The 96,204-nt window shown below is 45.7% G+C and carries 103 protein-coding genes and 1 riboswitch; of the genes, 83 read left to right on the forward strand and 20 right to left on the reverse strand.

Annotated features, from left to right (window positions below; all coding sequences use genetic code 11):
• Positions 1 to 75: 75 nt before the first annotated feature.
• The 6 genes from QMA09_RS09060 (at position 76) to QMA09_RS09085 (ending at position 8,755) form a co-directional block, all read left to right on the forward strand.
• Positions 76 to 786, forward strand: coding sequence for a hypothetical protein (locus QMA09_RS09060; RefSeq protein ID WP_290212849.1), 711 nt, complete (start codon positions 76 to 78; stop codon positions 784 to 786).
• An 826-nt stretch (positions 787 to 1,612) separates the two neighbouring features.
• Positions 1,613 to 2,929, forward strand: coding sequence for a PQQ-dependent sugar dehydrogenase (locus tag QMA09_RS09065; RefSeq protein WP_290212850.1), 1,317 nt, complete (start codon positions 1,613 to 1,615; stop codon positions 2,927 to 2,929).
• Positions 2,930 to 3,227: 298 nt separating this feature from the next.
• On the forward strand, positions 3,228 to 3,653 hold the full coding sequence (locus QMA09_RS09070; RefSeq protein WP_135502251.1) for a MarR family winged helix-turn-helix transcriptional regulator: 426 nt from the start codon (positions 3,228 to 3,230) through the stop codon (positions 3,651 to 3,653).
• A gap of 353 nt (positions 3,654 to 4,006) precedes the next feature.
• Positions 4,007 to 5,344, forward strand: a complete 1,338-nt coding sequence (locus QMA09_RS09075; RefSeq protein ID WP_290212851.1) for an NtaA/DmoA family FMN-dependent monooxygenase — start codon at positions 4,007 to 4,009, stop codon at positions 5,342 to 5,344.
• 164 nt (positions 5,345 to 5,508) lie between these two features.
• Positions 5,509 to 6,945 (forward strand): DHA2 family efflux MFS transporter permease subunit, encoded by a 1,437-nt coding sequence (locus QMA09_RS09080; RefSeq protein ID WP_290212852.1) that lies wholly within the window; start codon positions 5,509 to 5,511, stop codon positions 6,943 to 6,945.
• 607 nt (positions 6,946 to 7,552) lie between these two features.
• The gene (locus tag QMA09_RS09085) at positions 7,553 to 8,755 is read left to right on the forward strand and encodes an aminotransferase-like domain-containing protein (protein ID WP_290212853.1); all 1,203 of its coding nucleotides are present in this window, start codon (positions 7,553 to 7,555) and stop codon (positions 8,753 to 8,755) included.
• A gap of 421 nt (positions 8,756 to 9,176) precedes the next feature.
• Here QMA09_RS09085 and cyoE read toward each other — a convergent pair whose 3' ends face one another.
• Positions 9,177 to 10,037 (reverse strand): heme o synthase, encoded by an 861-nt coding sequence (gene cyoE, locus QMA09_RS09090; RefSeq protein ID WP_421958243.1) that lies wholly within the window; start codon positions 10,035 to 10,037, stop codon positions 9,177 to 9,179.
• 222 nt (positions 10,038 to 10,259) lie between these two features.
• On the opposite strand from cyoE, the gene QMA09_RS09095 reads away from it, so the two are divergent.
• Positions 10,260 to 10,571: a type 2 periplasmic-binding domain-containing protein gene (locus tag QMA09_RS09095; protein ID WP_290212854.1), complete on the forward strand. Its 312-nt coding sequence runs from the start codon at positions 10,260 to 10,262 to the stop codon at positions 10,569 to 10,571.
• Between the two features lie 140 nt (positions 10,572 to 10,711).
• Here QMA09_RS09095 and QMA09_RS09100 read toward each other — a convergent pair whose 3' ends face one another.
• The 3 genes from QMA09_RS09100 to QMA09_RS09110 form a co-directional block, all read right to left on the reverse strand.
• Entirely contained in the window at positions 10,712 to 11,053 is a 342-nt protein-coding gene (locus tag QMA09_RS09100) for a hypothetical protein (protein ID WP_290212855.1), read from the reverse strand.
• A 265-nt stretch (positions 11,054 to 11,318) separates the two neighbouring features.
• Positions 11,319 to 15,863: an FtsX-like permease family protein gene (locus QMA09_RS09105; RefSeq protein ID WP_290212856.1), complete on the reverse strand. Its 4,545-nt coding sequence runs from the start codon at positions 15,861 to 15,863 to the stop codon at positions 11,319 to 11,321.
• Positions 15,856 to 16,551, reverse strand: a complete 696-nt coding sequence (locus tag QMA09_RS09110) for an ABC transporter ATP-binding protein (RefSeq protein WP_241666137.1) — start codon at positions 16,549 to 16,551, stop codon at positions 15,856 to 15,858. The genes QMA09_RS09105 and QMA09_RS09110 overlap by 8 nt, the downstream gene beginning before the upstream one ends.
• A gap of 420 nt (positions 16,552 to 16,971) precedes the next feature.
• Between QMA09_RS09110 and QMA09_RS09115 the strand changes: the two genes are divergently transcribed.
• The 9 genes from QMA09_RS09115 (at position 16,972) to QMA09_RS09155 (ending at position 24,641) form a co-directional block, all read left to right on the forward strand.
• Positions 16,972 to 17,370, forward strand: a complete 399-nt coding sequence (locus QMA09_RS09115; protein WP_290212857.1) for a RidA family protein — start codon at positions 16,972 to 16,974, stop codon at positions 17,368 to 17,370.
• 207 nt (positions 17,371 to 17,577) lie between these two features.
• On the forward strand, positions 17,578 to 18,027 hold the full coding sequence (locus tag QMA09_RS09120; RefSeq protein ID WP_290212858.1) for a hypothetical protein: 450 nt from the start codon (positions 17,578 to 17,580) through the stop codon (positions 18,025 to 18,027).
• Positions 18,028 to 18,367: 340 nt separating this feature from the next.
• Positions 18,368 to 18,655: a hypothetical protein gene (locus QMA09_RS09125; protein ID WP_290212859.1), complete on the forward strand. Its 288-nt coding sequence runs from the start codon at positions 18,368 to 18,370 to the stop codon at positions 18,653 to 18,655.
• Between the two features lie 348 nt (positions 18,656 to 19,003).
• Positions 19,004 to 19,867, forward strand: coding sequence for an efflux RND transporter periplasmic adaptor subunit (locus QMA09_RS09130; protein ID WP_290212860.1), 864 nt, complete (start codon positions 19,004 to 19,006; stop codon positions 19,865 to 19,867).
• Between the two features lie 5 nt (positions 19,868 to 19,872).
• Positions 19,873 to 20,562 carry an ABC transporter ATP-binding protein gene (locus QMA09_RS09135; RefSeq protein WP_290212861.1) on the forward strand — a complete coding sequence of 230 codons (690 nt, stop codon included), beginning with the start codon at positions 19,873 to 19,875 and terminating at the stop codon, positions 20,560 to 20,562.
• Positions 20,556 to 21,728 (forward strand): ABC transporter permease, encoded by a 1,173-nt coding sequence (locus QMA09_RS09140; RefSeq protein ID WP_290212862.1) that lies wholly within the window; start codon positions 20,556 to 20,558, stop codon positions 21,726 to 21,728. The genes QMA09_RS09135 and QMA09_RS09140 overlap by 7 nt, the downstream gene beginning before the upstream one ends.
• Before the next feature lie 234 nt (positions 21,729 to 21,962).
• Positions 21,963 to 23,078: an MBL fold metallo-hydrolase gene (locus tag QMA09_RS09145; RefSeq protein WP_290212927.1), complete on the forward strand. Its 1,116-nt coding sequence runs from the start codon at positions 21,963 to 21,965 to the stop codon at positions 23,076 to 23,078.
• A 58-nt stretch (positions 23,079 to 23,136) separates the two neighbouring features.
• On the forward strand, positions 23,137 to 24,189 hold the full coding sequence (locus QMA09_RS09150) for a threonine aldolase family protein (protein ID WP_290212863.1): 1,053 nt from the start codon (positions 23,137 to 23,139) through the stop codon (positions 24,187 to 24,189).
• 104 nt (positions 24,190 to 24,293) lie between these two features.
• Complete coding sequence (locus QMA09_RS09155; RefSeq protein WP_290212864.1) at positions 24,294 to 24,641, forward strand: cupin domain-containing protein; 348 nt, start codon at positions 24,294 to 24,296, stop codon at positions 24,639 to 24,641.
• A gap of 85 nt (positions 24,642 to 24,726) precedes the next feature.
• On the opposite strand, the gene QMA09_RS09160 is transcribed toward QMA09_RS09155, so the two are convergent.
• Positions 24,727 to 25,551: a GNAT family N-acetyltransferase gene (locus QMA09_RS09160; RefSeq protein WP_290212865.1), complete on the reverse strand. Its 825-nt coding sequence runs from the start codon at positions 25,549 to 25,551 to the stop codon at positions 24,727 to 24,729.
• A 256-nt stretch (positions 25,552 to 25,807) separates the two neighbouring features.
• Between QMA09_RS09160 and QMA09_RS09165 the strand changes: the two genes are divergently transcribed.
• Positions 25,808 to 26,107 (forward strand): TIGR04104 family putative zinc finger protein, encoded by a 300-nt coding sequence (locus tag QMA09_RS09165; protein WP_290212866.1) that lies wholly within the window; start codon positions 25,808 to 25,810, stop codon positions 26,105 to 26,107.
• 76 nt (positions 26,108 to 26,183) lie between these two features.
• On the opposite strand, the gene QMA09_RS09170 is transcribed toward QMA09_RS09165, so the two are convergent.
• The 3 genes from QMA09_RS09170 to QMA09_RS09180 form a co-directional block, all read right to left on the reverse strand.
• Positions 26,184 to 26,684, reverse strand: coding sequence for a plastocyanin/azurin family copper-binding protein (locus QMA09_RS09170; protein WP_290212867.1), 501 nt, complete (start codon positions 26,682 to 26,684; stop codon positions 26,184 to 26,186).
• A gap of 164 nt (positions 26,685 to 26,848) precedes the next feature.
• The gene (locus tag QMA09_RS09175) at positions 26,849 to 28,099 is read right to left on the reverse strand and encodes a YeeE/YedE family protein (RefSeq protein ID WP_290212928.1); all 1,251 of its coding nucleotides are present in this window, start codon (positions 28,097 to 28,099) and stop codon (positions 26,849 to 26,851) included.
• A gap of 255 nt (positions 28,100 to 28,354) precedes the next feature.
• The gene (locus QMA09_RS09180; RefSeq protein ID WP_290212868.1) at positions 28,355 to 28,897 is read right to left on the reverse strand and encodes a GNAT family N-acetyltransferase; all 543 of its coding nucleotides are present in this window, start codon (positions 28,895 to 28,897) and stop codon (positions 28,355 to 28,357) included.
• Positions 28,898 to 29,189: 292 nt separating this feature from the next.
• Here QMA09_RS09180 and QMA09_RS09185 point away from each other — a divergent pair, with 292 nt between their 5' ends.
• From QMA09_RS09185 to QMA09_RS09235, 11 genes are all read left to right on the forward strand, one after another.
• Positions 29,190 to 30,266, forward strand: coding sequence for an NAD(P)H-dependent flavin oxidoreductase (locus tag QMA09_RS09185; RefSeq protein WP_290212869.1), 1,077 nt, complete (start codon positions 29,190 to 29,192; stop codon positions 30,264 to 30,266).
• Positions 30,267 to 30,350: 84 nt separating this feature from the next.
• Positions 30,351 to 31,085: a metallophosphoesterase family protein gene (locus QMA09_RS09190; protein ID WP_290212870.1), complete on the forward strand. Its 735-nt coding sequence runs from the start codon at positions 30,351 to 30,353 to the stop codon at positions 31,083 to 31,085.
• A gap of 217 nt (positions 31,086 to 31,302) precedes the next feature.
• On the forward strand, positions 31,303 to 31,605 hold the full coding sequence (locus QMA09_RS09195; RefSeq protein ID WP_290212871.1) for a hypothetical protein: 303 nt from the start codon (positions 31,303 to 31,305) through the stop codon (positions 31,603 to 31,605).
• 130 nt (positions 31,606 to 31,735) lie between these two features.
• A complete protein-coding gene (locus tag QMA09_RS09200; protein WP_290212872.1) occupies positions 31,736 to 31,951 on the forward strand; it encodes a hypothetical protein in 216 nt (71 codons plus the stop codon).
• Positions 31,952 to 32,019: 68 nt separating this feature from the next.
• Positions 32,020 to 32,637 (forward strand): hypothetical protein, encoded by a 618-nt coding sequence (locus QMA09_RS09205; RefSeq protein WP_290212873.1) that lies wholly within the window; start codon positions 32,020 to 32,022, stop codon positions 32,635 to 32,637.
• A 94-nt stretch (positions 32,638 to 32,731) separates the two neighbouring features.
• Entirely contained in the window at positions 32,732 to 33,019 is a 288-nt protein-coding gene (locus QMA09_RS09210; RefSeq protein ID WP_290212874.1) for a hypothetical protein, read from the forward strand.
• 51 nt (positions 33,020 to 33,070) lie between these two features.
• Positions 33,071 to 33,532: a hypothetical protein gene (locus QMA09_RS09215; RefSeq protein ID WP_290212875.1), complete on the forward strand. Its 462-nt coding sequence runs from the start codon at positions 33,071 to 33,073 to the stop codon at positions 33,530 to 33,532.
• A 63-nt stretch (positions 33,533 to 33,595) separates the two neighbouring features.
• Positions 33,596 to 34,222 carry an HAD family hydrolase gene (locus QMA09_RS09220; RefSeq protein ID WP_290212876.1) on the forward strand — a complete coding sequence of 209 codons (627 nt, stop codon included), beginning with the start codon at positions 33,596 to 33,598 and terminating at the stop codon, positions 34,220 to 34,222.
• A gap of 114 nt (positions 34,223 to 34,336) precedes the next feature.
• The gene (locus QMA09_RS09225) at positions 34,337 to 34,807 is read left to right on the forward strand and encodes a GNAT family N-acetyltransferase (protein WP_290212877.1); all 471 of its coding nucleotides are present in this window, start codon (positions 34,337 to 34,339) and stop codon (positions 34,805 to 34,807) included.
• A gap of 145 nt (positions 34,808 to 34,952) precedes the next feature.
• A complete protein-coding gene (locus QMA09_RS09230) occupies positions 34,953 to 35,465 on the forward strand; it encodes a DinB family protein (RefSeq protein ID WP_290212878.1) in 513 nt (170 codons plus the stop codon).
• 110 nt (positions 35,466 to 35,575) lie between these two features.
• Entirely contained in the window at positions 35,576 to 35,950 is a 375-nt protein-coding gene (locus QMA09_RS09235) for a YciI family protein (protein WP_290212879.1), read from the forward strand.
• A gap of 24 nt (positions 35,951 to 35,974) precedes the next feature.
• On the opposite strand, the gene QMA09_RS09240 is transcribed toward QMA09_RS09235, so the two are convergent.
• Complete coding sequence (locus tag QMA09_RS09240) at positions 35,975 to 36,304, reverse strand: DUF3784 domain-containing protein (RefSeq protein ID WP_290212880.1); 330 nt, start codon at positions 36,302 to 36,304, stop codon at positions 35,975 to 35,977.
• 142 nt (positions 36,305 to 36,446) lie between these two features.
• Between QMA09_RS09240 and QMA09_RS09245 the strand changes: the two genes are divergently transcribed.
• From QMA09_RS09245 to QMA09_RS09255, 3 genes are read left to right on the forward strand one after another with little or no spacing between them, the layout of a single operon-like run.
• The gene (locus QMA09_RS09245; protein WP_290212881.1) at positions 36,447 to 36,992 is read left to right on the forward strand and encodes a dihydrofolate reductase family protein; all 546 of its coding nucleotides are present in this window, start codon (positions 36,447 to 36,449) and stop codon (positions 36,990 to 36,992) included.
• A gap of 53 nt (positions 36,993 to 37,045) precedes the next feature.
• Positions 37,046 to 37,399, forward strand: a complete 354-nt coding sequence (locus tag QMA09_RS09250; RefSeq protein ID WP_290212882.1) for a hypothetical protein — start codon at positions 37,046 to 37,048, stop codon at positions 37,397 to 37,399.
• Between the two features lie 56 nt (positions 37,400 to 37,455).
• Complete coding sequence (locus QMA09_RS09255) at positions 37,456 to 38,250, forward strand: phosphotransferase (RefSeq protein ID WP_290212883.1); 795 nt, start codon at positions 37,456 to 37,458, stop codon at positions 38,248 to 38,250.
• Positions 38,251 to 38,638: 388 nt separating this feature from the next.
• Here the strand turns inward: QMA09_RS09255 and QMA09_RS09260 are convergent, their stop codons facing one another.
• Both QMA09_RS09260 and QMA09_RS09265 read right to left on the reverse strand, forming a co-directional pair.
• On the reverse strand, positions 38,639 to 39,730 hold the full coding sequence (locus QMA09_RS09260; protein WP_290212884.1) for an FAD-dependent oxidoreductase: 1,092 nt from the start codon (positions 39,728 to 39,730) through the stop codon (positions 38,639 to 38,641).
• 16 nt (positions 39,731 to 39,746) lie between these two features.
• Complete coding sequence (locus QMA09_RS09265) at positions 39,747 to 40,328, reverse strand: CDP-alcohol phosphatidyltransferase family protein (protein ID WP_290212885.1); 582 nt, start codon at positions 40,326 to 40,328, stop codon at positions 39,747 to 39,749.
• A gap of 194 nt (positions 40,329 to 40,522) precedes the next feature.
• On the opposite strand from QMA09_RS09265, the gene QMA09_RS09270 reads away from it, so the two are divergent.
• Genes QMA09_RS09270 through QMA09_RS09295 form a run of 6 tightly spaced genes read left to right on the forward strand, consistent with a single transcriptional unit; the run spans position 40,523 to position 47,123 of the window.
• Positions 40,523 to 42,406, forward strand: coding sequence for an FAD-dependent oxidoreductase (locus QMA09_RS09270; protein WP_290212886.1), 1,884 nt, complete (start codon positions 40,523 to 40,525; stop codon positions 42,404 to 42,406).
• On the forward strand, positions 42,403 to 43,062 hold the full coding sequence (locus QMA09_RS09275; RefSeq protein ID WP_290212887.1) for a TVP38/TMEM64 family protein: 660 nt from the start codon (positions 42,403 to 42,405) through the stop codon (positions 43,060 to 43,062). The genes QMA09_RS09270 and QMA09_RS09275 overlap by 4 nt, the downstream gene beginning before the upstream one ends.
• A 36-nt stretch (positions 43,063 to 43,098) precedes the next feature.
• Positions 43,099 to 44,346 carry an ABC transporter substrate-binding protein gene (locus QMA09_RS09280; RefSeq protein ID WP_290212888.1) on the forward strand — a complete coding sequence of 416 codons (1,248 nt, stop codon included), beginning with the start codon at positions 43,099 to 43,101 and terminating at the stop codon, positions 44,344 to 44,346.
• Positions 44,330 to 45,214, forward strand: a complete 885-nt coding sequence (locus tag QMA09_RS09285; protein WP_290212889.1) for an ABC transporter permease — start codon at positions 44,330 to 44,332, stop codon at positions 45,212 to 45,214. Before QMA09_RS09280 ends, QMA09_RS09285 begins: the two co-directional genes overlap by 17 nt.
• The gene (locus QMA09_RS09290) at positions 45,214 to 46,050 is read left to right on the forward strand and encodes an ABC transporter permease (protein WP_290212890.1); all 837 of its coding nucleotides are present in this window, start codon (positions 45,214 to 45,216) and stop codon (positions 46,048 to 46,050) included. The genes QMA09_RS09285 and QMA09_RS09290 overlap by 1 nt, the downstream gene beginning before the upstream one ends.
• Positions 46,047 to 47,123, forward strand: coding sequence for an ABC transporter ATP-binding protein (locus QMA09_RS09295; protein ID WP_290212891.1), 1,077 nt, complete (start codon positions 46,047 to 46,049; stop codon positions 47,121 to 47,123). Before QMA09_RS09290 ends, QMA09_RS09295 begins: the two co-directional genes overlap by 4 nt.
• A 91-nt stretch (positions 47,124 to 47,214) precedes the next feature.
• On the opposite strand, the gene QMA09_RS09300 is transcribed toward QMA09_RS09295, so the two are convergent.
• Positions 47,215 to 47,355, reverse strand: a complete 141-nt coding sequence (locus QMA09_RS09300) for a hypothetical protein (RefSeq protein WP_290212892.1) — start codon at positions 47,353 to 47,355, stop codon at positions 47,215 to 47,217.
• Positions 47,356 to 47,578: 223 nt separating this feature from the next.
• On the opposite strand from QMA09_RS09300, the gene QMA09_RS09305 reads away from it, so the two are divergent.
• Together QMA09_RS09305 and QMA09_RS09310 are read left to right on the forward strand one after the other, a co-directional pair.
• Positions 47,579 to 48,064, forward strand: a complete 486-nt coding sequence (locus tag QMA09_RS09305) for a GNAT family N-acetyltransferase (RefSeq protein WP_290212929.1) — start codon at positions 47,579 to 47,581, stop codon at positions 48,062 to 48,064.
• A gap of 304 nt (positions 48,065 to 48,368) precedes the next feature.
• Positions 48,369 to 49,127, forward strand: coding sequence for a TerC family protein (locus QMA09_RS09310; RefSeq protein WP_290212893.1), 759 nt, complete (start codon positions 48,369 to 48,371; stop codon positions 49,125 to 49,127).
• Between the two features lie 99 nt (positions 49,128 to 49,226).
• Here QMA09_RS09310 and QMA09_RS09315 read toward each other — a convergent pair whose 3' ends face one another.
• The 3 genes from QMA09_RS09315 to QMA09_RS09325 are packed head-to-tail and all read right to left on the reverse strand — an operon-like array spanning position 49,227 to position 50,851.
• A complete protein-coding gene (locus QMA09_RS09315) occupies positions 49,227 to 49,841 on the reverse strand; it encodes an FMN-binding negative transcriptional regulator (RefSeq protein ID WP_290212894.1) in 615 nt (204 codons plus the stop codon).
• Between the two features lie 23 nt (positions 49,842 to 49,864).
• On the reverse strand, positions 49,865 to 50,374 hold the full coding sequence (gene paiA / locus QMA09_RS09320; protein WP_290212930.1) for a spermidine/spermine N(1)-acetyltransferase: 510 nt from the start codon (positions 50,372 to 50,374) through the stop codon (positions 49,865 to 49,867).
• 24 nt (positions 50,375 to 50,398) lie between these two features.
• Positions 50,399 to 50,851 carry a MarR family winged helix-turn-helix transcriptional regulator gene (locus QMA09_RS09325; RefSeq protein WP_290212895.1) on the reverse strand — a complete coding sequence of 151 codons (453 nt, stop codon included), beginning with the start codon at positions 50,849 to 50,851 and terminating at the stop codon, positions 50,399 to 50,401.
• A 162-nt stretch (positions 50,852 to 51,013) separates the two neighbouring features.
• Between QMA09_RS09325 and QMA09_RS09330 the strand changes: the two genes are divergently transcribed.
• Both QMA09_RS09330 and QMA09_RS09335 read left to right on the forward strand, forming a co-directional pair.
• A complete protein-coding gene (locus QMA09_RS09330; protein WP_290212896.1) occupies positions 51,014 to 51,721 on the forward strand; it encodes a DNA alkylation repair protein in 708 nt (235 codons plus the stop codon).
• 41 nt (positions 51,722 to 51,762) lie between these two features.
• Positions 51,763 to 52,707 carry a cation diffusion facilitator family transporter gene (locus QMA09_RS09335; protein WP_290212897.1) on the forward strand — a complete coding sequence of 315 codons (945 nt, stop codon included), beginning with the start codon at positions 51,763 to 51,765 and terminating at the stop codon, positions 52,705 to 52,707.
• 232 nt (positions 52,708 to 52,939) lie between these two features.
• Here the strand turns inward: QMA09_RS09335 and QMA09_RS09340 are convergent, their stop codons facing one another.
• Positions 52,940 to 53,290: a thioredoxin family protein gene (locus tag QMA09_RS09340; protein WP_290212898.1), complete on the reverse strand. Its 351-nt coding sequence runs from the start codon at positions 53,288 to 53,290 to the stop codon at positions 52,940 to 52,942.
• Between the two features lie 172 nt (positions 53,291 to 53,462).
• Here QMA09_RS09340 and QMA09_RS09345 point away from each other — a divergent pair, with 172 nt between their 5' ends.
• Positions 53,463 to 53,906, forward strand: coding sequence for a hypothetical protein (locus tag QMA09_RS09345; RefSeq protein WP_290212899.1), 444 nt, complete (start codon positions 53,463 to 53,465; stop codon positions 53,904 to 53,906).
• A 68-nt stretch (positions 53,907 to 53,974) separates the two neighbouring features.
• On the opposite strand, the gene QMA09_RS09350 is transcribed toward QMA09_RS09345, so the two are convergent.
• Together QMA09_RS09350 and QMA09_RS09355 are read right to left on the reverse strand one after the other, a co-directional pair.
• Complete coding sequence (locus QMA09_RS09350; protein ID WP_290212900.1) at positions 53,975 to 54,508, reverse strand: VTT domain-containing protein; 534 nt, start codon at positions 54,506 to 54,508, stop codon at positions 53,975 to 53,977.
• Between the two features lie 7 nt (positions 54,509 to 54,515).
• Positions 54,516 to 55,418: an aldo/keto reductase gene (locus QMA09_RS09355; RefSeq protein ID WP_290212901.1), complete on the reverse strand. Its 903-nt coding sequence runs from the start codon at positions 55,416 to 55,418 to the stop codon at positions 54,516 to 54,518.
• 79 nt (positions 55,419 to 55,497) lie between these two features.
• On the opposite strand from QMA09_RS09355, the gene QMA09_RS09360 reads away from it, so the two are divergent.
• The 7 genes from QMA09_RS09360 (at position 55,498) to QMA09_RS09390 (ending at position 62,770) form a co-directional block, all read left to right on the forward strand.
• On the forward strand, positions 55,498 to 56,067 hold the full coding sequence (locus QMA09_RS09360; RefSeq protein WP_135500484.1) for an NUDIX domain-containing protein: 570 nt from the start codon (positions 55,498 to 55,500) through the stop codon (positions 56,065 to 56,067).
• Between the two features lie 84 nt (positions 56,068 to 56,151).
• Positions 56,152 to 56,613, forward strand: coding sequence for a ferric iron uptake transcriptional regulator (gene fur / locus QMA09_RS09365; RefSeq protein WP_135500485.1), 462 nt, complete (start codon positions 56,152 to 56,154; stop codon positions 56,611 to 56,613).
• 441 nt (positions 56,614 to 57,054) lie between these two features.
• A complete protein-coding gene (xerD, locus tag QMA09_RS09370) occupies positions 57,055 to 57,957 on the forward strand; it encodes a site-specific tyrosine recombinase XerD (RefSeq protein WP_135500486.1) in 903 nt (300 codons plus the stop codon).
• A gap of 74 nt (positions 57,958 to 58,031) precedes the next feature.
• Positions 58,032 to 59,216 carry a phosphopentomutase gene (deoB, locus tag QMA09_RS09375; RefSeq protein WP_290212902.1) on the forward strand — a complete coding sequence of 395 codons (1,185 nt, stop codon included), beginning with the start codon at positions 58,032 to 58,034 and terminating at the stop codon, positions 59,214 to 59,216.
• A gap of 312 nt (positions 59,217 to 59,528) precedes the next feature.
• Positions 59,529 to 60,833, forward strand: coding sequence for a pyrimidine-nucleoside phosphorylase (locus QMA09_RS09380; protein WP_183736393.1), 1,305 nt, complete (start codon positions 59,529 to 59,531; stop codon positions 60,831 to 60,833).
• Positions 60,834 to 60,907: 74 nt separating this feature from the next.
• The gene (gene lysA, locus QMA09_RS09385; protein ID WP_290212903.1) at positions 60,908 to 62,230 is read left to right on the forward strand and encodes a diaminopimelate decarboxylase; all 1,323 of its coding nucleotides are present in this window, start codon (positions 60,908 to 60,910) and stop codon (positions 62,228 to 62,230) included.
• 180 nt (positions 62,231 to 62,410) lie between these two features.
• Positions 62,411 to 62,770, forward strand: a complete 360-nt coding sequence (locus tag QMA09_RS09390; protein ID WP_290212904.1) for a GNAT family N-acetyltransferase — start codon at positions 62,411 to 62,413, stop codon at positions 62,768 to 62,770.
• Between the two features lie 167 nt (positions 62,771 to 62,937).
• On the opposite strand, the gene QMA09_RS09395 is transcribed toward QMA09_RS09390, so the two are convergent.
• Positions 62,938 to 63,444 (reverse strand): DUF309 domain-containing protein, encoded by a 507-nt coding sequence (locus QMA09_RS09395; RefSeq protein ID WP_135500769.1) that lies wholly within the window; start codon positions 63,442 to 63,444, stop codon positions 62,938 to 62,940.
• 492 nt (positions 63,445 to 63,936) lie between these two features.
• Between QMA09_RS09395 and QMA09_RS09400 the strand changes: the two genes are divergently transcribed.
• The 11 genes from QMA09_RS09400 (at position 63,937) to QMA09_RS09450 (ending at position 75,180) form a co-directional block, all read left to right on the forward strand.
• Positions 63,937 to 64,710 carry a segregation/condensation protein A gene (locus QMA09_RS09400; RefSeq protein WP_135500770.1) on the forward strand — a complete coding sequence of 258 codons (774 nt, stop codon included), beginning with the start codon at positions 63,937 to 63,939 and terminating at the stop codon, positions 64,708 to 64,710.
• Positions 64,688 to 65,278 carry an SMC-Scp complex subunit ScpB gene (gene scpB / locus QMA09_RS09405; RefSeq protein WP_135500771.1) on the forward strand — a complete coding sequence of 197 codons (591 nt, stop codon included), beginning with the start codon at positions 64,688 to 64,690 and terminating at the stop codon, positions 65,276 to 65,278. Before QMA09_RS09400 ends, scpB begins: the two co-directional genes overlap by 23 nt.
• A gap of 216 nt (positions 65,279 to 65,494) precedes the next feature.
• Positions 65,495 to 66,226 (forward strand): pseudouridine synthase, encoded by a 732-nt coding sequence (locus tag QMA09_RS09410; protein WP_290212905.1) that lies wholly within the window; start codon positions 65,495 to 65,497, stop codon positions 66,224 to 66,226.
• Between the two features lie 90 nt (positions 66,227 to 66,316).
• Complete coding sequence (resA, locus tag QMA09_RS09415; RefSeq protein ID WP_290212906.1) at positions 66,317 to 66,865, forward strand: thiol-disulfide oxidoreductase ResA; 549 nt, start codon at positions 66,317 to 66,319, stop codon at positions 66,863 to 66,865.
• A 13-nt stretch (positions 66,866 to 66,878) separates the two neighbouring features.
• Positions 66,879 to 68,534, forward strand: a complete 1,656-nt coding sequence (resB, locus tag QMA09_RS09420; RefSeq protein WP_290212907.1) for a cytochrome c biogenesis protein ResB — start codon at positions 66,879 to 66,881, stop codon at positions 68,532 to 68,534.
• A complete protein-coding gene (ccsB, locus tag QMA09_RS09425) occupies positions 68,531 to 69,715 on the forward strand; it encodes a c-type cytochrome biogenesis protein CcsB (RefSeq protein WP_290212908.1) in 1,185 nt (394 codons plus the stop codon). Before resB ends, ccsB begins: the two co-directional genes overlap by 4 nt.
• A 126-nt stretch (positions 69,716 to 69,841) precedes the next feature.
• Positions 69,842 to 70,558 carry a response regulator transcription factor gene (locus tag QMA09_RS09430; protein ID WP_290212909.1) on the forward strand — a complete coding sequence of 239 codons (717 nt, stop codon included), beginning with the start codon at positions 69,842 to 69,844 and terminating at the stop codon, positions 70,556 to 70,558.
• Complete coding sequence (locus QMA09_RS09435; protein ID WP_290212910.1) at positions 70,551 to 72,332, forward strand: ATP-binding protein; 1,782 nt, start codon at positions 70,551 to 70,553, stop codon at positions 72,330 to 72,332. Before QMA09_RS09430 ends, QMA09_RS09435 begins: the two co-directional genes overlap by 8 nt.
• 44 nt (positions 72,333 to 72,376) lie before the next feature.
• Positions 72,377 to 72,910 carry an RNA polymerase sigma factor SigX gene (sigX, locus tag QMA09_RS09440; protein WP_135500777.1) on the forward strand — a complete coding sequence of 178 codons (534 nt, stop codon included), beginning with the start codon at positions 72,377 to 72,379 and terminating at the stop codon, positions 72,908 to 72,910.
• Positions 72,900 to 74,135: a GerMN domain-containing protein gene (locus tag QMA09_RS09445; RefSeq protein WP_290212911.1), complete on the forward strand. Its 1,236-nt coding sequence runs from the start codon at positions 72,900 to 72,902 to the stop codon at positions 74,133 to 74,135. The genes sigX and QMA09_RS09445 overlap by 11 nt, the downstream gene beginning before the upstream one ends.
• Before the next feature lie 182 nt (positions 74,136 to 74,317).
• Positions 74,318 to 74,450: riboswitch (FMN riboswitch) on the forward strand.
• Positions 74,451 to 74,595: 145 nt separating this feature from the next.
• Positions 74,596 to 75,180: an ECF transporter S component gene (locus QMA09_RS09450; protein WP_135500778.1), complete on the forward strand. Its 585-nt coding sequence runs from the start codon at positions 74,596 to 74,598 to the stop codon at positions 75,178 to 75,180.
• A 537-nt stretch (positions 75,181 to 75,717) separates the two neighbouring features.
• Here the strand turns inward: QMA09_RS09450 and QMA09_RS09455 are convergent.
• The gene (locus QMA09_RS09455; RefSeq protein WP_135500779.1) at positions 75,718 to 75,969 is read right to left on the reverse strand and encodes a ferredoxin; all 252 of its coding nucleotides are present in this window, start codon (positions 75,967 to 75,969) and stop codon (positions 75,718 to 75,720) included.
• A 107-nt stretch (positions 75,970 to 76,076) separates the two neighbouring features.
• Between QMA09_RS09455 and QMA09_RS09460 the strand changes: the two genes are divergently transcribed.
• The 23 genes from QMA09_RS09460 to ndk all read left to right on the forward strand — a co-directional run bounded on the left by QMA09_RS09460 (position 76,077) and on the right by ndk (position 95,749).
• Positions 76,077 to 77,102, forward strand: coding sequence for a YpbB family protein (locus QMA09_RS09460; protein WP_290212912.1), 1,026 nt, complete (start codon positions 76,077 to 76,079; stop codon positions 77,100 to 77,102).
• A complete protein-coding gene (locus QMA09_RS09465) occupies positions 77,099 to 78,529 on the forward strand; it encodes a RecQ family ATP-dependent DNA helicase (RefSeq protein ID WP_290212913.1) in 1,431 nt (476 codons plus the stop codon). The genes QMA09_RS09460 and QMA09_RS09465 overlap by 4 nt, the downstream gene beginning before the upstream one ends.
• 77 nt (positions 78,530 to 78,606) lie before the next feature.
• Entirely contained in the window at positions 78,607 to 79,350 is a 744-nt protein-coding gene (locus tag QMA09_RS09470; RefSeq protein WP_290212914.1) for a LysM peptidoglycan-binding domain-containing protein, read from the forward strand.
• A gap of 71 nt (positions 79,351 to 79,421) precedes the next feature.
• Positions 79,422 to 80,051 carry a CBS domain-containing protein gene (locus QMA09_RS09475; RefSeq protein WP_290212915.1) on the forward strand — a complete coding sequence of 210 codons (630 nt, stop codon included), beginning with the start codon at positions 79,422 to 79,424 and terminating at the stop codon, positions 80,049 to 80,051.
• A 76-nt stretch (positions 80,052 to 80,127) separates the two neighbouring features.
• Entirely contained in the window at positions 80,128 to 80,886 is a 759-nt protein-coding gene (locus tag QMA09_RS09480; RefSeq protein WP_290212916.1) for a metallophosphoesterase, read from the forward strand.
• A gap of 71 nt (positions 80,887 to 80,957) precedes the next feature.
• A complete protein-coding gene (locus QMA09_RS09485; RefSeq protein WP_290212917.1) occupies positions 80,958 to 81,926 on the forward strand; it encodes a YpdA family putative bacillithiol disulfide reductase in 969 nt (322 codons plus the stop codon).
• An 86-nt stretch (positions 81,927 to 82,012) separates the two neighbouring features.
• On the forward strand, positions 82,013 to 82,981 hold the full coding sequence (locus tag QMA09_RS09490; protein ID WP_290212918.1) for an asparaginase: 969 nt from the start codon (positions 82,013 to 82,015) through the stop codon (positions 82,979 to 82,981).
• An 80-nt stretch (positions 82,982 to 83,061) separates the two neighbouring features.
• Complete coding sequence (gene prsW / locus QMA09_RS09495) at positions 83,062 to 83,742, forward strand: glutamic-type intramembrane protease PrsW (RefSeq protein ID WP_135500787.1); 681 nt, start codon at positions 83,062 to 83,064, stop codon at positions 83,740 to 83,742.
• Positions 83,743 to 84,144: 402 nt separating this feature from the next.
• Positions 84,145 to 84,819: a (d)CMP kinase gene (cmk, locus tag QMA09_RS09500; protein ID WP_175580263.1), complete on the forward strand. Its 675-nt coding sequence runs from the start codon at positions 84,145 to 84,147 to the stop codon at positions 84,817 to 84,819.
• A 1-nt stretch (position 84,820) separates the two neighbouring features.
• Positions 84,821 to 85,405 carry a lysophospholipid acyltransferase family protein gene (locus tag QMA09_RS09505; protein ID WP_290212919.1) on the forward strand — a complete coding sequence of 195 codons (585 nt, stop codon included), beginning with the start codon at positions 84,821 to 84,823 and terminating at the stop codon, positions 85,403 to 85,405.
• A 75-nt stretch (positions 85,406 to 85,480) separates the two neighbouring features.
• A complete protein-coding gene (gene rpsA / locus QMA09_RS09510; RefSeq protein ID WP_135500790.1) occupies positions 85,481 to 86,626 on the forward strand; it encodes a 30S ribosomal protein S1 in 1,146 nt (381 codons plus the stop codon).
• Position 86,627: 1 nt separating this feature from the next.
• Positions 86,628 to 87,683, forward strand: coding sequence for a type 2 isopentenyl-diphosphate Delta-isomerase (gene fni, locus QMA09_RS09515; RefSeq protein ID WP_290212920.1), 1,056 nt, complete (start codon positions 86,628 to 86,630; stop codon positions 87,681 to 87,683).
• Positions 87,684 to 87,776: 93 nt separating this feature from the next.
• Positions 87,777 to 89,087 carry a ribosome biogenesis GTPase Der gene (gene der, locus QMA09_RS09520; protein WP_135500792.1) on the forward strand — a complete coding sequence of 437 codons (1,311 nt, stop codon included), beginning with the start codon at positions 87,777 to 87,779 and terminating at the stop codon, positions 89,085 to 89,087.
• Between the two features lie 21 nt (positions 89,088 to 89,108).
• Positions 89,109 to 90,128 carry an NAD(P)H-dependent glycerol-3-phosphate dehydrogenase gene (locus tag QMA09_RS09525; RefSeq protein WP_290212921.1) on the forward strand — a complete coding sequence of 340 codons (1,020 nt, stop codon included), beginning with the start codon at positions 89,109 to 89,111 and terminating at the stop codon, positions 90,126 to 90,128.
• 87 nt (positions 90,129 to 90,215) lie between these two features.
• Entirely contained in the window at positions 90,216 to 90,419 is a 204-nt protein-coding gene (locus tag QMA09_RS09530; RefSeq protein WP_135500794.1) for a DUF2768 domain-containing protein, read from the forward strand.
• Between the two features lie 10 nt (positions 90,420 to 90,429).
• The gene (locus QMA09_RS09535) at positions 90,430 to 91,140 is read left to right on the forward strand and encodes a hypothetical protein (RefSeq protein ID WP_290212922.1); all 711 of its coding nucleotides are present in this window, start codon (positions 90,430 to 90,432) and stop codon (positions 91,138 to 91,140) included.
• A 184-nt stretch (positions 91,141 to 91,324) separates the two neighbouring features.
• Positions 91,325 to 91,597 (forward strand): HU family DNA-binding protein, encoded by a 273-nt coding sequence (locus QMA09_RS09540; protein WP_135500796.1) that lies wholly within the window; start codon positions 91,325 to 91,327, stop codon positions 91,595 to 91,597.
• A 222-nt stretch (positions 91,598 to 91,819) separates the two neighbouring features.
• Positions 91,820 to 92,404, forward strand: a complete 585-nt coding sequence (folE, locus tag QMA09_RS09545; protein ID WP_290212923.1) for a GTP cyclohydrolase I FolE — start codon at positions 91,820 to 91,822, stop codon at positions 92,402 to 92,404.
• A gap of 36 nt (positions 92,405 to 92,440) precedes the next feature.
• Positions 92,441 to 92,662 carry a trp RNA-binding attenuation protein MtrB gene (gene mtrB, locus QMA09_RS09550; protein WP_290212924.1) on the forward strand — a complete coding sequence of 74 codons (222 nt, stop codon included), beginning with the start codon at positions 92,441 to 92,443 and terminating at the stop codon, positions 92,660 to 92,662.
• Positions 92,663 to 92,743: 81 nt separating this feature from the next.
• Positions 92,744 to 93,520, forward strand: coding sequence for a heptaprenyl diphosphate synthase component 1 (locus tag QMA09_RS09555; protein ID WP_290212925.1), 777 nt, complete (start codon positions 92,744 to 92,746; stop codon positions 93,518 to 93,520).
• 5 nt (positions 93,521 to 93,525) lie between these two features.
• A complete protein-coding gene (locus QMA09_RS09560; protein ID WP_135500800.1) occupies positions 93,526 to 94,221 on the forward strand; it encodes a demethylmenaquinone methyltransferase in 696 nt (231 codons plus the stop codon).
• Positions 94,222 to 94,242: 21 nt separating this feature from the next.
• The gene (hepT, locus tag QMA09_RS09565; RefSeq protein ID WP_290212926.1) at positions 94,243 to 95,217 is read left to right on the forward strand and encodes a heptaprenyl diphosphate synthase component II; all 975 of its coding nucleotides are present in this window, start codon (positions 94,243 to 94,245) and stop codon (positions 95,215 to 95,217) included.
• Between the two features lie 85 nt (positions 95,218 to 95,302).
• Positions 95,303 to 95,749, forward strand: coding sequence for a nucleoside-diphosphate kinase (gene ndk / locus QMA09_RS09570; protein ID WP_135500802.1), 447 nt, complete (start codon positions 95,303 to 95,305; stop codon positions 95,747 to 95,749).
• Positions 95,750 to 96,204 lie beyond the last annotated feature (455 nt).

Here is a 96,204-nt window from a genome sequence, read left to right on the forward strand (position 1 = left end):
AACTGCAAATGTATAATATATGTATACATATTCCTTGAAGAAAAAAGGGATACCATTCTGACTGGAGGTATAATAATGTCATTTATTCCGTTTGTCGTCGGTATCGTTTATATCATCATTCATTTTTTTGCTAATGTACTCCTCCCGTCAAAAAGATTAAAGCGGATCAGATGGTTTTCTTTTTCCGGGGGACTTGCTGTTTCTTACATTTTCGTATACCTACTCCCAACGCTTCATAAAGAGCAGGCTAATATTGAAGAGCCTTACCGTCATTTGACCATGGAATCGGAGATTTATTTTGTTGGACTTATCGGCGTCGTTGTTTTCCACGGACTTCAGATTGTTATCACACAGAATTATGTATCCCATACCTCCTCGTTTTGGTCCGCGATTTCTTTTTACGCATTATATAATGCCCTCGTTTCCTTTACAGTTCTTTCTTTTGAAGTTTCTGTTATTCAGGCAATCTTTTACTGTATAGCGATCGGCCTGCATTTCATTGCAGTAGCGCATGATATGTGGAGAGAATTCCCTGTAGAATATAATAAATACGGAAAATACGTACTTGCATTGGGAATCGTCGCCGGCTGGATTTTTGCCCTTACTGTAAACCTAAACCCTATCCTAAATTCAATTGTTTTCGCTTTTATCGCTGGAGCAATGATGTTTCACGTATTTACACATGAGTTGCCAAGCGAAAAAGAAACTCACTTTCCTACTTTCGCAGTTGCTGTCGTCATATACTCTGCCCTTACGATGTCTTTGAAATTTTTCTTCGAGTGGTAGAAAAAGTGCGATCGGTTTTCGTGTTGTTTTATGTACCTAAGAAAAAGGCTGTTCACATCCCGCAAAAAGCCCTACTATAATTAAGCAGACATCCTTAGAGAATGATAATCATTAAGGCAACCTGCTTATTTATTTAATGCTTGTAAGAAATTATCTTAATATCACTCAGAATTTTTAAATATTAGGTTTACATATGAGGGATTATCGGAAGCTATAAAAATAGAAGGGAGAGAAGAAGCCGATAAGGCATATCTTCTCTCCCTTTGTAATTGCTTCCTAAAAACTACATTTACTGCCTCGTAGTGTGGAAACGCATTCGTGTAATCCATAGTGTTGTTACTGAAATAGGCTCCACATTGTGGCAAACACATTTTGACTCATTTTAAAAATACACAACTATAAACCCGTAATGGATAGATCCATCCTTGAGTAAAGTTAGGCGGATCCTTGAACGGTCATCTTAGTGAAGAGACAGCTCTGTGTATTCCTTTATTCCGGGAGTTTCCGATCGGGTCGGAGTTTTGTTCACAGGGGAGAGGTTCTGAGTTATTCAGCTCTCCTAAGAAGGTATACAATACGGCCATATCTGGAAGCGGCTCATAATTCTAAATGTCGTTATCCCAATCAATACTAATATAATTCCCATTTATCACGAAAATAGTCAAATTATTGTTTATTTTAATACAATTGTGATAGCATTATTTCAAAGAGGTTTCATATTTTTAGTTAGGATGTGAAATTTTTAACAGTTTTCGGTACTGGATTTCAGGGGACTGAAATTTAATATATATCCAGTTAAATATTTTAGAAATGGGGAGGAAAAGCAATGGCGAAGGTTTCGTGGTCAAGATTAATGTTCCTTACAATGCTGATTTTTGTATTGGCTCTGGCAGCATGTGGCAATGAGGATACTTCAAACGAAGAATCAACTGCTGATTCGGATGCTGCAACAGAAGAAGGTGTTAAAGAGGGCACTGAAGAAGGCGCTGAAGAAGTCGCTGATGGAAGTGCAGAATCTGCCCCAAAAGTTACTGAGTTTGAACCAGCATTTCCAGAACAAACAAGAGCACCTGCAGTAGTGACTGAAACAGAACTTGATGTGGAAACTGTTGTTGAGGGTCTTGGCGTGTCTTGGGGGATGGAAGAGTTTGAACCAAACCGCTTACTTGTTACGCAAAGAGATTCAGCAGAACTTCTAATTGTAAACCTTGAAGATGGCTCTGTTTCAGATCCAATCGAAGGTACACCAGAAGTGAATAGCGAAGGTCAGGGTGGGTTGCTTGATGTAACCATTGCACCTGATTTTGACGAATCAAGATTGGTATTTCTGACGTTTTCACAAAATGCCGAAGATGGTACTGTAACGGCTGTCGGTAAAGGTGTTTTATCAGAAGATGAAACCTCACTAGCAGATTTTGAAGTGATCTTCCAAGCATTGCCAGCATATGATGGTGATTTGCATTATGGTGGACGTATTATCTTTGATGAGGAGGGCAACCTATTCTTGACAACTGGTGAGCGTTCAGATGATCCAATTCGCGAACGTGCACAAGACTTGGATGCTTACTTGGGTAAAGTAATTCACATTACACAAGATGGAGAAGCAGTAGGAACAAATCCATTTGTCGAAGATGAAGACGCACTGGATGGCATTTACAGCTACGGCCACCGTAACATTCAAGGTGTGGACTTCAACCCTGAAACAGGAGACTTATGGATTGTTGAATTCGGTCCACAAGCTGGGGATGAATTGAATATTATTGAACCAGCTAATAACTATGGATGGCCGATTGTTTCTTACGGTATCGAGTACACTGGTGAATTAATCAATGATGGTATTTCAGAACACGAAGCGCAAGGCTTTGTTGAACCAAGATATTATTGGGATCCGACAAGTGCGCCAAGTGGTATGGCATTCTATGACAACGACGCAATTCCTGAATGGGAAAACAACTTGTTCATCGGTGGTTTAGTGTCGAGCTATATTGCACGTGTCGTTATTGAAGATGACATCATCGTTGGGGAAGAACGTTTATTGTCTGAAGAAGGCGAACGTTTCCGTGATATTCTTGTAACTGAGGATGGCGCGCTTATTTCAATTACTGATGGCGGTAAGATTTACAAGATTACTGCAGCAAGTTAAGGTGACTTTGAAATAGAAGAAGACGCTAAATAATTTAGTAGTCTCTAAAAGCTCCCAACCATATGTCAATGTCTGAACTGAAACCCGAATTGGGGGCACTTTTAAAGTGTCTACCATTCGGGGTTCAGTTCTTTATTCTTTTTAAGATTTTTTGAAGATAAGAAAATTAATGATGGACAGGAATACTTTAAGTGAACTACTACAAATTTTAATTAGTGTGCTAAATAAATGTTGACGGCTGGAAATTCCGATGGTATATTTAGTGGGCTAAATAGATAAACCTGCTGGAGGGAAAGCAATGAAAGTCTCCGTAGATTGTGATATCCGTGAATCTTTGGATAAAGTATCATCCAAAATGCGCCGGGATTATAGTGAAAGCTTACGAGAAATTAACCTTTATGTTGGGCAGGACAATTTGCTCGCCCGTTTATGGGAAGGTGATGGCATCACCCAAATGCAATTGGCTGATCATTTGAAGTGTGAACCGCCTACTGTCACCAATATGGTTAAGTCGCTGGAACAAAACGGATTTATAATCCGTAAGCGCGATGGGAAAGATGGTCGGGTCATGCGGATCTATCTGACTGACAAAGGGAAAGAGCTGGAAAAGCCGGTTGATTTCAAATGGAAGCAGCAGCAAGAAAAATTGCTGAATGGCATTTCACCGGAAGAGCGTTTGGTCTTAAGGGATTTAATGAAGCGGATGGAGAGTAATTTATTTTAATTTCTCTTCGAATACTTATTTAGCAGGCTAAATAATGTGTGGTAATGCCCAATCGCTATAGGCGTTAATTCCTAGATGATCAAGACTTATTTTGTTAGTAAGCTAAATAAATGCAAAGAAATAAGAAGTGCAGGAAAATCTGCAAGGCTTGAAGATAGTACATTTACATGCTTAGAGGAACGTCACGGAATAAGTGTAAAAAAGATCGGCCTTTGTTTAGACTCAAAAACGATCCATTTAACATCAAGTGGCAAGTAGAGTAGCAATCAATTAGAAAGACTGTATTTAGCAATTTATAAGTTGCGGAAAAAAATATCTATGCGGGTTTATTGAAAATAAAGGAGAATATTAACATGACAAAACAAAAACAGATGCAAATGGCATTACAAATGGTTTCCGGCTACGGAGGCGAATTCAGCGCTTGGAGAATGCCGGGCACCGATCCGGCAGCCTATACGAATATGGACAATTATGTGGAACGGGCGAAAATAGCGGAAAAAGGGAAATTCCAGATGATCTTCATTGCGGATACACCGGCATTAACCGTTGATTTGGGACCCCAGACACCAAGTTTTCCGATGGATCCGATGCTTGCCCTTATGGCGGTGGCCAGGGAAACAGAACATATCGGACTGGTGGCAACCCATTCCACAACGTTTAATTATCCCTATAATATTGCCCGCCAGTTCAAAGCGCTGGATGTCATCAGCCACGGCCGTGTAGGCTGGAATGCGGTGACTTCATCCACGCCAGCAGCGGCAGCGAATTTCGGTATGCAGGTGGCCAGCCGACAAGAACGATATGCAAAGGCGCATGAATCGATCCAGATTGTCCAGGCATTATGGGGCAGTTGGGGGGAAGACGCTTATACGCTGGATGCAGCAGGCGGGGAATTTGCCGATATGGAAAAAATTCAGCCGGTCAATCTTCAAGGACAGTATTACGCTTCCCGCGGCCCATTGCCAATCCCTCCTTCAGAGCAAGGCCAGCCGGTACTATTCCAAGCCGGCGGCGGAGCTGAAGGGTTGGAATTAGCGGGGAAATACGCATCCGGTGTCTATGCGAACCCATACGACATTGCATCTGCACGTGAACACCGGCAAGCGCTCCGGCAAAGTGCAGCCCGTTTTGGCAGAAATCCGGATGACATCAAGATGTATGCCGGCTTTATGTTCTCGATTGGCGCGACGGAAGAAGAAGGCCTAGAGCGGCGGAGACAGTTAATGAGTTTCAATCCGGAAGAGATTCCTAGCCGGGTCAGCTATTTGGGTTCTATGGTGGGGTTACGGCTATCGGTAAACACAATAGATATCGATCAGCCTTTGCCGGCTGACCTGCTAGCACGCGCGTTTGCCAATCCGCAGGATCCCCGTTCTCCCCGCGCTTTGCAGTTGGTGAAACAAGGGCTCTCCATACGGGATGTGCTGGCGCATGGCGTCATCAATTACCACCCGGTCGTTGCCGGTACCGCGGTTCAAGTGGCAGACTTCCTGGAAGAATGGTTTTTGGCAGGCGCGACGGATGGTTTTTCGGTTGTTCCGGATATGGCCTACGACGGCGTAGCCGATTTTGTGGAGCAGGTGGTTCCGATTCTGCAGGAGCGCGGTTTGTTCCACAAGGAGTATGAAGGGAAAACACTGCGTGAAAATATGGGCGTTCCTTATCAATACGGAAGTATTGAGGATAAATAATTTATAAACGAGAAGGTTTTAATAAATCATTTTCTACAATTGCTTAAAGTAATAAAGAAAATCTGGAAATAAACAAATAGCCGTTCAGGCTTTTGTATTTTAAATAAGACATTGAAAAAAATAAACCATTATTAAGTTAATCAGGTTACTGGGAGAGAGAAAAAATGAAGAAACAATACAATACAAAAGCGATTTTGGCATCGCTGCTCATCGTCGGGTTTGTGGGCATGTTCAGCGAGACCGCCTTAAACATCGCGATGGTGAATTTAATGGATGTGTTCCAAATTTCGGCGGCAACCGCACAATGGCTAACGACCGGATTTTTGCTGACGCTTGGTATTTTGATGCCGATCAGTGGCTTGCTGCTGCAAATGTTTACCACAAGACAAATGTTCGTTGGGGCGCTTATTAGCTTGATTTCCGGGACTTTAATTGCGGCTCTAGCGGTCAATTTTGAGATGCTGATGGTGGCCCGGGTGCTGCAGGCTGCCGGTATGGGCTTGTTGCTGCCCCTTATGTTCAACACCATTCTGGTCATTTATCCTCCGGAAAAGAGGGGAGCGGCCATGGGGTTTGTCGGACTGGTCATCATGTTTGCACCAGCAACCGGACCGACAATCGGTGGTCTGTTAATCGAATACTTGACTTGGCATTATATTTTCTGGTTCTCGCTGCCATTCCTCGTGATGGGGCTGTTGATCGGGCTGAAGTATTTGGAGAACGTCACCGAAGTGACAAAACCGCGGATCGATTTGTTTTCAGTCCTGCTGTCAACTATCGGTTTCGGAGGAGTGGTCTTTGGCTTCAGCAAGGCGGGTGAAGGAGAAGCGGGATGGGGCAGTATGGTCGTGATCACGTCTATCATCATTGGGCTGACTGCGTTGTTCTTCTTCGTCCTGCGCCAGAACTCGATGAAAGACCCGATGTTGAACCTGCGTGTGTTCAAATTTCCGATGTACGTGGTCGGACTGCTTCTGGTCATGATGAGCATGTTGATTATTATGTCGAGCATGATCATCCTGCCGATGTTCCTGCAAACAGGGGCCGGACTGTCTGTTTTCATTGCCGGACTGATGCTATTGCCTGGCAGTGCTTTGAACGGGTTGCTTTCGCCATTAATCGGCCGCTTGTTTGATAAATATGGACCGAAATGGCTCGTCATTCCAGGACTTCTTCTCGTGACGACGATGTTATGGTTCTTTACCACATTAACTACTGCTTCATCCGTGGCGTTTATCGTAGCGCTGCATGTCGGGTTGATGGTGGGGATTGCAATGATTTGGATGCCATCCCAAACGAACGGATTGAATCAGCTGCCGCCCGAATTATATCCACACGGTACGGCGGTCATGAACACGCTGCAGCAAGTAATCGGTGCAGTCGGTACGGCGGTTGCCATCAGTATTTTGACTGGGGGTATGGATACTTATCTACACAATTCTTCCGCACCGGCTCAGCCGGCAGAAATGGCGAATGCGATGGCTTCGGGATTGCAAAACGTCTTCTTGTTCACAGTGGCGATTGCTATGGTCGGCCTGATCCTCGGGTTCTTCATTCGACGGGTCGTAGTCCGGAGTGAAATGATCAATTCGCCACATTGAGATTTTAGAAACACTAAAATTCTTAAAAAAATACAGATTTAACTTAAAAGAAGCGTAAACTATAGTAAATTAATTTTAATAGCTAATTAGTTTACATATGACCATATTATTAGAAGGAGCATGAATACAGAGGGAGAAAAGAGGCTAAGCAAATAGCATATCTTTTCTCCCATTTTGTCTTTAAGAGGTATCTTTCCAAATGATTTTCGGCAATTAATTAATGCAAGTTTTAATGATAAATCTAAAGAGTATTTTACTTCATCGATGAGTATTAAGTTATCTTCCGATTGGTGCAAAGTGTATTTTTTCAATAAGAAGAACAACTGCTTCCTTTTGGAAGAAGAACTTTTTGGCTCTAAAAAATGTTTAAATGAACCCAAATCAAAATCAAGACTAAACACCAACACCTATTGAATGTGAAATTAGTGTAGTATGTTTTCTTAAGGAAACAGGATTGAATTCTATTATCTAACACAGCAGTCCCTGGATCCAGTTCTTAGCTGCCGGCAGATTGCACTCGCTGGAATCGTTCATTAATTATAAACGGGCGGACGAGATGATGCTAAAGTTGCTTTTTTTATTTCACAGAATATAGGAGGATCACATAATGATTCATAAATTCACCAAGAGAGCCAACGCGATGAAACCTTCGGATATGCGGATCATCTTAACCGCTTCAGAACAACCCAATTTGATTTCTTTTGCCGGCGGACTTCCAGCAGCAGAACTGTTTCCCATGCAGGCCCTGAAAACGGCAAGTGAAGCTGTTCTGACAGAAGACGGACCGGTTTCGCTTCAATACAGTCCGACCGAGGGCTTTGAACCGCTCCGCCGAAAAACGCTTGAACGAATGAAAGCAATCGGCATACAAGCGAATTTGAACCAAGTTATGATTACGTCGGGTTCCCAGCAGGCGATTGACCTAACGGGACGCCTTTTTCTGGATGAGGGGGATACGGTCATCTGCGAAAGCCCAACCTATCTGGCGGCGCTTAACGTTTTCAACATCTGCAATGCCAATATTGTAGACGTAGAGATGGATGAGAACGGCATGCTTATGGAACTATTGGAAAAAAGGCTTCAAGAAAATCCCCATGCAAAATTCATCTATACGATACCAGATTTCCAAAATCCCACCGGCCGTACGCTGAGCCTGGATAGAAGAAAGCGGATGCTGGAGCTGGCTCAACAATACGACGTATTGATTCTGGAAGATAATCCTTACGGTGCCATCCGCTTTTCGGGAACACCAATTCCGCCGATCAAGCATTTCGATAGAGAAGGCCGCGTCATTTACATGAGTTCTTTCTCTAAAATATTCGCACCAGGGCTTCGGCTTGGCTGGATTTGTGCCGATGAAGTCGTCATCGAAAAATACATGGGATTCAAGGAGTCCGCGGATATGCATTCCGATGGCTTTGCGCAGCGGCTCACTTCGAAATACATGGAACAGAATGATATCGATGTGCATATTGAAAAGATCAATTCCGCTTATCACGACAGATGCAACACGATGCATGCCTGTGTCAATCAATACTTTCCCGACGCGGTTTCCTGTGTGAAACCGGAAGGGGGATTGTTTATTTGGGTGGAACTTCCCGTCAATGTGGACGCGAGAAAGATCTCGATTGCCTGTCTTGAAAACGGCGTTGCTGTGCTGCCGGGAGAAGCCTTTTTCGCAACTGGCTCACAAAAAAATGCGCTTCGGTTAAACTTTTCAAACTCTTCAGAAGAACGAATTGTTGAGGGCATGAAGCGTATCGGAGAAGTACTGCATCAAGAATTAAGCAGAGAAGCTACGGTGAAATAACCCGTCTTTTGCTTTTTTTCGAAGGTTAGTCAGTGTGAACGATAATGGTGATGAAAAAGTTCGTTTTGAACTTGATTTCCTCAGAAGACAGGTTACATTCTCTAAGGGCATTACACATGCGAGAAAAAAGTATTCATAAGATTAGTTGGCACATCAGCAGTTTATCGGAAGCTGCTTAAGTAGAAAGGAAAAGCAAAGACTGTACAGTGCATCTTCATGGTCTTTTGTCTGCAAAAATACTTTTTTATGGAAAACTCAATATAGTACTTTGGTAAGTAGAATATAAAGTTTTTATTTAAGACCTCGGGTAAATTGCCAAAAATAAAAAAGAAGATGAATTACAACATTTCATCTTCTTCTTTATTCGAAAAGCCTATTGAATAACAAATCGTGATGCCGAGCAAAATGACACTTAAGCTGTTCAAGAAATTGCAGTTAGAATCAGCCCGATTGAAGCGTAAATAATTACAGTAAAGTAAATGCCGACCATGTGCACTAAGGAAAATAAGAACATTTTATTCGCCCAGACTTCGATTCCCGCCTTGTGTGAGCCAAATAAACTCAAGCCTAGCCAAATTAACCCTAAAATCAGTGAAACCAAAGTCAGGCCCAGGCTTAACGGCAAGAATAACAAGCTGGAAAACACCAACAAAATTAGATACGTGTTGGTTTGGAGGTAAGTGCGTTTTCTGCTTTTTACGACTGGCAGCATGGGAATATTGGCAGCAGCATAATCTTCATGCTTGCGAATGGCAATCGCATAAAAGTGAGGCATTTGCCAAATGACGAGTATTAAAAATAAAGCCCAGCATGCAGGATGCCAAATATCCGGCCCTACTGCAGCCCATCCAATCAAAGGCGGCATCGCGCCTGAGATGCTCCCCACTTCTGTATTCCAAATGGTATAGCGTTTTGTCCATATGGTATAAGGGATCACGTAGAAGAATATGCCCAAAAATCCAAGAAAAGCGGCTAATGGAGCTGCCAGGTACAATAAAACGAGCCCACTGCCTAACAACAGAACTGCAACGATTCCCACTTTCTTAAGTGGTATGGTGCCGGTAACGGTTGGACGATTTTTTGTTCGTGCCATTATCGAATCAATGTCGCGGTCATAAATATTATTGAATGAACCAGCTGCTGCAATAACGGCAGCAGTACCGAAAAGCGCAAACATAATATTTGCGATATTGTCTACAAAACTGTATTGATACGTATATAATGCAAGCATAAGTCCGGCGAGCATTGGAATCAAATTTGACTTGATGATTCCGGTTTTCACGACTTGTGCCCATAAATTTTTTTGGGATTGTTCTATCACTTTTCGTTCCAGCTCCTTTATGTCTACAAAGGTTAATATACCTTACTTGATAAACCAATTTCTAAAGAATAATTTTTTTTATGTATACATATGAACATTCTAAGGCTAACTCGACAAAGTAAGTGGAATTTTAAAGCGTTTGACGGTTATGAACTTTTTGGAAGTAAGGGAAACTTTATCGGAATGGAGAAGTTGATTTTCAGTTGCTTCTCTTTGTGCTTCGGCCGGAATATTGACGACCTCCATATTGTGGGAACTTATAACCTGATTTTCAACGTGGCATTGATGGTGCAAGAGAGCATCGGCTATGCGCTGTGCCTGGATAAGCTGGTGAATACAAGCGGAGACAGTGTGCTCTGTTTTAGGCCATTGCTGCCGAAATTGGAAGTGAACTTAAACGTCATCTGGAAAAAGCATCAAATGTTTTCCCAAGCCGCAGATTTGTTTATCGAAAACCTTCAGGCTGCCATACAGAAATCCAACTCAAGTGGGTGATCAGAAGGGGAGAAGCTAAACGAGGGGTTTCTTCTTTTTTTGCATGAAAAGGGAGACTGGCTCATTGTCTCTTAAAGAACCGCTGGGATAAATGAAGAAAGCAAAAAAGCCCCTCCATTTATTGTTCGGTTGGGCTAGTTTCAGCGATGAGCCAGTATTTGTTGCACCATTTGAAGTTTTGCCGCTCGAAGTTTCCGTTCATAGGGATCAGTCTCGGACGCTGGCTTGGCAAGATAATCCTCATAGTACTTGATCTCATAATAGAGTATTTCCTTTACTTCCCTCACCATGTGGCGTTTGGACTTCTCCACCTCGACTTCGATCTTTGCATCCTCAAACTCCACGGGGTTCCGCTGGGCAATTTCCGAAAGGATGACATCAATCGACCGGGTGTCCGGTTTTTGGAATTCTTGCAGCCGCGTTAATCTTTTATACAATTTCTTATTGCTAAACATTTTAACCCGAATTTTGCAGTATCTCATGGTACAAATGCTCCTTTCAGTTGCGTGTAACTTATTTTAACATTTAGTAATGCGAACAAATTTATTTCTTTTATAGGATCTAAACCTTTTAATTTTTGAAGGTATGCAAAGTAAATGGCTGTGAGACAAAAGAAGGAAAGGGAGTTAAGATCTTTGGTCGATAAAGAAACGCAGAATAAAGTGAATTGAAAAAGAGAAAGGGGGGAGTGCCGATTTCAGCCGCCTCTTTCTCTTTAAATTTTACCGATGAATCTCTGTATAATGCTCATTCTCGCTCTTGAAGCTGAAGCCAGCTTTCCAAAAACTCCTGCTGGTCCCCTTCTATTTCTTCTTCAAAAAAAGCGGCAAATACGCGGCTGTCAACATATTGAAAGCGGAATTGCTTCACGTATGCCGACAAAAAGCTGAAAGCTTGTTCTTGTCCGCCAATCCTTTCAAAAAACTCCTGCAGCAAAAGCGGCGTTTTCCCATAAACCGTAGAGTAGTATTGTCCGTCCGGAAATTCGCTCAAAGCCAAATTGACAACGGCATCGGTGGAATTCGTCTCGGCCAGTGATCTGGAAAAACCGAACGGGTCCATGTCTGCGTTTTGTTCCAGATACATGGACGCCGCCCATTCTGAAATGCTCTCATCCAGCCATGCGTCTGTATAAGGATCGTTGGCTACTAGGTAATAGAACCATTGATGGGCAATTTCATGGACGAGGGTGTGTTCAAATTCTTTGGGGCTGCTGCTCACTTCAATGATATTCGGATATTCCATCGCCCCATCATTGCCGATGACATCCAGCTCTGCGGCAGGATGCTCCGCAATTTTTTCTTCAAAAAAGCCGAAAGCGTCTTCCGCCACAGCCAGCATATTAGCTGTGAAATCCGGTCCATCGGCAGGTGCGAAAATACGGATAGCGGTGTTATTGATGCTCGATGTCTCCGTATGCCAAGCGTTGGGATCCAGGAATGCCAGGTAGAAATCTTTTATGTTGCTGCCTGTTAAGGTGCCTGTTGACATCGGTGCTGCTTCACCGTCTTGCGCTGAGCTGGCGACCAGGTATTCACCGGGCAATTGATACGCGATTTCATAGTTGCCATAAGACGTGTGATACGATTCGCCTTTGCTGTCAAAGTCGTGGATTTTCCAGCCATTGTCGTAATGGCCTAGCATCGGGTACCACTGCGCCAAATAGAAATTATTTTCGACTTGCGCCAAGCGGAGGCCGTTTTCAGGAAGCTTGAGCGTGTAGTCGATTTTCACGGTCTTCATCTCTTCGGGCTTTAATTCTTGCTCTAATTGTAAGAGAAGGCGGTTGCCGTCAAGTGCATACGGAATTTCCTGGCCATCCATATGGACTTTTGATATCGCCGTTTCGGCACCGTCTGCCATCACTTCCGGCTTATTGGCAGCCGTCAACGCATTCGGAATGAAATAAAAACCGATATCGTTCCAGGAATCCTGCGACTCATTTTTGACGTCGATTTCTGCGTGTATTTGGAAAACATCTTCTCCGTTCAAGTCCATTTCAATCCTGTATGCGGCGCTGGCGCCAGGCTTCAGCGGACTGGCCGCTGCAGTTTCGGTAAGCGGGATTTCCACAACGACAGGGCTCGGGTAAAATTCGCCCTTCGCCACAAAGACAGCGCGATCGAGATCTTTTGGGACTTCATATGTCAACACGGCCGTCATTTTATTGGGCAGCAAAAATTTATACTGGTTGAGCCATCTTTCTTTTCCTTTGGTCACATCCATATGGACAACCGAATACTTCGTCCCTTTGTCGTCGATGAGTTTAAAGGCCCTCGGTTTGTAGGTAGTGGAGGAGCCATCGTTTTCTCCAGGAAGGTCGAGGATCACCGGGAAAGAAATCAATCGATTTTTTTCATTCGACACTTTTACATCGGAAGGCGCTGCTACAAGCGCACCTACTCTAAAGTCTGCTGCTGCATCGGTCCCGTCTCCCAATACATACGAGCGGTAAGCCGTTTCCTGAAGTTTTTCGATTTCGCCGGCAGCCGGTTGCTGGCTGTCTTCTGAAGCTTGGCTTTGCTTCGGTTCATCTTTTTTGGATACATCCGCCATTACTTGTCCTTCAGTACCTGTTGTAGCTTGTTCAGAAATGCTTGCACTTGATCCATTATCAAATTCAGGCATTGTATACAGAAACAGCGAGGAGAGACCGACAAGCAAGGCCGCTCCTGCAATGCCCAAAGCCGATTTAAATTGTCTTTCCACTTTTTTCGAATTATGCAGCGTGCCATTGATCGCCTGATAAGGCAAAGTGCGCGCCGCTTTCTGTGCGGGGAGCAGGGCACCGAGCACACCGGTCACAACCGGAATCATTAAGGTCAGTGACAGGAACCCGAGTTCTTCGATCGGCAGTTGGCCATATAGGGAGTAAATCAGAACCAGCGAAATCGCTATTCCGATTACCCCACCTGCCAATCCGGTGAGAATGCCTTCCCATAAAACAAGCATACGCACGCTATTATTTTGCCAGCCGGTTGCTTTTAACACCGCAATCTGGGATTGCCGTTCGGAAACGTTCTGCCACATGATCTCGGTCGTCGTCAATATCGCGATCAATAAAGCGACGCCCATTGCGACATAATGCATCGTTCCGACTTCCAGCGCGACGAATTCTCCGAGCCATGTCGCGTAGAGAACGCCTTTCAAACGGAATGTCACGAACAGGAAGAAGATAAAGAGGCTGGTCGGAACCGCGATGGCGAGAACGGACAGCACGCTGCGCTGCCATTGCGAAAACAAATTGTTGAAACTCATGCCGATAACAGATTCCGAACGGACAAACCGTTTCGCCCGGTGCGAAACTTCGCCGGAACGCATGGACTCAAACGGTTGGATCCGCCGTATCAATGCAATCGGGATAAGGGAGCCAAGCCAGTAAATGGCGAGTCCGCTCAAGCCGATTAAAAAGACGCGGGACGCCGAAGTGTCGACACTGCCGGATACAAAAAATAAGCCGAGAATAAACCAGCTGATCAATGCCACAAGCATGCCGAGGATGGTGGCTTCCCAAAACAGCAGTTTTGATAATTGAGAAGGGCGCCAACCCAGCGCCAATAAGACGGCGAATTCTTTTTTTCGGGCGACAAGCATAATAATGCTGGAAGCGAAAACGTAAACGACGGCAACCAGAATGACACTGGCAATCACACCACTCAAGCCAATTTTGGCTTCTTTAAAAATGGAAATCGACGAACCGATTTTAATCCATGGCTGTTGAACCCAGCCAAGGCCCTCTTCTTCTCCAAGGGAGGGGAGGTGGGTTAATGCCAGCTGCGGGGAAGAGCCCAGCGTGATGTCAGTTATAAGACCGGTTTTTTGCTCGATTTCGGCAGCAACATCCTGTAAGGCTTTTTCACTTTCCGCATCCATCAATTCGACGCCTTTTACGTTGACGCGGATCGCAGAAATCGGGGTTTCCCCTAAAATTTGAGCAGCTGCTTCAAGTGTTGTCAAAACCAGTGGCGGCTTTGTCAAAAAGCCATAATCATCGTTGGTCGGTTTCATGTCAGCGGGAGGATTGACCGGAACTTCTTCCGCATCCATCACCCATTGCGCTTTGGCTGGGAAATAAGTTTCCATCGGCAGTTCCGTCAGCGGATCTTTGGAAATTCGGAGATTCTGCGGATCGAATACGCCGACAAAATCCAAGCGCAATTTTGGCCAAGCTGAACTGTCAACGCTGTAAGGATTAAATTGGCGGTACATGTTTTTGATGGCCCATGGTGAATCTTCCGGAAGTTCAAATGGCTGGACTTCATAGGCATAAGGCCATCGTTCCGAAAAGGGGCTGGTGACAGGTGAATAGTTCACAGTAGAAGGTTTTAATGCAATCCACGCTTGATCCGGGACGGTCATTATCCCATCATCAGAAGGATTGAGAACCTTTTTGATCAGTTTTTCGTGTACATCGGTTGTCTGGTAAGTAAATTCTTTAACGGGTGTCCCTTTAAGCGTGTCGAGGTATTTCTCTTTGCCTTTTGCTAAAATGTCTTCAGCAATGGCTTGCTGATCTTTGTCAAAAGGGATATCGAGTTTTTCAAATCGATAAGTGATTTTGGCATTTACAAAATCCTGGTTGCTGATCAAAACCGGAATTCTGTATTCGGGAACGCCCATCACTTCTCCTGTGGCGGAGAACGTATCCTCTTCATCAAAATAACGGCTTGACTCACTCGGGATGATCGCTTGATCCAGCCCGGCCATTGCGGCTTCGGCTTCGGGATCTATGCCCGCAATCATGATGGAAGTACCGTAAGACAAATTCGGGATGCCCGGTGAAATGCCATAATCGATTGCCACTTCACCACCGGGCTGCCAAGCGCCGGCTGTCACATAAACAGAAGTTTCGTCCACTTCGATTTGGGCTCCAGTATTCGTTTCTTCGGTCATCTTCATGCGGTAAATGCCAGGTTCAGTAATAGCGGGATTTTCAAGGTCTACATAATTCGTGTTCGAACCGATCATCGCGATCGGAGCGGCAATTTCAACCTTGGCCATCGCCTTGATCTGCTCATATTGCTGAAGTGAAATGCCCCCTTCCAGCCCGCTCAAATAATTCGGTTCCAGCAGGTTCAATTCTTCCGTAACGCTGCGGCTGCCTTGCGGACGGACGACAATGTGATAAGAAGATTTCCATCTCTTTTGCAGTTCTTCTACGACGGTACCGTTGTTGGCCTGTGTAACACCGATCAAATAACTTAAGCCCGTACTCAAGATCAACACGCCGACCATGAGCAGGATAAAGCGCTCTTTGTTTCGCCACCAGGAATTCCAGATAAACTTAAGCATGATGAATTACCTGCGAGTCGGCAACGATTTCGCCATCGCACATCTCAATTTTGCGGTCGGCTCGGTCGGCCAGTTGCGGATCGTGCGTCACAAACAGAACGCCGCATCCTTTTTCCCGATTCAATGCATGCAGCAATTGATAGATGATTTCGCCGGTTTCGGAATCCAAGTTGCCGGTCGGCTCATCCGCCAACAGCCATTTCGGTTGATGGACAAGTGCGCGGGCGATGGCAACTCGCTGCTGCTGGCCGCCAGAAAGCTGGGAAGGCAGTGCATTCGCTTTTTCGGGCAGTCCGACCATTTCCAATAATTCCAGTGCGCGTTGTTTTTTGTTGTAACTGACTTTTCGGCCAAACAGCGGAGCCATGATGTTCTCAAGCGCAGTCAAGGTGGGAATCAAGTGAAATTGCTGGAAGATGAAGCCGATGTTCTGAAAGCGGAAATCAGCGAGCTGGCGGCTATTTAGCCGGTTGACCGGTTCACCGCCGTGCAGCAGCTCGCCTGAAGTCGGATCATCGAGTGTGCCTAAAAGGCTGAGCAGGGTGGACTTCCCAGAACCGGAGGGACCGATAAATGAGATGAACTCGCCGTCTTCGAGTACGAGATTAATATTTTTTAATACATTTGTTTTAACGCCGTCACCTTGAAAAGCTTTTGCTAATTTCCGGCATTCGATTGTCTGGTTCAATGTATACGCCTCCATCAAAAAAGTTGATAAATTTTACCTATTCCAAATATACCAAATTTTAGCGCATGTAAAAGATTTTTTATCATCATCAACCAATTAACTAAAATCAGCTGGTTCATATAATGGGTTCTCGTTAAGAAGAAGCAGGATCGCATTCTTCTATGTTAATGTTGTAAATATTAGTTCCGAAAAGAATTTTAATGGCTCATGCAGATTCTTGTATAAGCTATTTTATTAATGAAATCGTTGCTGGAATTAGTGAAAAAACTGGAGTTCGTCAATGGTGAATTTTTAAGAAGTTTTTAAATTCAATAACATAAATAGCTTAAATAATTGTCTTGCCGTATAAAAAATCCAAATAGTTTTAAAAATATTTATTTGGTAAAGTAAAAGAAAAATCATAGAAAGTGGGGCAGTTTAATGGGGAACAAGAAAATAACAAGAAGAAATCCAAAGGGCATGCCAGAACCGGTCGGCAATTATACGCATATCACCAAAATTCCACGAAATGCTGAGTGGTATGTAGCCTCGGGCCAAGTCGGGATGGATGAGGACGGCAGCTTTCCGGAGAGCATGAACCGACAAATCAGCAACACTTTCAAAAATATCAAAGTCATCTTAGCTGCAGAAGAATTGGAAGCCTACCATATTGTCAAAGTGAACATCTGGGCAATCGAACAAATCGATTGGCAATGGCTGAATCAGCAATGGATCGATTTATTTACCGATGAATTTCCGGCGATGACGATCGGCTATCTAGTTGCATTGGGGTTACCAGAGATAAAAGTGGAAATTGAAATCTGGGCTGCTAAACCATAAAGGGGAAGTGCGGCAATGTGCAGCGTACAAGCTAGAGTCTGTATGTTCCTTAGTTCAGAAGTATGCTATCAATTTCTACCTAGAAGTTTTCTTTGCATAAAGAGCCAGTATGCAGAAGAGTTTAGAAAGAATTGGAAAAATTAAATAGCTTTCTTCACAAGTCCTTAGTATATTTGATAAAGAAGCTTATAGAGGATATTCAAAGGAGTGCAGGAAGTTGTCGTATTATGTTGTCTTGGGATTGACGTTTATCATTACGTTGTCTTGGTGTTATTATTTTTGGAGGATGCTGCGGCGAAACGAAAAACGGAGGTTTGCCTTCCATATCATTTTTTTCGGTACGTGATACCGGCGTTTCTGCTTTTTGCATTTGGCGTGACGTTTGTTTCGTATGCGATGGATTTGCCTGCGGTCATTGCGAAAGAACCGTCCCGCTATGAAGGCGCATGCGAAATCGTTATGGAAGAGCTTGAAGAGGATGTTTTCACGGTCGAAGCAATGTTCGATGATACGTGGGCTGAATACGAGCATGACCAGGTTCCGCTGATCAAAGAAGGCGATTATTACTGCGAAGTGGATTACTATCCAGGCTCGAGCATAGGCACCAGCTTAAAACTTTATCTGGAATCGGGCGGCAAAGCGGTGCAGCTTAAATAAGTCTTCCGCGTTTCCATTCAATTGGATGCAAGCAGTTGAACAAGAATAAAACACTCATCATTTAGTTTGTTTATAAAAAATTCTCTTTTAAAGACGCCTTTTTAAAGACGTCTTTTTTTATGCGATGAATTTCATAGCTTTCATGTTCATGCCCGGAAGTTGGTTTCAAAAAAACGGATTCTTAGCAAAAAGTAAGCGAACACTGCTTGCCTAAGAGGTAGCTGCATCAAAAGTATGTGTTATTTTGCATGAAAAGGGTATTATACACCAAGTGGAAAAATCCCTTATTCAAATAAGTATATGAAGAATAGTCTTTAAAATTTTGAAAGCAGGTGTAAGAATGAAATTTTATAAATACATTGAACTGGATGACAACATTGTCCATGGTACTTTAGAAAATGGACATTCGTTCTGGGAAAAAGAAATCCGTGGATGGAACGATAATGAAACTTTCATAGATATGACTTCCATAGTCAAAATCCGAGCCATCGATTCTCAAGATGAACCGGAAAAGAAAATAAAGGTCGATTACTCCCGCTCTGATATGGAAGAGGACTTGATGATTGGCAAGCTCGTAGATCGGGCAAAAAACGATTTGCTGGCGGCAGGACCAGCCGTTCAGCGATAATTCCATCCAGCTATTTACCAAAGGCAGCCTCCAGGGCTGCCTTTTCCTATTCTCTCTTTTCCAGCGGGGATCAAAGATATTACATGATGCCAAGCTCTGGCAAATAATCTGTGAGCCATATTTCCGATTTATGATTGGTGAAATAAATCATAAAAAACTGATTAATGAAAATATTTATGTTAGTATTAATTTATTATTTTTAATAAAAATTTATTAAAAGTCTATTAATATTAATCTCTTTCATTTGAGACATGAAATAGCATATCTCGTCAGCTGAACCTTTACATATTCAGATAAAACTTAGCATATGCGCAAGCGATAGTGCACCGAGGGATGGAGGTGAGATATATGGCTGCTAAAACCAAGCATAAAAAGAGGAAATGGTTGCTATGGAGTCTTGTTGCCCTTGTCATTGCAGCAATTGCTGGAGCGACTGTTTTTATGCCAAAAGGAACCGGAGCTTTCCAATCTGAAATTGCCGAAACGGGAGATATCACGACTTACCATCTTTTTCCGGGGACCATTGACTCCAAAAATAGAGAAATTGTGATAAGTGATAAACCGATGGAAATCTGCGAAGTGAAAGTGAAGCAAGGCGATGTAGTTAAAAAGGGCGAGGTCCTGTTCGTGTCGACTCTAGGCGAAGAAATCAAATCATCAATAGACGGTGAAGTTACACAAATTCGAATCAAGAAAAATGCCCAAGTGCCAGCAGGCATCGAAATGATCAGCATAGTGGACTATGTTAATTTCAAAGCCAACGTGAAAGTTGACGAATTCAGCCACAAGTATTTGAAAATTGATCAGAAAATCAGGGTTGCCATCAACGCACTGGGCAAAGAACTAGCTGGTACTATCACCGCTATTTCAAGAGAAGCACGGAATGAAAATGGTGTCTCTTATTTTATTGCGGCGATTGACCTCGAACAGGATGATGGACTGCGGATCGGCATGAGTACAGAAGCGAAGCTTGTTAAAGCAGAAGCAAAAGAAGTGACTACGCTGCCGATGGAAGTGATTCTTTTTGATAAGGAGAACCAGCCATATGTGCTGCTGCCATCAGAGGAAGGGGAGCCCAGAGAAGAACCTATTACGACCGGAATCAATGACGGCATGAGAGTCGAAGTGAAAAGCGGCGTATCGGTCGGCGATGAAGTCATGCGCGCACTTGACGAAGAAGGGTTATTGCAGCAGCTCTTCTGGAGGAGATGAGAATCATGGCTGAGCAAATTTTGAAGATGACCGGCATCAGCAAGTCCTATTTCTTGGGTGGAGAAGAGCAAATGGTTCTCAAAAATATCGATCTGTCCATCAATAAAGGGGACTTTGCGGCGATCCTCGGGCCATCCGGTTCCGGGAAATCCACATTGATGAACATGATCGGCTGCCTGGATACTCCGACAGAAGGCGAGTACACCTTGTCACAGCAAAAAGTTCAGGAACTGGATGAAAAAGAGCTGGCAGCGATCCGCAATAAGGAAATCGGCTTTGTTTTTCAGCAATTTCATCTGCTGCCTCTCTTAAGTGCAAGGCATAATGTAGAACTGCCGCTGATTTATGCAGGCGTCCGTGAAAAAGAACGGGAACAGCGGGCAACCGAAATGTTATCAAGAGTCGGTCTTGAAGGGAAAATGGAGCACCGGCCCAACCAGCTTTCCGGTGGCCAGCAGCAGCGTGTGGCCATTGCCAGGGCGATGGTCACCGAACCGACAATCCTGCTTGCCGATGAACCGACCGGTGCGCTTGACCAAAAGACTGGTCAGCAAATCATGGAGCTCTTCCACCAATTAAACAGGGAAGGGAAATCGATTATCATGATTACTCATGATGCGGAAATCGCAAAAAATGCGAAACGGATCTTTCGCATCCTGGATGGACTGCTCACGGAGGAGGAAGCCGGATGCTAAGGGAAAACTTGAAAATGAGCTGGATGAACGTAGTCCACAACAAAATGCGCTCAGCCTTGACCACCCTGGGCATCGTTATTGGGGTAAGTTCCATAATTGCGCTGATTACCATCGTCAGAGGTGTTACAAACGACATGACCAATGATTTTGCTACGTTCCAGGCAGATCGAATCATTGTAACAACTGTGGGTACTCCTTTGAAACAGGGATTGCTGCCGCAAGATATCGAGCGCCTTGAAGAAATTGACAATGTGTCCGGAGTGTCGCCGACCGTTACAGGCTTCACTAAGGTTGCAGCTGCAGGAGGCGTCAAAGAAGATGTGAGCGTGAACGGGAAAAACGATGTCTATTTTTCGAAAAACAAAGATTTGATCCAAACAGGTAGAGGGATCAATCCATTAGACATTCAAAGTGAAAACAAAGTAAGTTTGATCGGCTCTACGATTGCCCGTGAATTATTTTTTGGCAAAGACCCTATCGGTGAAACCTTGTTGATCGGCGGCATGAACTTCACCATTATTGGCACACTCCAACAATCGCATGCTTTCTCATCGAGTTCCATTAATGAGGCAGTCATCGTCCCTTACACGACATCGATGCGGCTGCTTGGAACCAATTCCATCATGGCGGCAGATGTCTATATGGATGACTCCAAGGAGTCTGAAAAGACCTCGCGCGCGATCGAAGCCGAACTGAATGAGTCGTTTATAAATCAAGGTGAAGGATTTCTGATCCGCAATACGCAGGAAATGCTGGCAACAATCAACCGGATGATCACGACGCTGTCTTTGCTGATTGTGGGCATTGCATCCATTTCGCTGGTGGTTGGCGGTATTGGCATTATGAATATGATGCTCGTATCTGTTACAGAAAGGACCGCGGAAATTGGACTCAGGAAGGCATTGGGAGCGGAACCGAAGCGAATCCAGCAGCAATTTTTGATGGAAGCCATCTTTTTATCGCTTATGGGCGGAATCATCGGCGTCGTAACCGGTGTCATGGGAGCCTATGCAATCTGTGCATTAATGGACACCAGTTTCTTGCTGTCACCCTTAACCATCATTTTGGCTCTGGGCTTTTCCACAACGATCGGCATCGTTTTCGGATTCGCTCCAGCTAGAAAAGCATCTAAATTGAATCCGATAGAAGCTTTGAGGCGTGTATAGGAGTGACAGGCTGTTGGGCAATGATTTCTTTATAATGAAGAAGCAAAGCAGTTTATTGCTGCCTTTGCTTCTTTTTCGGTATGATGAAGAAAAGCAGAAGGGTGAAAGAGGTATTTTCACTGTGCAGCAAGTGCCTTTTGTTAATAAAGCCATAAGGCGAGTGATGAAATGTCAAATCTCGAAGAACATCCTGCAACGCACAAAAAGAAAAGAAAAGCTCCATCAAAAGGCAAGATGCGGATCATCAAGAAAATCGGGATTTATTTAACACTAATAATCGCCTTGTTAGGAGTGGTCCTTTTGTTGTTTTTAAATCTCCATCCTTCTTTTGGCGCTAACCCAAGCAAGGAACAAGAAGTGCTGTATAATACGTTTGATAATTATAAGGACGGCAAATTTGTCAATCAAGAGTCAACGATAGAAGGCGGCAGCGCGGGTAGCCCCTCGGCACCGCAGAACTCTAATTCATCACCCAGCGCAACAAGTCCATCATCCGGTGAACTTCCTGTTTCTGAGATTAATTGGGACAAGATTAAAGGCGAAGAAGACAGCCTGACATGGCTGGGCCATTCTGCATTTATATTGAGTCTTGATAATAAGAAAATCCTTATCGATCCTATGCTGGGCAACAGAGCTTCACCGGTTTCCTTTATAGGGCCGAAACGCTATAGCGAGGACCTATTGGATATTGTAGAAGAGCTGCCGCCGATTGATGCAGTCTTTTTCACGCATGATCATTACGACCACTTGGATTATGCCTCAATAAAAAAACTGAAAAGCAAGGTCGCTCATTTTTATGTTCCATATGGCGTCAGTAATCATTTGATCCAATGGGGAGTTGCAAAAGAAAAGATTACGGAACTTAATTGGTGGGATGAACATGAATTCCAAGGATTGACCATCGCCTTGACGCCGGCCAAACATTTCTCAGGCAGAGGGATTTTCAACCGGAATTCGACGCTTTGGGGCGGCTGGATCATTCTTGGAGAACAAACCCGTTTCTATACCAGCGGAGATGGCGGTTATGAAGGGCATTTCAAGGAAATCGGCGATAAATACGGACCTTTTGATATCGCATTAATTGAAGGTGGGCAATACGATACACGCTGGCCAGAATCCCATATGCTTCCTGAAGAGTCCGTACAGGCCAATATCGATGTACAAGGCAAGAACATGCTGTTAACACATTGGGGTGCTTTTACGCTTGCGCGCCATGGCTGGACAGAGCCGATCGAACGGGCCGTACAAGCTGCTGCAGAAAATGATGTTGATCTTCTGGCGCCTCAAATCGGGGAAACTATTGGGATGGATGGAAGATTGGCTGTTCCTGCTTCAGCATGGTGGAAATGAGAAAACCGATTAATGCCAACCCTGTATTCGAAAAAAATAGAGTTAGGAGAAAACCGACATGATCCGATTCGAAAACGACTATGCAGAAGGCGCACATCCACGTATATTGGAGCGCTTGATGGAAACCAACGAAGTGCAGACGCCGGGCTATGGCACAGATGATTATTGCGAGTCTGCCAGAAACCTGATCAAGGAAGCCTGCGGCGATCCAACTGCGGATGTCCATTTCCTGGTTGGCGGAACACAAACCAACACCACAATCATCTCGTCGATCCTGCGCCCGCACCAAGGCGTTGTTTCTGCGCATTCCGGCCATATTGCGACGCATGAGACGGGTGCGATCGAAGCGACTGGCCATAAAATACTGCCATTGCCGAGCAGTGATGGAAAAATCGATGCCGAGCAGGTTAGGGGAGTTTACGAAGAACATTGGAACGATGCCACCCATGAACACGTTGTCCAACCCGCGTTGGTTTATATCTCCAATCCGACGGAATTCGGGACGCTATACAGCAAATCCGAGCTGGAAGCGCTGCGGAGCGTGTGCCTTGAATGTGGGTTCACGTTAATGATCGACGGTGCGAGATTGGGGTATGGTTTAGCCGCGGAGGGCAATGATTTATTGTTGGAAGATATCGCGAAGCTATGTGATGTTTTTTACATCGGCGGAACGAAAATTGGGGCATTGTTCGGGGAAGCGGTTGTCATTACAAACCCAGCGTTGAAGAAGGACTTTCGTTACTTGATCAAACAAAGAGGAGGACTCTTGGCAAAAGGGCGTATTTTGGGCATCCAATTTGAAACACTGTTCACAGATGGGTTGTACCTGGAGCTATCCAAGCATGCAATTGATGCGGCAATGACGATCCGAAATGCTTTTGAAAGCAACGGATTCGAATTCAAGTATCAATCAAAAACCAATCAGCAATTCCCGATTCTACAAAACGAACAGATTGAACTTTTGAGAAAAAAGTATTCATTCCATAAATGGGAAACAGTCAATGAAAGCGAAAGCGTCGTCAGATTTTGCACGAGCTGGTCGACCAAAAGGGAGCATGTAGAGGCGTTAGTGAAAGATATTGAGTTGTTGGCAATGCAAAAATCAAAATGAATTTAGAGAAGTTCTTGAAAGAAATCGTCAGGAAAGATAACTGGCATAAAGGTGAAATCGATCGTGTAGATTTAAAATGAAGAAACTCGAAGTGGAGGGCTCACGTGAAAATAGTTCAATTTAACAAAGAGGCAGGAAAGCGAGTAACAAAATTTGATTCTGATTTTGTTATGTCACGTATTACACAGACTCAGAAATCAGCGCACGTAGCTTGTATGTACTTAGAAGCAGGCGGAGTAATTGGTTTTCATGAAGCTGTTCTGCCTCAACTTCTATTAGTTGTCGCTGGAGAAGGCTGGGTTAGGGGAGACAGTAATGAATACATAAAGATCCACAAAGGCCAAGCAGCCTTCTGGAATAAGGGAGAATGGCATGAAACCAAAACATCAAATGGATTAACTGCAATTGTAATTGAAAGTGAGGAGCTTAACGCTTCATCGATGAAATTATAGTGAAATCGTTATTAAAATAAAACAAAAAGGGAACTCCACCGATTTTGTGGGTTCCCTTTTTGTTTACTATTATCCAGTTTGAAAACTACTTGTCAAACTCATAATAATCCTGCGCATGGACTATTTCAAAACCGACGGACTCATACAAACGCAAGGCGTTGGCATTCTTCGTTTCCACTTCCAGGTGAACCGAATGGCCGCGTTCACTTTGCTGTTTGACGATGCGGCGCAGTACCTTTCGGCCAAACCCTTTGCCTTGGTGTTCGGGCAAGATTGAAAAGCCATAAATCCATGCTTGTCCATTTTCCCGTTTCACACGGATTTTGCCGATGGTGTTATCACTGACATCGATCATCAGCATCTCTGTGTGTTCGTCTCTATTAATCCGGCTTTCGGTCGCTACCGCATTTTCCAAGGAGACATTGAAGACCTCCACATCAAGGCGTACACGCAATTCCAAATCTTCTCGAGCTGCTTCCCGCAAGATGAAATCATCTGTTGTGTTCTCAAGCGGTTGTGGCTGCCATTGCATTTGATGCTCCGAAAATGCATAACGGGCTCCTTGACGCAGTAAAAATTCTTTGGCTGCTGATGAACTAGCCGGGGCGTTCAATAAAATCTTCTTAAAGCCTGCGCGTCTGACTGCACCCATCGCCTCTTCGAACAACCGCGTAAAATGGCCTTTCCGGCGTTCGCTGGGCTTTACCATGCCTGTCACTTCAATCGTTGAACCGAAAGGATACATGCCCAAAAACGCTATCAATTCCTCTTTTTCGTAATGCAGCATATCAAGCCCTTCGGTAGACCGGTTCCGCAGCATGTCCCAGTTCAATTTCATTTCGAGTCCGTCATGCGCTTCCACTTCTTTTTGCAATTGTTCAATATCGGTAAATTGTTCCGTCGTTAACATATCGATCTCCTCAACACTAAATTTTCGGGTTTTTGTTCATGCTGTCTAAAAGAATTCAGCATGAATTCTCTCTTCATCATAAGCTTCAGAACATCTTCGCACAATATTTTTAATTTAAGAACAATAAGTAAAACAATTAAACCGTAATTAGTTTGAAAGTTTCGACTTTAAGGCTGAATGATTCTTTTTAGTGTGTTATGGTAATTATATGGAATTAAGTGACAGGAAAACGAAACAAAGAAGTGGAGGAGAACCGATGCCGACGTGCCAGAACTGCAAAAACCGATGGGGATGGACCCAAACAATCAGAAAAATGCCTTTTCTCGACACAGGAATGATCTGCCCTTATTGCAGCACAAAGCAATATCCGACAAATCCATCCAAGAAAAAATGGGGCTTAGCAGGTCTTCTGACTCCTTCTGTTATGCTCGTTGCATGGTTGTTTGAGCTGCCGCCGGTTTATTCTTTAGGGATTCTGGTGCTGACTTTTTTCTCGCTATTGGCTATTTATCCGGTTCTCATGGAATTTTCAAACGAAGAAGAACACTTGTGGTAATTAAACGGTTAACAGCACAGGCAACGGTTCTAATGCCTGTGCTGCTTTTTTCATAGCCACATTCTACATGGGGCGTTTATTTAATCGCGACATTATGCTGGACCTGATCCTGGTTCGTCCATACAATGGTCGTGCCAGGTGCAATTGTGATGGTTTCTTCTACAAATTCATAATCTGCAATGTCAATTTCAACTTCATCCATTTGCTCCGCATCTTCATCTACCACAACCGTCATTTTCATCACAGGATGAGGCTCGCAAAAGATTGCAAACTCTCCAGCTTCATTGAACACGAAGCTGGTTGTTTCGCCATTCGCTAATAGCGCTGATGCAGCGCCGCTCATAGCTTCAGGTGCTTCAGCCGAGGCTTCATCCGTTTCATCTTCTGCAGGTTCCTCTTCATCCGCATCTTCTTCAGGCATCTCTTCTTCGGCTTCTGGAGCCGCTTCCTCAGCTGGTGCGCTTTCTTGTTCTTCAACTTCTGTCGCTTCATTGGCTGCAGGCTGTTCTTCTTCTCCACAAGCCGCCAAGGCAAGAATGCCTGCTGCTAGGATTAACCCGAATTTTTTGTTGATCATCTTCTTCTCCTCCTTGTAAATTGCTCTTTTTTATAGAACGCAAGAAAAGGGGAATTAGATTACAATTCCAAAAAGAAACACCAAACAGGAGTGGTCGCTGCTGACGCAAAAAAGGATTGAGTGCCAGTAAACAGCGCTCAATCCTTTTTTTGTTTTTTTGTTCATTAACACACGGAATCATTTGATTTTGGAACCGACAGCCCGAACAATGGCCGCAGGTATAACGCAACGAACGTACCGGCAAGTGCAAGGATGCCCCAGATGTAGCCGTGAAGGCTGAATGAAGCGATGCCGCCGAAGTAAGCGCCGATGTTGCAGCCGAATGCGAGGCGAGCGCCATAGCCCATCATTAATCCGCCAACGACAGAAGCAGCGAAATTGCCTGCAGTGACTTTGGTGAATTTGAATAATCCACCAGCTGCGGAAGCGATAAATGCACCTATGATAACGCCAAGGTTCAAGACAGTGGTGGAATCGGTGAAGATAGAAGCTTGCAGCGATGCGGCATTGGCTCCTTGCCAATAGCCCCAGCTTGCAACGTCGACACCGAAAGCAGCTGCGATTTTAGAACCCCATAAAGCGAATGCAGACGTAATGCCCCAAGGCGTTCCGCGCGTCATGAGCGTCAAGGCGTTAAGTACTGCCAGAACAATCGCGGCTGCAAATAACGGCCACGATCCTCGGAAAATCCGTTTCCATCCTTTTTCTGAAGGCAGAGGCGCCATTTTAGGCGCTTTTTTCTTCTTCTCAATGACCAGCGTGAGCCAAGCGATCAATCCGAAAAATGCGATGGAGACAAGCCATGCGCCGCCGTAGCCGAGTCCAGTGGACGTGGCCAGTGAAACAGGAGCGAATGCAGGCATTTCTTCCGTCCAGAACGGCAAATGGTAAGCGCCGATTGTCGCACCGACAATGAAGAAAATCAGCGTCACGAACATGACTGTGCGTCCGCCGCCCAATGCGTAAAGTGTGCCGGAAGCGCAGCCGCCGCCGAGCTGCATGCCGATGCCGAATATAAATGCGCCGACGACCAAGCTGACACCAACCGGTGAAACGTATCCGGCTACCGGTCCGCCGAAGAAAGTTGTGCCATACGCAAGAATCGGTGCAAACAGCGTTACCGCTATCGCCAGCATCAGCATATGTGCGCGCATCGATTGCCCGTTGCCAACAGAAGCCATGCGCCGGAATGCCGACGTAAAGCCGAAGCGGGCATGGAATAAAGTATAGCCAAGCAACAAGCCGATGCCCAACAGCATCGGCTGAGAGACGTGCTGCGTTGCCAGCAAGTATACAAACAACAGGATTGCGGCAATCACGCCACCGGCAATCAGGATTTTTTGAGGTGGATTCAATGCAAGACCGTCTCTTGTAATGGGATCTTTTGTTTCATTAACGGGTTGAACTGTAGTTATGGCCAATGTTATAACACCCTTTTCCTATTAATTTAGTCGGATTAAAGTTTAATGTTAATGTTTTGAAGTTTTGAAGTCAACTTGTTTAGCTTGCCAACAAGCTGGTATAGCAAAAACTATTTATTAAAGAATAAAAAACTAATTACAGTTCGTTGTATTTAGATTATTGGAACAATGGTAAAATTTATGGAACGCATAAAAAAAGACACCTAGCTAAAAGTGTCTTCTTCACATGCTTACTAAAATTGGTAATGATCAATTATTCTCAGAAATCATAGAGAAGATATAGTGGTCTTCCCACGAACCATTTATCTTAACGCCTTTTTGTTCCAAGCCCTCTTTATGGAAGCCTGCCTTTTCCAAAACCCGGATGGAACCCGTATTGCTGGGCATTACCCCTGCTTCAACGCGGTGCAGCTTCAGTTCAATAAATGCGAATTCCACTGCCAGGGTAACAGCTTCTGTCGTATAGCCTTTGCCGTTAAATTGGCTGTCCAACGAATAGCCGATCATACATTTCTGAAGCGGTCCCCGGACGACTCGAGATAAGGAGATTTCACCCACTAATTTGTGGTTTTCCTTAGTGAAGATCCCAAAAGCATAGTTTTTGTCTGCTTCTCTTTGCTTAGCAGAATCGTTGATGAAATTCCTTATGCCATCAAATGTGTAGGATTCCTCCTGAAAAATCGGAGAATACTTCTGGAAAAATTCACGGTTTCTTACATGCAAATCGAGCAAAGCCTGTGCATCTTGATCTTCGAAAAAACGGATATATATTTTGTTTCCCATAAGTTCCATAATGTTTCAACTCCCTTATAATGACTATTGCATCAATTGGAGATAGCGTGTGATTTTCAGAACAACCTTAACAATTAACACGAACCAATTATAAAGAAGTATATGCTTCTGGCGTTGCATAAAACAACAGGTAAGTTATGGAACTTCATTTCGATTGCCAACAATGTTGAGCTGTTTAAAGTATATAATTTTGATGTTTCCTTATGAAACGAAAAAAATGATTTTAAAGCTTATTCCTCAACTAATTATGTCCTTTGGCCAGAGAATACTAAAACGAAGGAGGCAGTAAACAATGGCAATAAAGATTGAAAAGCTTTTGACTATAAAGTTTCCGATAATTCAAGCTCCCATGGCGGGTGGCGTGACAACTACACAATTGGTGGCTGAAGTTTCCAATGCAGGGGCACTGGGCATGATCGGAGCCGGCTACTTAACGCCCAGCCAAGCGCGCGAACAGATCAGAGAAATCAAGCAACAGACACAAGAACCGTTTGGCATCAATTTATTCGTACCAGAAAAATTCAATGTGGTGAAAGAGGAAATTGAATTTGCAATCGATGTTCTCAGCCCGATGCGGCAACAATTGAAGCTTCCACCGCAAAAGCATATGGAGTTTCCATCGGAACAAGATTTGCACGAAACATTCGAACAGCATCTCCAAGTGGTTATTGAAGAACAAGTGCCTGTTTGTTCTTTTACTTTTGGGATTCCGTCGAAGGAAAAGATCGCTGAATTAAAAAAACATAAGATTTTCTTGATCGGGACCGCAACAACAGTTGAAGAGGCAATTGAAAATGAGAAAGCCGGAATGGATGCGGTTGTGGTGCAGGGAAGTGAAGCAGGCGGGCACCGCGGCAGTTTCCTTGATGGGAATCAGGAAAAGCTCATCGGCTTGATGTCCTTGGTTCCACAAGTGGTTGACCAGCTAAGCATCCCGGTTATTGCAGCGGGTGGAATAATGGACGCACGGGGAGTAATGGCGTCAATGTCTTTAGGAGCAGCAGGCGTTCAAATGGGGACAGCCTTTTTGACTTGCAAAGAAAGTGGAGCGAACGGCATACACAAAGCAGCAATCCTCAGCGCCTCAGCGGACGATACCATCATGACTCGCTCTTTTTCAGGGAAATGGGCCCGCGGGATTGAAAACCAGTTCACCAGGCAAATGAAAAAACACGAACTGCTCTTGCCGGATTTTCCGCTCCAAAATACGTTGACCCAAGAAATACGGAAGGTATCAGCAAGTCAACTAACGAGCGATTACATGTCGCTATGGTCAGGGCAAAGCCCGGAATTGGCGAAAGATCAGTCGGCTAGAGAATTGATTGAATCGATTATGGGGGATGTTGAGAAAAAAGACTTGGATTTTTAGCTGAAGAAGTTTTGAGCGATGGAAATGCACTGTTTAGATGAATAGGCTATCGCTTGATAAGCAGTTTCCGAAGAGGTGAAATTTGTGAGCATAAAAATCGCAATTCTTGCAGACGTGCATGGCAATAGTGCTGCTTTATTAGCAGTGTTGGATGAACTGAATAAAATACCAGACCTCGCACACATTTACTGTTTAGGAGATATGGTAGGAATTGGTTACGAGACCAACGAAGTTTTAGACATTCTTTTTTCGAGAGACGATGTATCTTTTGTGTCTGGGAATCATGAAGAAGAAATTATCGCAGTAATTGATGGGAAAGAAATTGCGAGTCAAGGTGGAGAAAGAGTTCATCATGAATGGCTCGCAAATCGCTTAGATAGAAGATATATTTCTTATATTCGTGAGATGCCTAAAGAACTAGTTGTTGAATATGAGGGCAAAAAACTTTTGTTTGCACATTATCATCTGAATGCTGAGCGTCAATTCATCCCGATTGATACTGACCCTACTGTTGAGAAACTAGATGAACTTTATAAAGATTCCACATTTGATTTGGTTTGCTTTGGCCACCATCATCCGCTGCATTATTTTACATCAGACAAAAGAACGTATTTAAATCCAGGTTCGTTAGGCTGCTTTGATCGTCCGGTCGCAAGATATGCGACAGTATTGATTACGTCTGAAGAGATTACTGTTCAACTAAAAAAAGCGACATACAAAAACCAAGATTTTCTATCGGGATATGAACTGCTGGAAGTTCCGGAAAAAGATTTTATTTTAAAAGTCTTTCACGGAAATCAATATTTGATCAAAGAATGATATTCTAGATATCCTAATTTCCGCCATAGACAATTACCAAGATGAACAGGTGATTTGAGGGGATAAAAAGCTCTTAATTGGAATTTGAAGCTATATTTCGATTTCTGGCAGTGGAAATGTACAATTATTTGTTCGGGATGAAAGATGAATTTCAGTAAAAAAGCAATCTGAAAATCAATCAATTGGCAAAGTTATAGCTGCAGTTGAAGAAAGGAGAATGGACAGCATGAAAAATTCGAGTTTCGCACATTCCAAGCCTATAAAATGGGGAATCTTTTTGTTTTGTTTCGTGCTCGCTATAATGCTGATGGCGGCAGGATTTGAGCTTTTGGGTGGGATGGGGAATATAGATGGGACTGGCATTGGTGTACACTTCCTCTTTTTTGAGGTGAATGATCAGGTGCCCTTAAAGGCTATTTTAAGTTATGCTATCGGATTTATGAGCTTAAGCGTTTTAATAGCTGTATTTCCTTTTGTTTTATTTCATAAAAAAGTTTTATCATATATTGCTTCGGTTTAGTCATCCAGTTAACTGATATAGCTAGCCAAATAAGTTTAAATACTAACTTTTAATGCTAGCAATAATACAGAAAGGGAAAACGAGTTCGATTTTTTACTCATTTTCTTGAAACCTAAAAGGGGAGGCTATTATGAAAAACAACAGCTTGAGAGCCATCTGGATTATTCCCAATATCTTATTCTATCTCTTGTCCTTAACGCTTTTAGGATTTATTATGGCGAATGCCCAAGACTTGCGAGAAATACATCGGTTAGAAATATGGATATTAGCCTTGCTTATTCTTTTATTAGTTAGCTTCTTTGGAACTTTTCAAATTATGGGTTGGATAAAGAAAGGCAAAATGTAGATACTGAGTAAATGCTTTGGCGGATTTTGCAGTCTGGCGATGCTGGAGCGGGAAGTGGAGGTTAGTCAGTGGCAAAAATATTCATAGTAAGTGAAGATTTCGAGTCGGCAGAAGAGTTGAACATGTTCAGCAACTTTCAAAATGCTGCTAAATGGTATATCGGGCCAGACGGAGACTCTGATGAAACTCGCAAATTCTTGACTGATTTTATAAGTGCTCAAGATTCGTTTCCTGTTTTTCTTGTAATGGAACCCTTTGGTGATGTTTCATCAGAACTTGTGCGATTGCTTGAAGACAATCGGATTGCCTACACCGTCCGAACGGAGGGCATGAAAAATAAAAGCATCCCGGTTTTGAAGATTGTGCTCAAAGATGCACATTCATTAAAGATAATAGTAGACCAAACATTTTGGATCGCTAATTCCAATAATTTTTACGCGCTGTCCTTCTCGGATAATTGCACATATAAATCAGCAACCAGAAAAACTTTATGGGGCCGTAAGAAACCTTATATGCACCCTTTCTTTGAAATGAAGGAAGCTTCTACGGTTATTAGCATTTGGTACGATGGGGATGGATTCAATCTTTATACGAATGATCACCGTTATAAAACATTGGAAAGCCTGAAGAGCCATTTGCCTGAAGGAACATTAGTGGAAGAAGCTGGAAGCCCATATCCACAATAAAAACGATGCTGCTTAAACCTTAACTTCATCGAGTCTCTGTTTACACAATAAATTTAATACAGGAATGCACTTTATGAAAAGGAAGTGAGCTATTTTGAAGAAAATGCTTCCCGTACTAGGTATTCTCATACTTTTTTTGTCAGGCTGTGGAACTATCGATGGAACGGTAAACGAAAAGAAGGAAGCCAGTTTTATCGTGGAGACGTCTTCAAATGGCTCAGAATCGGAAACCGAGGAAGTTTTCTTGATCGATATCACAACATTCAGTGGGGCTGTGAGTTCTTATGAAGAATTGGAAGTGGGACATCAAGTCCAAGTAGTTCCCGCAGAACTTTCGGAAGATTTCCCTTATATTCTTGCAACTGATGTAATTGTTAAGTAAAGAATGATTGATTTGAACAGAGTGATAAGGGCAAAGGAGGAAACCATAGCATTGGTTTATACAAAGCATGATTTAGAAAAGTTGGAAGATCGCTTTGAAAATTTCTTTTCACTTCCATACGAAACCATTGAGATTCCGGATAGTTTGAGCGAAATAAATGATGTGCCCTATCCACTACTTCGAAATAAATTGCTCAAGGAAAATTTCAGTTTATTGATATGCATTCCACATCTTCCTGTGTTTAAAGAGTTGAAATCAGCAGAACTTTTAAAGGAAAACCCTTCTTTCAGATTGTTGAAGAATTCTTCTGAAAACTACAATCTGGCTATCGAGGAATTTTTAAAAAAATCGGAATACACGTCTAGCTTTATTTGGATTCAAGATTTTAAAAACGTGGTGGTCGAGATGCCGAAAACCAGCCAACAAAGGATGAAACTGTCGAATTTGGGCGGAAATCAAATTTATAGTTTTTGGTTGGAGATTGAAGAATGCGCAATGGCTGTGTGGAATTAAAGTTCTGTAATCGCCTGGAATGTGACGCATTCGTTATGTGGAAATGAAAGGAGGACTCATCTTTTGGACAGCATTATTTTTGATTTGGATGGAACGATTTGGGACCCGATCGACACAGTTCTGGGTGCTTGGAACAGCATTTTAACAAGAGAAGAAATGAATGAATTAACGAGGGAAGAATTAGCGGCCACGATGGGGATGCAGATGGATGAGGTCGGGATGAAATTGTTTCCTGCATTAAGCGAGGAACGCCGTGAGCAGTTAATCCATGAGTGTTGGTCATTGGAAACGGCCTTTTTAGCAAAACGTGGTGGAGCACTTTACGAAAATGTAGAAAATGTGCTGGCAGAGCTTTCGCAAAAATACAAACTTTACATAGTAAGCAATTGCCAAGATGGCTATATTGAAGTGTTCTACGAATATCATAAATTGGAAAAGTATTTCCTGGATTTTGAAAACCCAGGAAGAACTTCGCTGTCAAAAGGTGAGAACATCAACTTGGTCATCGAACGCAATAGCTTGTCCAAGCCGGTTTATGTTGGCGATACGCAAGGCGATTTAAATGCAGCAAAATTTGCGGGCATTCCCTTTATCTACGCGAAATATGGTTTTGGCCAAGCGAGTGAGTACGACGAAGCTGTTGAAAGTTTTGATGAACTTTTAAGGGTTTTCAGAAATGGGAATGATTGAGATTTAATGGGATTGGTATATGCGAAAATGCATTTCTTGAAATATAAATGATCAGCATCAGCGAATGCAGAAATTATTAGCCGAGACATATTAACCGAAAACGGAGGAATATAAATGGTGAAAGTAAAGCTGCAAAAAATGGATGAAGAAGAATTCGATCGTTATCTAGCGTTTTTAATTCCCGATTACGCCAATGATTTAGCTGTTAACTTTTTGATCCCGACGGAGAAAGCTGCCGCCGAATCTGAAAAACTCATGCATGATTTGTTTCCTGACAAACAGCATTCAGAAGGGCAGTTTGTCTTCAATATTTATTCAATTGAAGAAGATAAGAATGTTGGTGTGATTTGGTACAACATTCAAACTGACAGCAACAAAGCTTATATCTATCATATTTTGGTAAATGAAGAGTTTCGGAATCAAGGATTTGCAAGCGCAGTTTTGAAGGAATTTGAAGAAAGCATGAAAAGTTCTGGAATCACCTCTTTAGGGCTGAATGTTTTCAGCACCAACCCGAACGCTCAAAAACTTTATGAAAAGCTGGGTTATCAGGCCCAATCAACAGCGATGGGGAAAAGAATTTAGAATGGGGCTTTCCGATGAAAGGTCTGTATGAATCCAAATGATCTAGTTAAAAACAGTCCATCCTTTATTAAAATATAAGATGATTTAATGATCACAGATTTCAACGGGACGTTCAGAATTTTATCTCTTCCAAAGGAGTGATTAGATGAGTGGCATAGAACTGCTGATCCATTTTAAAAATGGACTGAACAATTATTCACCTGAGCAGCTGCGGCAGATACCGGCAAAAGGCGTTTGGTCGATAGGGCAGATGTACGACCATATTATGTTGGTTGCCCATGAATACCTCGATAATATGGAAGCGTGCGCTGCGTTGACCGAGGAAAAGCCTATGGGCAAAACCAGCTTTGGTGACCAATTATTTAAAGACGGGGGGTTCCCGCCAGTTAAAATCAAGCTTCCGGATGAAATGAATGCCCCGCCCAACAACTCAGACAGCAAGGAAAAACTGGTGGCAAGGATGGAAGAGCTTATTCAGAGGCTGAGCGAGTGGGAATCAAAAGTGGAAACGGTCAACCCGAATTACAAAGTGAAGCATGGCGGTTTCGGCTGGCTGAATGCAAAAGAATGGTACGAATTGGTCGAAATGCATTCGCGCCATCATCTGCGGCAAAAAGAAGAATTGGACCGTTATATTTTAAAGGAATCTGAGCAATAAAAAATACAGGAAGGATTTATTGGAGTTTAAAAGAATTAGTTATATAAATTCATGAAGATGCCAGTGGCTTTGTATAAGTGATAATCCAATCCAAGAAGGAGGTTTTTAAAATGAAATACCAATGTCTGGGCTTTTTTGATAAAGAGAAAATGGACGCTCTGCCAAAAGAGGAAATCGATGCAATTATGCTGGAATGTCAGCCCCACCTCGACGAATTATACAAAAGCGGCCATGTGTTAATGGATCTCGGGGTTGCACAGGAAGTGAAAAGCTTGAAGCGGATTGATGGGAAAGTGCAAATAGATGCGCGTCCGAAAGCCGAGCCCGAGAGAGTTTTGGGCAGTGTCTTTGTGATTGAGGCCGGGGACATGGAAGAAGCGATCCAAGTGGCTTCTCTGCATCCAACCATACAGGTCAGCGGCGGGGAGCAGTTGGGCTGGGAAATGGAGATCCGCCCTGTCCACTCGTTCGAAATGAGATTGTAAAGAGCTTGCTTGTTTTTTCTTTCCCTACTGTTCGTTTTTCTTGAAGCGGTTACCTGTATTCATGTAGATCAATCCGATAACTATGCTCGCAATCATCAAAACCGTACCGGCAATGAACAACCAGTTTTTATGGAGCAACTCTGCTGCAAAAATCAATGAAATCGAAACGGTCACACCCAGCATCAGTTTTCCAGTGGCTTTGCATAACGCGACAGTGTCATATTGTGCCTTATCTTCTTTTGACATCGTGTTATAGCCCGATATGAGCATTGCGCCTTTTCCTTGCAGCAAGTAAATGCTGAGACTCAGGAAAAGGAAGATCACACCTAGTGGGACAATCATTTCCATCGGCATGTAAAAAAACACCTCATTTCCATTACTATGGATTTTGTTCGATCTTGCTTTGCCTTGATTAATATACTCATTTGCTTCGATAAAAGTTTCATTTTGAGTTTAAATGATTTCATTTTCTAAGCATGATATGGAGGGGAATAGCATGGCGAAAGTGTGTGTGGGAATGGTTGTTTCGCTAGATGGTTTTATCAGCGACCGTAATAGAGAATTGGGCAAACTTTATGCAAGTTTTAAACCGAACGAAGAAATCAATGCGATGATGGCGCAAACGGGAGCAGTTGTTATGGGCAGTAATACCTTTGCGATGAGCAAGGATCCAGATGCTTACGCAGACAATTACGAGTTTCAAGTTCCATTGTTTGTGCTGACGCATCACCCTCCGGCGAAGCATCCGAAGGAAAATGACAATTTGACGATCACATTCGTAACCGATGGCGTTGAAAGCGCTGTTCGTCAAGCAAAAGCCGCTGCGAAAGACAAGAATGTCGTGGTGCTTGGAGCGGACGTCAGCCAGCAGCTGTTGAAAGCGGGCTTGGTGGATGAATTGCAGATTGCGATTGCGCCACTATTGCTTGGTTCGGGAATTCGCTTGTTCGCGCATTTGGAAGACCTTGAAGTTCAATTGGAAAAACTGCGCGTCATCGAGACCGCTGAGCAGGTAGAGGTTTGGTATAAAGTTTTGAAATAGGAGCCGATTAGCAAAAGAAATGAATAAAGTCAAAGAGGCAGGAGAAGTTTTTAATGTTTGCAACAATCGAGTGGCGCTTTTTTATCGATACTGTTTCGAAAGAAAAGGCACAAAAAATTATAGACGATTTATCAAATAAAATAGGCGCAATAACCATCATATCCTTAGAGCATTACTGGAAGGACAAATCGAAATATGACCTCACTTGCTCAACTCCGTTACAAATCGAGCAGCCAGAAGACGCGGTGTTTCAAGTACTTTTGCTTGCAGGTCAATTGGGCAATGAAATCACAGTGATGGGTCCGAGGATAGTTGAAGCTAAGCAAGTGGAATTTGAAGGGATCTGTTCAACGCCGAAAATGAAGGGGATTTATTGGTTTCATTTCGAAATCAACAATTTCAGTTAAAATGACTCGAACTATTCAATAATGTGCACCAAGCCCGATCAAGGGAGGATTATTTTATGGCGGAATCTGAAAAAGAAATAAAACTCGAGGGCGGCAATGTGTCCGGCGTTTATCGTTTGGGCAATACGGTGCGGCGGGAATTAAAACCTGAAAGCGTGAAAATCCACAAATTACTGAAGCATTTGAAACACAGGAATTTCAGCTATTCACCTCAGTTTTTGGGAATTGATGAAAAAGACCGAGAGATTCTGTCGTTTATCGAAGGAGAAGTCGGCAATTATCCGGTGCAACCGTATATGTGGTCGGATAACTCTTTAAAGGAAATTGCGCAGATGCTGCGTCACTATCATGATGCTGTGAGTGATTTTCCTCTTGATGACAGCTGGCAGCCGTTGGATCTTACACCACCCATTTATGAGGTGCTCTGCCACAATGATTTTGCGATTTATAATCTTGTTTTTAAGGATGAAAAACCAGTGGGCATAATCGATTTTGATGTTGCTGGGCCGGGGCCAAGACTTTGGGATATCGCTTATGCGCTGTACACATGCGTCCCATTAAGCAGGTATAATCTTTCTCAGAGAGATGGGACGCATGAATATTACAAGGCAGCCCAAGATGCAGACCGGATAAAACGAAGAGTGAATCTGTTTCTTGCGGCATACGGCCAGGAATTTAATGGAGATTACTTAGCAATGGTGTTGCTGCGGCTGGAAGGATTGTGCATGACAATCAAGCGAAGAGCCGATGAAGGTGACGTTGCTTTTCAAAAGATGCAAGCTGATGGACATGTTGAACATTATGAAAAAGAGATTGAATTTATTCGTTTGCATGGCGAGGATTGGAATTAGGAACCATCAATTAGCTTTGAGGCTTCAGGGGTTTTTTGACGAAATGAGCTATCGCTGTTATATAGGCCAACTCGACAATAAAACGAGCATCTCCTTTGGAGGCGCTCGTTTTATTTTTGCGGCAATAACTTTCTTCTCAAAAGTCCAGCTGTCCTTTTGTTCGACTCCTTCAGCAATGGCACCATTCATCTCCAAATCATCTTAATCAAGAGAAAAGTGGGAACTCGGTGAGGAAAAGGTGAAACTCGAGGGGAGTATGTGGGAAATCAGAAGCAGAAAGGTGAAATTCATCAACAGAAGCAAAAAAATCCACCAAAAAAGCAGCTTGCGAAGTAGGCAAGCTGCAAGAATTCATTGGTGTAGATTAGCAGTTGCAGCATGTCTTTGGTCATTCATAAAGATCCTTAAACTGCTTCATGAACTTGCGGTCGATGCGCTGCTTGATTTTCCAGGGGATCTTGCCATGGATGGAGCGCTTTCCGTATGTCAGGAAAGCTTCGCCATCGCCAGTCGAGAGAATGGACATAAAATGTTTCTGGGGTTTGAACGGTATCAGTTTATCTGCGGATAAGCTGCTTTTTAGATTTTTCCAAAGGATGGGGCCTTGCCGCACTGCGTAGACGCCGTTTTTCGCAAGCTTCGGATAGCGGTCAATCGAGATGCAATCCCCGGCACCGAAAATAGTGGGGTGTCCGACACTCTGCAACGCTCGGTTGACGAGCAGAAATCCGTCCCCATCCGTCGGCAAGGCGGAATTCTTGAACACATCATCGCTTTTTGGACCCGTCAACCATAACACATCCGTTTGCGGATACGATTCCCCGTTGGTGGCTATAACTTGTTGTTCTTCAAGCGCTTCAACCGAAGCATCTGTGAAAAAAGGTAGCTTTTTTTGCAGGGCAATGGCTTCGATTTTCTTTGATGATGCGGCGCCTTCGTTAGCAAGCAGGGAAGTTGAGCTTAACAGAATCGTGTTGGCCCGCAAGGCATGCTGCTTTCTCCAGGCTTGGATGGAAAAGGCCAGCTCCACTCCTGCCGCGCCGCCGCCGACAATGACCGGATAGGTGCTATTCCGCAGCCGCAGCAATTGTTCCGGAAACCTGTAATTGGGTTTGATCGATGAGACATGTTCTTTCAACGCATCGGGAATAGCGGTGCGCGAACCGATATCAAACGATGCCAGGTCATAGCGATAAACGGCTCCTTCTTCACCCTTTAATGTTCTCGCCTGTGCATCGACAGCGACAATGGTATCTTTGATGAATGTGCAACCGATTTTTTCACAAAGTTTTGCGAGGTCGATTCGGATATCGTCTAAATTGTATAGGCCTTCCGTGTATCCGGAAAACATGCCCGAATAGTATTGGTGGCGTGAAGGGGAAATCAGCACGACACGCAAATTATCCAGTGCTTCGTTTTTCACTTGCTCCAGGCAATGCAGATGGGCATGTCCGCCTCCCACAAAAACTAAGGTCTTCATTTCATTTTGCTCCCGTCTATTTCAGAATGCGCCTGGCTTCAGCCATGCGCTGGGCAATGGTGATCAATTGCACCGCTACAAATATTAACGTGATGGCAGTTAAATACGTTGAAAATACAATCATCAGGGTAAAGAGTATAAAGCCTTCTGTCCGTTCAGCCAAGCCTGCCTGGTAATAGAACGATTTCGTCCCTTGTTTTTCGGATAAGGCGCCGACAGTCAAGAACACCGTCATGCCGACAATGATGGAAACGCTGAGCAGCAATAATGCCCACATCGAGTCGGGGAAACGGAATGCCAGCCCCAGAATGACGCTGATCTCGACGACGCGGTCAAAGCTGATATCGAGCAGCGTGCCCCAGGAAGAAGGCTTGGTTTTCCGGGCCATGGTGCCGTCGACGACGTCCAAATAGCCGGATAGCCACAGGACCAGGATGGCGATGATTGGCTGGTCCAGGTAGATGAAGAGGCCGGACGTTACGCCTATGGCAAAGGCGATCTTGGTGACCCCATCGGCAGAGAAACCCATTTTCAGCAGCATGTCCGCCGTTTTTTCCACGGTAGGTTGAACATGTTTTCGTGCATGTGTATCGAGCATGGAAATCACCTTTTCGTTATCAAGATAATTTCAGTATATAATATGTTTCCATTCTAAACCCGTAATCCCCCTCTGTATAAGGAACTAGGGCTAACAGCCGATATTCCCTTGAGCCCAATGGCTTAGAGGCGCAAGTGAATTCTTTTTTTTGTTAAGATGAACATAATTCACGAAATAGAAAGGATTTGGTCGAGATGGTGAAAAAATATGATATCGCAATAATTGGAGCGGGTGCAGCCGGGTTGACGGCTGCTTTTACAGGAGCCGGATTTTCAAAAAGCGTTGTTCTGATCGATAAGAACTTACCGGGCGGAGAATGCACATGGTCAGGCTGTATTCCGAGCAAATCGCTGATCAATACCGCAAAAGAAATCCATCACGCCAAAAAATACAGCCCGAATCTGGAGATCGATACAGCTGTCGTGTTGAAAGATATTCAGGACGTCATCCAAAAAGTCTATGCCGGCGAGTCCCCTGATGTGCTGAAAGAGTCAGGAATCGATTTTATCAACGGCTACGCAAAATTTATCGGACCGCATTTATTGGAAGTGGACGGCGAGCGCATCGAAGCGAAAAAAGTGATCTTGTCTACTGGGTCGTCGCCAATGGTGCCGCCGATCGAAGGCTTGGACAAGGTATCCTATTTGACGAATGAAACCCTCTTCACCTTGCAATCTTTCCCGAAAACAATGACGATTCTTGGAGGCGGAGCAATCGGTGTGGAGTTGAGCCAAGCCTTGAACCGCATCGGCGTCAAAGTGACGCTTGTGGAGAAATTCGAGCGCATTTTGCCAAAAGACGAAGAAGAACTGGTATTGATGATTCAGCAGCGTTTGACCGATGAAGGAGTTACGATCCATACCGGAGCGACTGCTGTCAAAGCGCAACAAAAAGGCAGCCAAATCGATTTGACAATCAAAAAAGACGGCAGCCAAAAGACGGTTACGAGTGAAGGGCTGTTGGTCGCGCTGGGGCGTGAAGCGAATGTCAAAGGCTACGGCCTGGAACAAGCAGGCGTGGAATTCACGAAGAAAAGCATTACGGTCGATGATCATTTGGAAACCACGGCGAAAGGCGTCTACGCAATCGGAGATGTCGTAGGACCTTACCAATTGTCGCACATGGCGAATGCACAAGGCATCACCGCTGCGCAAAATGCGATTTTGCCGATTAACAAGAAGATGGATTACGAGCATGTCACGTGGTGTACATACACGGATCCTGAACTTGGCCGCTCGGGAATGTCTGAAGAAGAAGCACGTGAGAAATACGGCGATTCCATCCGCATCTACGAACACGATTACGCGGATTTGGACCGTGCCAATACGAAAAAAGACAGCATCGGCAAAGTGAAGATCATTCTGGATAAAAAAGGCTTTATTTTAGGTGCGAGCATCTTGGGCGACCGCGCCGGTGAAATCATCAGCCAAATCCAGACCATCAAATCGCTGCACATCAATATGGGCAAATTATCGGGTGTCATCCATCCTTATCCGACGTACAGTGAAGTGTTGGTGAAAATCGGCAAGAAGGTATACGTTGATAATTTATTGAACCAACCGGTTGTGAAAGCGTTCAATCAAGCGAAAGACGGCGAACTTCCAGCAGGGAAAATTGCGGCTTATGGCGCTGTCGCTGCAGCGGGAATCGGCATTGCTGATATGGCAGTCAAAAACAACATCAAGCCGAAACTGGGTGTGGAAAATGGCCGTTTGAAACCGATGCCGTCGACGCCAAATGCGGTGTCATCGCAATCCCATGACAAAGACAAATATGTGCCGGCATGGCCATATAACGGCAGCAAAAGTGAAGCGAAAAAGAACGTCATCGGCATGCTGAAAGGCTACGAAGGCGTCACGATTCTGCAGGTGGACGATAATTACGTCTATGCGGTTGCAAAATCGAAAACGATGCATTTCAAGGACGACATCGAATTTTACTTTAACGATGCAGCACAGCACATCGAATTCCGTTCAGCGTCACGGGTCGGCTATTCAGACGCAGGCGTCAACCGCAAACGCTATGAAAAAATGAGAAACCGCTATTTCGGCATTTCGACTCATAGCCGCAACTCATGAGCAAAAAGACTCTTTTGCAGATAGGGAAATGGCTGCTGATTGGTCTTGCCATCGGCATAGCCATTTGGCTCAGCCGCTCTGTTTTTCAAATTGATGCGAATAGCATTCGCAATTGGATTCTGTCGTTCGGCATTTGGGCACCCATTATCTACATCATCATTTACACGGTGAGGCCGCTGATCTTTTTTCCGGCCTCGGTATTATCCATTGCCGGGGGCTTGGCGTTTGGGGCATGGCTCGGCACCCTTTATACCATCATCGGTGCAACATTGGGTGCCATGCTGTCGTTTACTGTTGCAAAAACTTTGGGTACCCGCTTGGTGAGTGGAAAATGGACCGGCAATGCTGGCAAAATCCAATCCCAGATGGAACACAACGGTTTTTTCTACGTGCTGCTGTTCCGGTTGATTCCGGTCATTAATTTTGATTTGATCAGCTATATGGCGGCACTGGCGAAAGTCCGTTTCGGTTCGTTTGCACTGGCGACCTTAATCGGCATCATTCCAGGCACGTTTGCGTATAATTTCCTGGGAAGCAGTTTTGTCAGCGGAAACCCGCAAATCATCCTTTTGGCTGTTGTGGTCTTCATCGTCTTAACGGTTGTGCCAATTGTCATCCGCAATCGCTGGAGCAAAAAACAGTCACCGGATGCATAACAAGAAGTTTATCAATGGATTTAGGAAGTGGAGAAAATGAAGAAATTTACACTCTTAACCTCTGGAATACTGGCACTGGGGTTGGCTGCTTGCTCTCAGAACGCTGAAAAAGGGTCTCAGGATAACTCTGGAAACTTGCTGGCGAGCGATTGGCAGGAAGTGTCGGACGCTGCGGCTGGGCAGGAAGTCAATATGTATATGTGGGGCGGCAACGACAACATCAACCGCTACCTGGACGAATGGGTTGCGCCGCGCATGAAAGAAGAACATGGCATCGAGCTGACTCGGGTGCCGATGAACGATGCCCAGGACATCATCAATCAATTGCTCGATGAGAAATCAGTCGGCAAAACCGATGGCAGCATGGACATCGTTTGGATCAACGGCGAAAACTTCAAAGCAGCGAAAGACAACGACTTGCTGTGGGGCGATTTCAGCGGGAAATTGCCAAATTTCATGGATTATATCGATGCGGATGCTCCTGAAATCGCAGAAGATTTCGGGGAGCCGGTACACGGCTTGGAAGCACCATGGGGCCAAGCGCAATTCGTTTTGGTGCACGATGAAAACAAATCGCCGAATCCGCCGAAATCAATGGTGGAACTGGCCGCTTGGGTAAAAGAAAATCCGGGGCAATTCACGTATCCCGCGCCGCCTGACTTTACAGGCAGTGCGTTCATTCGCCACGTCTTGTATGAAACGACAGGCGGCCACGAGCAATACCAGCAGCCGGCTGCGGAAATCGACGATTTAGAAGCGCGCTTCGAACCGATGTGGCAATACTTGAACGAAATTGAACCTTTTTTATGGCGTGAAGGGCAAACGTACCCTGAAAGCCTGGCCAAACAAGACCAATTGTTTGCGAGCGGCGAAATCGGCATGACGATGAGTTACGATCCGGCTCTGGCAGCCAGTGAAGTGCTGAAAGGCCGATTCCCGGAATCGACCCGCACATTCTTGTTCGACGCGGGAACGCTTGCCAATACCCATTTCCTATCGATTCCATTCAACTCGTCCGATAAGGAGGGAGCGATGGTCACAATCAACGAATTGCTGTCGCCGGCAGCGCAGACCGCGAAACTGTCTCCTGAAAATTGGGGTGATTTATCGGCGCTCGATTTGGAAAAGTTATCTCCCGAACAGCGCCAGGCCATGACCGATGTGGATTTGGGCAACGCGACACTGCCTTTGGAAGAGCTGGAAGCGAATCGCTTGCCGGAATTATCAGCGGACTACATTGAAATCATCGAAAAAGGGTGGATGGAACATGTTGCAAAAGAGTAAACCGTATCTTTTGCTGCTGCCCGCCACCGCCACGATTGTCCTCCTGTTTTTTGGGGGACTTTTTGATGGGCTGCTGAAAAGCCTGGGGTACTTTCCGGCAATCGGAAAAATGGAGCTGGACCTTACCGCTTATACTGGATTGCTGGGTTCAACCGATTTCTGGGAGTCGCTCGCCCTGACCACTAGAGTGGCAGCCTTGTCTTCCTTGATTGCATCAATACTTGGCGGCATCATTGCGATTTCCTTGTTTATGCTCAGCGAGTCCGCGAAATCGGGGCCTCCGCGATTTTCGCAGCGTTTGTTTCAGCTGCCGCTGACCATTCCGCATCTCGTCGGCGGCTATATCATCGTCCTGTTGTTCATGCAAAGCGGTTTTTTATCGAAGATTCTGGCCACAGCGGGAGTGATTGATGATATCTCGGATTTCCCGGTGTTGGTCAATGATCCGTTCGGCTGGGGCATCATCATGGCATATGCCTGGAAAGAGGCTCCTTTTGTGTCGTTGATGATTTATCCAGTCTTGACGCGCATCCACAGCTCCTGGCGCGACGTGTCCAGGGTTTTTGGCGCAAAAGGCTGGCAATTCATCCGGGAAATCGTCCTGCCGATTATTTTTCCTGCATGGACCATAGCAGCTTTTATCGTCTTTGTCTTTACATTTTCTGCGTTCGAAGTGCCTTATTTGCTTGGCGTCACTTATCCAAGCATGCTGCCGGTTTATTCGTATCAGCTTTACACGAGCGGTACATTGGCTGATCGGCCGGAAGCGTTAGCCGTCAACATTATCCTGGCAGCTTTGACCATTCTTCTCGGTCTGGCCGTTTATTTTTTCAGCAAGCGCTGGAATGTCTTAAAGGGGTGGAATTGATGGAGCGACGCCCGAATCTGATCAGATTGTTTTTCTTCTCTATCGTCTTCCTTGTCATCGTATTTCCATTCCTCCCATTGCTTTTGTCGAGCGTATCGTTTGGCTGGCAATGGCCGAATGTCTTGCCTGAATCCTATAGTTTCCGAGCTTGGGAATATGTGCTGGCCGGCAGCTCGGGCACCTGGCCGGCAGTGGTAGCCAGTCTGCTGATTGCTGGCATTGTCACTGCGGTGAACATCTTGCTGGCCGTGCCGGCTGCCAATGCTTTGTCGCGCAATAAATTCACCGGCAAATGGCTGGCAGAAGCCATCATTTTTGCTCCGATTGTCATTCCGCCATTTGTTGCCGTCATGGGCATCCATTTGACGTTTTTGCGCCTCGGATTGACTGAGACGATATTCGGCGTAGTTTTGGCCCACCTTTCGCCAACATTGCCTTATATGGTGCGTGCCGTCATGATCAGCTATAATACCTTATCCGTCGATTGGGAAGACCAGGCACGTATGCTGGGCGCCGGCCCGGGTTCCCGTTTTTTCCACGTCGTGCTGCCGCATTTAATGCCGGGCATCGCAGCAGGTGCGAGTTTGAGCATCCTGATTTCCTTGAGCCAATATTTAATCACATTCCTGATTGGTTCGGGCCAAGTCGTGACATTGCCGATCCTGCTGTTTCCGTTCATTAGCGGCGGAGATCCTGCCATTGCGTCCGCCTATTCGCTGTTGTTTGCGGGAATGGCCATCTTGACATTGCTGGTGATGGACGTATCATTAAAGAACTATTATAAAAACAAAAAAGCCTCAACGGTTAAAGGCCAGCAGAGAGGGGTGGAATTGTGAACGATTTGCGCATCATAAATATAAAAAAGCAGTTTAAACAAACTGAGCGAAGAGGCGATCCGGCGTTTTCTCTTCAACCAATCCAGTTGACAATCCGCGAAGGTGAATTTTTCTCGCTGCTTGGCCCATCCGGCTGTGGCAAGACGACGCTGCTGAAATTAGTTGCCGGGTTGCTGCAGGCTGACAGCGGCGAAATCTGGGTAGGGGACACCAATCTCACGAAGGTCCCGTCTGAATCCAGAAAGTTCGCGATGGTTTTTCAGCAATCGCTGCTTTTTCCACATATGTCAGTAGAAGACAATGTGGCATTCGGTCTGAAGATGCAGAAAGTCGGCAAAAAACAGCGGCTCGATAAAGCTAGAGAGATGCTCGAAAGAGTCGGCTTGGCTGGCTACGGCAGCCGTCTGCCGGACGAATTGAGCGGCGGCCAGCAGCAGCGCGTGGCGCTAGCAAGAGCGCTCGTTGCCAATCCCCGTGTCTTGCTGATGGATGAACCGTTCAGCGCATTGGACCCGAGCCTGCGGGAAGAAATGAGGGAGCTGCTGGGCCGGATTCAAAAAGAGTTCCGCGTCACCGTGCTGTTCGTCACGCACGACCGGGAAGAAGCGTTCTATTTATCGGACCGGATCGGCATCATGAACGAAGGGGAATTGCTGCAGGTGGGCAATGCCCGGGACTTGTATGAACGCCCGGCCAGCACAACAGCCGCTTCATTCCTGGGATTGAAAAACATCATTGAAGGAACAGTCAGCGACGGCCGCTTTTCTTCCAAAGGCGGCAACTTTGAATTTGCTGTAGATGACCGCTTTCAAGCCGGCCAGGGCTTTTTGGTTCTGCGTCCGGAAGCGGTTGAACTTATGCCTAATGCTTCTCTGCCGCCAAAGGGCTCGCTGCATGTCAGTGGAGTCATCCAGCAGCTGCGGTTCAAGCACGGATTTTATCTGTGCAAAGTACAAGTGGGCGACGAGCAGCTGGAATGTGTATTTTCCAGCCGGCAACGGGAAAACGCCACCGCCGGTCAAAAGGTTGATTTAATGGTTGACTTGAAAGATGTTTGGATAGTGGAAAAATAAGCGGTTTATTGAAGAAACAAGTTCGGTAAATTGATGAATGCAAGATCCGCAAATGGAAGCGCTGGAAAAGCGTCTGCCATTCGCGGATTTTTTAGTTTCCGGGTATGAAGTTTGCAATCCCCACAATCGCATACATGGCTCCGCTCACAATCACTCCGCCGGCAAGGAAATGACAAAACAACTTCAGAATATCAAAAATCGCTCCAGCTAAATCATCGATGAAACTTTTCATGGGCGGGACCTCTTTTCTTTATGATGAGTATCGTATATCTGCTTTTCCTTTCATTCAATATACCTTTACTAATAAAAATCGTTTTGCTAATTATACATTTTTGGGGTAAATTGGAATAGAAGAATAAGATTCTGGAGTGAAAGTTATAGTTGGTAAAGCAGGATTGACAGCTTTCGCAACTGAATTTATGTTTGCTGCAGGCAAAAAGAGGGGGATGTTAATGATGGTTTTCCACATCCGGGATATGAATAAGAAAGATATAGGCGCAGTTCAAAGTGTAGCTAGGGAAAGTTGGAAAGCCACTTATACCGGAATCATCCCGATGGAAATTCAAGAAACTTTTTTAGGAAGCGCTTATAGCGATGGCATGATGCACAAACGTTTGGAAGCTTCTTCTCTTTACGTTGCCGAAGTGAGCGGGGAAGTCGTAGGATTTGCGAACTTCTCAACGGTGAAACAAGGAAACATTGCTGAATTGGGTGCGATATATCTCTTGCCTGAATATCATGGAGAGGGTATTGGAACGGCACTTCTTCAGAAGGGCATCAAGAATTTAAATGGGGCCCAATCACTTATTGCAGATGTGGAAAAAGAAAATAAATCTGGAGTAACGTTCTATCAAGCCAAGGGGTTTCAGGCACACTCTGAGTTTGACGACAATCTAGATGGGCTGGTTACAAAGATGCTTCGTATGGTCTTGAGCCTTTAACCTCACAAGTCCCTTAAAAAAACAGGATGTATCTTCTTTGCCTTTCGGCTTTTTGAAATAACTGTCCTAATATAGACAAATTTTCGATAGATAAATTCTCAACTAGACGTTATACTATTCTTACAACTAAACAGACTTTGACTTTATGTCGAAGGGGAGTAGCTATAGGGAAACCTATTTCACAATCGTCATTACATGGTTCGTAGCCATCGGTTGTGATAGCAAAAATTTTGCTTAGCGAGACCTTTGCCTTTAATTAGACAAGGGTCTTTTTTGTTGTAATAAAGTAAAAGGGGAATAAAAATTGGAAGCGATTTTATTGGAGTATTTATGGGTGTTGTTGGTGCTGGTTGCACTGGAAGGGTTATTGGCTGCAGATAATGCGGTCGTCATGGCGGTCATGGTCAAGCATTTGCCGCAAGAACAACAGAAGAAAGCTTTGTTTTATGGATTGATGGGGGCATTCGTTTTCCGTTTTGCAGCGTTGTTCATGATTACGATCTTAGTGGATGTCTGGCAGATCCAGGCTTTGGGAGCGGCTTACCTATTGTTCATCGCCTTTAAGCACATTTACGATCAGCGGAAAGGAAAAGAACATTCCCTGGAGCCGGAAGCGACGAAAGGGTCGGGCTTTTGGATGACGGTTTTGAAAGTGGAATTGGCGGATATTGCTTTTGCGATCGATTCCATGTTGGCGGCCGTTGCGTTGGCGATGACATTGCCTCACTTGGGAAGTGCGGAAATCGGAGGCATCAATGGCGGTCAGTTTGGCGTCATGCTTGCCGGAGGATTGGTCGGCCTTGTCATTATGCGATTTGCAGCACATAAATTCGTTAAGTTATTGGCAGACTACCCGCAGCTCGAAACAACTGCGTTTGTCATCGTCGGCTGGGTCGGCGTCAAGCTATTGGTGCTCACCTTAGCGCATAAAGACCTTGGCATCCTGCCGTATGATTTTGCCCATTCAACAGAGTGGAAGCTGATTTTCTGGGGAATTTTGCTTGGAATCGTGATTGTTGGTGCATTGATCAGTGTGAAGAAAAAGAAAGCGCAAGAAATTTAAAAGCGCCTTTCCTTATATGCCATATAAACACAAAAAAGAAGAAACTCATTGACGAGTTTCTTCTTTTTAATTGCTGGAAAAGCAGGGTGCCTTTTTCATTCATTTTCTTTTTCTGTCCATCGCCTCAGCGACTTGTGAAGAATTTGCATGTTCTTCTTTCTTCAAGTGATCGATGATGTTCCCGTAATCCGTTTCATTGCGTTTTTGGCTCATCTTGGAGGCAGCTTGGACTTCCGTCACTTGGACCTTGAAGCCGACAATTCCTTTCAGCTCTTTTTCGAGCGTTTCAGAAGACAGCGTCTCCCATAAAACAGGATGTTCACGGTGTTGTTCGTATTTCTGCATCAACTTCGTCAAGTCGGCTATTAATTCGGCTTCGTCTAAAAGTCTCGCTGCACCATATAAATGAACAGCTTGGTAATTCCATGTTGGAACATTTTCCTTTTCATACCACGAAGAAGAAATATAGGCATGCGGGCCTTGAAACGTAATAAGCACATCACCGCATGTATCAAATGTCCGCCATTGGGGATTTCCATAAGCCATATGCCCGGTGATGAAATAATCATCTTCTTCTTTTACCAATTGAAGCGGCAAATGTGTTGCAATGGGTTTGCCATTCTTTGTGGTGATCAATGTACCGAATGAATTTGTGTGGATGAATTTCTGGATTTCTTCCAGGTCTGCAACTTTGAAATGTTTAGGAATATACAAAAAAATCCGCCTCTCAAGAATTATTAGAGTGTTTTGGTCATAATCAAGTCCACTTGCTCGTCATCGCCCATAAAGAACGAGTGCGAACCCGTTTGGGCAAATCCTTTTTTCTGATAAAATGCAATGGCGTTGGTGTTGTCTTCCCACACGCCCAGCCAGATCGCCTGCTTCTTCTCGTCTAGCGCAATCTCAAATGCTTTATTCAACAGCGCTTTGCCGAGGCCATGCTTTTGGTAATGCTGTTTTACGTAAATCCGTTCGACTTCCAGCGAGCCGCTGCCCATTGCTTCGGTCTGCGCTTTATCCATATTAACTTTCAAGTACCCGGCGATTTCCTGGTCCCAATAAACGAAAAAGAAATGCGAAGACGGATTGGCAAGCTCCTGTTTCAATGCCTTCAAGTTATAAGCCTTTTCCAAATAGGCATTCAGGTGCTCTGGGGAATTATGCTCTTTGAATGTTTCCGTGAATGTTTCAACACTGATTCTTTGGAGTTCGCTGGCATTCTCCAAATTGCATTTTTTAATCGTCATCAATGGAGTCGCTCCTTTAAGAAATTAATAGTTTCGCTTATGGCCTTTCTTTACAAATTCCCAATCTTTTTCGACGTTTTTTCGGATGCGCTGCAAAAGCTGGAATGCCGCATCCGTTTCTTCTTGTGAAAAACCTTCCAAAGCCATTTGGTCCGAATATTCATTTTCACTTTTTATAAACGGATAAACACTTTTCCCTTTTTCAGTGGGGAAGAGGCGTTTGATTTTTTTATTGGTCAGATCGCTTTTCTTCTCGATAAATCCACTCGCTTCAAGTTTTTGAAGGGCACGCGTGGCAGTGGAGCGATCCACTTTGATCAAATCAATCAATTGTTCTTGGATGATACCCGGATTTTCAAAAATCCGCACGACATATAAATACTGCCCTTTCGTCAAGTCGAATTCTTTGAACTCGATGTTGCTGATGGAATCCAAGGCTCTGGCGATCATACCGATTTCCCGTAGAATTTCTTTCATCTCATGCTCCTTTTTTAGTGTAAATGCAACAGGTACTGAATTAAGTATAAAAAATAATTATTGCATTTGCAACAAAAATTTTCGTATGAAGAATTTGGGTTTTATAGTGTAAACTTAAAGGAAAGAATCATATTCGATTTTTAATTGAAAGGCGGGGGAACGATGGAATGTGAAACGGTCATGCAAGAGCTGGAGTTGCTCGGCAAAGAGCGGACGAAAAAAATCTATCTGTCCAATGGTGCGCAGGAACCGCTTTTCGGTGTCGCGACCGGGGCGATGAAGCCTTTATCGAAAAAGATAAAAATCGACCAGGCTTTGGCGGATGAATTGTACGCCACTGGAAATTATGATGCCATGTACTTTGCCGGCATCATCGCTGATCCGAAAGCCATGGCCGAAGCTGATTATGAGCGCTGGATGGAAAGGGCTTATTTCTATATGATTTCCGATTATATTGTGGCAGTCACGTTAGCGGAATCGGATCTTGCACAAAGCATTTCGGACAAATGGATCGCAAGCGGCGAAGAATTGAAGATGTCAGCCGGCTGGAGTTGTTATTGCTGGATGCTGGGCAACCGCAAAGACGAAGAATTTTCGGAAAGCAAAATTGCCGATATGCTCGATTTCGTCAAAAGCACCATCCACGATTCGCCGGAACGCACGAAATCAGCGATGAACAATTTCCTTTATACGGTAGGAACTTCTTATTTGCCGCTGCACGAAAAAGCGCTGAATACAGCTGCTGAAGTGGGGCTGGTCGAAATGAAGAAAGACGGTAAAAAAAGCAGTTTCCTGAATGCGTTGGAAAGCATTGAAAAAGTGAAAACAAGGAACAGAATTGGATTTAAACGGAAGTATGTCAGGTGTTAACGTAATTGCTGCACCAGCTTACTGGACAGGAGAGGATGGAAATGGGCAGCGGACATAACCATTCCCATGGCAAAAACAAACGGACGCTGAAAATCGCGTTTGCGATTACAGCTGCCTATATGATCATTGAATTTATCGGCGGTTATTTGACGAATAGCCTGGCATTGATTGCAGATGCTGGCCATATGCTGAGCGATTCCGTGTCACTCGGCGTCGGGGTCCTGGCCTTCACGCTTGGTGAAAAAGCGGCAAATCGTTTCAAGACATATGGCTATAAGCGTTTTGAAATACTCGCGGCGGTTTTCAACGGAGTGACGCTAGTGCTTGTCGCAGTTTACATTTTTTACGAAGCGTACCACCGTTTCGCCGATCCGGTGGAAGTGAAATCGCTGGGGATGCTGACGATTGCTGTAATCGGGCTGCTCGTCAATCTCCTGGTAGCGTGGATTATGATGCGTGGGGGCGACACCAAAGAGAACCTGAATGTGCGCGCAGCCTTTTTGCACGTGCTGAGCGATTTGCTGGGGTCTGTCGGTGCGATCATGGCGGCTTTGCTGATTTTCTTCTTTGGCTGGAATTTTGCCGATCCGTTGATGAGTGTCGTCGTTGCGGTGCTTGTGCTGACAAGCGGCTGGCGGGTGACTAAAGAGGCGGTCCATGTCCTGATGGAAGGGACGCCGCGCAACGTTGACCTTGATGAAGTGATTGGTGCCATCAGAAATATTGGCGGCGTGGTCGACATCCATGACCTTCACGTCTGGAGCATCACCAGCGGGCAAAACTCTTTGTCAGGACATGTGGTCATTGAAGAAGGCACGACATTTGAAGAATGCCAGCAGCTTTTGCGCCGGATTGAAGCAATTTTGGCAGATCTGAAAATTGGCCACGTTACGATCCAGATGGAAAACAAAGAACATCCACACGACAACAACCTCATCAGCCCGATGCACGAAGAAGGCGGCGGACATGAACATCATAAACATTAGAAAAACTGCCCGGCATGCCTTTTTATTGGGGTGCCGGGCAGTTTTTTTGATGGTTCGTGTTGTTGCAAGTAAAAGATGATTTGCCGCAAGTAAACAGCCGTTTAGTGCAAGCAATTCACGAATTTCCGCAAGTAAATCCGAAATGCCGCAAGTAAACGGCGGTAAATCGCTTTTCGCCTGCGAAAAGCTTCCGGTAGACACTTAAATCTGCCAACCTTAAAGGAAAAACACCTTACGAATAAAATCCCTTATAAATTTTGGCGATTTTTTGATCAAACTCATCGACATGAACAAAGCGTGCTTCCCGAAGAATTTCCTTGCCGTCAGAAAACAGAATCAGTACGGGTGCTGTAAAAATCGATAAATGGCCAGCAAGTTCGGGAATATCAGCCGCATTGACTTGCCGTGTTTGGATGTTCGGATATTCCACGAACACTTCTTCGATTTGCGGAAGAAGCGCATGGCATACGCCGCAACCTGTTGTCAGCACGTAAAGGAAATTGAGGTCAGGTGATGCTTCAAATGATTTCACTTCGTCCATTGTTGCCAATTGCTGCACAAAAACCACTCCTTTTGATTTCATCTATTGTTCTTCAATACCCTGTCTGTCAGTGCCTAATGCAGAGTTTTCATGCTTGTCATGAGATTGCAGTCAGATTTCACGCATATTAAATAATAGCGTTAACTGAATATGCAAGAGTAGATAAGGTATATTGACGGTGTACGGAATAAGTAATTGAAGGGGGAAGGAATTAATGAAAACTTCACTTTTGAAAATTACCGCACCTGCATTAACCATCAGTTTGGTGTTTGCAGCGCCTGTTGCATTCGCGGGAAACGAAGATGGCAGCCATGAAAGTTCAGTAACCATTAAAGAACAAACGCAAATTGAAAAAGCTTTGGAACCGATTGAAAACAATGTTTTTGGAGTTAACGATGAAACAACGGCGATCACCGGGCACTTGAAATCTAAAAATACGATCACATTGGAAGAATACCTTTATTATGACCAGAGACTGTCTTCATTAGTAAATCGTTTAGGGGAAGCCAGACAGGATATCACGATCATTTCCAGTCAGTACGGTGATGGCTCCCTGCATGTGGATGGGGTAGGTGTAGCGATAGCAGCGTCCCTGGCCGTTGCATTAGACACGAGGGAACAGCTCGAAGCGGTCAACATTCAAGCAGAAACGCCGTAATGCCAAAGAACGAGTAGAAAAGCTGCCTGCAGAGAGTCTGAAAATGACTTTGCAGGCAGCTTTTTATTTTATTTAGCGGAGCGGTGTTTTGTGATTACCCACCCCAAAAGCGTAGCCGCGAGCAACAACGCCAGTATGAGGTATTGATAAAAAGCCGGAACCAGTTGCGTAAAGCCGTAAACTGCCCCTACTTCGAAAGCGACAGCCGGAATCTTGCCAATTGTGCTCGCCAACAAAAAGTGGGAAGAGCGGACCGGAGTGGCAGAAGCGGCAGCTGTCACAAGGCCTGAGGGTACAAATGGCAGGAGCCGAAGAGCGATGATGCCGAAAAAGATTTGGCTGGCATTCCGGCTGTGCAAATAACGCCACAGCCGATGCCGCCGCCACTCGTCTTTCATCTTCGAAAAGCCGAATCGGTATAAATGGAAGCCGATCCAAACGCCGAACACTTCGCCGATCAGCGAAAGCAGCAGTCCAGCGCCGAGGCCGTACAAGGAAATATTGAGGGCGGTCATAAAAAAGCTGGGAATAAAGCCAATCGCCCCAACCAGCAGATTGCCGGCGACCATTGCGAGTAATTGTACAATGAACAATAAATCCATTTACACGTTACTCCCGATGTTCCTGGTAACGGTCTTGCTTCGTCAGTTTCTTGGCGCGTTGAATCTGCTCAGCTGAAACAGAAGTGTCGTACGCAGCGAGCGTTTCACGGAGCTGATCCGCAGAGCTTGCACCCGCAATGACCGAAGCGACAGTCGGATTGGCCAACACGCTGTGCACAGCCAATGCATTCAAATTGCCGTGGATTTCCATCAAACCTTTGAGTGCCGCTTTCAGCTCAGCATCGTCATAAGTCAGGTAACCTTTGCCATCAGCGGCGCGTTTCAAGCCGCTGTTCGTCAACAAGCCTCTTGCCAATGAGCCGCGCGTCACGACGGAACGGCCGGCTGCACCGATTTCTTCCAGGAATTCTTCCGGGCGGCGATCCAGCAAACTGTACTGCATCATAATAGAAGCAATGTCGCTGTCCGCCAAAAAGCGTTTGATGACATTCGGGCGAATGGAAGAAATGCCGTATGCCCGGATCAATCCTTCTTTTTTCAAGCTTTCGAACGCATCGATCGTTTCTTCGCTATTGTCGGTCATCATGCCTCCGTGCAGCTGGTAGACGTCAATGTAATCCGTTTGCAGGCGCTTCAAGCTATTGTGGACTTGTTTCAAGATATAAGGCTTCGTCGCATTCCACTTTACTTCATCCGAATGGGCATCCCATTCATTGCCGACTTTCGTCGCGAGGACGATATCCTTCCGGCTGCCTTTCAGCAATTCACCGACAAGCTCTTCGTTTTTTCCTTTATTGTATAAATCCGCCGTATCGAAATAATTGATGCCGTGTTCCAGTGCTTCGCGCACAATCGCTTTCGCTTCCGGAAGGTCGAAAGGCAAAGACATGCAGCCCAAGCCGATCTCGCTGATTTCAATCCCACTATTTCCTAAATTATTCTTTTTCATGCAGCCACCTCGTTTAGTATGTCGTTTCTCTTATGGTATACTTTGCGATAGAGAAATAACAAACGAAAAGAGGTTTCCCATGAAAAAGTTTGAAGAAAAAACCATCACTTCGGAACGCATCTACGAAGGGAAAGTCATTAACCTGAAAGTCGATGAAGTTTCATTGCCGAATGGCCATACATCCAAGCGTGAATTGGTGGAACATCCGGGAGCTGTCGCGCTGATCGCATTGACGCCTGAAGGCAAACTGATCCTGGTCGAACAATACCGCAAAGCGCTGGAACGTTCGATTATTGAGATACCTGCTGGCAAAATCGAAAAAGGCGAAGAGCCTTCCTATACAGCCATGCGTGAATTGGAAGAAGAAACAGGCTACACGGCAGAGCGGCTTGAGTTGATCCAATCGTTCTCCACGTCTCCAGGGTTCGCAGACGAAATCATCCATGTCTATGGTGCAATCGGCTTGAAAAAATCCGAATCCGGCGCAATATTGGACGAAGACGAATTTGTCGATTTGCTCGAAGTCACGATCGAAGAAGCAGAACAAATGATGAAAGACAACCGGATTTTTGATGCGAAAACTGCTTTTGCCGTCCTGTGGGCAAAACAACATCTAGTAAATGAGAATAGCCAAGCCCTTAGATTATAATCATTATAAATAAAGAATGATTATATTCCTTGTAAATGAGAACCGTCTTTTGATATAATAAAGGCAGTTTAGGGAGGGCGTCGCATGGAAACTAGAATTGACCGTATTAAAAAGCAATTGCATGCTGCCAGTTACAAACTGACGCCACAGCGTGAAGCGACCGTCCGAATCCTGTTAGACCACGAAGAAGACCATCTCAGTGCGGAAGACGTCTACCTGTTGGTAAAAGACATCGCACCGGAAATCGGATTGGCGACTGTGTATCGGACATTGGAATTATTGACTGAATTGAAAATTGTCGACAAAATCAACTTTGGTGATGGCGTATCACGCTATGATCTGCGCCAAGAAGGCGCAGCCCATTTCCATCACCATTTGGTATGCATAGAGTGTGGAGCAGTAGACGAAATACAGGAAGACCTGCTAGAAGATGTGGAAGCCGTCGTAGAAAAACGGTTCAACTTTCAAATTAAAGACCACCGTCTTACTTTTCATGGCATCTGCTGGCGCTGCCATGACCGCAGCTCACAAGATGCATCCGAATGACTGGTGAGAAAAGGAAGGACGGCCCTGATAGGCCGCCCTTCCTTTTTCTATTCTTAAAAGGTTAATAACAGATACTCCGCAAAATAGCACCGCTTTCCTGCGGGCTTGCGCCGAACTAACTCGTGCTAACGCCCGAGTGGATTTCGGCACTGCGCTATCCCGCGGGAGTCGGAGCTATTTTGCTCCATATCTGAAGAACCGAAAAAAACTTCAGAAAGTAAATCTTTCTTGTTCTTTGGTAAAAATAATGATTTTTAATTTAGAATTATCCTTTGAATGAAGCGCAAGGCGGCGACTCCAGCGGGCAAAGCCTGAGCTGAAGGCCCCGCAGGAGCGTTAGCGACGAGGAGACTGAAGCCAGGCCCGCGGAACGCGTCCGCCTGAAGCGAAATGAAAAGATATTTTAAACATCCATACACTAAACCAACTGGAGGGATTCATGTGAAATACGCCAAAGATGCTTTAGACGACTACCTGCATTTCCTGCGGGTGGAACGGCAGCTTGCCGATAACACCTTAACGTCCTATGAAAGGGACTTGAAAAGCTATCTCCAGTATTTGAAAGAAGTCGAGCAACTGGAATCTCTCAGAAAAGTGGAACGCGTACATATCCTGAATCACTTGCGCCATCTCAAAGAAACGACCAAAACTTCCCGGACTGTGGCGCGCCACATTTCCTCAATCCGCTCGTTCCACCAATTCCTGATCCGTGAGCGGGTTGTCGACAATGACCCGACCGTCCATTTGGAAATGCCGCAAATGGAGAAGAAGCTCCCGAATATCCTTTCTATAGAAGAAGTCGATGCATTGATCCAAGCGCCCGATGCCAGTAAACCTAATGGGGTGCGCGACCGGGCCATGCTTGAGCTCTTGTATGCAAGCGGTATGCGCGTCAGTGAATGCATCAATCTCGATGTTGAAGATATCAATTTGACGATGGGCTTTGTCCGCTGTTTCGGCAAAGGCGGCAAAGAACGCATCATTCCGCTCGGAAAATCCGCACTTTCAGCTTGTGAGGAATACTTATCGAGCGCTCGCGGGGCATTGTTGAAAGAAGGCGAAAAAACCGATTCGCTGTTCATCAATCAACGCGGAAAACGCCTGACACGCCAAGGCTGCTGGAAATTGCTGAAGCAGCATGCCCAAAAAGCAGGCATCCAGAAAGAATTGACGCCGCATACGCTGCGCCATTCGTTCGCGACGCATTTGATCGAGAACGGGGCAGACCTGCGGGCGGTCCAGGAAATGCTCGGGCACGCCGATATTTCCACCACGCAGATCTACACGCATGTCAGCAAAACACGCTTAAAGGATGTATATTCACAATTTCATCCTCGTGCTTAAAAATAAAAGAGGTCTGACTTCTGACGTGACCTCTTTTTATGGTAATATAGAATCGTAAATAAGGAGGAAGACAAATGACGAATAAACCTTTTGAACGAATTCACCTTGTAGTACTGGACTCAGTGGGAATCGGTGAAGCACCGGACGCTGAAGCATACGGAGACAAAGGATCAAATACATTAGGCCATATTGCAGAAGCAGTTGGCGGGCTTTCTATGCCTAACATGGAGAAGCTTGGGCTCGCAAACATCGTTCCTGTGAAAGGGCTTACGCCAGCCCAAAATCCTGCGGCTCATTTCGGTAAATTGCAGGAAGCGTCTGTCGGAAAAGATACGATGACCGGACATTGGGAAATCATGGGACTCAATATTGATACACCATTCAAAGTGTATCCAGATGGCTTCCCAGCGGAATTGATTCAGCAGCTGGAAGAAAAAACTGGCCGCAAAGTCATTGGCAATAAGCCGGCAAGCGGAACTGAAATCTTGGACGAACTCGGAGAAGAACATATGGAGACAGGTGCAATCATCGTTTATACTTCTGCCGACCCGGTTCTCCAAATTGCAGCGCACGAAGAAATCATTCCACTTGAAGAGCTTTACCGCATCTGTGAAATCGCACGTGAATTGACGCTGTCTCCTGAATTCCTGGTAGGCCGCATTATTGCGCGCCCGTTCCTAGGCAAAAAAGGAGCTTTCAAACGGACAACAAATCGCCATGACTATGCCTTGAAACCATTTGGTCGCACTGTCATGAATGAATTGAAAGACATCGGCAAAGACGTGATCGCGATCGGTAAAATCGATGATATTTTCAATGGCGAAGGCGTGACGAAAGCGGTCCGCACAAAAGACAATATGGATGGCATGGACAAATTGGTGGAAGTTGCCGGTGAATCGTTTACAGGCATGAGCTTTTTGAACCTGGTTGATTTTGATGCGCTATTCGGCCACAGACGCGACCCGAAAGGCTATGCAGAAGCGCTGGAAGCGTTCGACCGCAGGCTGCCGGAAGTGCTTGAACAGATGAATGAAGATGATTTACTGATCATCACTGCTGACCACGGCAACGATCCAACATTCCCAGGTACTGACCATACTCGTGAATTTGTGCCGTTGCTTGCATTTTCACCACGTTTTGAAGGTGGCAAAGAATTGGCGCTTGGTAAGACCTTTGCTGATATTGGCGCGACAATCGCTGATAATTTCTCAGCACCTATGCCGGAATTCGGCACAAGCATCCTTAATAAGTTGAATTAAAGAAGTATCTCATTTAATATCGCTTCGGTCGCTTTGGGCATGGCTCTCGCTATGAGCCGAGAAGACCACTCGTCTCATAGCTTCGCCTAGCTCTTTGAGGCGCCTTCGCTAAGATATCTCTCGATATGGAGCAAAACAGCGGAGACGCCTGCGGGATAGCGAGACAGCCAAGACCCCGCAGGGAGCGAAGTGACCGAGGAGGCTTGGCGCTCGCCCGCGGCAAGCGCAGCTGTTTTGCGGAATATCGATTATGAAAATTCACTAGTTCAACTTATATAGTGAACTTAAAATAAGAAAGGCGGGGAACAAGTCATGAGAATGGTGGATTTGATCGAGAAGAAAAGAGACGGCTTGGAACTGACGACTGAAGAAATTCAGTTTATCATCACGGGCTATACAAAAGGTGAAATAGCCGATTACCAAATGAGTGCATTTTTGATGGCGGTTTATTTTCAGAACATGACGGAACGCGAACGCGCAGATTTGACGATGGCGATGGCGAATTCAGGCGACCAAATCGATTTGTCTGCAATCGAAGGCATCAAAGTCGATAAGCATTCGACTGGCGGTGTCGGCGATACGACGACATTGGTCCTTGGGCCACTCGTTGCTGCTTGCGGCGTACCGGTTGCGAAAATGAGCGGGCGCGGCCTTGGCCACACGGGCGGCACGATCGACAAGCTGGAAGCCATCGAAGGCTTCCATGTTGAATTGACGACGGAAGAATTCATCAAACAAGTCAACGACATCAAATTAGCGGTCATCGGCCAAAGCGGCAACTTGACGCCAGCCGATAAAAAACTATACGCGCTGCGCGATGTGACGGCGACGGTCAATAGCATCCCGTTGATTGCAAGTTCAATCATGAGCAAAAAAATTGCAGCTGGCGCAAATGCCATCGTCTTGGACGTGAAAATCGGCGAAGGCGCATTCATGAAAACGGAAGAAGATGCAAAAGAATTGGCGCATGCCATGGTAGGCATCGGGAATTCGACCGGCCGCAAAACAATGGCAATCATCTCCGACATGGGCCAGCCACTGGGCTTCGCTATCGGCAATGCGCTGGAAGTAAAAGAAGCGATTGAAACCTTGCAAGGCAACGGACCGGAAGATTTGACGGAATTATGCTTAGTTCTCGGCAGCCAAATGGTCGTTGTCGGCGGCAAAGCGGAGACGCTTGAAGAAGCACGTGCGATGCTCGAAGAAGTGATCGCGAACGGCAAAGCGCTCGAAGTCATGAAGCAATTCATCGCGGCTCAAGGCGGAAACCCTGCAGTTGTCGACGATGTCAGCTTATTGCCTCAAGCGAAATTCACAAAAGAAGTCCCTTCACCAAAAGAGGGCTATATTTCCTTTATGGAAGCGGACGAAATCGGTACAGCAGCGATGGTGCTTGGTGCTGGGCGAGCGACGAAAGAATCGGAAATCGATTTAGCAGTCGGCATTGTGCTTCATAAAAAAGTCGGCGATTTTGTTAAAGAAGGCGAATCGTTGGCAACAATTTATGCAAATACAGAAGAACTCGCAGATTGCATAAATATGATATATAATAGTATTGAATATTCAAGCGAACCGGTTGAAAAAACTCAGCTGATTTCAGCGCTGATAACCGATTAAGAGTCTTGCTGAGTTTATTCTCAGCAAGCTTTTTTTATAAGGTCTTCCATTTCGCATAGCTCAGGAGGGACATCATGCATTTATACGGCACACAAAAAATCAATGAAAAAGGCCATTTGGCGATCGGCGGCACGGATGCTGTGGATCTGGCAAAAGAATATGGCACACCGCTTTTTGTATATGATATTCAATTATTCCGGGACCGCGCTCGTGCTTTCAAAAAAACTTTCGAAGAAGCGGGAATCGGCTACCAAGTGGCCTACGCCAGCAAAGCTTTTTCAAGCATCGCTATTTATCAAGTGGCCGCCCAGGAAAACCTGTCATTGGACGTTGTATCTGGCGGGGAACTTTACACAGCGCTTCAAGCAGGCTTCCCTAAAGAGAAAATCCATTTCCATGGCAACAATAAAAGCGACGAAGAACTTCGCATGGCATTCAAAGAAGAAATCGGCTGCATCGTTGTCGATAATTTTTATGAAATCAGCCAGTTGAAGAAACTTTCTGAAGAGCTTGCACGACCAATGAATATACTGCTGCGCGTAACGCCGGGCATTGAAGCACATACACATGATTACATCACGACGGGTCAAGAAGATTCCAAATTCGGCTTTGACTTGAACAACGGCCAAGCGGATCGAGCGTTTAAAGAGACGCATGAGCATCAGTTCCTGAACTTGCTGGGCCTGCACTGCCACATCGGTTCTCAGATTTTCGATACGGCAGCTTTCAGCATGGCAGCCGAAAAACTGGTCGGCAAAATGGCGCAATGGCGAGAAGAAACAGGCTATATGTGCCCAGTATTGAACTTGGGCGGCGGCTTTGGCATCCGCTATACTGCCGAAGACGAGCCATTGGAGCCTTCTGTCTATGTCAAAGACATGATCAGCACGGTCAAAGAAACAGCGGCGGTACAGGATTATCCACTGCCGGAAATTTGGATTGAACCAGGCCGTTCGCTTGTCGGTGATGCCGGTACAACGCTTTACACGATCGGCTCGATGAAAGAAGTGCCGGGCACGCGGAAATACGCTGCTGTCGACGGAGGCATGTCGGATAATATCCGCCCCGCTCTTTACGGTGCGAAATACAGTTCACTGATTGCCAATAAAGCGGAAGCAGCCGCAACCGAACAGTACACCATCGCTGGGAAATGCTGCGAGTCGGGTGACAAGCTGATCGAACAAGCAGACTTGCCGCTTGCTGAAGCAGGAGACATCCTTGCGGTATTCTGTACAGGTGCCTATGGCTACTCGATGGCCAGCAATTACAACCGCTTAGCGCGCCCAGCCGTCGTTTTCGCTGAAAACGGCAGCCATCAACTCGTCGTCAAACGCGAAACGCTTGAAGATTTGGTGAAGCAGGACATGTCTTACGCGTTGCAGGAACAAAAAGGATGAAAAAGAGTAATTTAATTTTATTGGTGATTCTCTTAGTGATGGCGATTGCCTGGGGAGTTGTCTATTGGCTCTTTTTAGCGGAAAATGTCGCAGCCGTCTGATTGCATGGAAACTTGAGTTATTTGCGAATCTATAGTAGGATGGAAAAAGCCGTTTAAAGACGAAAATGAGGGATTGAATATGTTATTTAGATATAAGAAATCTTTTGAAAAAATCGCTATGGGGCTTCTTTCATTCATGCCTAAGGAGCGTGAATTGAAGAAATTGCAGCAGACAATGCATATATACGAAGAAAATCCTGATTGGCAATTATTCCTTTGGAAAAAGGGTGAGGATTTTGTCGGCCTATTAGGGGTGGAAGTGAACGAAGATCATTTTACGCTCCATCACGTTTCCGTCAACCCGTCCCATCGGGGAGAAGGCATCGGACAAGCCATGATTGAGAAAATCCAGCAGCTTATGAATGGAAAAGAAATGCGCACGACGGACGAAACGGAAGCATTCATCCGCAAATGCCTGGATAAGAAAGCCCGGATTTAGGCTTAATGTTTCTAGATTCTACACAAAAAGGCACTGGATTAAATTCCAGTGCCTTTTTAGTTTGATTAAATTATTATATTAAAATAAAGAAATTGAATTGAGCTAGTTAAAAGTGAAAAAAAATTGCCGAAAGTGCGCCATTTTTACTGAGGCTTTCGCTTCATGTTTTATAATTCCAGATTTCTTTTTTTGCGTTGTTCGCGCAAATTAATAATTGATGTCCGGTCTCTCAAGCGATGTTTGTGCATGATGTAATGTGGATCCTGGGCTTCAAGGGGATGTTCCAGCATGTATTGCGCAATTGATGCCTGGAGTGCCTGGGAATCGACCGGGATGTCGAAATGGCCGAAAGGCTCGCGTTCAGTCACAGCAGCGATGGCATTATTGAGATCTTTGATCAATTGATCGTGGTCGAAGCCTTCCACCCAAATGCCGGCGTCAGCGAGTTTAGCCCGTGAGCGGATAAACGAGCGCAGGGCGCCGGGATAATTGCTGCGCCGCCAATGGTACATGCCGACCGCTAATTGGATCCAACCGGTCAACGGGTGCATTTTATCTTTTGGTGCAAGAGACTTCCAGTATTCCTCGCCGACTTCATGGCATTCGAAATAATCTTTTTCATTATTGAAATGGATCAAGTATTGGATAAACAGCTTATGTTGGAGTGGGTGCATTTTGATCACCTTTCTACTATAATAAAGGAATATGGATTATTGCATAAATATATAAGAATCTATATTAAGTTGGATTAAAAAATAATATATTGAAAATAGCTCCGGTCGCTTTGGGCAGAGCAAAGACGATTGTTTCTGCAACGTTACGCTAGCTTCGAAACATGAAAGTGCGTAGCTCCTGCGCAAGTTCGTCGCTAAGGAGTTGCCAAAAGTATCTGGCACTCCTTGGTTCTCGCAATGAATCGAGAAGACCGCTCGTCTCATTGCTTCGCCTAGCCCTTTGACGCGCCTCCGCTAAGAGATTTCTCGATATGGAGCAAACCAGCGGAGACGCCTGCGGGAAAGCGAGACAGCCGAGACCCCGCAAGGAGCGAAGCGACTGAGGAGGCTTGGCGCTCGTCCGCGGCAAGCGCAGCTGGTTTGCAGAATATCGATTATGAACATTTATTATTTCAACTTATATATATTAAACTAACAGTCAGGTGGCGGACCATGTCATATGAAGTAAAAGTTGATGCCTTCGAAGGCCCTCTTGATTTATTATTGCATTTAATACATCGTTTGGAAATCGATATTTACGATATTCCTGTTTCACAAATCACTACACAGTATATGGAACATATCCGGGCTCTGCAAGTCCTGGAACTCAATGAAGCAAGCGAGTACCTTGTGATGGCGGCGACGCTGCTGGCGATCAAAAGCAAAATGCTGCTTCCTGTCCATGAAGGGGAAATGGACGACATCTCTTTTGATCTTGAAGAACAGGACCCGCGCGACGAATTGGTTTCACGCTTGGTCGAATACCGGAAATTCAAAGAAGCTTCCGGAAAATTAAAGGAGCTTGAAGAAAATCGTTCGGTTATCTTCACGAAAGCGCCGATGGATCTTTCTGAATTTCAAGCCGACGCACAAGCCGAAAACGTTGATTTGGAAGTTAATGCGTTTGATATGCTGGGCGCATTCCAGAAGATGCTGCGCCGCAAACAAATGAAGGCACCGCTGTCTGCCCGTGTAGCGCGTCATGAAATCTCGATCAAAGACCAGATGTCCTCGATTGTTGGGCGCTTGAAACTTGCCAAAGGCCGGACGCCATTCACTGAATTGTTTCCTTCAAATGACAAAACGGTGCTGGTGATATCGTTCTTGTCGGTGCTGGAACTGATGAAGCGGCAAGTGATTCAAGTTGAGCAGGAAAAGAATTTTACAGATTTGATGGTGGAACTTAAAAAAGAGGAGTGGGAATATGAAGACGACTCTTTCGAGTAAAATAGAAGCGCTGCTGTTTGTTGCAGGCGATGACGGATTGACAATGAAGCAGCTTCAATTTTTGACCGAAGCGGATCAACAGCAGATTTTAACAAGTGTCGATGAATTGACACAAAAATATAAAGCACCTGAAAATGGCATTTCCCTGAAAGAACTTGCAGGGGTTTATCAATTAGTGACCAAGCCGGAAGTGGCGGACATCATCCAGAAGCTGGTAGAGAACCCGACGCCGCAAGCTTTGTCTCAAGCCTCTCTGGAGGTGCTGGCAATCGTTGCTTATAAACAGCCGATTACGCGTCTTGAAATAGAGGACTTGCGCGGGGTTAAAAGCGAAAAGCCGCTTCACACCCTTGCTGCGAAAGGTTTGCTGCAAGAAGCAGGGAGAGCCGAAGGCACTGGGCGGGCCATTCTTTATGGCACGACCACGGAGTTCCTGAACTATTTCGGCTTGAAGAACTTGGATGACCTGCCTGCTTTGCCGGATGAAGCAGAAGAAAGCGCAGACGAAGAAACAGATTTGTTCATGACGAAATTTCAGGAAGCTTTTAAAGAAGAAGCTGTAGTTTAATGTTGGGCCGTTGGAAGACTGTGGATCGGAGCAGTCTTCTTTTCTTTGGCAGACGCGCTTTCCGGCTTTAAGACCTGAGCTATGTGCTTTCGCTTTGGCCGGAAATGTGACATAATTCCGAGAGAGACGAACGGATAAATCACTGTTTTAGCAATGGCGTTTCCGCTTTTCTATGCCCGTGTTTAAGGGCAGCAAATATATCAATGAGGTGAACTTATGGAGAGATTACAGAAAATGCTTGCACATGCAGGCGTTGCATCAAGACGCAAGTCGGAGCAATTGATTTTGGACGGCAAGGTACGGGTCAACGGAAAAGTGATCAAGGAATTGGGGACGAAAGTATCCCAAAACGACACGATTGAAGTTGAAGGGGTTCAACTGGAAAAAGAACAGAAAGTCTATTATTTATTATATAAACCGCGCGGCGTGATTTCCGCGGTAAGCGATGATAAAAACCGCAAAGTCGTTACTGACTTTTTCAGCGATATCGAAAAACGCATTTACCCGGTCGGACGCTTGGACTATGACACTTCCGGCTTGTTGATCATGACGAATGACGGCGAATTTGCGAACTCGCTGACACATCCGAAGTTTGAAATCGACAAGACCTATGTGGCTCGCTTGAAAGGTATTCCGGCCAAAGAAGATCTGCAAAAGCTTGAACGCGGCATCAAATTGGAAGACGGCATGACCGCTCCTGCGAAAGTGAAATTGTTGTCAGGCGACAAGAAAACAGGAAAAGCGATCGTTCAGATCACGATCCACGAAGGGCGTAACCGCCAAGTGCGCAGAATGTTCGAAGCAATCGGCTTCCCTGTACAGAAATTGAGCCGTGAACAATTCGCATTTTTGACACTGAAAGGCTTGAACGCAGGGGAATCCCGCGAATTGTCAGCGCATGAAGTCAAACTTTTGCGCGTGTTGGCGGATACCGGCAAACGGAACTAACGTTCACAAACACTTCAAAACTGGACGTTATAGGCCCGTGAAACTTTGCTATAATTGGATTTGCATTCTGGCCTCGAAGGGGGAAGTAAATTGAACGGAAAAAAGAACAAGAAAAAGACCAATCGCTTGATTATGCGTTCGGTTATTTTGCTGCTGCTGATCGCGGCAATCGGCTACACCATCTACAATAGCGCGACGGCCGATGACGTCAGCTTGCTGGAAGTCGGCGACGATGCACCAAATTTTTCACTGACAGACCTTGAAGGGAATCAGCATAAACTCTCGGATTACGAAGGGCAAGGCGTGTTCTTAAATTTCTGGGGAACTTGGTGTGAACCGTGCAAGGAAGAAATGCCGGCAATGGACAGCCAGTATGGTGCTTATAAAGACCAGGGAGTCCAAGTGCTCGCTGTCAATATCGCCCAATCGGATTTTGAAGTGCAATCGTTCTCGGATCAATTCGACTTGTCCTTTCCGATTGTCATCGACAAAACGAAAGACGTCATGACCGCTTATAATATCCGCCCTTTGCCGACAACCGTGCTGGTGAATCCGGAAGGCAAGATTGAACGGATCGTCACAGGTGAAATGACAGAGCAAGATATTGAAGGGTATATGGAAGAAATCAAACCTGAATAAGGAGTTTTTTCGGATGGAGAAAATGCAATGCAAGTGCGGCCATGTCAATCCGCCCGGAACTGTTCTTTGTGAATCCTGCGGGCGGTCATTGACTGAAAAAGAACAAAACAGCCAATTGGTGGATATGCGCTACGAAGGAACGGCCAGACGTTCACAAACGTATAATAAATCAATAATCGACAAAATATGGAATTTCTTTTCCAGTGTAAAAGTCGGAGTCAGCATTATCGTCGCCCTTCTGGTGGCGGCGGCAATCGGCACCATCTTGCCGCAGGAACAATATGTCACCGTTCCCGTGCGCACGGATGCAACGATTGAAGCCTATTATTCCGACGTTTATGGCAGCATCGGAAAAGTCTATTATGCGCTCGGCTTCAATGATTTATACAATTCGTTTTGGTTCATTACGCTTGTCGGCATGCTGGCGATTTCGCTGATCATTGCCAGCTTGGACCGTTTCGTGCCGCTTTACCGGTCACTGAAGAACCAGCGCGTCCTGCGCCACCCAAGCTTTTTGAACAAACAGCGCATTTATGCGGAAGGTCCGGCCGCGCCGGATTCGATGCAAAAAGCGGAAGCGAAATTGAAAGACTTGAAATACAATGTAACGACTGATAAAAACGGCTTATTGGCCGAAAAAGGCCGCTATTCCCGTTGGGGCCCGTACGTCAACCATATCGGGCTCATCATCTTCCTGTTCGGCGTCATGCTTCGGATGATGCCAGGGTTCTACGTCGATGAAACTTTGTGGCTGCGTGAGGGCGAAACACGCGCCATTCCGGAAGCACCAGGCTATACGCTGGAAAGCAAAGGCTTTGCAGTGGAAAACTACACCGGTGAAGATGGCGAAGAGAAATTCGGCGAAGCACTTGAGCGCGTCGGCACCGTCGTAAAAAATTACCAGACAGACGTTGTGCTGTATAAAAAGCCTGAAGATGCGCTGCCGGGTGAAACCAATCTTGAAAAAGTCAAAGAATACCCGATCCGTGTCAACGAACCATTGAAATTTGATGGCTACGCCGTTTACCAAATGGACTTCAAAGAAGACGAATTGAAAACCATGACATTCGCTTTGACGAACAAGGAAACGGAAGAAACGCTTGGCAATTTGACGATCGATCTGATCAATCCCGAAAAAGAATACACCCTTGAAGGCGGTTCTGTGGTGAAATTGGTCGGCTATTATCCGGACTTTTCCGGTTTTGAAAACGGAGAGCCTCAAACAAAGACGCCGCTGCCGAATAATCCAGGCTTCCTGATTGAAATGACAACGCCGGACACACCGCAAGGGGAAACAAGTTTTATCACGATCCAAAACACTGTTGAACCTTTTGGCGACAATGATTATAAATTGGCTTTCCAGAGCGTCGAAACCCGTGATGTTTCCGGTCTGACCGTCCGCAAAGACCGTACGCTGCCGATTCTTGGCCTAGGCGGATTAATCTTCATGATCGGCGTTGCACAGGGCATGTACTTTAACCACCGCCGCTTCTGGATTCAGCAGCAAGCGAATGGCGAAATCATTTTAGCCGGCCATACGAACAAAAACTGGTTCGGCCTGAAGAAAGATCTCGACCAGGTGAAAGAATATGCATCGCTTCCTGCTTATACCGATCAACAGGAGGAAATTGAGAAGCTCAAGAAAGAGGAGGCTGAATTGACGCCATGAGTTTAACTGACATTAGCTCCAATTTGCTGTATGTTGCATTCATTTCCTATCTGATTGCAACATTCGTATTTGGCGGAGCTGTAAAAGGCAATAAAGCTGGATCATTCAAATCAGAAAAGCGTTGGGGAAATATTGCTTTTGCTATCACCGTGTTCGGGTTTCTTGCAAACCTCGGTTACTTTTTTACGCGCTGGGGAGCGACCGGACACGCGCCGCTCAGCAATATGTTCGAGTTTACGACAGCGTTCGGCATGACGCTTGTGGGCGGATTCATCGTGATTTATGCCCTATACAAAACACCGGTCATCGGCATGATCGTCTTACCGGTTGCACTTTTGATCATTGCGTTCGCAAGCATGTTCCCGAGTGAAGTGAGCCCGCTTATCCCGGCATTGCAATCCAATTGGCTGGCGATCCACGTGAGCACAGTCGTTATTGCAGAAGGGATTCTGGCAATCAGCGCAGCAGCAGGGCTTGTGTATTTGCTGAAAGAAGTCGACATGACAAAGAAATCGAAACAGCGTTTCTGGCTTGAAGCCATTATGTACTCGCTCGTTTTGGTCATCGGTTTTGTCGTGGCGAGCACGTATTTCACTTCCACTGGCTATGAAGCTGAATTTACGTACGTGGACAAGGATGGAATGGAAGCTCCCATCACTTACAAAATGCCGCCGATTTTCGGCATGAACGAATATGTACAATTGACGGAAGGTACGATGACGCCATTCGTAGAAACGCCGGCTGTCGTCAACGCCAGCAAGTTGACGACGGTAGCGTGGTCGCTGATCATCGGGACGATCCTGTATTGGATCATCCGTTTGATAGCGCGCAAGCGGATTGCGGCGCTCTTGAAGCCATTTGTCAAAAACGTCAATTTGCAGCTGATGGATGAAATCGGCTACCGCGCCGTAATCATCGGCTTCCCGGTGTTTACGCTCGGGGCCTTGATATTCGCCATGATCTGGGCACAGATTGCCTGGTCCCGCTTCTGGGGCTGGGATCCGAAAGAAGTATGGGCATTGGTCACTTGGCTGTTCTACGCCGCATACTTGCATTTGCGCTTAGGAAAAGGCTGGCAAGGCGAAAAGTCTGCGTGGTTGGGCGTAGCTGGTTTCGCGATCATCATGTTCAATTTGGTCGCTGTTAACTTGATCATCGCTGGCCTCCATTCTTACGCTTAAAAGCTTCGCAAATAATTTTAGACACATAATGTGAGCCTTTTCCCTTAGTGGAAAAGGCTTTTAATTTATTTTTCCAAATCTTGACGGTACAATGAAAACTAAGATACAAAAGTTGGAGGGGTTATTATGTCAGAGGAAGTTACCATCCTGGTTGTGGATGATGAAGAGAGAATTAGGCGATTATTGAAAATGTACCTTGAGCGTGAAGGCTATCTGGTTGAAGAAGCGGAAAACGGTGTTCAGGCGCTCGAAATGGCCACTGAAAAAGACTACCATTGCATCCTGCTGGATCTTATGATGCCGGAAAAAAATGGCATTGAAGTAAGCACAGAATTGCGTGAAAAGAAAATGACGCCGATTATCATGCTTACCGCCAAAGGCGAAGAAGCGAATCGCGTGGAGGGGTTTGAATCCGGCGCAGATGATTACATCGTCAAGCCATTTAGCCCGCGGGAAGTCGTGCTGCGTGTCAAAGCGATCTTGCGCAGATCTTCGGCATACTCGCCGATCACAAAATCATCGGTGTCGAAAGACTTGGTGGTCTTTCCGCATTTGACGATCGACCATGATGCCCATCGCGTGACGGCAGACAACGTCGAAGTCAATTTGACGCCGAAGGAATACGAACTCCTGTACTTCCTGGCGAAATCACCGGATAAGGTGTTTGACCGCGAACATTTGCTGAAAGAAGTGTGGCATTACGATTTCTTCGGAGATTTGCGGACAGTCGATACCCACGTAAAACGCTTGCGGGAGAAATTGAACCGGGTATCCGAGTCAGCTGCTAAAATGATTGTTACCGTTTGGGGAGTAGGCTATAAATTCGAGGTAGGCAATGAATAGGTTGTGGAACAGTGTCGTCGGGAAGCTATGGATTACCATATTGCTTCTCGTTTCTTTTGTGTTGTTCATTGTTACTGTGCTGCTGCTCGAATTTTTCGGTAATTACCATAGTGAATCGGTGGAAGAAACCTTGAATAAGGAAGCTGCCACGATAGCCCGCATATTCAATGACCACGGGGAGTTTGAAAACTCTTTACTGATCATGGAAGATATCCTGGGTGCGGAAACCAATGCGGTTATCGCCGAAGTGCCGGAAGAAAGCTCTTATTTTATACATGAAGGGCTCAACGGCGATCAATTGCGCAAAACGATTTTGCAGGAACCTTCTTTCCAAAAGGTGTTTGAAACCGATGAGACGGTAATGAAAGAAATGCTGCTGCCGTCGTTAACGGAAGAGAATATGATGGAATCGTATATTGTTCTGGCCAGCCCCTTGCAGACTGGGGAAGAGGAACACGGCGTCGTCTTTATCTACCAGTCACTCGAGGTGATGGACCGCACAGCGGAACGTACCACCAATATCGTTTTTTTATCAGCATTCATCGCATTTATCCTGACAACTGTTTTTGCATTCTTTCTCTCGACGCGCATCACGTCACCGCTCCGCAACATGCGGGAGGGGGCTTTTGAATTGGCGAAAGGGAATTTTGATACGAAAGTGAAGGCGACGTCAAGCGATGAAATTGGCCAGCTTGCCACCGCATTCAATCAGATGGGCCGGCAGCTGAAGCACCACGTGGAAGTCATTAATCAGGAGAAGGAACAGCTCTCCAGTATATTGACCTCGATGGCAGATGCTGTCATCACGTTCAACCAGGACCGGACAATTCTTTTGAGCAATCCTCCCGCGGAGAAGTTGCTTCAGCAATGGCTGATGAAACGCGGCATGGAAAAAGGCGATCCATTGCCTTCGGAAATGGAGCATATGCTCGAACACGTTCTCGATTTCGAAGAGGAAATCGAAGAAGAGCTGGAAATGGAAGGCGCATACTACGCCATCACCTTCAGCCCGTTGTACAGTGGAGATTCGATCCGCGGCGCTGTGGCCGTCTTGCACAATATGACGGAACAGCATCGCTTGGAAAAGCTGCGTGAAGACTTTATCGCCAATGTATCCCATGAGCTGCGGACACCGATTGCGATGCTCCAAGGCTATAGCGAAGCATTGCTCGACGACGTTGGCACTTCAGAAGAAGAGCGGCGCGAAATGACTAAAATCATTTATGAAGAATCCCAGCGTATGGGCCGGCTAGTGACGGACTTGCTGAATTTAGCACGGATGGAATCGGGCCATATGCGCCTGTACCGCCAAGTAGTCCAGCTCAACTCCGTTATCGAACGCATGACGCTGAAGTTCCAGCCAATCGCCAAAGAACAAGGCATAGAACTGGACTTCGAAAGCGTCATTGATGATTGGGCGGCCGCTGAACTGGACGAAGACCGCATTGAACAGGTCATGACCAATTTGATCGACAATGCGATCCGGCATACCCCTCAAGGAGGAAACGTCAAGGTCCTTATCGAACAACAACAAGGCTACGCAAAAATAGCAGTGAACGATACCGGTGTCGGCATACCGGAAGAAGATCTGCAATACGTTTTTGAACGCTTCTATAAAGCGGACAAAGCACGGACACTCGGCAAAGGCGGAACCGGCCTCGGCCTCGCCATCGCCAGCAACATCATCAATGCCCATAGCGGCAAAATCTCCGCAGAAAGCGAAGTCGGCAAAGGCACTTCCTTCATCTTTTTATTGCCGCTGAAAAAAATGTAACTTTATGTGGAGGAGAACGACTAATCTACGAACGGGGGGAGTATATGAATGACTCCGTTTTCCATCGCCTATACGACGAGTACCATCAGGATGTATTCCAGTTCCTGATTTATCTGGTGAAAAACAGGCACTTATCCGAAGATTTGATGCACGAGGTATACATTCGGGTGTTCCGGGCTTATGACCGCTTTGAGGGCAAGAGCTCTGAAAAGACCTGGCTTTTTTCCATTGCCAAAAACGTGGCGATCGACCATTTCCGAAAAACGGCGGTCAGGAAAAAGCATTCGACGGATTTTTTCGATTGGGAAACGCAGCAGCTGGTTTCAAAAGAACGTATTCCTGAAGAAGTAGCTGAACTGAACGAGGACAAAATCCTTCTTTATACAATGCTTGATGAGTGCACGGGTGATCAGAAAATGGTCATCATCATGCGGTTTTTCCAAGATTTATCGATTGCTGAAACGGCAGATGTGCTCGGGTGGACAGAAGGCAAAGTCAAAACCACTCAACATCGCGCCATTAAATCGTTGCGTGAAAAAATAAGCGCAAAGGAAGGGGGAGCAATGAATGCCGAATAACAGATGGGACGATGACCACATCGAAAATTTGTTGCGGGATTTCCCCACAATCCGGGATGACCGGACGAAAGAAGAAGTCTATAGCCGTCTGGATAAGAAAGCGGCGGTGAAAAAACAGCCGAAACGTTGGCTGCCGTTGCTTGTTGCCGCCCTTGCTTTCATCACAATCGGATTTTTGGTCGCATCCATTCTAAATCAGAATGGCATCGACAGCGCGTTCACGCTGAACGAGCAAAATGCAGAAAGCACTGCTGACGAAGCACAGGAAGCTTCGACCCAAGAAGCGGAGTCGGCGGATTCGGCAAAAGAAGAGTCAAGCGGCAGCTCGGGCAGTGATGGACAAGAACCTGCCGCATCAGAAGAGTCGGCTACGACGTATCAAGATGACAATCCGCAATCGGCGCGAACTGCCGTTTATGAAGAAGAGCTGGAAGGATTTACACTGTTCACCATTGGCCTGACTGAAAACGCGATGGTCATTCCAGTCGGCTTTTTGATACCCGATGCCCAAATCGCCAGTGATTTCGGCAATACAGCGCCAAATTCCGTGGAGCTTTACAATAAATACGCCAGCCAGATTGATGAAAAGGCTATCGGTTTCAATGAATACCACCCTTACCTTGGGCAATTATCGATGGAAGGCCGCACGGTCAAGCATTTATTGCCTGCAGACCACCAATACGATTTAGCATCTGCAAGCTATGAAGTTTATATAGCGTCGCTGCAGGAAACGTTCACGGATGCCGATGAAATCCTCATTCAAAATGAAGATGGCACTCCGGCGAATTTCGACCAGATCGGACCGATGGAACCTGTAAAACCAGCGGTTGAAAACGTCGCCTATTATGCCCACACCACTGATGGAGGCGAAACATATTTGGTGCCAGGCTATAATATGCCGCACGCTACTGCAAAAGAAGCGGTGGAAGCCCTGAAATTTTCACCGTCAGATTTGCACCAGAATACAATTCCTGAAACCATTGACTATACGGTAACCGAGACGGACATGTCTGTTACCATTGAATTCACAGCGGAATTCGATTTCGGGTCGCTCGAAGAGGCAGAGGGGGCGCGCATGCTTGAAAGCTTGGCGCTGACAGCGAAAGCGTTCGACAAAACCGTTCAGCTTGAAAACACCAAACAACAGGAATGGAGCGGTTTGGACCTGAGCCGCCCGCTTCCGGAACCGGTTGCTCCAAACGGGGCAGCGTGGAAAGTGAAGTGAATTCTTCCTTTTAATCAGCCAAAGCCATTGTCCGGATTGCCCGGACGATGGCTTTTCGCATTTTCAATTAAAGCAAATGCCCCTCAAACGTCCAAATAGTGGGCGTGCAGGCAAATTATTGAGCATTCTTGTTTACATTACAGCTTCTTTACACTAGAATTAGGATGTAAAATAAAATATCGATTCATCTTCGGGGCAGGGTGAAAGTCCCTACCGGCGGTAATTGAACATTGTTCATAAGCCCGCGAGCCGTAAAAAGCAGGATTTGGTGAGATTCCAAAGCCGACAGTATAGTCTGGATGGGAGAAGGTGAAGGTGCGGACAGTGCCGCCTATAACTGGGCGATACGTTTATTAAATGTGCCTTTTTCTCCCTTAAGCGCTCGTTGCTTAAGGGTTTTATTGTACGGCTGCATTGTCCAAGCCTTTCTTCTGGTGAATCACGACAAGGAGAGAGGAATATGAAGAACAAAAAATTGCAATCGATGGTTGCAATCGGAATGTTGAGCAGCATTTCATTTATTTTAATGCTGTTCAACTTCCCGCTGCCAGCTTTACCTGCATTTTTAAAAGTTGATTTTAGTGATGTGCCGGCTTTGATCGCCGCAATCACAATGGGGCCAGTGGCCGGAATCCTCGTCGCGTTTTTCAAAAACGTGCTGGATTGGTTATTTGCTGGAAGCCCGACCGGAGTGCCTGTAGGGCATATGGCGAACTTTGCGACAAGCATTTTGTTCATCCTGCCGGTATATGTCATCTACCGTAAATTCTCATCTAAAAAAGGCATGGTATTTGGCCTTGCTGCTGGTACGCTATCAATGGCAATCGGCATGAGCTTGCTGAACTACTTGGTGTTCTTGCCAATGTACACGTACTTCCTGAACATGCCTGCACAAACAGGCAACGCGCTTTTCGGCACGATTGTTCTTGGGATTCTGCCGTTCAACCTGATCAAAGGCTTGGCCTTGACTGCGGTTGTCCTGCTCATGTTCAGCAGCATGCACACATGGATCGAAAAACAGCGGCGCTATTACCTGCCACAATAAATAGAACAAAGGCACCGAGCGATTGCTGCTTCGGTGCCTTTTTGTATGTAATAAGCTTTTCATTTCGCTCTAGGCGGACGCTTTCCGCGGGGTGGGCATGAAGCCTCCTCAGCCCGCTTTGCGCGGGCTTCCGGGGTCTCCATTGACCCACTGATCCCGCAGGAGTCGCCGCCTTCCGCTTCATTCAAAGGTATTTCTTAATAGCGAATTATTTCTTTTATTTAAGTGGCTGAAAAATTAAAAACCTGCATATTCTTGCTGATAATCAGATATGGAGCAAAACAGTCCGACTCCCAAGGGAGCAGTGAAGCGATGAAGTGCCGAAATCCACTCGGGCTTTAGCACGAGTTAGTTCGGCGCAAGCCCGCAGGAAAGATATGGCCGAAAGTAGTTAGGGCATATCTTTGCGACGAAGCAGCGCAGCTATGCAGGAGCATATGTTTTAGCGGGCTGTTTTGCGTAATATCGTCTACATTTTCCAATATATAAAAAAGCGCCGGAGCTTTTAAGCTTCGGCGCTGTCTGTTGCAGATCAAATCAATCTTCGTATTTAAGGGCATCTCCGTCGAATGGTGCATCTGATACTTTAATAGAATCAGTTGGGCAGCCTTCGAACGCATCTTCCATGTCTTCTTCCAATTCGTCTGGAACTGCGGAAGTCCCCATGTTATCATCTAGAATAACAAACGCGATTCCTTCGTCGTCATAATCATAAACATCAGGTGCAGCTGCTCCGCAAGCGCCGCAAGCGATACAAGTATCCTTATCGACAATGGTATACTTAGCCATATTAGTTTCCCTCTCCTTTATCTCCGAACAAGTTCATTTTTACTACCGTATTCATTCTAAAGGTGTTTGTTCAGTTTTTCAACAAAAAACCGTCAGGAGGGCGCCACTTGCTTTTTGAAGAACTTGTCATTTCAATTATGAAAGCCGTAAATCTTGAAAGAACCGTGTCTTCGCCCTTCCATATGATCAAAGGCAAGAAGTCCGGACAGACGATTCAGGACATCGGCTATTATCGGCTTCACCCTTATTTCGCAGTGATGCCGAAGTTGGATAAGAATGCATATGATGAGGTGATACAAAGCCTTTTTGCTCGCAATCTGCTGCGCCCCAATGAGCAGGTCATCGATTTGTCCGAAGCTGCTTTGGGTATGAAGATTCCACCAAGCAAACTCAACGGCTGGAAATACCGCGGCAATGAAATCCTCTTTTTGAATCGCCTGTCATTAATTGTCCAAACTTTGTCGCATACGAGCCAGAGCGTATACAGCTTCGACCCGGTGCATAATGCAGTCGATCTGCAGGCGTGGGTGAAAGAATACTTGGTTCGCATCAATTTTCGGGATTCTGGAATTGCCGGCCGCTTTAGAAAAGAACTGCACGATAGCCTCGGAGCAGCAAATGTAGCTGAAGAAAACAAAATGATGTTGATGCAGCGGCTGACGGGACTTCGCTTAAGCGGTTTGACGTGGGAGCAGATAGCTGCTGGAAAAGGGCTGCATATTTTGGACGTCCAGCTGGCGGTCATCGAAACTCTGCACGCCTGGCTTGAAGTTTTGGAAGGCGGCGATTTTCCGGTTTTTTCGCCGCTATTGAACGGAGTCGTCCAGCGGTCATCACTAACTGAATCGGCAGAACGCACCGATAAATTATTTAAGCAGGGATTATCCCTTGATGAAATTGCGGCTGTCCGGCAATTGAAAACGAGCACGATTGAAGACCATTTCGTGGAATTGGCCATGAACGATCCGGCTTTCGACTATACCGTTTTCATTCCGCAGGATCTATTTCGCAGCATCACGAAAATAAGCGCACAGCGCAATACCAAACGCCTGCGGGATATTAAGGAGATGCTGCCGCAAGCGAGTTATTTCCAGATCCGCTTAGCGCTTGCTGTGAAGGAGGACATTTCATGAAACTAGAGGAACTGCTTTTCAATACATATGGCTTTACATCGTTCCGTCCGGGGCAGCGTGAAGTGATCAGCCAAATTCTTGAAGGCGGCGATGTAATTGCTTTGTTGCCGACGGGAATGGGGAAATCGATGTGCTATCAGCTTCCTGCACATCGGCTGCCGGGCAGTGTATTGATCGTATCGCCGCTGCTGTCGCTGATGCAAGATCAGGTTGCCCAATTAAAAAAGATGGGTGAAAAATCAGTTGTTGCCATCAATTCGTTTGTAAAGCCGGGCGAAAGGGAGAAGATATGGGACAATTTAGCAAGCTATCGTTTCATCTTTATTTCTCCTGAAATGCTCGTTCAGCCTTTTGTGAAAAATCAATTGCAGCGCATCCGAATTTCACTGCTGGTCGCAGATGAAGCCCATTGCATCTCGCAATGGGGCTTCGACTTCCGGCCGGATTACCTGCGCATAGCTGAAATCCTGCCGGTATTAGGAAATCCCCAAGTGCTGGCTTTAACTGCAACGGCTACAAAAAAAGTGACTGATGAAATTATGGCCTATCTTAAGCTGAAAGATCCTTATGTGTATACGCATCCGATGGACCGGAAAAATATCGCTTATGACATCAAACGTTTTGAAAAGCCGAACGACAAAATAGAATGGCTGAAATCGTTTGTCCAGGAATTCGAGGGGCCAGGCATCATTTACGCAGGTACCCGCAAAAAATCACAGGAAATCACAGAGCTGCTGCTAGAAATGGGCTTAAGGGCTGCATATTACCACGGCGGAATGGAGCATCAGGACCGCATCTTCGTCCAACAACAATTCCAGAACGGCGAATTGGAGTGGGTGTGTTCGACCAATGCATTCGGCATGGGCGTCCATATTGCGGACATCCGCCACGTGATCCATTTCCAGCTCCCGACTTCCATAGAAGGCTATGTCCAGGAGGTTGGGCGGGCAGGGCGCGATGGTGAGCCGGCGCTTGCCACACTTTTATACGCGTCCGGAGATGAAATGCTGATGGAAAGCCTGGTGATGGATGAGCTCCCGAACCGCCACGAAATTGAAATGGTGGCTGGAAATAGCCAGGAAAGCAAACGGCTGGTCGAGGAAGGGATCGTCCGGGAAACGGCTTACCGCGTGATTTCTTATTGGCTGAGCCAAATGACTGCGGAAGAAACTGTGGCGAGAATCGACATGATTCGGCAGGAGAAGATCCGCCAAATTGATAAGATGAAAAAATTAGTGAATTTGACAGGCTGCATCCGGGAATATTTAGTCGGCTGCTTTGACCAGGAAGTGAGAGACAAACCCGTCAATTGCTGCGTAAATGATGGCCTTAATTATGAAGTATTTGAAAAAAAGAAGCAGAAATACCAAAAAAGCGAGTTGGACAATTGGCAAAATCGGCTAAATGCACTATTGCCATTGGGATAATTTTCCGATATTTCGTTTACAAAGTTGATTTTTTTCGGCATAATAGAGTTATCAGATTAGGATAGGAGCAGTCAACTATGGGAAAACAAAATTATCGTGACGCCATTGAAAAAGACCGCCAGGAAGTCAGTGTCCTAGGCAATGCAGCCGCTTCTAGAATAGCGCAGCGCAAGGCGGTTAAAGAAAAGCCGAAAAAAACGAAAAGTGCTTTATTGACGACGTTATTCTTCCTTTTCATATTAATTCCTGTTAGCATACTGATTTATGTCGCTTTTTTCTATGAACCCAATGATACGTTGACGGCAAACCCATCCAGTGATCAAGTTAGCCTGGAATCCCCGATTCCTGATGCGCCGCTGGTTCCAGTGGTGACGGAAGAAGAGGATTCTGAAGAATCGGCTGCCGCTGAGAAAGCAGCTGAAGAAAAAGAAGAAGCAGCAGAAAAAGAAGCAACAGAAAAAGAAGCCGCTGATAAACTGGCGCAGCAGGAAGCGGAGAAAACTGCTGCTGCCAAAGAGCAAGCACAAAAAGAGCAGGCAGAAAAAGAAGCCGCTCAAGCGGAAGCTGAAAAAGAACGCCAGCGTGCGGAAGCAGAAAGACAAAAAGAACAAGCTGCTGCAGAACAGAAAAAACAAGAAACACCAGCTGCACCTGTCGCTGCATCAAAGACACATACTGTCCAGTCGGGTGAAACCCTGTACCGCATTGCCGTTAATACGTATGGCAGCGCCGGAGCAAGTGCGGGTGTTGAAAAAATCAAAGCGGCAAACGGCTTGAATTCAAATGAAATTACAGTTGGATCCACATTGGTTTTGCCTTAATTGCAGGATATAGTTATTCGGATGGCGAAGAACATAAAGAGTGAAAAAAGTATAAGGCAGAGGTGAATTGGATGTTTGTGAAAAGTGTAATGGTGAAAAAAGAAAAGTGTTTTACGGTAAACCCGGAAGATTCAGTCCAAAAAGGGTTTGATTTGTTGGAAAAGCATTCAATTGATGCGCTTCCAGTTATCGATGGCAATGATTTCAAAGGGATATTCACTTGGTTCCATGGTTACCGTGCGTTTTTCCACTCAGGTATGAGCAAAGAGGATTTTATGAAATCCACTAAAATTGGAGACGTCATGGTCAACCAGGACGTTTATCTGGGAATTGATGACGTTTTCGAAAAAGCGATTGTCGAACTGAATGATTTTCCGATTATCGCTGTTGTGGAGAAAAATGAATTCCTGGGCATCGTCACACGCTATGACGTAATGACCCAATTGCAAAGCGCTTTCGGCATGCAGTCTGAAGGAACGCGCATTACGTTCACTTCAGTGGAATCAGAAGGCCGTATCGGGCGTCTTGGGGATATCATCGAAAAGTTCAAAGAATCCGTCATCTCACTGGTGACATTTGATGAAACCGACAAGCTTGTGCGTCGAATTGTCTTGAAAATAAAGAAAAAAGACAATGTTGAAAAATTCGTAAAAGAGCTTGAAAAATCAGGATTCCGGGTATTGGATATCGCAGAAGACTGATTGGGAAATAACCCATAAAGAGGCATAAGCAGCGCTCTGCTTATGCCTCTTTATTTATGGAAAGGAAAAGATTTATATGAAAAAGTTGATTTTTGCCGGGCTGGCGATTGGAGCAGCGCTGCCCTTTCAGATGGTGCGGAACGCGTTCATGATAAACCTGCGGCGGCAAGCGATTGGGCTTCAGGCATCCAAACCATTCCAGCCATTTGACATGATGTTTATCTCGGATGTGCACAGAAGAGCCTTGCGGGAATCAATGTTCCGATTTCCAGTGGACATCATTGTCATTGGAGGCGACTTTACAGAAGGCGGGGTGCCGTGGAAGCGGGTGGAAGCGAATCTCGACATCCTGTCCCGGTTGGCTCCTGTCTATTTTGTATGGGGCAATAATGACCGTGAAATGGATGAAACCAAATTACGGGAGCTTTTCGCTAAATACAATGTTAAAGTGCTGGAAGACGAGTCGATACCGTTATTCGGACAACGCCATTTAAGGCTCGTCGGAATCGATTACTTCGCCTATAAAGAAAATTCGGTTGAAGCCGCTTTCTCAGAAGTCCAGAAAAGCGATACGGTCATCTTTGTTTCGCATACGCCGTTTGTCTTCAAAAAAGTAAGAGATCGGCATAAAATCGATTTCGCTTTGGCTGGCCATACCCATGGCGGGCAGATCCGCTTCGGAAAGCTGGGGATTTATCGGCCAGGGCGAACTGAGATTGCAGACGGCGTCGTCCAGTTGATCAGCAACGGATTCGGCACAACTAAATTGCCGATGCGCCTAGGGGCAGATCCGGAGTTCCATCTTTTGACTGTGTATCCGCTTGAAGAAAGATGACGCATTCAAGTGGCAGCAGCTGGGAAAATCCATTATGCTTGAAAGAGAGACAGACAGCGGGAGAGATTTAAATGATAAAAACAGACGTAATTATTATTGGCGGGGGCCCTTGTGGTTTAGCAGCGGCCATCGACTTGAAAAAAATCGGCCTTCATCCGATCGTTATTGAAAAAGGCAATATCGTCAACGCCATCTACAATTATCCAACGCACCAGACTTTTTTCAGCTCCAGTGAAAAGTTGTCCATCGGCGATGTCCCGTTCATCACGGAAGACCGCAAAGCAAAACGCAACCAGGCGCTGGTCTATTACCGTGAAGTCGTGAAACGCAGCGGCATCGAAGTGCGGCCATTTGAAACGGTCCTGTCAGTGGAGAAAGATGGGCAATTCATCGTCTCGACGTCAAAAGAGACGTATTCAGCTAAATATGTCATCGCTGCTACCGGTTATTATGACAATCCGAACAAACTGGCGGTTGAAGGAGCAGATTTGCCTAAAGTCATGCATTATTTCAAAGAAGGCCATCCTTATTTCGACCAGGATGTACTAGTCATTGGCGGCAAAAATTCGGCAGTCGATGCTGCGCTTGAATTGCATAAAGCCGGAAGCCGCGTGACCGTTTCCTATTACGGCACGAGCTATTCGAAAAGCATCAAGCCCTGGATCTTGCCCGAGTTTGACGGCTTGGTCAGAAAAGGCGAAATCACGATGCTATTCGACTCGATTGTCGATAAAATTACGGAAAACGAAGTCGAGCTGACAGTCAATGACACAAAAGAGCGGATTCCAAATGATTTTGTCTTTGCCATGATCGGCTATCATCCGGACCATGAATTTTTGAAAAGAATGGGGATTTCCATCGATTCGGAATCCGGCCGGCCTAATTTCAATGAAGAGACGATGGAGACCGACGTCGAAGGATTATACATCGCCGGGGTCATTGCGGCAGGCAATAATGCAAATGAAATCTTTATCGAAAACGGCCGCTTCCATGGCGGCTTGATAGCCGAAAGCATTGCTGCAAAAGAGGGTGCACAATAAGTGCATCTTCTTTTCATTTTTATTGGCAATCGGCTATTTCCCGCATACGAATTCGTGTAAAATAGACCCCATAAGGAGCGATGTACATGAAAAAGAAAGTATCTTTAATCACCACTGGGGGAACGATCGCCAGCAAGGAAATTTCTAAAGGACTGCTGAAATCAGGTGCGATATCCGGTAAAGAGCTTGCGGCGCTGTGCCAGCTGCCTGAAGAAATTGAAGTCAACGTCATTGACGTCTTTCAGCTTCCGAGCATGCATATCGGGTTCAGTGAATGGGCAGTGCTGAAAAAAGCGATCGAAAAGGAACTGGCTGATGAAACGGTGGATGGAATCGTTGTCACGCATGGCACCGACACACTTGAAGAAACGGCTTATTTCCTGGATTTGACGATTGACGACCATCGAACCATTGTCGTCACAGGATCTCAGCGTTCCCCAGATGATGTAGGCACGGATGTCTACTCCAATTTAAGAAACTCTGTATACGTTTCTGTCGACCGTACATTGCGCGGCGTCGGAACGGTCGTTGTCTTTAATGAACGGATTTACTCCGCCAAATACGTGAAAAAAGTACATTCCAGCAATTTGCAGGGCTTTGATTCTTTCGGGCATGGCTATTTGGGCATCATCGACAATAATGTTGTCAGTGTTTACCAGAAGCCGATTGACCATGAAGTCAAAAAAGTGGGCAGCTCCATTCCGCGCGTTGACATCGTCAAATGCTTTTCGGGGCAAGACGGTCTGCTCATCGATCTGCTGGTTCAGGGTGGCGTAAAAGGTATCGTGCTGGAAGCGGCAGGGCGCGGGCAAATTTCACCTTATATGGTGGATTCGATTGAAAAGGCAGTAGCAAAAGGCGTCGTGGTGCTGTTGACGACGAGTGCAGAAGAAGGGCGTGTCTACCCAAGCTACGGCTACCTGGGAAGCGCACATGATTTGATGCAAAAAGGCGTGCTGCTGGGCAGCGATTACGATAGTAAAAAAGCCCGGATTAAGCTGGCCGTATTGCTGTCGGTTTCTGAACAAATAGCTATTGACTCTTTTTCCAATTAACATCCATCTCTTGTGGAATAACTAAAATTTCCCATTTGATTATGGTACAATAAGAGTGAATCTAGCAAAGGGGCATCCATATGATAATTCTATTAACTGTTGCGATTGCTCCGAGCTTGGCGCTGTTCAGTTACTTTTATTTGCGCGATGATTTTGCAGAGGAGCCGTCGAAATTAATCTTCCAATGCTTTATCTACGGAGCCGTTCTGACATTTCCAATTTTGTTTATCCAATACGTCTTTGATGTCGAAGGTGTTTTCTCCAGGGTGTTTGCGCAAAAAGTCTTTTTCCCGAGTATTGTCGAGGAATTCTTCAAATGGTTGGTGTTGATCATCGCTGTTTACCGGCATATCGATTTTGAAGATCCGTACGATGGGATTCTTTACGGCGCAAGCGTCTCACTTGGCTTCGCCACTATCGAAAACATCTTATACTTATTCGAGTTCGGCATGCAGACAGCGTTCCTAAGAGCTTTTCTGCCGGTTTCCAGCCACGCCTTATTTGGAGTGGTGATGGGTTTTTACCTTGGAAAAGCGAAGTTCTCAACAGGCAAAAGCGGCCGCAAATGGTTAGGGGTAGCTTTACTTGGCTCGTTGATTCTCCACTTGGCTTACAACGCCATCCTGTATTTGAATACTTCCTGGTCTTACGGCGTCATTCCATTCATGATCTTTTTGTGGTGGTTCGGCCTTCGGAAAGTCAAGCAGGCCCATCAACTGAGCGTCAGCCATTACCATGACCACACGTCGCTGCATCCGTAAAACAATGCAGACATCCAAGCTACCCCGCAAAGTCTGCTGCTGACTTTGCGGGATAGCTTTTTTCAATCTGCGGAGCATGTGAACTCCGCTTAAGTCTAAACGTCCACTTCCGCTTTTCTGTGTCCAGACTCCAGCGGACAGATTCACGGGTCGTAAGCCATGCCGGCTGTGCGGCACAAAACGCCGCTTCGCCAGCCCGTCTTGCCCCCACCGAATCTAAACGTCCGCTTCCGCTTTTCTGTGTCCAGACTCCAGCGGACAGATTCTCGGGTTGTAAGCCAAGCTGGCTGTGCGGCACAGAACGCCGCTTCGCCAGCCCGTCTTACCCCCACCGAATCTAAACGTCCGCTTCCGCTTTTCTTGTGTTAAAATATGTTGAATACATATGATGAGGTGACATTTTTGACGAATCCAATACAAATCGCAATCGACGGCCCAGCAGCGGCTGGAAAAAGTACCATAGCAAAAATAGTGGCTGAGCAATTAGGCTATATTTATATCGATACGGGTGCCATGTACCGCGCCATTACATTAAAAGCGATAAACGAAGGCATTAATATGGCCAGCAATGAAGAAGCGGGTGAGTTGCTGCTTCGCACACAAATAGATTTAGAGCCTTCTGATAACGGACAGCTTGTGTTCATGGATGGCGAGGAAGTGACTGAAGCGATCCGCACCCAGCAGGTCACAAAAGCGGTGTCAGAAATGTCTGCGCACGCACTTGTGCGCGAACGCATGGTCGAGCTGCAGCGCCAGCTTGCGGAAAGCAGAGGCGTTGTCATGGACGGCCGCGACATCGGGACTGACGTTCTGCCAAATGCTGCATTAAAAGTGTTCATGTCAGCGACTGTGGAAGAGCGGGCGCAGCGGCGCTTTGCTGATAATCAGGTTCGCGGCATCAACACGCCTTTAGCGGAGCTGCAAGAAGAAATCGCAGCACGCGATAAAATGGACTCCGAGCGAGAGGTATCTCCGCTTAAGCAAGCGGAGGATGCGATTTATATCGATACGACCGATTTGACAATACAAGAAGCGGCACAGAAAATTCTTACGCTGGCCCAAGAAAGGATGGCATAAGGTGAATTTATACGCATTCGGCAAAACCTTAGTGAAAACCGCCTTAACGCCGCTCTACCGCTTTGAAGTGGTTGGGCATGAGAAATTCCCGAAAGAAGGCGGCATCCTTCTTTGCTCGAACCATATCCATGCGCTCGATCCGCCAGTTGTTGGAATGACCGCCCCAAGAACGGTTCATTTCATGGCGAAAGAAGAATTATTCAAACTGCCAATCCTTGGCGGGCTGCTGCCTAAAGTAAATGCTTTTCCTGTGAAACGGGGCATGAGCGACAGGGAAGCCATGCGCACTGCGCTTAAAATCCTGAAAAGCGGGGAAGTAGTTGGGCTGTTTCCGGAAGGAACGCGTTCGACAGAGGGCATTTTGAAAAAAGGCTTGAGCGGAGCCGGATTCTTTGCCCTGCGCGGCAATGCAGATGTTGTTCCGTGTGCTATTATTGGCCCGTATAAGGCGTTCCGCAAAGTAAAAGTGGTGTTCGGTGAACCGATTATCATGGAGCCTTACAGAGAACGCAAAGCGACTCCAGAGGAAGTTACAGAAGCGATTATGGCATCAATCCAGAAGCTTTTGGATGAAAATAGCAAATAACAAGTGATTATTTTTGTTTTTATTAGAGAATTCGAATAAAATAAGATGTGTATAGTTTGTGAAGGAGGGCTACTGATGTCTGAGGAAATGAACATGACGGAAAACCGTGACTTCCAAGTGGGAGATCACGTAAAAGGTACAGTTCTTAAGATCGAAGAAAAAGCAGTAACCGTAACAATTGATGGCGCGCCATTTGATGGGATCATTCCGATCAGCGAATTGTCGAGCCTCCACATCGAAAAAGCATCGGATTCAGTTAAAGAAGGTGACGTTCTCGACTTGATCATTACAAAAGTCGAAGATGAGAACTTTGTATTATCAAAGCGTAAAGTGGACGCTGAACAAGCATGGGACTTGCTTGAGAAGAAGTTTGAAACTGGCGAAATCATCGAGACGGAAGTGAAAGATGTCGTCAAGGGCGGACTCGTTCTGGACCTTGGCGTGCGCGGCTTTGTGCCCGCTTCGCTCGTAGAGGATTATTTCGTTGAATCGTTCGAAGATTATAAAGGCAAGACGTTGGCATTTAAAATCGTGGAAATGGAAAAGGAGAACAACCGCCTGATCTTGTCCCACCGTGCCGTCGTCGAAATGGAAAAAGAGTCGCAAAAAGAAGAAGTGATGGACACGATTCACCAAGGCGACGTATTGAAAGGGAAAGTCCAGCGCATTGCGTCATTCGGCGCATTTGTCGATATTGGCGGAGTCGATGGGCTTGTCCACATCTCCCAGCTGTCGCATGAGCACGTAGAAAAAGTCTCGGATGTCGTCAAAGAAGGACAGGAAGTAACCGTCAAAGTCTTGTCCGTCGACCGTGATTCAGAGCGCATTTCACTTTCGATCAAAGATACGCTTCCGGGGCCATGGGACGCGATTGAAGAAAACGCGCCCAAAGGTTCGGTCCACACAGGCAAAGTGAAGCGCCTCGTCAGCTACGGCGCGTTTGTCGAAGTGCTGCCAGGAGTTGAAGGCCTTGTGCATATTTCCCAGATTGCGCACAAGCATATCGGCACGCCGCATGAAGTGCTGAGCGAAGGGCAAGAAGTCCAAGTGAAAGTGCTTGATGTCAATAAAGCCGACAAACGCTTGTCTCTCAGCATCAAAGAGCTTCAGGAAAAAGAAGCTGAACATTCGCATACCGATTACGAAATGCCGGAAGAATCCAGCGGCTTTTCCATCCGGGATGTTATTGGCGACAAATTGAAAGGCTTTAAATCCGAATAAAATGTCTAGAGCCGATAGGAAAATGGATCATATACGATTTGCGGTGTCGACAGGCCAGGGCAGGGAAACGATGTTTGATGATGTCCGTTTAGTCCATCAAGCATTGCCTTCCCTTGGTGTTGAAGACATCAGCCTTCATATCAGGACAGGTGATTTGAAATTGGAATCACCTGTTTTTATTAATGCCATGACGGGCGGAGGCGGCACGGAAACGACAAAGTTGAACGGGCTGCTCGCCCGGGCAGCGAAGGAAACGGGTTTAGCGATGGCAGTCGGTTCTCAAATGGCTGCGCTGAAAGATCCCGCTGAACGGACGACTTATGAAATTGTGCGGAAAGAAAATCCCGACGGTTTTATCATGGGCAATTTAGGCAGTGAGGCAAGTGTCAGCCAGGCGCAGCAGGCAGTGGAGATGATCGGGGCAAATGCCCTTCAAATCCATTTGAATGTGATACAGGAGCTGACCATGCCGGAAGGCGACCGGGATTTCAAGGGAGCGCTTGAACGCATTGCGGCTATCGCGGAAAGCCTGCATGTACCGGTCGTCGTCAAAGAAACCGGATTCGGCATTTCGCGGGAAGCGGCAGAAAAGCTGGCGAACACCGGCATCGCTGCAATCGATGTGGGCGGTTTCGGCGGAACGAACTTCGCTTCGATTGAAAATGAACGGCGTGCGCGAAAACTTTCCTATTTCCAGGATTGGGGCGTACCGACCGCCGTTTCAATTATCGAAGTAAAGGAAGTCTTCCATAAAACGGTGCTCGCTTCCGGCGGCATCCAGCATGCACAAGATGCCATTAAGGCTTTTGTGTTGGGAGCGGATGCTGTTGGCCTGGCGGGAGCGTTCCTCAAACAAGCGCTTGAGGGCGGAGAAAAAGGGTTGATTGAAGAAATCGGCTTGCTGCAGGAAGATATGCGCATGATGATGACAGCTCTCGGAGCAGCAGAGCCGGCTCGCTTAAGAAGCTGTCCCGCTATTCTGTCCGGCGGTTTGAGCCATTATTTGACCATGCGCGGTTACAATCCGGCAATGTATGCCAATAGAACCAATAACTGAAAATTACACCTTTTAGGGTGATGGACATTTACAAGATGCCATCGCCTTTTTCGTGTATAATAGGAATATCAGAAGTGGAAGGATGAATTTATTATGTCAAAACCGGTAGTAGCAATCGTTGGCCGGCCGAACGTAGGCAAGTCCACGATTTTTAATCGCGTGGTCGGGGAACGTGTGTCCATCGTGGAAGATATTCCAGGAGTTACACGTGACCGCATCTACAGTTCAGCTGATTGGCTGACTCATGAATTTAACATTATTGATACGGGAGGCATCGATTTAAGCGATGAGCCTTTCTTGGAACAAATCCGCCAGCAGGCTGAAATTGCCATGGACGAAGCGGATGTCATCATCTTCCTTGTAAACGGTCGTGATGGCGTAACGACACAGGATGAACAAGTAGCGAAAATTTTATACCGCACGAAAAAGCCGGTCATTCTGGCCGTCAATAAAATCGACAACCCCGATATGCGCCATATGGTATTTGATTTCTACCAATTGGGTATGGGCGAACCTTACCCGATTTCAGGCTCACACGGTCTAGGCATCGGAGATCTTTTGGATGAAGTGGCGAAAAACTTCCCGAAAGACGATCAAGAGGAATACCCTGATGATGTTATCAAATTCTCGTTGATCGGCCGTCCGAATGTCGGCAAATCTTCTTTGGTGAATTCATTTTTAGGCGAAGAACGCGTTATTGTCAGTGAAATTGCGGGAACAACCCGTGACGCAATTGATACGCAATACGAATACGACGGCCAACCGTATGTCATCATTGATACGGCAGGCATGCGCAAAAAAGGTAAAGTCTATGAATCGACAGAAAAATACAGCGTCCTGCGTGCATTGCGTGCGATTGAACGCTCAGACGTTGTTTTAGTTGTGCTCAATGCCGAAGAGGGCATCCAGGAGCAAGACAAGAAAATTGCCGGCTATGCACACGAAGCGGGCAAAGGTGTCATCATCATCGTCAACAAATGGGATGCTGTTGAAAAAGACGAAAAAACCATGAACGTCATGACGCGGAAAATCCGTGAACATTTCCTTTTCCTGGATTATGCTCCGATTTTGTTCGTATCTGCCATCAGTGGGAAGCGCGTCCATAATATTCTTGAAATCGTCAACCGGGTCAATGATAATCATGCAAGACGCATCCAGTCGAGCATCTTGAACGAAGTGATCGAAGATGCTGTTGCGATGAATCCTGCGCCTACCGATAAAGGCCGCAGATTGCGCTTGTATTACGTTACACAGGTGGCCATCAAGCCGCCGACATTCGTTGTCTTTGTCAACGAGCCTGAACTGATGCATTTCAGCTATGAGCGTTTCCTGCAAAACCGGATCCGTGAGAGCTTTGATTTTGAAGGAACGCCGCTCCGGTTGATTACGCGCGCCCGGACATAATTGGAAAAGGTGGTTACTGATATGGAAAAAATATCTGTATTTGGAGCAGGCAGTTGGGGCACGGCGCTAAGCTATGTATTAGCGCAGAATGGCCACGATGTCCTGCTTTGGACACACCGCGCAGAACAAGCGGAAGAAATCAACCAGCATACGAATAACCGATATCTTAAAAACATCAAGTTGCCTGAAAACCTGAAGGCAACAAGTGATTTGAAAGCAGCGGTCAACCATTCGGCGACTTTTGTCATTGCTGTTCCGACAAAAGCCGTCAGGGAAGTGTGTTCTGCTATCAAGGACGAGCTGGATAAAAAAGCTTTGTTTGTACATGTTTCCAAAGGCATCGAACCGGATTCCTTGAAGCGCATCAGCGAAATGATCCGCGAAGAGGTTCCACCGCAATTGCTTGAAGATGTGGTCGTCCTTTCCGGACCCAGCCATGCAGAAGAAGTGGTGCTTGAACAACCGACTACAGTTACGGCGGCCAGTGAGAATACGGCTTCTGCTGAAAAAGTCCAGGACTTGTTCATGAACCATTATTTCCGCGTATACACGAATACCGATGTCATCGGAGTGGAAATCGGCGGTGCCCTTAAAAACATCATTGCGTTGGCTGTCGGCATCACCGATGGATTAGGGTATGGCGACAATGCAAAAGCGGCATTGATGACGCGCGGATTGGCTGAAATAGCCCGCCTCGGCGTCAAGATGGGTGCTACCCCATTGACCTTTTCCGGCCTCACAGGCGTCGGCGATTTGATCGTCACGTGCACAAGCCCGCATTCACGCAACTGGCGTGCAGGGAATATGCTTGGCAAAGGGAAAACGATTGATCAAGTGCTAGAAGAAATGGGCATGGTCGTTGAAGGCATCCGGACCACGAAAGCCGCTCACCAATTGTCAGAGGCATACGATGTGCCTATGCCGATCACAGACGCTTTATACGCCGTTCTTTTTGAAGGCGTATCAACAAAAGACGCTGTGGAATTGCTGATGGGACGCATGAAAAAGAACGAAATGGAAGATCTCATCAACTTGCTTTAATTGTCACAAAAGAAGAGGCAGCGTCACTCTGCCTCTTCTTTTTTTATGCTATACTATGGTCTGAAACAGTACGAAAGGCGGTCTATTATGAGCTCTTTAGATAAAATGTGGGTCTCGTTTGCGGGAATTGCTTTTTTGATCATTTCAATGGGCATGATTTATTTAAGCAGGTATAAATTACAAAATGGCATAGTGAAATTCGTTTTTGCGTTAATCGCTTATATTCTGCTGATTCTTGGATTCTTTATAATGGTGTTCATCGTATTCAGCGGCCCAACAGGCGGCGCGTGAGGTGAGAAAAATGAAAAAAATATCGTTAATCGCTATTCTGGCTGCAGCTGCGATGTTCCTTTCGGGCTGTATGTTCCCGGAGAGCGAGCGGGCGGAGAATCAGATTCCTTACGAAGAGCAAGTCATCCAGGTGCAGAATGCGGTAAATCAGTACAGAGGAGCCCAAGGTGGCATTTTGCCGATCAAAACACGGGATATGGATGTTGATCAATACATCAAATACCCGATTGATTTCGCTAAAATCGTCCCTGCACATCTGGCTGAAATTCCGCCGAATGCTTTCGAAACAGGCGGCATTTTTCAATACGTGCTGATGGATGTTGAAAAAAATCCGACAGTGAAACTTGTTGATTTGCGTATTGCTGAGGAAATTCGGTCGATCAATATCCGCAAAAGCGCGAATGGCGGCCGGGCTCCAATTGCTGAAATCTTGGCAGACAATGTCTATAGGCTGAATTATAAAGCGATGGGCTTTAAGGAAGAACGCTTTGTCGTCAGCCCTTACAGCGGCAGAAACCTGCCATTGGTTGTTAATGGGCAAGGGGAGATCTTTGTCGACTATTCAATCGATTTATACTCGGCAATCCAGGAGTATGACGGCACCCTTGAAGCCGGCCAGGACATCCGGTTTTTGCTGTATGAAGACAATCCGGTAGTGCCGGCTTACTCTCTGCCTTATACCGTAGACGAGAATAATGAACCGGTCTTTAAAACGGAGTGAATTAGCGTGGAATTGCTGATTTAGCGCGGTTTTTCTCAAAATTAACGAATTTACAGGATAATAATTGAATATTTGTTGGTTTTATTGGAAAACCGCGCTATTAGTTGTTGCTATGCATTTTTCGTTATGATACTCTTTTTACAGGATTGAACGATTGCATCCCCTTTGAGAGGAGGTGAATAGCATGAACAAGACAGAATTAGTGAACTCTGTTGCTGAAGCAGCTGAACTTTCTCGTAAAGATGCTGCAAAAGCAGTTGACGCTGCATTTGAAGCGATTCAAGAAGCTCTAACTAAAGGTGACAAAGTACAATTGATCGGATTCGGTAACTTTGAAGTACGCGAACGCGCAGCACGTAAAGGTCGCAACCCGCAAACTGGTGCTGAGATCGAAATCGCTGCAAGCAAAGTTCCTGCATTTAAGCCAGGTAAAGCACTTAAAGACGCAGTGAAATAATCTTCTTTGCAGTACATAGAATGACTTTTGCGAGATTCGTTCCCGCAAAAGTCATTCTTTTTTTAAGTTTTCAATTTTGCCAACAAACCATACATATGCTACGATTTGTGAGAAAAGCGGAAGCGTTCGGAATGGGCCGGTTTATGATTGGCGATTTACGGGCTAACTGCTTGCAACATGAACGGCTTCAAAGAGTGATTTGTTTTTACGGGGGGAAGAATAGTGATAGATACAAATTCCAAAAAAGTGGATTTAGATAAAATAGAGCAGGCAGTTTCGATGATCCTTGAAGCGGTTGGGGAAGATCCATCGCGTGAAGGCTTGCTGGATACACCAAAGCGCGTCGCTAAAATGTACGCTGAAGTATTTTCCGGTTTGCGTGAAGATCCGAAAGAATATTTTCAAACAGTTTTCCACGAAGGCCATGAAGAATTGGTTTTGGTGAAAGACATTCCGTTTTATTCGACATGTGAACATCATTTGGTGCCTTTCTTCGGTAAAGCGCATATCGCCTATATCCCGAGAGATGGTGTCGTGACCGGCCTTAGCAAATTAGCAAGAGCAGTCGATTCGGTGGCAAAACGGCCTCAATTGCAAGAACGCATCACGTCGACGATTGCCGACTCCTTAATGGAATCGCTGAATCCTCATGGCGTATATGTGATGGTCGAAGCTGAGCACATGTGCATGACGATGCGAGGCATAAAAAAACCTGGCGCTAAAACAGTGACAGCTGTGTCCCGCGGGATTTTCGAGAAAGACGATGTAAAACGTTCGGAAATTATCACATATATCAACATGGCTTGATAAAATGCCCATCATTTACCGGAAGAGGGTGAAAACATGGCTCAACTAGAATACATTGTAATCCGTGCGCTTGAAGATGGCGTAAACGTGATCGGTTTGACACGAGGCAATGATACGAAATTCCACCACACCGAAAAGCTAGATAAAGGCGAAGTGATGATTGCCCAATTTACTGAACATACATCTGCGATGAAAATCCGCGGCAAAGCGGAAATCCAAACGGCACACGGCCTTACGGAAAGCGAAGCGAAAAAGTAGGCGTATTGTATGAAGGCGAGGCTGTGCCTGTGATATACTATAGGTGTATGGTATGGCTAAACCATGAATGGAGCAAGCAGTATGAATGAACAACAAATACATTCAAAAATCACTTCTGTGGAGACCGATGTGCTGAAAGCTGTTAAGCAGCGCACACTCGATAAGTTCACAGACGGCCCATCAGTCCTTAGGGCGAGGTTGTTTTTTTTGATTTTGCCTTTTTTTGACAATAAAATGTGGTCTACTGATATTGAAAGATCTGCTAAAACAGTGTCGATCGTCTATGCTGCTTTGCAGGCCCACGATTTAGTGGAAAACGACGTACTGGCAGACAAAAAACAGCAATTGACAGTACTGGCAGGGGATTTCTACAGTGGAATCTATTACAAAATGCTTGCCGAAACCAATAATATCGCTATGATCCAATGGCTTGCCACTGCCATCATCAAAGTGAGCGAAAAGAAAGCTTCATTTTATTCCAGCGAAATACGATCTATGGACGAAATTGATGAAGCTGTAAAGCAGATTGAAACTGAACTTTTGTTTTCGTTTTATAATTTTTATGGGTACCAGGAATACTCTCATTTGGCGGTCTTGATGCTCACCTATAATAGATACACTTCAGAACTCGACTGCTTGCAGAAGGACGGCCAAAGCCTGGCTTTACGGAAGATGACCCAGACATTGCGGCATCCGTTGCAAACCGAGCGATGGCTGCTGGATAAACTCGATTCGCTGTATGAAGAAATTCTGCAGACAATCGGCACACATAATTTCAGTTACGAACTCAAGAATTTCATGCTCCATCAAATAACCCCGCACCAGCATAGAGCTGAGCAGCTGACCCGAGAAGGATGACTGACATGCAAAAGACCAAAGAACAGCGAGTCCACGAAGTTTTCGAAAAAATATCGGTTAACTATGACCAGATGAATTCTGTCATCAGTTTCCAGCAGCACAATAAATGGCGTAAAGATACAATGGACAAGATGCAAGTTGCGAAAGGCGCTTCAGCTATCGATGTGTGCTGCGGCACAGCAGATTGGACGATTGCGCTTGGCGAAGCGACTGGACCGACAGGCAGAGTAGTCGGCCTCGACTTCAGCCAAAACATGCTGAATGTCGGTATTGATAAGACGAAGGATATGCCGCAAGTCGAATTGATCCAAGGCAATGCGATGGCGCTGCCATATCCGGACAACTCATTCGATTATGCGACAATCGGTTTCGGCTTGCGCAATGTACCTGATTATGAACAAGTATTGTCTGAAATGCACCGCGTTCTCAAGCCCGGTGGAATGATTGTGTGCCTGGAAACGTCACAGCCGAATAATGCATTCAAACCGTTTTTCCGTTTTTATTTCCGTTTCATCATGCCGGTATTCGGAAAATTGTTCGCGAAGAGCTATAAAGAGTATTCGTGGCTTCAGGAATCTGCCAAAGATTTCCCAGGCATGAAAGAATTAGCGGCACTCTTTGTGAAAGTCGGATTTGAAAAAGTGAAATACAAGCCTTACTCTGGCGGTGCAGCAGCATTGCATATGGGCATTAAAAAGTAAAATAGCGGGAGAGGTTTTTTAGTGGAAAAGGTGAAGATGAAATTGCTCTATTCTGACCTCAAACCAGAATTGGATTTAATTGAAAAAGAATTAGAACAGGCAGTGGATTCCGAGTCTCCCCTTTTAAACGATGCATCGCTCCATTTATTGCAGGCCGGAGGAAAAAGGATCCGACCTGTTTTTGTTTTGCTTGCAGGCAAATTCGGAACTTACAATATTGATGTCATGAAACAAGTTGCTGTGCCGCTTGAACTGATTCATATGGCATCTCTGGTCCATGATGACGTCATAGACGATTCCGAAATGAGAAGGGGCCAGCTGACGGTCAAAGCGGAATGGAATAACAGTGTTGCAATGTATACGGGAGATTTTATACTGGGGCGCGCCTTGGAATACATCACCGATATCGATTCGCCAAGGCTGCATCAAGTTTTGTCGCAGACAATGATTGAAGTTTGCCGCGGTGAGATCATTCAAATAGAAGATAAATACAAACTAGACCAGAACTTGCGCGATTATTTACGCCGCATCAAGCGTAAAACCGCTTTGCTGATTTCTTCAAGCTGCGAACTTGGAGCAATGGTTGCGGGAGCGGATGAAAAAACAATTGCGCATTTGCGGAGGTTCGGGTATTTCATCGGCATGTCGTTCCAGATCATCGATGACATACTGGATTTCACTTCGTCGGATGAAGAGCTCGGCAAGCCTGCCGGCAGCGATTTTATCCAAGGCAATATCACGCTGCCGATTTTGTATGCGCGCAACAATCCGGAAATCTATCAATTGTTGAAAGACAGCCTGCAAAAAGAACTGACGGACGCCGAGAGGCTCCATATCGTCAAAGTGATCCGGGACAGCTCAGCAATCGATGACGCAAAAAAAGTCAGCGAAAAATACTTGAATAAAGCTTTGGGTGAGCTGGATCATTTGCCGAAAGGCCAAGCCTCTAAGACGATGCGCAAAATCGCATTTTTCATCGGCAAGAGAAAGTTTTAAGCTGGCAGTTGACAAATAGCATCAAACTGATAGTATTTTTTAAGGTGGGCATAAAGCCCGAGCTTTATACAGAGGAGTGTTCATAATGGAAAAAACTTTCTTGATGGTTAAACCTGACGGCGTACAACGCAATGTAATCGGTGAAATCGTGGCACGTTTTGAGAAAAAAGGCTATCACTTAGCAGGCGCTAAATTGATGCAAATCCCAACTGAATTGGCTGAAGAGCATTACGGCGAGCACAAAGAACGCCCATTCTTCGGAGAATTGGTTGACTTCATCACTTCTGGACCAGTTTTCGCAATGGTATGGGAAGGCGAAAACGTAATCTTGACTGCACGCCAAATGATGGGCGCTACTAACCCTAAAGATGCAGCTCCAGGAACAATCCGCGGCGACTTCGCAGTCACTGTTGGCAAAAACATGATCCACGGTTCTGATTCAGCTGAAAGCGCTGTTCGTGAAATCGGCTTGTTCTTCAAAGAAGAAGAATTGGTATCATACGAAAAAACAATCAACAACTGGGTAAACTAATCCCGCTAAAAAAGCAGCCTCGCTGCTTTTTTATTTTGTCTGGAAATCTTTGAGAGCAGTGTATGTTCTTTCATCGATATTCCGCAAAACAGCCCCGCTAAAACATATGCTCCTGCATCGCTGCGCTGCTTCGTCGCAAATATATGGCCGAATTACTTTCGGCCATATATTTCCTGCGGGCTTGCGCCGAACTAACTCGAGCTAGCGCCCGAGTGGATTTCGGCACTTCGCTATCCCGCGGGAGTCGAAGCTGTTTTGCTACATATCTTGTAGATGTCTAGAAGAAACAGGGAGGACTATCTAGTTAAAAATTCGATAAAAGAGATGATTTGCTATCAAGAAATGTCTTTGAATGAAGCGGAAGGTGGCGAGGGCAAACATACTGCTCCTGCATCGCTTCGCTAGCTTCGTCGCAAAGGTATGACCGAACTACGGCCATACCTTTCCTGCGGATT

The organism is Planococcus sp. APC 3906 (assembly GCF_030407685.1).
GTDB lineage: Bacteria > Bacillota > Bacilli > Bacillales_A > Planococcaceae > Planococcus > Planococcus koreensis.

Coding starts and splice junctions, on each gene's coding strand:
- QMA09_RS09170 (WP_290212867.1), bottom strand. CDS start 26,684: ATGATCAACAAAAAATTCGGGTTAATCCTAGCAGCAGGCATTCTTGCC.
- QMA09_RS09280 (WP_290212888.1), top strand. CDS start 43,099: ATGAAGAAATTTACACTCTTAACCTCTGGAATACTGGCACTGGGGTTG.
- QMA09_RS09340 (WP_290212898.1), bottom strand. CDS start 53,290: ATGAAATCAAAAGGAGTGGTTTTTGTGCAGCAATTGGCAACAATGGAC.
- ccsB (WP_290212908.1), top strand. CDS start 68,531: ATGAGTTTAACTGACATTAGCTCCAATTTGCTGTATGTTGCATTCATT.
- QMA09_RS09130 (WP_290212860.1), top strand. CDS start 19,004: ATGGCTGCTAAAACCAAGCATAAAAAGAGGAAATGGTTGCTATGGAGT.
- QMA09_RS09180 (WP_290212868.1), bottom strand. CDS start 28,897: ATGGAACTTATGGGAAACAAAATATATATCCGTTTTTTCGAAGATCAA.
- QMA09_RS09330 (WP_290212896.1), top strand. CDS start 51,014: ATGGAATGTGAAACGGTCATGCAAGAGCTGGAGTTGCTCGGCAAAGAG.
- QMA09_RS09185 (WP_290212869.1), top strand. CDS start 29,190: ATGGCAATAAAGATTGAAAAGCTTTTGACTATAAAGTTTCCGATAATT.
- QMA09_RS09230 (WP_290212878.1), top strand. CDS start 34,953: ATGAGTGGCATAGAACTGCTGATCCATTTTAAAAATGGACTGAACAAT.
- QMA09_RS09100 (WP_290212855.1), bottom strand. CDS start 11,053: ATGAGATACTGCAAAATTCGGGTTAAAATGTTTAGCAATAAGAAATTG.
- QMA09_RS09115 (WP_290212857.1), top strand. CDS start 16,972: ATGGGGAACAAGAAAATAACAAGAAGAAATCCAAAGGGCATGCCAGAA.
- QMA09_RS09270 (WP_290212886.1), top strand. CDS start 40,523: ATGGTGAAAAAATATGATATCGCAATAATTGGAGCGGGTGCAGCCGGG.
- fni (WP_290212920.1), top strand. CDS start 86,628: ATGTCTAGAGCCGATAGGAAAATGGATCATATACGATTTGCGGTGTCG.
- QMA09_RS09560 (WP_135500800.1), top strand. CDS start 93,526: ATGCAAAAGACCAAAGAACAGCGAGTCCACGAAGTTTTCGAAAAAATA.
- QMA09_RS09390 (WP_290212904.1), top strand. CDS start 62,411: ATGTTATTTAGATATAAGAAATCTTTTGAAAAAATCGCTATGGGGCTT.
- QMA09_RS09305 (WP_290212929.1), top strand. CDS start 47,579: ATGGTTTTCCACATCCGGGATATGAATAAGAAAGATATAGGCGCAGTT.
- lysA (WP_290212903.1), top strand. CDS start 60,908: ATGCATTTATACGGCACACAAAAAATCAATGAAAAAGGCCATTTGGCG.
- QMA09_RS09240 (WP_290212880.1), bottom strand. CDS start 36,304: ATGCCGATGGAAATGATTGTCCCACTAGGTGTGATCTTCCTTTTCCTG.
- QMA09_RS09275 (WP_290212887.1), top strand. CDS start 42,403: ATGAGCAAAAAGACTCTTTTGCAGATAGGGAAATGGCTGCTGATTGGT.
- QMA09_RS09525 (WP_290212921.1), top strand. CDS start 89,109: ATGGAAAAAATATCTGTATTTGGAGCAGGCAGTTGGGGCACGGCGCTA.
- QMA09_RS09380 (WP_183736393.1), top strand. CDS start 59,529: ATGAGAATGGTGGATTTGATCGAGAAGAAAAGAGACGGCTTGGAACTG.
- QMA09_RS09165 (WP_290212866.1), top strand. CDS start 25,808: ATGCCGACGTGCCAGAACTGCAAAAACCGATGGGGATGGACCCAAACA.
- fur (WP_135500485.1), top strand. CDS start 56,152: ATGGAAACTAGAATTGACCGTATTAAAAAGCAATTGCATGCTGCCAGT.
- QMA09_RS09465 (WP_290212913.1), top strand. CDS start 77,099: ATGAAACTAGAGGAACTGCTTTTCAATACATATGGCTTTACATCGTTC.
- QMA09_RS09300 (WP_290212892.1), bottom strand. CDS start 47,355: ATGAAAAGTTTCATCGATGATTTAGCTGGAGCGATTTTTGATATTCTG.
- QMA09_RS09260 (WP_290212884.1), bottom strand. CDS start 39,730: ATGAAGACCTTAGTTTTTGTGGGAGGCGGACATGCCCATCTGCATTGC.
- QMA09_RS09140 (WP_290212862.1), top strand. CDS start 20,556: ATGCTAAGGGAAAACTTGAAAATGAGCTGGATGAACGTAGTCCACAAC.
- QMA09_RS09555 (WP_290212925.1), top strand. CDS start 92,744: ATGAATGAACAACAAATACATTCAAAAATCACTTCTGTGGAGACCGAT.
- QMA09_RS09160 (WP_290212865.1), bottom strand. CDS start 25,551: ATGTTAACGACGGAACAATTTACCGATATTGAACAATTGCAAAAAGAA.
- QMA09_RS09530 (WP_135500794.1), top strand. CDS start 90,216: ATGAGCTCTTTAGATAAAATGTGGGTCTCGTTTGCGGGAATTGCTTTT.
- QMA09_RS09245 (WP_290212881.1), top strand. CDS start 36,447: ATGGCGAAAGTGTGTGTGGGAATGGTTGTTTCGCTAGATGGTTTTATC.
- sigX (WP_135500777.1), top strand. CDS start 72,377: ATGAATGACTCCGTTTTCCATCGCCTATACGACGAGTACCATCAGGAT.
- QMA09_RS09200 (WP_290212872.1), top strand. CDS start 31,736: ATGAAAAACAACAGCTTGAGAGCCATCTGGATTATTCCCAATATCTTA.
- scpB (WP_135500771.1), top strand. CDS start 64,688: ATGAAGACGACTCTTTCGAGTAAAATAGAAGCGCTGCTGTTTGTTGCA.
- QMA09_RS09250 (WP_290212882.1), top strand. CDS start 37,046: ATGTTTGCAACAATCGAGTGGCGCTTTTTTATCGATACTGTTTCGAAA.
- QMA09_RS09470 (WP_290212914.1), top strand. CDS start 78,607: ATGGGAAAACAAAATTATCGTGACGCCATTGAAAAAGACCGCCAGGAA.
- QMA09_RS09095 (WP_290212854.1), top strand. CDS start 10,260: ATGGAGAAGTTGATTTTCAGTTGCTTCTCTTTGTGCTTCGGCCGGAAT.
- QMA09_RS09285 (WP_290212889.1), top strand. CDS start 44,330: ATGTTGCAAAAGAGTAAACCGTATCTTTTGCTGCTGCCCGCCACCGCC.
- QMA09_RS09060 (WP_290212849.1), top strand. CDS start 76: ATGTCATTTATTCCGTTTGTCGTCGGTATCGTTTATATCATCATTCAT.
- QMA09_RS09135 (WP_290212861.1), top strand. CDS start 19,873: ATGGCTGAGCAAATTTTGAAGATGACCGGCATCAGCAAGTCCTATTTC.
- QMA09_RS09255 (WP_290212883.1), top strand. CDS start 37,456: ATGGCGGAATCTGAAAAAGAAATAAAACTCGAGGGCGGCAATGTGTCC.
- QMA09_RS09490 (WP_290212918.1), top strand. CDS start 82,013: ATGAAAAAGAAAGTATCTTTAATCACCACTGGGGGAACGATCGCCAGC.
- QMA09_RS09455 (WP_135500779.1), bottom strand. CDS start 75,969: ATGGCTAAGTATACCATTGTCGATAAGGATACTTGTATCGCTTGCGGC.
- QMA09_RS09335 (WP_290212897.1), top strand. CDS start 51,763: ATGGGCAGCGGACATAACCATTCCCATGGCAAAAACAAACGGACGCTG.
- QMA09_RS09450 (WP_135500778.1), top strand. CDS start 74,596: ATGAAGAACAAAAAATTGCAATCGATGGTTGCAATCGGAATGTTGAGC.
- QMA09_RS09535 (WP_290212922.1), top strand. CDS start 90,430: ATGAAAAAAATATCGTTAATCGCTATTCTGGCTGCAGCTGCGATGTTC.
- QMA09_RS09065 (WP_290212850.1), top strand. CDS start 1,613: ATGGCGAAGGTTTCGTGGTCAAGATTAATGTTCCTTACAATGCTGATT.
- QMA09_RS09475 (WP_290212915.1), top strand. CDS start 79,422: ATGTTTGTGAAAAGTGTAATGGTGAAAAAAGAAAAGTGTTTTACGGTA.
- QMA09_RS09105 (WP_290212856.1), bottom strand. CDS start 15,863: ATGCTTAAGTTTATCTGGAATTCCTGGTGGCGAAACAAAGAGCGCTTT.
- QMA09_RS09355 (WP_290212901.1), bottom strand. CDS start 55,418: ATGAAAAAGAATAATTTAGGAAATAGTGGGATTGAAATCAGCGAGATC.
- QMA09_RS09395 (WP_135500769.1), bottom strand. CDS start 63,444: ATGCACCCACTCCAACATAAGCTGTTTATCCAATACTTGATCCATTTC.
- QMA09_RS09070 (WP_135502251.1), top strand. CDS start 3,228: ATGAAAGTCTCCGTAGATTGTGATATCCGTGAATCTTTGGATAAAGTA.
- der (WP_135500792.1), top strand. CDS start 87,777: ATGTCAAAACCGGTAGTAGCAATCGTTGGCCGGCCGAACGTAGGCAAG.
- QMA09_RS09445 (WP_290212911.1), top strand. CDS start 72,900: ATGCCGAATAACAGATGGGACGATGACCACATCGAAAATTTGTTGCGG.
- QMA09_RS09080 (WP_290212852.1), top strand. CDS start 5,509: ATGAAGAAACAATACAATACAAAAGCGATTTTGGCATCGCTGCTCATC.
- rpsA (WP_135500790.1), top strand. CDS start 85,481: ATGTCTGAGGAAATGAACATGACGGAAAACCGTGACTTCCAAGTGGGA.
- QMA09_RS09480 (WP_290212916.1), top strand. CDS start 80,128: ATGAAAAAGTTGATTTTTGCCGGGCTGGCGATTGGAGCAGCGCTGCCC.
- resB (WP_290212907.1), top strand. CDS start 66,879: ATGGAGAAAATGCAATGCAAGTGCGGCCATGTCAATCCGCCCGGAACT.
- QMA09_RS09400 (WP_135500770.1), top strand. CDS start 63,937: ATGTCATATGAAGTAAAAGTTGATGCCTTCGAAGGCCCTCTTGATTTA.
- ndk (WP_135500802.1), top strand. CDS start 95,303: ATGGAAAAAACTTTCTTGATGGTTAAACCTGACGGCGTACAACGCAAT.
- QMA09_RS09290 (WP_290212890.1), top strand. CDS start 45,214: ATGGAGCGACGCCCGAATCTGATCAGATTGTTTTTCTTCTCTATCGTC.
- deoB (WP_290212902.1), top strand. CDS start 58,032: ATGACGAATAAACCTTTTGAACGAATTCACCTTGTAGTACTGGACTCA.
- QMA09_RS09085 (WP_290212853.1), top strand. CDS start 7,553: ATGATTCATAAATTCACCAAGAGAGCCAACGCGATGAAACCTTCGGAT.
- prsW (WP_135500787.1), top strand. CDS start 83,062: ATGATAATTCTATTAACTGTTGCGATTGCTCCGAGCTTGGCGCTGTTC.
- QMA09_RS09350 (WP_290212900.1), bottom strand. CDS start 54,508: ATGGATTTATTGTTCATTGTACAATTACTCGCAATGGTCGCCGGCAAT.
- QMA09_RS09150 (WP_290212863.1), top strand. CDS start 23,137: ATGATCCGATTCGAAAACGACTATGCAGAAGGCGCACATCCACGTATA.
- QMA09_RS09225 (WP_290212877.1), top strand. CDS start 34,337: ATGGTGAAAGTAAAGCTGCAAAAAATGGATGAAGAAGAATTCGATCGT.
- QMA09_RS09360 (WP_135500484.1), top strand. CDS start 55,498: ATGAAAAAGTTTGAAGAAAAAACCATCACTTCGGAACGCATCTACGAA.
- QMA09_RS09435 (WP_290212910.1), top strand. CDS start 70,551: ATGAATAGGTTGTGGAACAGTGTCGTCGGGAAGCTATGGATTACCATA.
- QMA09_RS09265 (WP_290212885.1), bottom strand. CDS start 40,328: ATGCTCGATACACATGCACGAAAACATGTTCAACCTACCGTGGAAAAA.
- QMA09_RS09235 (WP_290212879.1), top strand. CDS start 35,576: ATGAAATACCAATGTCTGGGCTTTTTTGATAAAGAGAAAATGGACGCT.
- QMA09_RS09540 (WP_135500796.1), top strand. CDS start 91,325: ATGAACAAGACAGAATTAGTGAACTCTGTTGCTGAAGCAGCTGAACTT.
- QMA09_RS09430 (WP_290212909.1), top strand. CDS start 69,842: ATGTCAGAGGAAGTTACCATCCTGGTTGTGGATGATGAAGAGAGAATT.
- QMA09_RS09325 (WP_290212895.1), bottom strand. CDS start 50,851: ATGAAAGAAATTCTACGGGAAATCGGTATGATCGCCAGAGCCTTGGAT.
- QMA09_RS09145 (WP_290212927.1), top strand. CDS start 21,963: ATGCGGATCATCAAGAAAATCGGGATTTATTTAACACTAATAATCGCC.
- mtrB (WP_290212924.1), top strand. CDS start 92,441: ATGGCTCAACTAGAATACATTGTAATCCGTGCGCTTGAAGATGGCGTA.
- QMA09_RS09075 (WP_290212851.1), top strand. CDS start 4,007: ATGACAAAACAAAAACAGATGCAAATGGCATTACAAATGGTTTCCGGC.
- QMA09_RS09485 (WP_290212917.1), top strand. CDS start 80,958: ATGATAAAAACAGACGTAATTATTATTGGCGGGGGCCCTTGTGGTTTA.
- QMA09_RS09410 (WP_290212905.1), top strand. CDS start 65,495: ATGGAGAGATTACAGAAAATGCTTGCACATGCAGGCGTTGCATCAAGA.
- QMA09_RS09345 (WP_290212899.1), top strand. CDS start 53,463: ATGAAAACTTCACTTTTGAAAATTACCGCACCTGCATTAACCATCAGT.
- paiA (WP_290212930.1), bottom strand. CDS start 50,374: ATGACGATTAAAAAATGCAATTTGGAGAATGCCAGCGAACTCCAAAGA.
- QMA09_RS09125 (WP_290212859.1), top strand. CDS start 18,368: ATGAAATTTTATAAATACATTGAACTGGATGACAACATTGTCCATGGT.
- QMA09_RS09195 (WP_290212871.1), top strand. CDS start 31,303: ATGGACAGCATGAAAAATTCGAGTTTCGCACATTCCAAGCCTATAAAA.